This is a genomic window from Intrasporangium oryzae NRRL B-24470 (assembly GCF_000576595.1).
Lineage (GTDB): Bacteria > Actinomycetota > Actinomycetes > Actinomycetales > Dermatophilaceae > Intrasporangium_C > Intrasporangium_C oryzae.
The window spans coordinates 1-108,725 of the sequence record NZ_AWSA01000012.1; the positions used below are offsets into that span (position 1 = coordinate 1).

At 71.6% G+C, this 108,725-nt stretch carries 99 protein-coding genes and 1 pseudogene; 33 read left to right on the top strand and 67 right to left on the bottom strand.

Annotated features, from left to right (window positions below):
* Together N865_RS23000 and N865_RS07020 are read left to right on the top strand one after the other, a co-directional pair.
* Positions 1-579: SDR family oxidoreductase (locus N865_RS23000; RefSeq protein ID WP_034803420.1), on the top strand; the 579-nt coding region annotated here is incomplete at its 5' end.
* A gap of 51 nt (positions 580-630) precedes the next feature.
* Positions 631-1,728, top strand: a complete 1,098-nt coding sequence (locus N865_RS07020) for an SRPBCC family protein (RefSeq protein WP_034803421.1) — start codon at positions 631-633, stop codon at positions 1,726-1,728.
* Between the two features lie 67 nt (positions 1,729-1,795).
* Here the strand turns inward: N865_RS07020 and ilvC are convergent, their stop codons facing one another.
* The 3 genes from ilvC to N865_RS07035 all read right to left on the bottom strand — a co-directional run bounded on the left by ilvC (position 1,796) and on the right by N865_RS07035 (position 5,338).
* Positions 1,796-2,824, bottom strand: a complete 1,029-nt coding sequence (ilvC, locus tag N865_RS07025) for a ketol-acid reductoisomerase (RefSeq protein WP_034803423.1) — start codon at positions 2,822-2,824, stop codon at positions 1,796-1,798.
* A gap of 118 nt (positions 2,825-2,942) precedes the next feature.
* Positions 2,943-3,455 carry an acetolactate synthase small subunit gene (gene ilvN / locus N865_RS07030; protein ID WP_034803425.1) on the bottom strand — a complete coding sequence of 171 codons (513 nt, stop codon included), beginning with the start codon at positions 3,453-3,455 and terminating at the stop codon, positions 2,943-2,945.
* Positions 3,456-3,463: 8 nt separating this feature from the next.
* Positions 3,464-5,338 (bottom strand): acetolactate synthase large subunit, encoded by a 1,875-nt coding sequence (locus N865_RS07035; RefSeq protein ID WP_034803427.1) that lies wholly within the window; start codon positions 5,336-5,338, stop codon positions 3,464-3,466.
* A 309-nt stretch (positions 5,339-5,647) separates the two neighbouring features.
* Between N865_RS07035 and N865_RS07040 the strand changes: the two genes are divergently transcribed.
* From N865_RS07040 to N865_RS23255, 3 genes are all read left to right on the top strand, one after another.
* Positions 5,648-6,619, top strand: a complete 972-nt coding sequence (locus N865_RS07040; protein WP_084328029.1) for a GNAT family N-acetyltransferase — start codon at positions 5,648-5,650, stop codon at positions 6,617-6,619.
* Positions 6,620-6,631: 12 nt separating this feature from the next.
* Positions 6,632-7,060: an SRPBCC family protein gene (locus N865_RS07045; protein ID WP_034803429.1), complete on the top strand. Its 429-nt coding sequence runs from the start codon at positions 6,632-6,634 to the stop codon at positions 7,058-7,060.
* 124 nt (positions 7,061-7,184) lie between these two features.
* Positions 7,185-8,489: a hypothetical protein gene (locus N865_RS23255; RefSeq protein WP_051510305.1), complete on the top strand. Its 1,305-nt coding sequence runs from the start codon at positions 7,185-7,187 to the stop codon at positions 8,487-8,489.
* A gap of 3 nt (positions 8,490-8,492) precedes the next feature.
* Here the strand turns inward: N865_RS23255 and N865_RS07055 are convergent, their stop codons facing one another.
* Positions 8,493-9,320, bottom strand: a complete 828-nt coding sequence (locus N865_RS07055) for a phytanoyl-CoA dioxygenase family protein (protein WP_034803431.1) — start codon at positions 9,318-9,320, stop codon at positions 8,493-8,495.
* Between the two features lie 127 nt (positions 9,321-9,447).
* On the opposite strand from N865_RS07055, the gene N865_RS07060 reads away from it, so the two are divergent.
* On the top strand, positions 9,448-10,239 hold the full coding sequence (locus tag N865_RS07060; RefSeq protein ID WP_034803433.1) for a helix-turn-helix transcriptional regulator: 792 nt from the start codon (positions 9,448-9,450) through the stop codon (positions 10,237-10,239).
* A gap of 76 nt (positions 10,240-10,315) precedes the next feature.
* Here N865_RS07060 and ilvD read toward each other — a convergent pair whose 3' ends face one another.
* The 6 genes from ilvD to N865_RS07090 all read right to left on the bottom strand — a co-directional run bounded on the left by ilvD (position 10,316) and on the right by N865_RS07090 (position 17,457).
* Positions 10,316-12,016, bottom strand: coding sequence for a dihydroxy-acid dehydratase (gene ilvD / locus N865_RS07065; protein ID WP_034803435.1), 1,701 nt, complete (start codon positions 12,014-12,016; stop codon positions 10,316-10,318).
* Positions 12,017-12,095: 79 nt separating this feature from the next.
* Positions 12,096-12,620, bottom strand: coding sequence for a SixA phosphatase family protein (locus tag N865_RS07070; protein ID WP_034803552.1), 525 nt, complete (start codon positions 12,618-12,620; stop codon positions 12,096-12,098).
* Between the two features lie 95 nt (positions 12,621-12,715).
* Positions 12,716-13,105, bottom strand: a complete 390-nt coding sequence (locus N865_RS07075; protein ID WP_034803437.1) for a hypothetical protein — start codon at positions 13,103-13,105, stop codon at positions 12,716-12,718.
* Positions 13,102-14,643, bottom strand: a complete 1,542-nt coding sequence (locus tag N865_RS21665; RefSeq protein WP_051510307.1) for a pentapeptide repeat-containing protein — start codon at positions 14,641-14,643, stop codon at positions 13,102-13,104. Before N865_RS21665 ends, N865_RS07075 begins: the two co-directional genes overlap by 4 nt.
* 130 nt (positions 14,644-14,773) lie before the next feature.
* Entirely contained in the window at positions 14,774-16,837 is a 2,064-nt protein-coding gene (locus N865_RS07085; RefSeq protein WP_034803440.1) for a YhgE/Pip domain-containing protein, read from the bottom strand.
* On the bottom strand, positions 16,834-17,457 hold the full coding sequence (locus N865_RS07090) for a YjeF N-terminal domain-containing protein (protein WP_084328031.1): 624 nt from the start codon (positions 17,455-17,457) through the stop codon (positions 16,834-16,836). Before N865_RS07090 ends, N865_RS07085 begins: the two co-directional genes overlap by 4 nt.
* 96 nt (positions 17,458-17,553) lie before the next feature.
* On the opposite strand from N865_RS07090, the gene N865_RS07095 reads away from it, so the two are divergent.
* Entirely contained in the window at positions 17,554-18,165 is a 612-nt protein-coding gene (locus N865_RS07095) for a TetR/AcrR family transcriptional regulator (protein ID WP_034803442.1), read from the top strand.
* Positions 18,166-18,171: 6 nt separating this feature from the next.
* Here the strand turns inward: N865_RS07095 and N865_RS07100 are convergent, their stop codons facing one another.
* Genes N865_RS07100 through N865_RS07110 form a run of 3 tightly spaced genes read right to left on the bottom strand, consistent with a single transcriptional unit; the run spans position 18,172 to position 20,562 of the window.
* Complete coding sequence (locus tag N865_RS07100) at positions 18,172-18,465, bottom strand: MoaD/ThiS family protein (protein WP_034803444.1); 294 nt, start codon at positions 18,463-18,465, stop codon at positions 18,172-18,174.
* A 17-nt stretch (positions 18,466-18,482) separates the two neighbouring features.
* Positions 18,483-19,565 carry a WD40/YVTN/BNR-like repeat-containing protein gene (locus tag N865_RS07105; RefSeq protein ID WP_034803447.1) on the bottom strand — a complete coding sequence of 361 codons (1,083 nt, stop codon included), beginning with the start codon at positions 19,563-19,565 and terminating at the stop codon, positions 18,483-18,485.
* Positions 19,566-19,617: 52 nt separating this feature from the next.
* Positions 19,618-20,562, bottom strand: coding sequence for a 2-hydroxyacid dehydrogenase (locus tag N865_RS07110; protein ID WP_034803449.1), 945 nt, complete (start codon positions 20,560-20,562; stop codon positions 19,618-19,620).
* A 49-nt stretch (positions 20,563-20,611) separates the two neighbouring features.
* Here N865_RS07110 and N865_RS07115 point away from each other — a divergent pair, with 49 nt between their 5' ends.
* The 3 genes from N865_RS07115 to N865_RS07125 all read left to right on the top strand — a co-directional run bounded on the left by N865_RS07115 (position 20,612) and on the right by N865_RS07125 (position 23,280).
* Positions 20,612-21,277 carry an MOSC domain-containing protein gene (locus tag N865_RS07115; protein WP_034803451.1) on the top strand — a complete coding sequence of 222 codons (666 nt, stop codon included), beginning with the start codon at positions 20,612-20,614 and terminating at the stop codon, positions 21,275-21,277.
* 49 nt (positions 21,278-21,326) lie between these two features.
* On the top strand, positions 21,327-22,547 hold the full coding sequence (locus N865_RS07120) for a PQQ-dependent sugar dehydrogenase (protein ID WP_034803452.1): 1,221 nt from the start codon (positions 21,327-21,329) through the stop codon (positions 22,545-22,547).
* Between the two features lie 79 nt (positions 22,548-22,626).
* The gene (locus N865_RS07125) at positions 22,627-23,280 is read left to right on the top strand and encodes a DUF937 domain-containing protein (RefSeq protein ID WP_034803453.1); all 654 of its coding nucleotides are present in this window, start codon (positions 22,627-22,629) and stop codon (positions 23,278-23,280) included.
* 331 nt (positions 23,281-23,611) lie between these two features.
* On the opposite strand, the gene gatB is transcribed toward N865_RS07125, so the two are convergent.
* The 3 genes from gatB to gatC form a co-directional block, all read right to left on the bottom strand.
* A complete protein-coding gene (gene gatB, locus N865_RS07130; RefSeq protein ID WP_034803455.1) occupies positions 23,612-25,165 on the bottom strand; it encodes an Asp-tRNA(Asn)/Glu-tRNA(Gln) amidotransferase subunit GatB in 1,554 nt (517 codons plus the stop codon).
* A 1-nt stretch (position 25,166) separates the two neighbouring features.
* Positions 25,167-26,696, bottom strand: coding sequence for an Asp-tRNA(Asn)/Glu-tRNA(Gln) amidotransferase subunit GatA (gene gatA, locus N865_RS07135; protein WP_034803456.1), 1,530 nt, complete (start codon positions 26,694-26,696; stop codon positions 25,167-25,169).
* Positions 26,697-26,796: 100 nt separating this feature from the next.
* Positions 26,797-27,093 (bottom strand): Asp-tRNA(Asn)/Glu-tRNA(Gln) amidotransferase subunit GatC, encoded by a 297-nt coding sequence (gene gatC, locus N865_RS07140; protein WP_034803459.1) that lies wholly within the window; start codon positions 27,091-27,093, stop codon positions 26,797-26,799.
* 234 nt (positions 27,094-27,327) lie between these two features.
* Between gatC and N865_RS07145 the strand changes: the two genes are divergently transcribed.
* Both N865_RS07145 and N865_RS23895 read left to right on the top strand, forming a co-directional pair.
* Positions 27,328-28,344, top strand: coding sequence for a glycosyltransferase (locus N865_RS07145; protein ID WP_051510308.1), 1,017 nt, complete (start codon positions 27,328-27,330; stop codon positions 28,342-28,344).
* 28 nt (positions 28,345-28,372) lie between these two features.
* Positions 28,373-28,912: pseudogene (locus N865_RS23895) on the top strand (TetR/AcrR family transcriptional regulator); the annotation flags it as partial.
* Positions 28,913-29,047: 135 nt separating this feature from the next.
* Here N865_RS23895 and N865_RS23500 read toward each other — a convergent pair.
* The 6 genes from N865_RS23500 to ligA form a co-directional block, all read right to left on the bottom strand.
* Complete coding sequence (locus tag N865_RS23500) at positions 29,048-30,067, bottom strand: branched-chain amino acid ABC transporter permease (RefSeq protein WP_245603695.1); 1,020 nt, start codon at positions 30,065-30,067, stop codon at positions 29,048-29,050.
* Positions 30,064-30,933, bottom strand: a complete 870-nt coding sequence (locus N865_RS07160; RefSeq protein WP_034803464.1) for a branched-chain amino acid ABC transporter permease — start codon at positions 30,931-30,933, stop codon at positions 30,064-30,066. The genes N865_RS23500 and N865_RS07160 overlap by 4 nt, the downstream gene beginning before the upstream one ends.
* A gap of 79 nt (positions 30,934-31,012) precedes the next feature.
* Complete coding sequence (locus N865_RS07165; RefSeq protein ID WP_034803465.1) at positions 31,013-32,257, bottom strand: ABC transporter substrate-binding protein; 1,245 nt, start codon at positions 32,255-32,257, stop codon at positions 31,013-31,015.
* A 109-nt stretch (positions 32,258-32,366) separates the two neighbouring features.
* Positions 32,367-33,143 (bottom strand): ABC transporter ATP-binding protein, encoded by a 777-nt coding sequence (locus N865_RS07170; RefSeq protein ID WP_245603696.1) that lies wholly within the window; start codon positions 33,141-33,143, stop codon positions 32,367-32,369.
* Positions 33,136-33,894, bottom strand: a complete 759-nt coding sequence (locus N865_RS07175; protein ID WP_245603697.1) for an ABC transporter ATP-binding protein — start codon at positions 33,892-33,894, stop codon at positions 33,136-33,138. The genes N865_RS07170 and N865_RS07175 overlap by 8 nt, the downstream gene beginning before the upstream one ends.
* Before the next feature lie 190 nt (positions 33,895-34,084).
* Entirely contained in the window at positions 34,085-36,268 is a 2,184-nt protein-coding gene (gene ligA / locus N865_RS07180) for an NAD-dependent DNA ligase LigA (protein ID WP_051510309.1), read from the bottom strand.
* A 148-nt stretch (positions 36,269-36,416) separates the two neighbouring features.
* Here ligA and N865_RS07185 point away from each other — a divergent pair, with 148 nt between their 5' ends.
* Positions 36,417-37,910, top strand: a complete 1,494-nt coding sequence (locus N865_RS07185) for a long-chain-fatty-acid--CoA ligase (protein WP_034803467.1) — start codon at positions 36,417-36,419, stop codon at positions 37,908-37,910.
* A gap of 204 nt (positions 37,911-38,114) precedes the next feature.
* Positions 38,115-39,347 (top strand): L,D-transpeptidase, encoded by a 1,233-nt coding sequence (locus N865_RS07190; RefSeq protein WP_245603698.1) that lies wholly within the window; start codon positions 38,115-38,117, stop codon positions 39,345-39,347.
* Here N865_RS07190 and N865_RS07195 read toward each other — a convergent pair.
* Complete coding sequence (locus N865_RS07195; protein WP_034803469.1) at positions 39,310-40,296, bottom strand: DMT family transporter; 987 nt, start codon at positions 40,294-40,296, stop codon at positions 39,310-39,312. The two genes, N865_RS07190 and N865_RS07195, sit on opposite strands and share 38 nt — an antisense overlap.
* A complete protein-coding gene (locus N865_RS07200) occupies positions 40,293-41,273 on the bottom strand; it encodes a methionine synthase (RefSeq protein ID WP_034803470.1) in 981 nt (326 codons plus the stop codon). Before N865_RS07200 ends, N865_RS07195 begins: the two co-directional genes overlap by 4 nt.
* An 84-nt stretch (positions 41,274-41,357) precedes the next feature.
* Here N865_RS07200 and N865_RS07205 point away from each other — a divergent pair, with 84 nt between their 5' ends.
* Positions 41,358-42,245 carry a GNAT family N-acetyltransferase gene (locus tag N865_RS07205; RefSeq protein ID WP_245603699.1) on the top strand — a complete coding sequence of 296 codons (888 nt, stop codon included), beginning with the start codon at positions 41,358-41,360 and terminating at the stop codon, positions 42,243-42,245.
* A 25-nt stretch (positions 42,246-42,270) separates the two neighbouring features.
* On the opposite strand, the gene mnmA is transcribed toward N865_RS07205, so the two are convergent.
* Both mnmA and N865_RS07215 read right to left on the bottom strand, forming a co-directional pair.
* Positions 42,271-43,359: a tRNA 2-thiouridine(34) synthase MnmA gene (gene mnmA / locus N865_RS07210; protein ID WP_034803472.1), complete on the bottom strand. Its 1,089-nt coding sequence runs from the start codon at positions 43,357-43,359 to the stop codon at positions 42,271-42,273.
* A complete protein-coding gene (locus tag N865_RS07215) occupies positions 43,356-44,546 on the bottom strand; it encodes a cysteine desulfurase family protein (protein ID WP_034803474.1) in 1,191 nt (396 codons plus the stop codon). The genes mnmA and N865_RS07215 overlap by 4 nt, the downstream gene beginning before the upstream one ends.
* Positions 44,547-44,640: 94 nt before the next feature.
* Between N865_RS07215 and N865_RS07220 the strand changes: the two genes are divergently transcribed.
* Positions 44,641-45,138 carry a hypothetical protein gene (locus tag N865_RS07220; RefSeq protein ID WP_211244874.1) on the top strand — a complete coding sequence of 166 codons (498 nt, stop codon included), beginning with the start codon at positions 44,641-44,643 and terminating at the stop codon, positions 45,136-45,138.
* A gap of 128 nt (positions 45,139-45,266) precedes the next feature.
* Here N865_RS07220 and N865_RS07225 read toward each other — a convergent pair whose 3' ends face one another.
* The 5 genes from N865_RS07225 to N865_RS07245 all read right to left on the bottom strand — a co-directional run bounded on the left by N865_RS07225 (position 45,267) and on the right by N865_RS07245 (position 49,021).
* Positions 45,267-46,226, bottom strand: a complete 960-nt coding sequence (locus N865_RS07225; RefSeq protein WP_034803476.1) for an electron transfer flavoprotein subunit alpha/FixB family protein — start codon at positions 46,224-46,226, stop codon at positions 45,267-45,269.
* A 30-nt stretch (positions 46,227-46,256) separates the two neighbouring features.
* A complete protein-coding gene (locus tag N865_RS07230; RefSeq protein WP_034803479.1) occupies positions 46,257-47,039 on the bottom strand; it encodes an electron transfer flavoprotein subunit beta/FixA family protein in 783 nt (260 codons plus the stop codon).
* A 271-nt stretch (positions 47,040-47,310) separates the two neighbouring features.
* Positions 47,311-47,730 carry a hypothetical protein gene (locus N865_RS07235; RefSeq protein WP_245603700.1) on the bottom strand — a complete coding sequence of 140 codons (420 nt, stop codon included), beginning with the start codon at positions 47,728-47,730 and terminating at the stop codon, positions 47,311-47,313.
* On the bottom strand, positions 47,727-48,506 hold the full coding sequence (locus N865_RS07240) for an enoyl-CoA hydratase/isomerase family protein (RefSeq protein ID WP_034803480.1): 780 nt from the start codon (positions 48,504-48,506) through the stop codon (positions 47,727-47,729). The genes N865_RS07235 and N865_RS07240 overlap by 4 nt, the downstream gene beginning before the upstream one ends.
* Positions 48,506-49,021 carry a hypothetical protein gene (locus tag N865_RS07245; protein WP_034803569.1) on the bottom strand — a complete coding sequence of 172 codons (516 nt, stop codon included), beginning with the start codon at positions 49,019-49,021 and terminating at the stop codon, positions 48,506-48,508. Before N865_RS07245 ends, N865_RS07240 begins: the two co-directional genes overlap by 1 nt.
* 156 nt (positions 49,022-49,177) lie before the next feature.
* Here N865_RS07245 and glgX point away from each other — a divergent pair, with 156 nt between their 5' ends.
* On the top strand, positions 49,178-51,334 hold the full coding sequence (glgX, locus tag N865_RS07250; RefSeq protein WP_034803482.1) for a glycogen debranching protein GlgX: 2,157 nt from the start codon (positions 49,178-49,180) through the stop codon (positions 51,332-51,334).
* Positions 51,335-51,408: 74 nt separating this feature from the next.
* Here the strand turns inward: glgX and glgP are convergent, their stop codons facing one another.
* On the bottom strand, positions 51,409-53,997 hold the full coding sequence (gene glgP, locus N865_RS07255; RefSeq protein ID WP_034803484.1) for an alpha-glucan family phosphorylase: 2,589 nt from the start codon (positions 53,995-53,997) through the stop codon (positions 51,409-51,411).
* A gap of 366 nt (positions 53,998-54,363) precedes the next feature.
* On the opposite strand from glgP, the gene N865_RS07260 reads away from it, so the two are divergent.
* The 6 genes from N865_RS07260 to N865_RS07285 are packed head-to-tail and all read left to right on the top strand — an operon-like array spanning position 54,364 to position 64,019.
* On the top strand, positions 54,364-56,418 hold the full coding sequence (locus tag N865_RS07260; protein ID WP_157557601.1) for an alpha-1,4-glucan--maltose-1-phosphate maltosyltransferase: 2,055 nt from the start codon (positions 54,364-54,366) through the stop codon (positions 56,416-56,418).
* Between the two features lie 3 nt (positions 56,419-56,421).
* Positions 56,422-58,128, top strand: coding sequence for a maltose alpha-D-glucosyltransferase (treS, locus tag N865_RS07265; RefSeq protein WP_034803486.1), 1,707 nt, complete (start codon positions 56,422-56,424; stop codon positions 58,126-58,128).
* Positions 58,128-59,552 carry a maltokinase N-terminal cap-like domain-containing protein gene (locus N865_RS23820; RefSeq protein ID WP_034803489.1) on the top strand — a complete coding sequence of 475 codons (1,425 nt, stop codon included), beginning with the start codon at positions 58,128-58,130 and terminating at the stop codon, positions 59,550-59,552. The genes treS and N865_RS23820 overlap by 1 nt, the downstream gene beginning before the upstream one ends.
* A complete protein-coding gene (gene glgB, locus N865_RS23825) occupies positions 59,552-61,870 on the top strand; it encodes a 1,4-alpha-glucan branching protein GlgB (protein WP_051510318.1) in 2,319 nt (772 codons plus the stop codon). Before N865_RS23820 ends, glgB begins: the two co-directional genes overlap by 1 nt.
* Entirely contained in the window at positions 61,867-63,513 is a 1,647-nt protein-coding gene (gene pgm, locus N865_RS07280; RefSeq protein ID WP_034803491.1) for a phosphoglucomutase (alpha-D-glucose-1,6-bisphosphate-dependent), read from the top strand. The genes glgB and pgm overlap by 4 nt, the downstream gene beginning before the upstream one ends.
* Positions 63,510-64,019 carry a hypothetical protein gene (locus tag N865_RS07285; protein ID WP_034803493.1) on the top strand — a complete coding sequence of 170 codons (510 nt, stop codon included), beginning with the start codon at positions 63,510-63,512 and terminating at the stop codon, positions 64,017-64,019. The genes pgm and N865_RS07285 overlap by 4 nt, the downstream gene beginning before the upstream one ends.
* Positions 64,020-64,100: 81 nt before the next feature.
* Here the strand turns inward: N865_RS07285 and N865_RS07290 are convergent, their stop codons facing one another.
* From N865_RS07290 to N865_RS07325, 8 genes are all read right to left on the bottom strand, one after another.
* Positions 64,101-65,045, bottom strand: coding sequence for a tetratricopeptide repeat protein (locus N865_RS07290; RefSeq protein ID WP_034803495.1), 945 nt, complete (start codon positions 65,043-65,045; stop codon positions 64,101-64,103).
* A gap of 14 nt (positions 65,046-65,059) precedes the next feature.
* The gene (locus tag N865_RS07295) at positions 65,060-66,043 is read right to left on the bottom strand and encodes a hypothetical protein (RefSeq protein ID WP_034803497.1); all 984 of its coding nucleotides are present in this window, start codon (positions 66,041-66,043) and stop codon (positions 65,060-65,062) included.
* A 219-nt stretch (positions 66,044-66,262) separates the two neighbouring features.
* A complete protein-coding gene (locus N865_RS07300; RefSeq protein WP_051510310.1) occupies positions 66,263-66,775 on the bottom strand; it encodes a GNAT family N-acetyltransferase in 513 nt (170 codons plus the stop codon).
* A complete protein-coding gene (locus N865_RS07305; protein ID WP_034803499.1) occupies positions 66,768-67,082 on the bottom strand; it encodes a thiamine-binding protein in 315 nt (104 codons plus the stop codon). Before N865_RS07305 ends, N865_RS07300 begins: the two co-directional genes overlap by 8 nt.
* Positions 67,083-67,143: 61 nt before the next feature.
* Positions 67,144-68,151, bottom strand: a complete 1,008-nt coding sequence (locus N865_RS07310; RefSeq protein WP_034803500.1) for a GNAT family N-acetyltransferase — start codon at positions 68,149-68,151, stop codon at positions 67,144-67,146.
* Positions 68,152-68,228: 77 nt separating this feature from the next.
* Positions 68,229-69,236: a GNAT family N-acetyltransferase gene (locus N865_RS07315; RefSeq protein WP_034803501.1), complete on the bottom strand. Its 1,008-nt coding sequence runs from the start codon at positions 69,234-69,236 to the stop codon at positions 68,229-68,231.
* A gap of 62 nt (positions 69,237-69,298) precedes the next feature.
* Positions 69,299-70,264: a methylmalonyl Co-A mutase-associated GTPase MeaB gene (gene meaB / locus N865_RS07320; protein ID WP_034803502.1), complete on the bottom strand. Its 966-nt coding sequence runs from the start codon at positions 70,262-70,264 to the stop codon at positions 69,299-69,301.
* Positions 70,265-70,271: 7 nt separating this feature from the next.
* A complete protein-coding gene (locus N865_RS07325; RefSeq protein WP_034803503.1) occupies positions 70,272-71,489 on the bottom strand; it encodes an acetyl-CoA C-acetyltransferase in 1,218 nt (405 codons plus the stop codon).
* Positions 71,490-71,718: 229 nt separating this feature from the next.
* Here N865_RS07325 and mce point away from each other — a divergent pair, with 229 nt between their 5' ends.
* Complete coding sequence (gene mce, locus N865_RS07330; protein ID WP_034803504.1) at positions 71,719-72,150, top strand: methylmalonyl-CoA epimerase; 432 nt, start codon at positions 71,719-71,721, stop codon at positions 72,148-72,150.
* On the opposite strand, the gene N865_RS07335 is transcribed toward mce, so the two are convergent.
* Entirely contained in the window at positions 72,144-73,442 is a 1,299-nt protein-coding gene (locus tag N865_RS07335; RefSeq protein ID WP_051510311.1) for a glycoside hydrolase family 15 protein, read from the bottom strand. The two genes, mce and N865_RS07335, sit on opposite strands and share 7 nt — an antisense overlap.
* Before the next feature lie 87 nt (positions 73,443-73,529).
* Between N865_RS07335 and N865_RS07340 the strand changes: the two genes are divergently transcribed.
* The 4 genes from N865_RS07340 (at position 73,530) to N865_RS07355 (ending at position 78,316) form a co-directional block, all read left to right on the top strand.
* Positions 73,530-74,321, top strand: a complete 792-nt coding sequence (locus tag N865_RS07340) for a polysaccharide deacetylase family protein (RefSeq protein WP_034803505.1) — start codon at positions 73,530-73,532, stop codon at positions 74,319-74,321.
* A gap of 193 nt (positions 74,322-74,514) precedes the next feature.
* Positions 74,515-75,855, top strand: coding sequence for a crotonyl-CoA carboxylase/reductase (gene ccrA / locus N865_RS07345; protein ID WP_034803506.1), 1,341 nt, complete (start codon positions 74,515-74,517; stop codon positions 75,853-75,855).
* Positions 75,856-75,915: 60 nt separating this feature from the next.
* Complete coding sequence (locus tag N865_RS07350) at positions 75,916-77,184, top strand: AI-2E family transporter (protein ID WP_034803507.1); 1,269 nt, start codon at positions 75,916-75,918, stop codon at positions 77,182-77,184.
* Between the two features lie 34 nt (positions 77,185-77,218).
* Positions 77,219-78,316 carry a calcium:proton antiporter gene (locus N865_RS07355; RefSeq protein WP_034803508.1) on the top strand — a complete coding sequence of 366 codons (1,098 nt, stop codon included), beginning with the start codon at positions 77,219-77,221 and terminating at the stop codon, positions 78,314-78,316.
* 27 nt (positions 78,317-78,343) lie between these two features.
* Here the strand turns inward: N865_RS07355 and N865_RS07360 are convergent, their stop codons facing one another.
* From N865_RS07360 to N865_RS07370, 3 genes are all read right to left on the bottom strand, one after another.
* Positions 78,344-78,652, bottom strand: coding sequence for a hypothetical protein (locus tag N865_RS07360; RefSeq protein WP_084328034.1), 309 nt, complete (start codon positions 78,650-78,652; stop codon positions 78,344-78,346).
* A gap of 40 nt (positions 78,653-78,692) precedes the next feature.
* On the bottom strand, positions 78,693-79,472 hold the full coding sequence (locus N865_RS07365; protein WP_084328035.1) for a FadR/GntR family transcriptional regulator: 780 nt from the start codon (positions 79,470-79,472) through the stop codon (positions 78,693-78,695).
* A 109-nt stretch (positions 79,473-79,581) separates the two neighbouring features.
* On the bottom strand, positions 79,582-81,360 hold the full coding sequence (locus N865_RS07370) for a 3-hydroxyacyl-CoA dehydrogenase family protein (RefSeq protein ID WP_034803511.1): 1,779 nt from the start codon (positions 81,358-81,360) through the stop codon (positions 79,582-79,584).
* Positions 81,361-81,532: 172 nt separating this feature from the next.
* Here N865_RS07370 and nucS point away from each other — a divergent pair, with 172 nt between their 5' ends.
* Positions 81,533-82,228: an endonuclease NucS gene (nucS, locus tag N865_RS07375; protein ID WP_034803513.1), complete on the top strand. Its 696-nt coding sequence runs from the start codon at positions 81,533-81,535 to the stop codon at positions 82,226-82,228.
* Between the two features lies 1 nt (position 82,229).
* Here nucS and N865_RS07380 read toward each other — a convergent pair whose 3' ends face one another.
* From N865_RS07380 to murA, 4 genes are all read right to left on the bottom strand, one after another.
* The gene (locus tag N865_RS07380) at positions 82,230-82,568 is read right to left on the bottom strand and encodes a hypothetical protein (protein ID WP_034803515.1); all 339 of its coding nucleotides are present in this window, start codon (positions 82,566-82,568) and stop codon (positions 82,230-82,232) included.
* Positions 82,569-82,664: 96 nt separating this feature from the next.
* Positions 82,665-84,683 (bottom strand): protein meaA, encoded by a 2,019-nt coding sequence (locus N865_RS07385; RefSeq protein ID WP_034803517.1) that lies wholly within the window; start codon positions 84,681-84,683, stop codon positions 82,665-82,667.
* A gap of 103 nt (positions 84,684-84,786) precedes the next feature.
* Positions 84,787-85,170, bottom strand: coding sequence for an STAS domain-containing protein (locus N865_RS07390; protein ID WP_051510312.1), 384 nt, complete (start codon positions 85,168-85,170; stop codon positions 84,787-84,789).
* A 223-nt stretch (positions 85,171-85,393) separates the two neighbouring features.
* Positions 85,394-86,677 carry a UDP-N-acetylglucosamine 1-carboxyvinyltransferase gene (gene murA, locus N865_RS07395; RefSeq protein ID WP_034803518.1) on the bottom strand — a complete coding sequence of 428 codons (1,284 nt, stop codon included), beginning with the start codon at positions 86,675-86,677 and terminating at the stop codon, positions 85,394-85,396.
* 55 nt (positions 86,678-86,732) lie between these two features.
* On the opposite strand from murA, the gene N865_RS07400 reads away from it, so the two are divergent.
* A complete protein-coding gene (locus N865_RS07400) occupies positions 86,733-87,365 on the top strand; it encodes a cob(I)yrinic acid a,c-diamide adenosyltransferase (protein WP_034803520.1) in 633 nt (210 codons plus the stop codon).
* A 91-nt stretch (positions 87,366-87,456) separates the two neighbouring features.
* Here the strand turns inward: N865_RS07400 and N865_RS07405 are convergent, their stop codons facing one another.
* Together N865_RS07405 and N865_RS07410 are read right to left on the bottom strand one after the other, a co-directional pair.
* A complete protein-coding gene (locus N865_RS07405; protein ID WP_034803521.1) occupies positions 87,457-87,894 on the bottom strand; it encodes a DUF2550 domain-containing protein in 438 nt (145 codons plus the stop codon).
* Positions 87,895-87,904: 10 nt separating this feature from the next.
* Positions 87,905-88,186, bottom strand: a complete 282-nt coding sequence (locus N865_RS07410; protein ID WP_034803522.1) for a F0F1 ATP synthase subunit epsilon — start codon at positions 88,184-88,186, stop codon at positions 87,905-87,907.
* Between the two features lie 113 nt (positions 88,187-88,299).
* Between N865_RS07410 and N865_RS07415 the strand changes: the two genes are divergently transcribed.
* Positions 88,300-88,737: a DUF6918 family protein gene (locus N865_RS07415; RefSeq protein ID WP_034803524.1), complete on the top strand. Its 438-nt coding sequence runs from the start codon at positions 88,300-88,302 to the stop codon at positions 88,735-88,737.
* A gap of 76 nt (positions 88,738-88,813) precedes the next feature.
* Here the strand turns inward: N865_RS07415 and N865_RS07420 are convergent, their stop codons facing one another.
* The 16 genes from N865_RS07420 to rpmE form a co-directional block, all read right to left on the bottom strand.
* Positions 88,814-90,199, bottom strand: coding sequence for an NAD(P)/FAD-dependent oxidoreductase (locus tag N865_RS07420; protein WP_034803525.1), 1,386 nt, complete (start codon positions 90,197-90,199; stop codon positions 88,814-88,816).
* 222 nt (positions 90,200-90,421) lie between these two features.
* Positions 90,422-91,882, bottom strand: coding sequence for a F0F1 ATP synthase subunit beta (atpD, locus tag N865_RS07425; protein ID WP_034803527.1), 1,461 nt, complete (start codon positions 91,880-91,882; stop codon positions 90,422-90,424).
* A gap of 27 nt (positions 91,883-91,909) precedes the next feature.
* Complete coding sequence (locus N865_RS07430; protein ID WP_034803528.1) at positions 91,910-92,845, bottom strand: F0F1 ATP synthase subunit gamma; 936 nt, start codon at positions 92,843-92,845, stop codon at positions 91,910-91,912.
* 130 nt (positions 92,846-92,975) lie between these two features.
* Positions 92,976-94,607: a F0F1 ATP synthase subunit alpha gene (atpA, locus tag N865_RS07435; RefSeq protein ID WP_034803530.1), complete on the bottom strand. Its 1,632-nt coding sequence runs from the start codon at positions 94,605-94,607 to the stop codon at positions 92,976-92,978.
* A 72-nt stretch (positions 94,608-94,679) separates the two neighbouring features.
* Positions 94,680-95,492 carry a F0F1 ATP synthase subunit delta gene (locus N865_RS07440; RefSeq protein ID WP_034803531.1) on the bottom strand — a complete coding sequence of 271 codons (813 nt, stop codon included), beginning with the start codon at positions 95,490-95,492 and terminating at the stop codon, positions 94,680-94,682.
* On the bottom strand, positions 95,492-96,091 hold the full coding sequence (locus N865_RS07445) for a F0F1 ATP synthase subunit B (RefSeq protein WP_034803533.1): 600 nt from the start codon (positions 96,089-96,091) through the stop codon (positions 95,492-95,494). Before N865_RS07445 ends, N865_RS07440 begins: the two co-directional genes overlap by 1 nt.
* A 51-nt stretch (positions 96,092-96,142) precedes the next feature.
* Complete coding sequence (atpE, locus tag N865_RS07450; RefSeq protein ID WP_020142944.1) at positions 96,143-96,352, bottom strand: ATP synthase F0 subunit C; 210 nt, start codon at positions 96,350-96,352, stop codon at positions 96,143-96,145.
* A gap of 87 nt (positions 96,353-96,439) precedes the next feature.
* Positions 96,440-97,225, bottom strand: coding sequence for a F0F1 ATP synthase subunit A (atpB, locus tag N865_RS07455; RefSeq protein ID WP_034803534.1), 786 nt, complete (start codon positions 97,223-97,225; stop codon positions 96,440-96,442).
* Positions 97,226-97,343: 118 nt separating this feature from the next.
* Positions 97,344-97,652 carry an AtpZ/AtpI family protein gene (locus N865_RS07460; RefSeq protein ID WP_211244875.1) on the bottom strand — a complete coding sequence of 103 codons (309 nt, stop codon included), beginning with the start codon at positions 97,650-97,652 and terminating at the stop codon, positions 97,344-97,346.
* Positions 97,653-97,666: 14 nt separating this feature from the next.
* The gene (locus N865_RS21670) at positions 97,667-98,140 is read right to left on the bottom strand and encodes a hypothetical protein (RefSeq protein ID WP_157557603.1); all 474 of its coding nucleotides are present in this window, start codon (positions 98,138-98,140) and stop codon (positions 97,667-97,669) included.
* 125 nt (positions 98,141-98,265) lie between these two features.
* Entirely contained in the window at positions 98,266-99,363 is a 1,098-nt protein-coding gene (locus N865_RS07470; RefSeq protein ID WP_034803537.1) for a glycosyltransferase family 4 protein, read from the bottom strand.
* A 28-nt stretch (positions 99,364-99,391) separates the two neighbouring features.
* Positions 99,392-100,672, bottom strand: coding sequence for a serine hydroxymethyltransferase (locus N865_RS07475; protein WP_034803539.1), 1,281 nt, complete (start codon positions 100,670-100,672; stop codon positions 99,392-99,394).
* Positions 100,673-100,754: 82 nt separating this feature from the next.
* A complete protein-coding gene (locus tag N865_RS07480) occupies positions 100,755-101,513 on the bottom strand; it encodes an L-threonylcarbamoyladenylate synthase (protein ID WP_034803540.1) in 759 nt (252 codons plus the stop codon).
* A complete protein-coding gene (gene prmC / locus N865_RS07485; protein ID WP_051510314.1) occupies positions 101,510-102,421 on the bottom strand; it encodes a peptide chain release factor N(5)-glutamine methyltransferase in 912 nt (303 codons plus the stop codon). Before prmC ends, N865_RS07480 begins: the two co-directional genes overlap by 4 nt.
* A complete protein-coding gene (gene prfA / locus N865_RS07490) occupies positions 102,418-103,500 on the bottom strand; it encodes a peptide chain release factor 1 (RefSeq protein WP_034803541.1) in 1,083 nt (360 codons plus the stop codon). Before prfA ends, prmC begins: the two co-directional genes overlap by 4 nt.
* A 111-nt stretch (positions 103,501-103,611) precedes the next feature.
* The gene (gene rpmE, locus N865_RS07495) at positions 103,612-103,827 is read right to left on the bottom strand and encodes a 50S ribosomal protein L31 (protein WP_034803542.1); all 216 of its coding nucleotides are present in this window, start codon (positions 103,825-103,827) and stop codon (positions 103,612-103,614) included.
* Between the two features lie 230 nt (positions 103,828-104,057).
* Here rpmE and N865_RS07500 point away from each other — a divergent pair, with 230 nt between their 5' ends.
* The gene (locus N865_RS07500; protein WP_169735714.1) at positions 104,058-105,701 is read left to right on the top strand and encodes a LuxR C-terminal-related transcriptional regulator; all 1,644 of its coding nucleotides are present in this window, start codon (positions 104,058-104,060) and stop codon (positions 105,699-105,701) included.
* A 184-nt stretch (positions 105,702-105,885) separates the two neighbouring features.
* Complete coding sequence (locus tag N865_RS07505; RefSeq protein WP_034803545.1) at positions 105,886-107,004, top strand: flavin-containing monooxygenase; 1,119 nt, start codon at positions 105,886-105,888, stop codon at positions 107,002-107,004.
* Positions 107,005-107,077: 73 nt separating this feature from the next.
* On the opposite strand, the gene rho is transcribed toward N865_RS07505, so the two are convergent.
* Positions 107,078-108,725: transcription termination factor Rho (rho, locus tag N865_RS07510; RefSeq protein ID WP_034803547.1), on the bottom strand; the 1,648-nt coding region annotated here is incomplete at its 5' end.

Here is a 108,725-nt window from a genome sequence, read left to right on the forward strand (position 1 = left end):
CGGGTCGCCGGCCTCGTCGCCGCGGCCGCCGCGGCCGGTGCGGCCGGAGCGGCCGGAGCGGCCCTGCATCTCGTCCACATCTCCATCGTCGGGATCGACGCCATGCCCATGCGCTACTACCGGCGCAAGCTCGCGGCCGAACGCGCCATCGAGACGACCGGAGCACCCGCCACGGTCCTCAGGGCAACCCAGTTCCACTCTCTCGCAGCCTTCTTCGCCCGGGCGCTGACGAAGGGACCGCTCACCTTCCCCATCGGGCGAATGGCCCTGCAACCGGTCGACACCGACTTCGTCGCCACGCGCCTGGTCGACCTCGCGCTGGGACCGGGCCCGGCGGCATACCGGCGGGCAACGGACGTCGCGGGGCCCGACGTGCTGCCCGTCGAGGAGATCGCGGCGCTCGTCCGTGCGCGGCAGGGCCTCGCGCCACCGCGCGTCATGCGACTGCCCGCGGTCGGGGCCACGATGCGGGCGCTAGACGCTCGGCACACCATTGCCGACCCGGCCGCCTCGGAGACGGGTGGGCGGCGTTTCGTCGACTGGCTCGCCGACCAGCCGGTCCCGCTGACGGGTCGCTGAGCGGGACCTTCGGCCGTTGTCGCCGCCCCGGGCCCGACCGACGGTGAGTGGATGAGGACCAACGCATGGATGCGCCGCGGGGCCTGGCTGCTGCCGCTCGGCTACGCGCTCGTCTACCGGCCGTGGCAGCGCAGCTGGGGCGCCTCGGGGAGCGAGGTCACCGAGACGCTCCCGGGCGACGAGATCGTCACGCAGCCCCAGTGGGAGGCGACCCGCGCCGTCCAGGTCGACGCCAGACCGGAGGACGTGTGGCCGTGGCTCGTCCAGCTGGGGGCCCACCCTCGCGCGGGCTGGTACAGCTACGACTGGGTCGACAACCGTGGGATCCGGAGCGCCGAGGAGCTCCGGCCCGACCTGCAGCACCTCGCCGTGGGCGACCGGCTCCCGATGATGGCGGGGTCGTCGGCGGCCTTCGTCGTGGAGTCGATCGACCCGGAGCGGTCGCTCGTCATGAGCAACCACGCGGGCGGAGGCGCCGTCACGGCGGCCTTCGTCCTGCGACCGTACGGGCCGCGGGGCAGCCGCCTCGTCCACCGGGTCCGCTTCCGCGTCCCGGCGAACGGCCTGGCCTGGGCCGCGGCGATGGACGCCGGCGACTTCGTCATGAGCCGCCGGATGCTCCTCGGGATCCGGCAGCGGGCCGAGCGCCTCGCGCGGCGGCGTCACGGTGGGGCCGAACCTGCTGACGACGCCCCCGGCACCCCGCTGACCTACGACCTGTCGGTCGAGGTACGACGTCCGCCGTCGGCGGTCTACGCGCTCCTCGCGGACGTCCAGGACCTCGAACCGCTCCCCCGCGCAGCCGGCGTCCACATGACGAAGGAGCCGGACGGGCCGACCGGGGTCGGGACCCGGTGGCACGAGCAGGTGCGTCTCGCGCCGGGCGCGTGGATGCGCGTCGAGAGCACCGTCACGGCGGTGAGCCCTCCCGACTCGCTCGAGATGGACTTCCGGACGCGGTGGTTCGACGGGCACCTCACGTATGCCGTCGAGCCGACCCCGTCGGGCTGCCGGCTCCACCAGCGCGAGACGCTGTCGCTGCGCCCGCACGTGCCGGCCCGGGCCGCGTGGGTGGACTCCCGGCTGCGGCCTCGCCTGCTCGACCGGCTGGCCGAGATCCGCGACCTGGCGCAGACCCGCTCGGCCTGATGCGAGACGGCCGGCCACCCCACGAACGGGTGGCCGGCCGTCGGCACGTCAGCTGCGGCGCCGCGGGTCAGCGAGCGGCCGAGCCCTCGGTGTAGTCCGAGTCGGTCTGCTTGACCCAGGCCATGAGCTTGCGCAGCTCGCGGCCGGTCGCCTCGATCGGGTGCTGGGCACCCTTCTCGCGCAGGGCCTTGAACTCCGGCGCTCCGGCGTCCTGGTCGTCGATGAAGCGCTTGGCGAAGGTGCCGTTCTGGATGTCGCCGAGGACGGCCTTCATGTTCTCCTTGACGTGCGGGTCGATGACGCGCGGGCCGGAGACGTAGTCGCCGTACTCCGCCGTGTCGGAGACCGACCAGCGCTGCTTGGCGATGCCGCCCTCGATCATGAGGTCGACGATGAGCTTGAGCTCGTGGAGGCACTCGAAGTAGGCGACCTCGGGCTGGTACCCCGCCTCGACGAGCGTCTCGAAGCCGTACATGACGAGCTGGCTGGCGCCCCCGCAGAGGACGGCCTGCTCGCCGAAGAGGTCCGTCTCGGTCTCCTCGGTGAACGTCGTCTTGATGCCGCCGGCGCGCAGGCCGCCGATCGCCTTGGCGTAGGACTTGGCGAGGTCCCAGGCCGAGCCGCTCGCGTCCTGCTCGACCGCGACGAGGACCGGCACGCCACGGCCGTCGGCGAACTCGCGGCGCACGATGTGTCCGGGACCCTTGGGCGCGACCATGACGACGTCGGCGCCGGCCTCGGGCGTGATGTAGCCGAAGCGGATGTTGAAGCCGTGGCCGAAGAGCAGGGCCGCGCCGTCCTTGAGGTTGGGCTTGATGTGCTCGGCGTAGACCGTGCGCTGGACCTGGTCGGGCGTGAGGATGACGACGAGGTCGGCCTCCTTGACGGCGTCGGCGACCGAGCGGACCTGCAGGCCCTCCGCCTCGGCCTTCGCCCGGCTCTTGCTGCCCTCGGCGAGGCCGACGCGGACGTCGACGCCCGAGTCCCGCAGGTTGAGCGCGTGGGCGTGCCCCTGGCTGCCGTATCCGATGACGGCGACCTTGCGCCCCTGGATGATCGACAGGTCGGCGTCGTCGTCGTAGAACATCTCGGCCATCGTGGCCACTCCTTAGTCCGGGTTATCGGTGGTTTCGGTGTCGTGCTGGTGTGCGAGGAGACGTATGCCGCTCAGCGGGCTGGACGGCATACCCCGCGGTCGGTGGGTGGCGCGGTGGTCAGGCGCTGCGCAGGCTGCGGTCGGTGATCGAGCGGGGGCCGCGCCCGACGGCGACCATGCCCGACTGGACGAGCTCCTTGATGCCGAACGGCTCGAGCACGTCGAGCAGCGCGCGCAGCTTGTCGGAGTTGCCGGTGGCCTCGATCGTCATGGCGTCGGTCGAGACGTCGACGACCTTGGCCTTGAAGAGCTGGATCGTGTCGACGACCTGGCTGCGCGTGACCGCGTCGGCCCGGACCTTGACGAGGAGGATCTCGCGCTGGACCGAGGCCGTCGAGTCGAGCTCGACGACCTTGAGCACCTCGATGAGCTTGTTGAGCTGCTTGGTCACCTGCTCGAGTGCTGCCCCCTCGACCTCGACGACGACGGTCATCCGCGAGATCTCGGGCAGCTCGGTCGGCCCGACCGCGAGGGAGTCGATGTTGAAGCCACGCCTCGAGAAGAGGGCGGCGACCCGAGCGAGGACGCCCGGCTTGTTCTCGACGAGGACTGACAACGTGTGCTTGCTCATGGTCCTGCTCACTCCTCGCGTTCCCACACGGGCGCCTCGTGGCGCGCCGCCTGGATCATGTCGTTGCTGACGCCGGCGGGCACCATCGGCCAGACCATCGCGTCGCGGTGGACGATGAAGTCGATGACGACCGGGCGGTCGTTGGTCTCGAGCGCCTGCTTGATCACCGCGTCGACCTCCTCCGGCGTCTCGGCCCGGAGGCCGAGGCAGCCGTAGGCGTCGGCGAGCTTGACGAAGTCGGGCACGCGCTGCTGCATCGGCTGCAGGTCGGTGTTGGAGTAGCGCTCGTTGTAGAAGAGCGTCTGCCACTGGCGGACCATGCCGAGGGAGCTGTTGTTGATGATCGCGACCTTGATCGGGATGTTGTTGATGACGCAGGTCGCGAGCTCCTGGTTGGTCATCTGGAAGCACCCGTCGCCGTCGATCGCCCACACGGTGCGCTCCGGCTCGGCGACCTTGGCGCCCATCGCCGCCGGGACGGAGAAGCCCATCGTCCCGAGCCCCCCGGAGTTGATCCACGCGTTGGGGCGCTCGTACTGGACGAACTGGGCCGCCCACATCTGGTGCTGCCCCACGCCGGCGACGTAGGTGCCCTCGGGACCGGTGAGCGCGCCGATCCGCTCGATGACGTACTGCGGCGAGAGCGAGCCCTCCTGGTCGGTCCAGCCGAGGGGGAAGGTCTCCTTCCAGCCCGCGACGCGCTCGCGCCACGCGGCGTAGTCCCAGGAGCGGGTGCGGGCGTCGCCCTCCTCGGCGTGGGCGCGGTTGGCCTTGATCTGCTCGATGAGCTCGGCGATGACCTCGCCCACGTCGCCGACGATCGGCACGTCGGCCGTGCGGTTCTTGGAGATCTCCGCCGGGTCGATGTCGGCGTGGATCACCTTGGCGTCGGGCGCGAAGCTCGACAGCTGGCCGGTGACCCGGTCGTCGAAGCGGGCACCGAGGGCGATGATGAGGTCCGACTTCTGCAGGCCGGTGACCGCCGCGACGGTTCCGTGCATGCCGGGCATTCCGAGGTTGAGCGGGTTGCTGTCGGGGACCGTGCCCCGTGCCATGAGGGTGGTCACGACGGGAATCTGCGTCAGCTCGACGAGCTCGCGCAGGCGGTCGCTCGCCTTGGCGCGGACGACACCCCCGCCGACGTAGAGGATCGGGCGCCGCGCTGCAGCCATGAGGCGGGCCGCCTCGCGGATCTGCTTGCCGTGCGGGCGCGTCACCGGCCGGTAGCCGGGCAGGTCGATGCGCGGCGGCCAGCTGAACGTCGTCTTCCCCTGGAGCGCGTCCTTGCTGATGTCGACGAGGACCGGACCCGGGCGCCCGGTGCTCGCGATGTGGAAGGCCTCGGCGATCGCCTGCGGGATCTTGTCCGGATCGGTGACGAGGTAGTTGTGCTTGGTGATGGGCATCGTGATGCCCCGGATGTCCGCCTCCTGGAAGGCGTCGGTGCCGATGGCGGCGCTCGAGACCTGGCCCGTGATGGCGACGATCGGCACGGAGTCCATGTGGGCGTCGGCAATCGGGGTGACGAGGTTCGTCGCGCCGGGCCCCGACGTGGCCATGCAGACGCCGACCTTTCCGGTCGCAGCGGCATACCCCTCGGCGGCGTGGCCGGCACCCTGCTCGTGCCGCACGAGGATGTGGCGGACCTTCTCCGAGTCGAGCATCGGGTCGTAGGCCGGCAGGATGGCCCCGCCCGGGATGCCGAACACGGTGTCGGCCCCGATCGCCTCGAGGGAGAGGACGAGCGACTGGGCACCGGTGACCTCGACGACCGGCGTGACGGGCGCTACCGTCGCCCCGGCCGGGGTCTCGTGGGGTGCCCTGGGACGCGCCATGGAGGCCAGGTCCGCGGGCGATGGCGCCTGCTTCGTGGTGTCGCTCACGATCTCATCCTTTGCTCGTGCGGTGGCGTGGCCGTTCCGGCCCTTCCCTGCTCACAAAAAAACCCTTCAGTCCACCGGGGGACGGAAGGGGGCGCGCTGACCTGTGCTGCTGGTCGGCGCGCTAGGGAAGTACGAGGATCCGGGCCACGTGCCAACCGTCCTACGGCGCTCTGGGCCTGTCAATCGGCCTCGTGGGCGGTCTCAGCATGTGAACCTGTGATCTCACCAACTGTCGGCCCGTCGAGGACCCCTTCCTGAGCACCGAAAGTCGCTTGTCCCATGCCTCGGCGGCTCGGGAGACTGGCGGCCATGACCGCCGAACCCACCACCGCCGAACCCTCCACCGCCGAACCGGCCACGACCGACCTCAACGACCTCGCGCTGCCGGGCTTCACCTGGCGGCCGCTCGAGCCCTCCGACGCCCACGACGTCTTCACGATCATGGCCGCCTGCGAGCTCGAGACCCTCGGCTCCGTCGTCATCGAGGAGGCCGACATCGTCGGTGACTGGCAGCGCCCCAGCTTCGACATCGCCTCCCAGACCATCGGGGTCCTCGACGGGGGCCGGCTCGTCGGCTACGCCGAGGTCGCCAAGGGCCGCCGCGCGGAGGCGGCCGTCCACCCCGACCACCGCGGCCGCGGCATCGGCACCGCCCTCGCCCTCTGGACCCAGCGCGTCTCGCGACGCGACGGCAAGGGCCTCGTGGGGCAGCCCGCACCCGAGGGGTCCGCTGCGGAGGCCCTCTTCCGGGGCCTCGGCTACGAGCCCCTCTGGACCTCGTGGGTCCTGGAGATGCCCGAGGGCAAGCAGATCGAGCCGCAGCCGATCCCCGACGGCTACGCGATCCGCGCGGCCGACGGCGACGCGGACCACCGCGCCGCGCACGAGGTCATCGAGGACGCCTTCCTCGAGTGGTCGGACCGCGAGCGCGAGACGTTCGAGGACTTCGCCGCCAACACCGTCCTGCGGCCCGGCTTCGAGGCGTGGAACCTCCGTCTCATGACCGACCCCGCTGGTGACGCGGTCGGCGCCATGTTCGTCGTCAAGGCGGAGGAGGTCGGCTACGTCGACAAGCTCGCGGTCCGCCGTGACCAGCGCGGGCTCGGGTTGGCCCGGGCCCTGCTCGTCGACGGGTTCGCCGTCGCGCGTGAGCACGGCGCCACCCGCTCGGAGCTGTCGACCGACTCGCGGACCGGCGCCCTCGGCCTCTACGAGAAGGTCGGCATGGAGGTCACGTCGGTGTGGAAGCACTGGGCCATCGACACCTCCGACCAGGCCTGAGGAGGTCCCGGGATGAAGCAGTCGGTCAGCATCGACATCGACGCCCCCGCCGCGCGTGTCTACGAGGTCATGTCGGGCGTGGAGGCGTGGCCGACGTGGACGGCCTCGATCAGGAAGGTGACGTTGCTCGACGGCGGCCTCCGGGTCGGGGCCCGCGCCGCCGTCGAACAGCCTCGCCTCCCCCGGGCGGTGTGGACGGTCACGTCCCTCGAGGCGGGCCGCGAGTTCGTGTGGGAGGCGACCGGCCCGGGGATCCACAGCACCGCGTGGCACACCGTCGAGGAGACGGGCCCCGGCCGGTCGCGGGCCACCCTCTCGATCGAGCAGCAGGGTCCCCTCGGCGCGCTCTTCGGGCGCATCTACCGGGGGCTCACGGACCGTTACCTTGCCCTGGAGGCGGCCGGCCTCAAGTCCCGCTCCGAGGAGCCCTCGACGCGCTGAGCGCGACGCAGCCCGGCGGCATACGACGCCGTTCGTATGCCGCCGGGCCGGCCGCCGACGAGGGCTCTGCCGCCCACACACCAAGGCCGGGTATCAGGGCGCGTGAACCGACCGTCTTCCCGGCATGACACTCAACACCGTGGGCTCGACTGCCCACTACAGGATCAGCTACGACACGTCCCTGTCGCTCGCTGACGGACTCCAGCGGGCCCAGGCCCTGCTGGCGGTGTGCGAGTCGGACTACCAGATCATGTCCGACTGGTTCGGTGGCATCGCCCTGCCCTACGGCCTACCCGTCGACGTCAACATCGTGCCCGGTGGGTACGCCGGAGCGTCGTGGGGCCCGCCCATCTCCCTCCGCCCGGGTGACGGGTCCGGGATGGACGTGGTGCGCTACCTCCTTGTGGCCGAGGTCGTCGAGATGCTCATGCTCGCCCAGAACAAGGGCTGGTTCGCCAGTGACGGCAGCAACGAGGGAGCAGCCGGGGAGGGTCTCTCGCGGGTGCTGTCCGCCGAGTTCCTCCGCCGTACCGGTCTGGGGTTCAACGAGCCCGGGTTCGACACCGCACGCTTCTGGGTCAACAGCGACCGCGTCGACTACGTCAACAGCATCGACGAGCACGACCACGCCCCCGACGCCAAGAGCGGGTGCGCGACGCTGTTCATCAACTACCTGTCGTACCAGCTGGGCTACGACATCAAGCGGATCATCGCCGCGGCTGCGCCGACGCTGGGGGGCGTCTACCGCAACCTGACCGGCCGGGCCGACGACCCCTTCCCGGCCTTCAAGGCGCTCATCGACAGCCACTTCCCGCGCACGAACCCCGACGGCTCCGTGCACGACTGGACGCTGCCCGGACCCAACCCCGACAACCCGTTCCCGCTCGACTTCTACGAAGGAGCTGTGCCGATGTCCGTTCGCATCTACTGGAGGATGAACCCCGGACGCAACGTCGTCAACCTCAACTGGGATGCCCTGAGCGCCGACTCCGTCGTCGCCGTGTCCGCCAGCGAGTACGTCACCGGGGGCCAAAAGCTCGCCGACAACAGCGCCCAGCGCTTCGTCGGCGCCGCCTCGATCACCGTCGACAACGTGACGCCGCACGGCCCGCCCTTCGACCCGAACCACGGCGTCACCTTCGTCGTGACCGTGGGCTGGAGCGCTCCGCTCAACATCTGCACCGATGTCTCGCTCATCAACAACCAGCCCCTCGCGGTCGTCTACGTCGGGTCGCAGATCGAATCCGGGTCGGAGGCCGCACCGGGTGAGGTCCACGGGGCCCCCTCCCCCGTCGCGAGCGCCTATGCCCTGGCGGACTCGTCGGGCCCCGTGACCCTGCACACGGCCACGGTGTCCACCGACGGAGCTGTCGCGGACCAGTCGTCCCGGAGCGCGGGGACCGTGCAGACCGAGGTCGAGGCCGTCTGAGACCTAGCCGGCCGACCCGCCGAGCGGCGGGTTGGCCGGCGACGCGGCGAGGTCGCCGGGGGCGAGACCGGGCAGCCAGCTGGCGAGGTCGTTCGCCTGCGCCCGGTTGGCCGGCTCGAGCACGGACAAGCCGTCGGCGAACCAGATGACGGTCATCACCTCGCGCATCCGGGAAGCGGTGTTGCCGAGCGCCCGGTGCACCGTCCACCCGGAGTGGAAGGACGCGTCGCCGGCCCGCATCGCGACCGGCTCGTCGACGTGGAGACCACGGTCGGCGACGAGCCGGTCGAAGTGCTCCTCGGACGCGTCGGAGATGCCGATGTCGCTGAGCGGGCCGTCGACGTGGCTCCCCCGAGCGAAGGCGAGGCCCCCGTGGGCCGGCGTGATGTCGACGAGCGGCATCCACATGGTGAGGCACCGCGACCCGTCGAGCGGCCAGTACATCGCGTCCTGGTGCCACGGCGTGTAGCCGCCGCCCGGCTCCTTGAAGAGAGCCTGGTCGTGGTAGAGCCGGACCCGGGGAACGCCGAGCAGGCGCGCTGCGACACCGGCGAACCGCGTCGCCAGGACGAAGCGGGCCACCGACTCGTCGTGGCGCCAGAGGTTCATGACCTGGAGGAAGGCCATGCCGTAGCGGTCGCGGTCGGCGAGGGGCCGGCTCTCGGTGCTGAGCCGCTCCACGGCCGCACGGATCGGGATGCGGTATGCCGCCGCCTCGTCGGCGCTCGCAACGCCCGTGAACCGGACGAACCCGTCGGCGCGGTAGGCGGCAACGTCCTCGTCGCTGACGGGGTATGCCGTGGTGAGGGCGGGAAGCGTGTCAGTGGGCATCGGATGAGCGTCCTTCGCGGATCTTGGCCGACCTGAGTGGTCGTCGGATGTGGTCATCACATCCGAAGGACCGCACCGCCACCCGGAACACGATGGTCGCAGGGGGACGTTCTGGTTGACTGAGCCGATGAACGGCCACGGCCTCGGCCAGGTGCTCGCCGCCGCCCGCATCGCCCCGGGCACCGGTCTGCCGGTCGGCACGTCGCGGCGGCATCCGACCTGGGGCCTCACCTTCCTGACGGCCGGCACCGGTCGCTACCGCGACGCCCGGCACGACGAACCCATCAGCGCAGGCACGCTCGTCGTCGTCCACCCCGGCCACCCGCACTGGTACGGCGCAGACGCGGGAGGGTGGGACGAGCACTTCGTCGTCTTCGACGGCGCGCTCTTCGACCTCGCCGCCCGGCGAGGATCCCTGTCCCCTGCCCGGCCCCTGGTCCATGGCCTGCCCGTGCGGCGCTGGGCGGCGCGCTTCGCGGCGTTCGAGCGGACGCGACCGACCACGGTGGAGGGCCGAGATGCCGAGGCCCTCGACCTGCTCTCGGCCCTTCTCGGGGCCCTGCTACCCGACGCGCAGCACCGCCTCGACCACCACCGCGCAGGTGCGTGGCTCGCCCGCTCGACCGAGCTGCTCGAGAGCGACCTCGGGGAGCCGCTGGACCTGCGCACGGTGGCTGCCGCCGTCGGCATGCCCTACGAGACGTGGCGACGCAGGTTTCGCGCCGAGACCGGCACCAGCCCCTACTCCCACCGGGCGGCCCGACGGCTGGCAGCCGCCACCGAGCTGCTCGTGCACAGTGGACTCAGCGTGCGCGACATCGCCGCCGCAACCGGGTTCAGCGACGAGCGACACCTCATCCGCCGGTTCCGCGAGCGGACCGGCCGCACGCCCCGCGCCTTTCGCGACGGCGACGGCTGACGCGGCCCGGCGGCATACGACATCGTTCGTATGCCGCCGGGCCGGCGTGCGGCTGGACGCGACCCCGCCCGTGACGTCAGTCGCAGACGGCGCCCTTGCTGGCGCTGCCGACGAGCTTGCGGTACTTCGCGAGGACACCCCGGGTGTACTTCGGCTCCGGGTGGGTGACGCCCTCGGCGCGACGGCGCTCGAGCTCGTCGTCGTCGACGAGCAGGTCGAGCCGGCCGTTGGCGACGTCGAGGCGGATGCGGTCGCCGTCGTGGACGAAGGCGATCGGGCCGTTGTCGACGGCCTCGGGCGCGACGTGACCGACGCAGAGGCCCGTGGTGCCGCCGGAGAACCGCCCGTCGGTGAGCAGGAGGACGTCCTTGCCGAGGCCGGCGCCCTTGATCGCTCCCGTGACGGCGAGCATCTCGCGCATCCCTGGGCCGCCCTTCGGGCCCTCGTAGCGGATGACGACGACGTCGTTGGCCTGGAGCGAGCCCTGCTCGACCGCGTCCATCGCGGCGCGCTCGCCGTCGAAGACGCGCGCCGTGCCCTCGAAGACCGACTCGTCGAAGCCGGCCGACTTGACGACCGCGCCCTCGGGGGCGAGCGAGCCCTTGAGGATCGTCAGGCCACCCGTCTTGTGGATCGGCTCGGACAGCGCGCGGACGACCTTGCCGTCGACGTCCGGGGGGTTGATGTGGGCGAGGTTCTCGGCGAGGGTCTTTCCCGTCACCGTGAGGCAGTCGCCGTGGAGCAGACCGGCGTCGAGCAGGGCGCGCATGACGACGGGGACACCACCGACCCGGTCGATGTCAGTCATGACGAACTGGCCGAAGGGCTTGACGTCGGCCAGGTGCGGAACCCTCGCCCCGATGCGCGAGAAGTCGTCCATCGACAGCTCGACATCGGCCTCGTGGGCGATGGCGAGGAGGTGGAGCACCGCGTTGGTCGAGCCACCGAAGGCCATGACGACCGCGATGGCGTTCTCGAACGCCTCCTTCGTCATGATGTCGCGGGCGCGGATGCCTCGACGCAGGAGCTCGACGACGGCCTCGCCCGACTTGCGGGCGAAACCGTCACGGCGGCGGTCAGTGGCCGGCGGCGCGGCCGACCCGGGCAGCGACATGCCGATCGCCTCTGCGACCGAGGCCATCGTGTTGGCGGTGTACATCCCTCCGCAGGCGCCCTCGCCCGGGCAGATCGCCCGCTCGATCGCGTCGACGTCCTCACGCGACATCCGGCCGGCGGCGCACGCACCGACGGCCTCGAACGCGTCGATGATCGTCACGGTCTTCTCGGTGCCGTCGGAGAGCTTGGCGATCCCGGGGAGGATCGACCCGGCATACAGGAAGACCGAGGAGAGGTTGAGACGAGCGGCCGCCATGAGCATGCCCGGCAGCGACTTGTCGCAGCCGGCGAGGAGCACCGAGCCGTCGAGGCGTTCGGCGTTCATGACGGTCTCGACGGAGTCGGCGATGATCTCGCGGCTGACGAGCGAGAAGTGCATCCCCTCGTGGCCCATCGAGATGCCGTCGGACACGGAGATCGTCCCGAACTCGAGCGGGTAGCCCCCGCCCGCGTGGACGCCGTCCTTGACCGCCTTGGCGAGCCGGTCGAGCGAGAGGTTGCAGGGGGTGATCTCGTTCCACGAGCTCGCGACGCCGATCTGCGGCTTGGCGAAGTCGTCGTCGCCGAGGCCAACGGCCCGGAGCATCCCTCGCGCGGCGGTCTTCTCGAGGCCGTCCGTGACGTCGCGGCTGCGGGGCTTGATGTCAGGCGTCTGCGTCATGGGAGCAGCATAGGACCGTGTCCGCTGGGTGGACACGGCATCTCACGCCACGGTCGTCCCGCCCGAGGAGCCCGGGGCGTCAGCCGCGGCTCACGTGGAACCGCGTCAGCTCGCACGTGCCGAGGTCGAGGTCGGCCCAGTCGCCGTCGTAGCGCATGACCGCGAGGCCGCTCGTGGCGAACCCGTCACCGAGCGCATCGTGGGCCTCGCGAGATCCCGCGCCGTCGGTCAGCAGGCTCGTGAGCTGAGCCATGGTCGGGTTGTGGCCGACGACGAGCACCGTGGCCATCTGGCCCGCGTCCTCGCGGACCGTCTCGAGGACCTGCTCAGCGCCGCCGAGGTAGACGCTTCGGCGGTACTCCACGAACTCCGTGTTGGCGCCGCCGTGGCACGCGGCCTCCCAGGTCTGGCGGGTGCGGTGGGACGTGGAACAGATGACGAGGTCAGGCACGAGGCCGTTCTCCTTGAGCCACTCCCCGGCGGCGGTCGCGTCACGCCGGCCGCGCTTGTTGAGGTCGCGGTCGTGATCGGACTTGCCGAGTCCCTCCTCGGCCTTGGCGTGACGCATGAGGACGAGGGTCTTCTCTCTCGCGGCGCTGCTCATGGCACCGAGCATGCCCCTCGGCGCGCTTCCTTGTCAGCCCTTCTCCCGCGAAGTCGCGCATCACACGTCGTGACGCGGCACGCTGGCCGGCAGGCTCACGGGAGGACCGGGTCGAGCCATGCGGGACGCAGGACCGCGAGGACGATGAGCGCGACGCTGATGGCAACGCCGATCCACAACCTGATGTCCCAGAAGGCGACGAGCAGGCCGATGGACAGGCCTCCGGCGACGATGGTGATCGGGGACCAGCCGCCTGCGAGCCCGGGCACACCCCAGAGCGCCAGGGCAGAGGCGACGAACGCCAGGACGACGGCGCCCATGAGGACGCCGGCGACCGGCCTGCGTGCGGCTTCCGGCAGCAGCCAGGACCGCTCGAGCGCGAAGGGGTAGGCCGGGTCGGCGGCGGCGGGGACGACGAAGAGCAGGTGGACGAGGCCGTGGGCGATGAGCAACGTCCCGAGGACGACACGCACCAGTGTGGTCATGACCCGCCTCCGACCGCGGTCGCGGAGATCCGGCCGAACGCCTCGCGCGCCGCGTCGTCGAGCACGGCGCTCGTCCACGACTCGCCCGCGCGGATGACGAGGCCCTCGGCGAAGGTGCACGCCTCGAACGTGACGCCGGTGAGGTCGACGCCGGTGAGACCGAGCTCGCGCTCGAACGCGCAACCCCGGAACGTCGCACCGGTCAGGGTGGCCCCCGTGAGGTCGCACCGCGCCACGTGGCACCCATCGAGGACCGACCCGGCGAGAGTGGCGCTGGACAGCACGGTGCCGCTGAGGTCGCAGCGCGTGAGGGCCGCTCCGCTGAGGTCGCTCCGCGACAGGTCGGCCCCACCGAGGTTGCAGCGGGTGATGGTCGCGGAGACGAGGGTCGCGCGCGGCAGGCTCGCCCCGGCGAGGCTCGTGTCGACGAGCACCGCGCGGTCCGCCCGGAGGTCGGCCCCGGCCACGCGGACGAGCCTCGACCGCTCGAACCTGCTCCCGGAGAGTCGTGCGTGGGCGAGGTCGGCGTGGCTGAGGTCGGAGCCCGCGACCTGCATCCCGCCGGCGGCGAGATGGTGCGCGGTCACCCGGGAGAGCGTGGCCCGGTCGAGCGTCGCGTGGGTGAGGACGGCGCCGGGCAGGCTCGCTCCGGTCAGGTCCGTCTGGCGCAGCGTGGCGCCCGCGAGGCGCGCCGCGTCGAGGGCCGCCCCACCGAGGCGCGCCTGGTCGAGGATCGCGTCGCTGAGGTCGGCCCGGATCGCCTGGACGCGTCCGGCCGCCCCGGTGAGGTCGGCCCCGGGCAGGGCCGCTCGGGTGAGGACGGTGCCCTCGAGCCCCGCTCCCCGGAGCACCGCGCCCGTCAGCCGGGCGTGCGCGAGGTCGGCGCCGTCAAGACGGGTCTTGCGAAGTCGTATGCGGGAGAGGCGGGCTCGCGCGAGGTTCGCGCCTGAGAGGTCGACGCCCGCGAGGTCGACCGCGGCCCGCCCCTCCTCGTCGAGCTGGAGGAGGAGGTTGACGATGATGCCTCGCGTGCCCTCGAGCACGTGCGTCGCCTGGGCGACGTCGACGTGCTCCCGGGCGGGCCCCGGCTCGGAGGCGTCCGGTGGCGCGGCGGTCGCACAGACCTGGCGGGCGATGCGATGCGTGCGGACCGTCTCCGGCAGCGCGGCCGGTCCCATCGAGAGCACGGCGAGCGCGATCGAGGCGGAGTCCTCGGCACTCGCCTCCCCGAGGGACATCAGGAGCAGGGTCAGGGCCTCCTCCGGGTAGAGCGAGAGGGCGCTGATCGTCCAGCGCCGGGTCGACGGGTCGGTGGCCTCGCCCACCGCGCGGATCAGCGCGGCGGCACGGTCCTGGCGCGCGCGGACCTCCTCGTCGTGCTGCTGGCGTCGGCTCCGCTCGGCGTCCTCCCCGGCCTTCTCGCGCGCGTCGCGGCGATCCGCGAGGTACTTGCTGACCGCCCAGATCGCCGTCCCGGCCGCCGTCGCGATGCCGACGTAGGCCGTGATGAGGTCTGCCGTGCCGGATGCGTCGGCCACCTCGCCCCCTCTCCCCCTGTCCGTCCCCGACGCTAGGGAGCGGGGACGCGGGTTGTGTAGGGCCGTTGGTCCCGAGGTGGGCGTGTGCCGCTGGGCGCGGCCCCGCGGCATACGGCCCTCGGGCGATGGCTCAGAGGCTCAGCTCGGGCTTGATCCGGGCTGCGGTCCAGACTCGCGAGCGACGGGCCGCCACGGTCGAGACGGCGAGCGCGCCGGCGAGGAAGAGGGTGAGCACCCCGAGGTCTCCCCAGAGCGGCGTCAGGTCGGCGCCGTACATGAGGCGGCGCAGCCCGTCGATGGCGTAGCTCATCGGCACGAGGTGGTGCACGACCTGGAGCGGCGCGGGGAGCGTCTGCCAGGGGAACGTCCCGCCTGCGCTGACGAGCTGGACGACCATGAAGACGAGCCCGAGGAACTTGCCGACGGCCCCGAGGCGGGCCGCGAGCGCGTGGAGGATCGCGACGAAGGTCATCGAGACGAAGGCGAGGAAGAGCAGGGCGAGGACCGGGTGGGCGATGTGGATGTCGAGGGCGAGGCCGACGACCGCGATGAGGGCGAGCACCTGGACCCCGCCGACGGCGACGGGCGCGAGCCAGCCACCGACGGCCGTGCGGAGCGAGCGCTGGCTCGTCGCGAGGGCGCGGGTCGAGAGCGGCCGGACGAGCAGGAAGAGCGTGTAGGCGCCGATCCACAGGGAGAGGCTGAGGAACATCGGGGCGAGGCCCGCCCCGTAGTTGCCGGCGGACGCGAGCGACCCTGACTCGATCTTGAGGGGGTTGCCGATCGTCTGCGCCATCGCCTTGCGCTGCGCGTCCGACGGGTCCGGGACCGAGTCGCGGCCCTTGGCGAGCGCCTCCTGGAGGTCAGCGGAGCCGCTCTTCAGCGCGTCGAGGCCGCCGGCGAGGCGTCCGGCGCCGGCCGACAGGCTGTCGGCGCCGGAGGCCGCCTTGGTCGCGCCGGTGGCGAGCTGGGCCGAGCCGGCGTCGAGGGCCTGGAGCCCGGTCGCGAGGCTGCTCGCCCCGGTGCTGAGCTGGGCCGATCCGGTCGCGGCGCGGTGGATGCCGTCCTGGAGCGCGGGCGTCGCCGCGGCGAGCCGCGAGGCGCCCGCGGCGACCTGGTCGGCGCCCGTCGAGAGGCGGCTGAGGTCGCCGGAGGCCTGCTGGATCCGGGTGTCCGCATCGGCGACGTAGCCGTCGAGCCGTCCGAGCCGGCTCTCGACCGTGGCGATCTGGGCGTCGGTCAGCCCCTGCTGTCGCAGCGCCGCGACGAGCGAGGTCTGCTCGGTGGCGAGCCGGTCGCGGAGGGTCGCGGAGGCCGAGGCGACCTGACGGCCCGTGTCCGCGATCTGCCGGTTGCCTGCCGCCACCTGGGCCGCGCCGTCAGCAAGCGCCCTGGTCTGGGACGGCAGGGCCGCCGTCCTGGAGTCCAGCGTGCCGAGGCCCGACGAGAGCGACGCTGCCCCGGAGCTGAGCCGGTCGGCGCCCGCGGCGGCCTGGCCGATGCCGGCGTGCAGCTTCGTCGCTCCCGTGGCGAGGTCGTCCAGCCCGGTGGCGAGAGCCACGGAGCCGTCACGGAGCTGGTGGGCTCCGGAGTCTGCCTGGCCGATGCCGGCCTGCAGCCGACCCGCGCCGTCGACGGCCTTCCCGAGCTCGTCGTGGACCTCGCTGAAGCCGAGGAGGAGCTTGCTCGCCGCGGTCTCGCTGACCTCGCTCGCCACCGACGCGCTGACCTGCTTGATGACGGTGTTGCCGATGAGGCTCGTCATGTAGTTGTTCGCGTCGTTCGTCTCGAGGAGCACGGAGGCCTGGCGGGGGTGGTAGTCGGCGGTGGAGGCGAGGTCGGCCGAGAAGCCCTCGGGGATGATGACGGCGAACGCGTAGCGCCCGTCGTTGACGCCGGCGAGCGCCTCGGTCCGCGAGACGCGGTGCCAGTCGAAGCTCTTCGACTCGACGAGGTGGTTTGCGACGTCGCCGCCGACGGCGAGCCTCTCGCCCGTGCTCAGGGTCGTGCCGCGGTCGTCGCTGACGACGGCGGCGGGCACCTGCGGGAACGCGCCGTACGGGTCGTGGTTGGCGTAGAGGTAGAGGCCGCCGTAGAGCGTCGGGATGAGGACGAGAGCGGCGAGTCCGAGCCGTGCCAGCCGCGAGGAGGTGAGGCGGCGGAGCTCGGTGAGGGCGAGACGGACGGGGTTCATGCAGGATCTCCGGTCGGGGTGGCGGGCGCGAGGGTGCGGGCCGTGGCAGGTGAGCAGATGACGACGACGGTCAGGCCGCGCTCGGCGAGGCGCTGGGCGGCCACATACCACTCGTGGGGGTCTCCCCCGTGCCGGTCGGGGCCGGTGAGGACGACGACGCGGACCTCCGGGTGCCAGGACCCCAGCTCGAGGAGCGTTCGGGTCCGCACGCCGGGGGGAAGGCTGTCCCAGCGGTCCCGGGCCCGGTCGGCGAGGCCGCGCTCGGCGAGGAAGTCCGCGACGTCGCGGCGCGAGGACGGTCGCTCGGCCAGGGCGAGCTCCTCGGCGACGACGACCTTGACGGGAAGGGCGTCCTCGGGCGCGGTGACGTCGGCGACGTCGACGAGCCGGGTCAGCACCTGGAGCGTCCGGCGCTCGGTCGAGCCCGCGATCGCGACGCTGCCGGCGGCGAGGTCGACCCGCCCGCCGATCGCGAGGGCGAGGGCGACCTGCCCGACGCCGGGGTCGGTCGGCACGAGCGTCACCCGTCCCTCCGGGGCGTGGACGTCGACACCCGCCACGAACGGCTCGTGGGTGCCGGCCACGGTCACACCGATGGCGACGACATCTCGCTCGATCACGCTGTACTCCCTCTGGGCGGGACGGCCCCGCTCGCTTCGATACAAGTATGCATCCAATACGCCTATGTATTCAATACGAGCGTGTATCCTAGGCGTATGCCGCCGTCCCCCGCACCGCGCGTCACCCCCCGTCGCCAGGCCACCCGTGACAGGGTCCTCGAGGCTGCGAGCGAGGTCTTCGCCGAGCGGGGCTTCCACGGCGCGAGCGTCGAGGACATCTGCGAGCGCGCCGGGTTCACCCGCGGCGCCTTCTACTCCAACTTCTCCTCGAAGGACGACCTCGTCCTCGAGCTGTCGACCCGACACGCGCAGGCGCTCGTCGACCGCATCCGGAGCGCAGCGAGCCGGCCGGAGGCGAGCCCCGAGGACGTCCTCACCGACGTCTTCGCGAGCCTCGCCGACGAGCCCCTGCGCAAGGACCGGTGGCTCGTGCTCACGACGGAGTTCACCCTCCACGCGATCCGCGACGCAAAGGCGCGCACGGCCTGGGCCGAGCAGCAGCGGCGCATCCGCGACGCGCTCATCGCGGTCGTCGACGAGACCGTCGACCAGCGCGGGATCACCCTGCCGATGCCGACGGAGATCTTCGTGCGGGCGGCCATGGCGCTCGCCAACGGGTCCATGACGCAGCAGCTCGTCGAGCCCGGGTCGCTCGATGCGGGCGAGCTCGAGCGGACCGTCCTGCCGGTCCTGCTCGGGCTCGGTTGACGGGGGTCAGCCTCCCGACACGGCGTTGATGATGTGGACGCGGGCCCCCGCGGGGACCGCCGTCGCGACGCCTGCGGCGCGCGTCGCGTCCTCACCGTTGACGAAGACCTTGACGTGCCGGCGGATCTCGCCGCGCTCGTCGCGCACCTTGCCGTCGAGGATGCGGTGCTCGGAGAACGCCCGGTCGAGCAGCTCCGCCACCGTCTGGGACTGCTGCGGCGACTCGACCTCGATCTCAGACACACCCGCGAGGTCGCGGAGCAGCCCGGGGAGGATGACGCGGACGGGGGCGAGCGGCATACGGACTCCTCTGTCGCTCAGGAGAGCTCAGCCGCGCGCACGACGAGCACGTCGGGCAGCTGGGTCGCGATCCGGGTGAAGGACTCGCCCTCGTCGGCCGACGCGAAGACATCGCCGTTGCGGGTCCCGATGTAGACGCCGACCGGCTCACCCGTGTCGACAGCCGCGGCATCGCGCAGGACGCACGTGAAGCTGCCCGAGGGCAGGCCGTCGGCCTGCATCCGCCACGTCGCGCCCCCATCGTCGGAGCGCTGGACCTGCAGCTGGGCGCCCGGCGGGATCCGCTCGCCGTCGTCGGCGACCGGGACGTTCCACACGACCCCGGGCCGTCGCGGGTGGGCGAGGATCGCGAAGCCGAAGTCGGTCGGCAGCCCCTCGGCGATCGAGTCCCACGTCGCGCCGTTGTCGCCTGACCGGTAGACACCCTTGTGGTTCTGGGCGAAGAGCTCGCCCTCGCCCTGGCCGCGCGCCACCTTGTGGACGCACTGGCCGTACTCGGGGTACTCGTTGTCGGGCATGAAGTAGGCCCGGATGCCGGGGTTGCTCGGCTCCCACGTGGCGCCCGCGTCGGACGAGCGATAGACCCCACCGGCACTCATCGCGACGAGGAGCCGCTCCGGGTGGCCGGCCTCGGGGACGATCGTGTGCACTGCGCCGCCGCCGAAGCCGGGCTCCCACGTCGGCCGGTGCGGGTGGTCCCACAGGCCGCGGACGAGCTCGTAGGTCGCCCCCCGGTCAGCGCTCCGGAAGAGCGCGTGGGGCTCGACCCCGGCCCAGACGACGTCGGGGTCGTTGGGGTCGGGCGTCAGCTGCCAGACCCGCTCGAGCGCGGTGTCGGTGTCCTCCGGGAACGCGACAGCACGCTCTGCGCTCTCGGTCCACGTCCGCCCGCCGTCGGTGCTCAGCTGGACAGTGGGACCCCAGTGCCACGACTTGACCCCTGCGAGGACGTTCGACCGTCCCTCTCGGGTGTCGATCGCGACGGACGCGACCTCGCTCATGAGGAAGTGCGGCCCCTCGAGCGACCACTCCTGCCGGTCTGCGCTGCGGGCGAGCCACAGCCCCTTCCGCGTTCCGATGGCGACGATGGTCTCGGTCATGTTGACAGTGTCCACTATGAGTGGTTACCGAACAAGGGATCGGGCAGGACAATCAGGCGTTGACGACGTTCGCGAGGCGGCGCCCGTCGCGCAGCGCGACGACCTGGCGGCGGATGAGGGCGAGCGCCCGCGGGCGCATGGCGGTCGTGGCCCCGCCCACGTGCGGCGTGATGAGGACCCCCGGTGTCCTCCAGAGAGGGTGGTCGGGCGGCAGCGGCTCCGGGTCGGTCACGTCGAGCGCGGCCCGCAGGCGGCCCGTCGCGCACTCGGCGACGAGGGCATCGGTGTCGACGACGCCGCCGCGGGCCACGTTGACGACGACCGCACCGTCGGGCATCCGCGCCAGCAGGGCGGCGTCGACGAGGCGACGCGTCGCATGCGTGAGCGGGACGATGAGGATCGTGACGTCATGGCTCGCGACGAGATCGGGCAGCTCCTCGATGGCGTGGACGGCGTCGACGACCTCGTCCCCCGCGCGGGCCCGAGTGGCCACCGCCGTGACCGTCACCTCGAAGGGTGCGAGCCGCCGCGCGATCGCCCGCCCGATCTGGCCGTAGCCGACGACGAGCACCCGTCGGTCGGCGAGCGCCTGGCCGAGCTCGAGCGGCGGCCAGAACCCCGTCCGCTGGGCGGCGACCGCCTCGGGGATACGCCGGATCGACGCCAGGGTCAGCGCGACGGCCAGCTCGGCCGTGCTCGCGTCGTGCACGCCCGCGGCGTTGCACAGGGCCACACCGGCGGGCACGTGCGCCAGGTGGGACTCGTAGCCGGCGCTCTGGAGCTGGATCGCCTCGAGCGCGTCCAGACCGGGTACGACGTCGGTCAGACGCAGGTGCGACATGTACGGCACGACCACGTAGCGCAGCTCACCGCCGCGAGGGTGAGGCCGGACCATGTCCCACACGACGACGTCGACACCATCGAGATCGGCGAGCCCGGCGGCATACTCCTCGTCGGGGACGGACACGACGAGAGGGACGCGCGGCTCGGTGGGCATGACCCGACCGTAGCGAAACCGGTTGCACGGGGTCGTTAGGCTCGAGGACATGCCGAGCCCAGCACATGTCCTCTCCGTCAACGTCGGCCGCGGCGTCGAGCGCCCCTACGCGAGCGGGCCCGTGACGGCCATCGACAAGCGTCCGGTCGACGGCATCGACGTGCGTGACCCCGGGCCCAAGCACGGCGGCCTCGGCAGCGGCGTGGTCGGTGACACGGTCGGCGACACGCGCCACCACGGCGGGGTCACCCAGGCGGTCTACGCCTACCCGCGCGAGGACCAGCAGTGGTGGGAGGAGAGGATCGGACGGCCGATCGAGCCCGGCGGCTTCGGCGAGAACCTCACGACCGTCGGCGTCGAGGCGACCCACGCCCTCGTCGGCGAGCTGTGGACGATCGGCGACGTCGTCCTGCGGGTCGAGGCGCCACGGATCCCCTGCGCGACGTTCGCCGGCCACATGGGCGAGCGCAGGTGGGTCAAGCGGTTCACCGACGCCGGCCGCACGGGCGCCTACCTGTCCGTCGTCACCCCGGGACGCATCGAGGCCGGAGCGCCGATCGTCGTCGAACGACCCGACCACGACATCGACCTCCTCCTCGCCTTCCGCGCCTTCATGGGCGACCTCGGCGCGGCGCGCCGCGTCGTCGACGCCGGCGTCCTCCACCCGACCGAGCAGCAGCCGCTCGAACGGAGCCTCCTGCGGCGCGACGCCTGAGCCGGAGCGTCTCACGCTGCGTCGTCGGTGAGCGGGGACACAATGGGGTATGCCGCTGCACACCCGAACGCTCGGACGTGCCCTCCTCGTCGGGGTCCTGGTCCCCGTCGCCCTGAGCGGCTGCTCCCAGTCCGGGACGCCCACCGTGGGCGGGACGTCCACGGCCACCGGCCTGACATCCACGAGCCCCACGACCTCGACCAGCCCCTCGTCGGTACCGACCGTGACGCCCTCCCGGCCGACGGTGACCACCTCCAGCACGCCGTCGACCACAGCCCCGACGTCCGCACCGAGCCAGCCCGCCCCCACCGGCGCCACGACGCTCCTCGGTGGGCTCGACACACCGTGGTCGATCGCCATGCTCCCCGACGGGAGCGCCCTCGTCAGCGAGCGCGACACGGCTGACATCCACCTCGTCCCCGCCCCCGAGACGCGGGGCCGCGCGAAGGTCGTCGGGCGCCTGCCCGGTGTCCACGCCGAGGGAGAGGGCGGCCTGCTCGGCCTCGCCGTGCCCGTCGACTTCGACGTCAACCCCGTCTTCTACGCCTACTACTCGACCGACAGCGACAACCGGATCGCGGCCGTTCCCTGGCGCGGCGACCGCATCGGGACGCCGGTCGTCATCTTCTCGGGCATCCCGCGCGGGCGGAATCACAACGGCGGCCGCATCGCCTTCGGACCCGACGGCGACCTCTATGTCGGAACGGGCGACGCCGGCGACCGGTCCCTCGCCCAGAACCTCGACTCGCTCGGCGGCAAGATCCTGCGCATCACCCCGGAGGGCGCGCCGGCACCGGGGAACCCCTTCGGCGGCTCGCCGATCTGGTCGTACGGCCACCGCAACGTCCAGGGACTCGCGTGGGACAAGGCCGGCCACCTCTACGCGAGCGAGCTCGGGGCCGACACGTGGGACGAGCTCAACCGGATCGAGCCCGGCAAGGACTACGGGTGGCCCGACGTCGAGGGCAAGGGCGGGGGGGCCGACTACACCGACCCGATCGCCGTGTGGCGCCCGGCGCAGCTGTCCCCGAGCGGCATCGCCGTGGGGCCCGACGGAGCCGTCTACATCGCCGCGCTGCGGGGCCAGTCGGTCTGGCGGGTGCCGATCGGCGCAGACGGCCAGGTCGGCGCCCCGACCCGGCACCTGCAGGGCGCCTACGGCCGGATTCGCGACATCCGCTTCGTCGACGGTCGGGCCTGGATCCTCACGAGCAACGGCACGGGCGACCGGCTCCTCTCGCTCCCGCGGGCCCAGGTCGGAGCCGGCTGACCACGCGCACCCTGCGCCGGCGGACACCCCTCGTTAGCCTTGGACCATGCGGCACGAGGCCGCCCGACGAGGAGGTGCCATGTCTTCGTACGACGAGATTCTCGACCAGGTCCCCGTCAGCCAGCTCGCGCAGCAGCTCGGTGTCGACGAGAGCGAGGTCACGGCGGCCGCGGAGAGCGCCCTGCCGGCCCTGCTCGGAGGCCTCCAGGCCAACGCGGGTGACCCGGCCGGCGCCGACTCCCTCATGGCAGCCCTGGCTCAGCACCAGGGCGGCATCACCGGCGTGCAGGACATCGACGTCGCCGACGGCGAGAAGATCGTCGGCAACATCTTCGGCGACCAGACCGACCAGGTCGTCAACCAGCTCGGTGGGCTCGGTGGCGGCGCCTCGGGCGGCCTCGTCCAGAAGCTCCTGCCCATGCTCGCCCCCATCGTCATGTCGTGGCTCGCGGGCAAGATCGCGAGCGGCGGAGGCCTGGGGAGCCTCCTACCCGGTGGCGCGGGAGGCGACGGCGGCACCCAGGTCGACAGCGGCCCCCTCTTCCCCGGCGGCCAGGGCGCCCAGAGTGCCCCCACCCAGGACCCCTCGGCGAGCTCAGCCGGCAACGGGTCGAACCCGCTCCAGGAGATCCTCGGCTCCGTCCTCGGGGGCGGCAGCTCCACAGGAGGCGGCGGCGCTGGGGACATCCTCGGCGGCCTGCTCGGTGGCCTCCTCGGCGGCGGCAAGCGCTGACGCTCAGGAGCTCGCGGGGTGAGGCCCGGGCCGGCCCTCAACCCGATTTGCCCGGGCCGCCGCCCGACACGCGGGCTCGCTCAGGAGCGCCGGCGGCAGTTCGTCATGAGAGGCGCGGTTCCCGGTATAGGGCCGCCGCCGGCGAATCGCTCCCCCACGCGCCAGGCGCCGTCCCCCTCCAGCCGGCGGCCCGTGGCCCACGCGAGCGAGTCAGCGGCGGCGCCTTCTTCACGCGGCGGCGCGTGGGCACCCACGCGCCGCCGATGCTCCGAGTGAGCGCGGGCTACGGACCGACGGCCCCAAACCCGCGGCGACCGCGGCTGCGCCGCGGCTACTGGAGCTTGTCGAGGATCAGGGAGCGGGCCTTGCCCGCGTCGGCCTGACCCTTCATCTCCTTCATCACCTGGCCGATGAGCGCACCAGCGGCCGCGACCTTGCCGTCGCGGATCTTGGCGGCGACGTCGGGGTTGGCCTCGATGACCTTGTCGACGGCCGCTTCGAGCGCGCCGTCGTCCTGGACGAGCTCGAGCCCACGGGCGTCGGCAACCGCCGTCGGCGTGCCCTCGCCGGCGAGGACGCCGTCGAGGACCTGGCGGGCCATCGAGTCGTTGAGGCGGCCGGACGTGACGAGACCGTCGAGCTCGGCGACGTGGGCCGGGGTCAGACCGATCTCAGCGGCATACGTCACGAGGTCCTGGGCCTGGGCGTTGGCGCGGCGCGAGGGCTCACCGAGCCACCACTTCTTCGCGGCGGCGGGACTCGCGCCGGCGGCGACGGTCTGCTCGATGAGCTCGACCGCACCCGCGTTGAGGACGTCGCGCATCTCGAGGTCGCTGTACCCCCACTCGCCCTGGAGGCGACGACGGCGCAGGCCGGGCGGCTCGGGCAGGGTCCCGCGCAGCGACTCGACCAGCTCGCGGCTGGGCGCGACGGGGACGAGATCTGGCTCGGGGAAGTAGCGGTAGTCCTCGGCGTCGGACTTCTCGCGGCCCGACGTGGTGACGCCGGTGTCCTCGTGCCAGTGGCGGGTCTCCTGCAGGATGGAGCCGCCGGCGGCGAGGATCGCGGCGTGCCGGGAGATCTCGTAGCGGACCGCGCGTTCGACGGAGCGGAGCGAGTTGACGTTCTTGGTCTCGGTGCGGGTGCCGAGCGGCACAGCGAGCTGCTCGGCGCTGAGCGGGTCGCCGCCGACCTTGGGCCGGAGGGACACGTTGGCGTCGCAGCGCATCGAGCCCTGCTCCATCTTGACGTCGCTGACATCGAGGGCGCGCAGGAGGTCGCGCAGCGCCGAGACGTAGGCCTTGGCGACCTCAGGGGCACGCTCCCCCGCGCCGACCATCGGCTTCGTGACGATCTCGATGAGCGGGATGCCGGCGCGGTTGTAGTCGACGAGCGAGTAGTCGGCGCCGTGGATGCGGCCGGTCGAGCCGCCGATGTGGAGCGACTTGCCGGTGTCCTCCTCCATGTGGGCACGCTCGATCTCGACGCGGTAGGTGCTGCCGTCCTCGAGCTCGACGTCGAGGTAGCCGTTGAAGGCGATCGGCTCGTCGTACTGCGAGGTCTGGAAGTTCTTCGGCATGTCCGGGTAGAAGTAGTTCTTCCGGGCGAATCGGCACCACTCGGCGATCTCGCAGTGGAGCGCGAGGCCGATGCGGATCGCCGACTCGACGGCCTTCTCGTTGACGACGGGCAGGGCGCCGGGCAGGCCGAGGCAGACGGGGCAGACCTGGGTGTTGGGCTCAGCGCCGAAGGTCGTGGGGCACCCACAGAACATCTTGGTGTTGGTGTGCAGCTCGACGTGGACCTCGAGGCCCATGACCGGGTCGAACCGGGCCATGGCCTCGTCGTAGTCCATGACGGCCTCGGTCGTGATGCTCGTTGACATCTCAGGCTCCCTTCGGCTCGGAGGTTGCGGTCAGCTCGGGGACCCGGTCGAGCAGGTGCCCACCCCAACGGTCGATCAGGGCGCCCTCGAGGGCCGCCCCGACCGTGTAGAGGCGCTCGTCCTGCATCGCCGGCGCGAGGATCTGGATGCCGGCGGGAAGCCCGTCCTCGTCGGCGAGGCCCGAGGGCAGGGACATGCCCGGGACGCCGGCGAGGTTGGCCGGGATCGTCGCGATGTCGTTGAGGTACATCGCCATCGGGTCGTCGAGCTTGTCGCCGAGCTTGAACGCCGTCGTCGGGGCCGTCGGGCTGACGAGCACGTCGACCTGCTCGAACGCCCTGGCGAAGTCCTGCGCGATGAGGGCGCGGACCTTCTGTGCGGAGCCGTAGTAGGCGTCGTAGTAGCCCGAGCTGAGGGCGTAGGTGCCGAGGATGATGCGGCGCTTCACCTCGGGTCCGAAGCCCGCGTCACGCGTCGCGGCCATGACCTGCTCGGCGCTCGGCGCGTCGACGCCCTCCGGGGCGACGCGCAGGCCGTAGCGCATGGCGTCGAACTTGGCGAGGTTGGAGCTCGCCTCGCTCGGGAGGATGAGGTAGTACGCCGCGAGGGCGTAGTCGAAGTTGGGGCAGCTCACCTCGACGACCTCGGCACCGAGGTCGACGAGGAGCTGGACCGACTCCTCGAAGCGGGCGCGGACGCCGGGCTGGTAGCCCTCGCCGCCGAGCTCCTTGACGATGCCGATCTTCAGGCCCTTGACGTCAGCCCGACGGGCCGCCTCGACGACGGCCGGCACGGGCGCGTCGATCGACGTCGAGTCGAGCGGGTCGTGCCCGCCCATGACGGCGTGGAGCAGGGCGGTGTCGAGCACGGTGCGCCCGCAGGGGCCGGCCTGGTCGAGCGAGCTCGCGAGAGCGACGAGGCCGTAGCGCGAGACGCCGCCGTAGGTCGGCTTCGTCCCCACGGTGGCCGTCACGGCCGCAGGCTGGCGGATCGAGCCGCCGGTGTCGGTGCCCGTCGCGAGGGGAGCCTGGAAGGAGGCGAGCACCGAGCTCGAGCCGCCGCCGGAGCCGCCCGGGATCCGATCGAGGTCCCACGGGTTGCGCGACGGGCCGTAGGCGGAGTGCTCGGTCGAGCTGCCCATCGCGAACTCGTCCATGTTGGTCTTGCCGAGGATCGGCATGCCGGCCTCGCGGAGGTGGCGCACGACGGTCGCGTCGTAGGGCGGGATCCAGCCCTCGAGGATCCTGCTGCCACAGGTGGTCGGCAAGCCCTTCGTCGTCATGACGTCCTTGACGGCGATCGGCACACCGGCGAGGACACCGAGCGACTCCCCCGCGGCGCGGCGCTCGTCGACGGCCCGGGCCGCGGCGAGCGCGCCCTCCCCGTCGACATGGAGGTAGGAGTGGACCTGGCCGTCGACGGCCGCGATGCGGTCGAGGTGCGCCTGTGTCACCTCGACGGAGGACACCGTGCCCTGGGCCAGGGCGTCGGCCAGCTCTGCGGCGGTGGCGCGGGTGAGGTCTGGGTTCACGTCAGCTGCCTTCGTTTCTTTTGGGCTGCAAGGAAGTTCGTCGAGAAGGAGGCGTATGCCGCTGAGCGGGCCGAGCGGCATACGGGCGTCACGTCGTGGCTCAGTCCTCGGTGAGGATGCGCGGCACGGCGAAGCGCTGCTGCTCTGACTCCGGGGCGCCGGAGAGGGCCTCCTCGGCCGTGAGGCTCGGGCGCACGACGTCGGGACGCGTGACGTTGGTCAGCGGCATCGGGTGGGACATCGGTGCGACACCCTCGGTGGGGGCCTGCTGGACCTTGGCCACGGACTCGAGAATGACGCCGAGCTCGCCGACCATCCGGTCGAGCTCGGCGTCCGACAGCTCGATGCGGGCCAGCCCGGCGAGGTGGGCGACGTCGTCGCGGGACAGAGAGGACATGAGGGCCAGTCTATGGGGACGTCCAGCACGCCCGGACCACCGCCCGCCGCCTGCGCATCCCCTGACTCGAGTGGTCTGAGGCGCCGCAGCGGTGCGCTGGGCTTGCCTTTGCAAACACTGTTCGCAAAGGAGTGGCCATGAAGGTCCTCGTCCTCGCACCGGGCACCCGCGGCGACGTCGCCCCCGCTGCCGGGCTCGGCGGAGCGTTCACGTCGGACGGGCACGAGGTCCGTCGTGGCCGGCGCCGACTACGCACCCCTGGTCACCGAGGCGGGGTGCACGTTCGTCCCGATCGACGCACCGATGACGCCGCCGGACGACGCCACCGGGGTGCGCGCCTACCTCGACGCGCTCCGGCGCTACATGGACGCCGGGGCCTCCGCCGCGCTCTCCGCGCTTGACGCCCGCGCGGGGTTCGACGTCGTGCTCACCAATGCCATCTCCCGCTACGGCCACGACATCGCCGAGCACCTCGGTGTGCCGTCGGCCGCGGCGCTGCTCCAGCCCGCCGAGCCGAGCGCCGCCTACCCGCCCATGCGCCTGCCGCGCGAGAGCCGGGCGGCAGCGCAGCGACGGCGGCGCAGTACTGGGCTGCCCGTCCACCACGGCATCAGCCCGGCGGTTCTGCCGCGTCCCGAAGAATGGTCCGAGCGGCTCACCCTCGACGGCTTCTGGTGGTCTCCGACCCGGGCCGGCTGGGAGGCACCGGACGACCTCTCCGCCTTCCTCGACGCAGGCACTGCCCCGATCGTCGTGACGCTCGGCAGCCTGCCACCAGGCGGCGAGACGACAGCGCAGATCGAGCGTGCCCTGCGGCCCGGCGGGCACCGGGTCATCCTGCAGGGTGACGTCCTGAGCGACGCCGCGGCGCACCTCGCGGGCGACCTCGGCCCGGAACGCGTCCTCCATGTCGGGGATGTGCCGCACGAGTGGCTGCTCCCGCGGGCTGCCGCCGTCGTGCACCAGGCCGGGGCCGGCGTGACGTCGTCGGCGCTGCGGGCCGGCACACCATCGGTGCCCGTGCCGACGCACACGGACCAGCCGTTCTGGGCCCGTCGCCTCGGCGCCTTGTCTGCCGGGACCGCGCCCGTGCCGATGAAGCGTCTGACAGCGGACGCGCTCGCCACGCGGCTCGGGGAGGCGACCTCGTCAAAGGCGCTCCGCGACGGGGCGGCACAGGTCGCCCGCGCGCTCGCTGCCGAGGACGGGACCATGCCGCTCCGGTCCTGGCTTCGCCGGCTCGCAGTCTGAGCGGCGACGACCCGTGACAATCGGTCACGTGAACGACGATGTCATCTGGCTGCGCCCCGAGCAGTCCGCCATCGGCCGTCCGGCGCGGCACACGCGGGCCGGCATCACCGAGGCCGCGGTGCGTATCGGCGACGAGCGCGGCCTCGCGGCGGTCACCATGCGCACCGTCGCCGCGGCCCTGGGCACCGGCGCCGGATCTCTCTACCGTCACGTCACGGGGCGAGACGAGCTCGTCGACCTCATGGCCGACCATGTGGCGGCTGAGTACGATCTGCGCCCACCGACCGGCGCGTGGCTCGACGACCTGGCCGAGCTGTCAGACCAAGGCCTTGCGATCCACCGCCGCCACCCCTGGCTCGCCGACATCCTCACGACGCCCATCCCCGGTCCCCACGGTCTGGCCCTCACCGAACACTGGTTGTCGGTGCTCGCCGACCACCCTGCCCGCGACAGCGACAAGCTTGTCGCGTTCGCGGTGACCAACGCCCTCCTCGGCGCCTTCGCCCGCACCCGCCACGGCGCCGACGAGGCGCGCGCGAGGGCGCAGACGGCATACGTCGCTCACGTCGTCGCGCAGGGCGGCACCCACGGCTGGCGGCCCTGCGGGTCGACGGGCCGACCGACCCTGAGCTGGTCTTCCCCGCGGTCGTGCGACGTACGCTGCGCGGCCTGCTCGACGGCTGACCCGCGGCGGCAGACCGGGTCAGCCGCGCGGCCGGCTTCTCCGGTCGATGACCCAGCGGCGGACGAGGTCGCGCCCCGTGCCCCAGATGCCGTGGCGGAAGAGAAGGACGATGACGACGAAGATCGCGCCGGTGATCATCCCGATGCCCTCGAAGCCCGAGCTCGCGAGGGAGTCCTCGAGCGTCACGACGACGCCCGCGCCGACGAGGCCGCCCCAGAGGGTGCCGATGCCGCCGAGGACGGTGACGAGCACGACCTTGCCCGAGGTCGTCCAGACGAGCTCTTGAAGCGAGGCGAAGCCGTGACTGATCGCGAACACGCCGCCGGCGAGCCCGGCCAGCCCTGCCGAGATGACGAACGCGCCGATCTTGTAGCGCTCCACGTCGTAGCCGAGGGCCCGGGCCCGCGCCGGGTTGTCGCGGACGGCCGTGATGACCCGGCCGAAGGGTGAGTTGACGACGCGCCACGCGATGATGATGCCGACAAGGATGAGGGCCGCGCCGGCGTAGTAGAAGTAGAAGGAGTCCTGCTCGATGGCCTCGATGCCGAAGAAGCTGCGTGGGATGCCCTGCAGGCCGTTCTCGCCACCGGTGAGGTCGCGGGCCTGGTTGGCGATGAAGTAGAGCATCTGCGCGAAGGCGAGCGTCACCATGGCGAAGTAGATGCCGGTCCGGCGCACCGAAAGGAAGCCGATCGGCACGGCGATGAGCATTGCGAACGCGGCGCCCCCGAGGACCGCGACAGGGAACGGGACGCCCCAGGTCGTCGCGATGAGTCCGGTCGCGTAGGCCGACCCGCCCCAGAACGCGGCGTGGCCGAAGCTGAGCAGCCCGGTGAAGCCGAGGAGCAGGTCGACGCTGATCGCGAAGAGCCCCCAGCAGAGGATGTCCATCGCGACGGGCGGGTAGATCCAGTACGGCAGCATGACGAGGACGACCAGGCCGCCGAGCAGGAGCAGCGGTCGCCACGGGCTGCGGCGCGAGAGGATCGAGGGCTGGGACAGGTCGACATCGACCGAGGCGGTCATCTGCTCGCTCATGCGATCTCCTCCCGTCCGAAGAGCCCCGAGGGCCGGACGAGGACAACGAGCGCCATCATGACGAAGATGACGATCTGGGCGTAGGCGGGTGCGTAGGCGATGCCGTACGCCTCGACGAGCCCCACGAGGAAGCCCGCGACGACGGCACCGAGGATCGAGCCGAGGCCGCCGATGACGACGACGGCGAACAGGATGATGATGAAGTTGCTGCCCATCTCCGCGGTGATGGCCCGGGTCGGGGCGGCGAGGACGCCGGCGAGGCCGGCGAGCGCGATGCCGAAGCCGAAGACGGGCGTCACCCACCGGCCGACGTTGATGCCGAGGGCGCGGGTGCGCTCCGGCGCCTCGGTCGCCGCCCGGACGATCATGCCGATCCGGGTCCGAGTGATGAGCAGGCCGACGGCGACGCAGACGACGACCGAGAAGACGCACGCGAAGATCGCGTAGGTGGACAGGCTGACGCTCCCGAGCGTCACCTGGCCGCCGAGCCCGGCGGGCACCTCGTAGGGAAGCCCCGAGACGCCGTAGCGCATCTTGACCGCCTCGACGAGCACGAGCGTCAGGCCGAACGTGAGCAGGAAGTTGTAGAGCGGGTCGAGCGCGAGCAGCCATCGCACGAGCAGCCGCTCCATGAGCACCCCGAAACAGAACATGACGACCGGCACGATGAGCAGGGCCGGCCAGAAGCCGAGGTCGAGCTCGGCGAGGAGGACCGCGGAGATGACGGCCCCGAGCATGTAGCAGGCGCCGTGGGAGAAGTTGACGACGCCGAGGACGCCGAAGATCACGGCGAGCCCGAGGGCCGACAGGGCGTAGAAGCCGCCGGCCGCGAGGCCCTGCAGCGTGTACTGGATGAATTCGCTCATGGCACCGTTCGATCGTTGCGCTGGCGGCCGGGCGGCCGGGCGCCCCCGGGAGGGCGGGGCCGCCCGGCCGAGGTCCGGGTCAGCCCAGCTTGCAGGCGGGGTTCGCCGGGCCGTACGCCTCGGCCGCGGGGATCGTCTTGAGGATCTCCTCGTAGTCCCAGTCCTCGGAGGCCGAGGACTTGACCTTGGCGAGGTAGACGTCGTGGACGACGGCGTGGTCGGCCTTGCGGACCTCGCCGTTGCGCAGGAAGACGTCGTTGATCTTCTTCCCCTCGAGCTGGGCCACGATCTTGTCCGCGTTGTCGGTGCCGGCCGCCTGGACGGCCTCGAGGTAGTTCATCGCGGCGGAGTAGTTGGCGGCGTTCGCGAAGGAGGGCCGGACGTTCGTCTTCGCCTTGAACCGGTCTGCCCACGCGCGGTTCTGCGCGTCGAAGTTCCAGTACCACGCGTCGGTGAACTGGGTCCCGGCGAACTGGTCGAGTCCGAGGGAGTGGATGTCGGTGATGAACATCAGCCCGACCGCCAGCGTCACCTTGCCCTTGAGGGGGCTCTGGTTGAACTGCTTGACGAAGTTGATGAGGTCGCCGCCGGCGTGCATCGACCCGACGACCTTCGGGTTGCCCTCACCGGCCTTGGTGAGGAAGGTGGCGAAGTTGTCGCTCGGGAACGGCGAGGCGATCGACTGCCCGACCGTTCCACCGGCCGCCTGCACCTGGGCCGTGAAGGACTTGTTCATGTCCTGGCCGAAGGCGTAGTCGGGGTAGACGATGTTCCACGTCGTGCCACCGCCCTTCGTGATCGCGCCGGCGGTGCCGCGGGCGAGGACGCCGGTGTTGTAGGCCCAGTGGAAGGTGTACTTGTTGCACTTGGCGCCGGTCAGGGCCGTCGTGCCGGCGCTGATGTTGATGTAGAGCTTCTTCTTGTTCGCGGCCTGCGTCGCGACGGCGAGGGCCGCGGCGGAGTTCGGCACGTCGAGGATGACGTCGGCCTTCTGCCGGTCGTACATCTCCTGGGCCTTGGAGTTGGCGATGTCGGCCTTGTTCTGGTGGTCGGCCTGGACGAGCTCGATCGTCTTGGCCACGGCCTTGTCGCCGTACTTGGCCTTGTAGTCGTCGATCGCCATCTGGATGGCGACGCCCGAGTTGGGGCCGGAGACGTCCTTGTAGACGCCCGACTGGTCGTTGAGCAGGCCGATGACGACCTTGCCGTCGCTGAGGCCGCTCGAGCCGCCCGACTGGGGCCCGCCCGCGCCGCCGCAGGCCGCGAGGGCGAGCGATGCGCTCGCCGCGATGGCGAGTGACCCGTGGATCTTCCTGCTACGCATGTCCCCTCCTGGGGTTGGTTGCTCGACAGAGCCGAGGTGTGGTGCTGGATGAGTGGTGCCGGGTGGTGCGTGCGTGATGAAGGGACGGCGGACGTGTGGCGCTGCCGCCCTACATGCCGAGGTGGGTGAGCAGCTCGCTCTCCCGGGCGCGGAACTCCTCGCCGGCGACGTGCAGCTCGACGCGGCCCTGCGCGAGCAGGTAGTGCCGGTCGGCGACCGTCGAGGCGAACCGCACGTTCTGCTCGACGAGGAGGACCCCGACCCCCGCAGCCGTGATGGCGCGGATGATCTCGCCGATGCGCTCGACGACGACCGGGGCGAGGCCCTCGCTCGGCTCGTCGAGGAGCAGCAGGCGCGAGCCCATCCGCAGGACCCGGGCCATCGCGAGCATCTGCTGCTCGCCGCCCGAGAGCTTGGTGCCGGGGAAGTCCCGGCGTTCGTGGAGCACGGGGAAGAAGTCGTAGACCCGCTCGAGCGACCACGCGTCGTCATGGACGACCGGCGGGAGCAGGAGGTTCTCGGCGACGGTGAGGCTCGCGTAGATCCCGCGGTCGTCGGGCACCCAGCCGAGCCCGGCGCGGGCCCGCCGGTCGGCGGAGGCACGCGTCAGCTCGACCCCGTCGAGCACGACGGAGCCCTGGAGCTGGCGGTGCAGTCCCATGACGGCCCGGAGCAGCGTCGTCTTGCCGGCGCCGTTGCGCCCGACGAGCGTGACGACCTCGCCGGGGGCGACCTCGATGCTGACGTCGGTGAGGACACGGGCCTCGCCGTACCACGCCGACATGCCGGTGACCTCGAGCATCGGGGTATGCCGCCTGGCCGGCGCCGCGACCGGGGCGCGGTCGGGCTCGGGCTTGGGGGCAGGCTTGGGGGCAGGCTCAGACATGGGCGCTCCCCAGGTAGGCGGTGATGACGCGCTCGTCGGTCCGGACCTCGTCGTAGGGGCCTTCGGCGAGGATCTGCCCGGCCTGCAGGACGGTCACGCGGTCGGCGAGGGAGCCGACGACGTGCATGTTGTGGTCGACGAGGACGACCGTGCGGCCGCTGGCGATGCGCTTGACGAGCGTGATCGTCCGGTCGATGTCCTCGATGCCCATCCCGGCGGTGGGCTCGTCGAGGAGGAGCAGCCTGGGGTCGAGCGCGAGGGCGATGGCGAGCTCGAGCGCACGCTTCTGGCCGTAGGCGAGCGACCCGGCGGGGACGCCGGCCCGGTCGGCGAGCCCGACCTGGTCGAGCAGCTCCATCGAGCGGTCGGCGAAGACCGACATCCGGCTGACCGGTCGCCACCACTGCCGGCCCATCCCGGTCGGGCTCGCCAGGGCGAGCTCGAGGTGCTCACGCAGGGTCATCTGCTCGAAGAGGCTCGTGATCTGGAACGAGCGGGCGATCCCGAGCGGGGCGATCTGCTCCGGCGCGAGCCCCGTGATGTCGCGCCCGTCGAAGAGGACCGAGCCGGACGACGGGGTGAGGAAGCCGGTGAGCAGGTTGAACAGCGTCGTCTTGCCGGCGCCGTTGGGGCCGACCAGAGCGTGGACCGAGCCCTCGGAGACCGTCAGGTCGACCTCGGAGACGGCCCGGAAGCCGCGGAACTCCTTGGTCAGCGAGCGGGTCTCGAGCAGCGGAGTGGCCGAGGACACCTGCACCTCCTCGTGCGGGATCGGTCGAACGGGGTCGTTCGTCGTACTCGTCGTCCGCGTCACCCCCACGTCGGGGGCCGCGGCGACGGGGCAAGCCTAGGCAGGCGAAACCCGCAGAATACGGTTGAGATCGACACAGATCGACCGGCACCTATGGGCTCTCACCACATGCGCCGGAGTGCCCGTCGTCCTACTCGGGCGATCCCGTCTCGAGAAGGCGCCGGAACCCGGCCTCGTCGAGGATCGGCAGGCCGAGCTCCTCGGCCTTGGCGGCCTTGGAGCCGGCGTTGGCCCCGACGACGACCCAGTCGGTGCTCTTGGAGACGGACCCCGCCGCCTTCCCGCCGCGGCTGATGATCGCCTCCTTCGTCTCGTCGCGGGAGAAGCCCTCGAGCGAGCCCGTGACGACGACGGTCCTGCCCTCGAGGGTGCGCGGGGTCGACGCGTCGACCTCGTCGGCCATGCGCACGCCGGCCGCCGCCCACCGCTCGACGATGTCGACGTGCCAGTCGACCTTGAACCACTCGGTCACCGACTCGGCGATGACGCCCCCGACCCCCTCGACCTGCGCGAGCTCCTCGGTCGAGGCGGCCCGGATCGCGTCCATCGTCCGGAAGTGGGCCGCGAGGGCCCGGGCGGCGGTCGGCCCGACGTGGCGGATCGACAGGGCGACGAGGACCCGCCAGAGGGGCTGGGCCTTCGCCTTCTCGAGCTCGGCGAAGAGGACCTCGGTGTTGGCCCGGGGCTTGCTCGGGGTCTTGGCCGTCGGCTTGGTCCAGAAGTAGAGCTCCTGCTGCCAGGGCCCGGGAACGCCCTTGACCTTGCGCCGCCGCCACACCATGACGTCGCGGAGGTCTTCGGGGGTCAGCTCGAACAGGCCGGCCTCCCCCGGCAGGACCGGCTCGGCCACGGGCCCGGAAGCCTCCGCGGGTCGGTCGAGCTCGGGGTCGGTCAGGGCGATGGCCGCCTCCCAGCCGAGCGCCTCGATGTCGAGGGCGCCGCGTGAGGCGAGCGCGAACACGCGCTCTCGCAGCTGGCTCGGGCAGGCCCGGGAGTTGGGGCAGCGGATGTCCTTGTCGCCCTCCTTCTCGGGAGCCAGGGCGGTGCCGCACGCGGGGCACGTGGTGGGCATGACGAAGGCGCGCTCGGTGCCGTCGCGCAGGTCGACGACGGGGCCCACGATCTCGGGGATGACGTCGCCGGCCTTGCGCAGCACGACGGTGTCGCCGATGAGGACGCCCTTGCGCTCGACCTCGTACGCGTTGTGGAGGGTGGCCTGCTCGACGGTCGATCCCGCCACGACGACGGGCTCCATGACGCCGTACGGGGTGACCCGGCCGGTCCGACCGACGTTGACGCGGATGTCGAGGAGCTTGGTGTTGACCTCCTCGGGCGGGTACTTGAAGGCGATCGCCCACCGCGGCGCCCGCGACGTCGCACCGAGCTGGCGCTGGAGGGCGATCTCGTCGACCTTGACGACGACCCCGTCGATCTCGTGCGGCCGGTCGTGCCGGTGGAGCCCGTGGTACTCCACGAACGCCTCCACAGCGCCGATGTCGGGCAGGACGCGGAACTCGTCGGAGGTCGGTAGGCCCCAGGCGCGCAGGGCGGCATACGCCTCGCTCTGGCGCTCGATGTCGAAGCCGGTGCGGGCGCCGATGCCGTGGACGAGCATGTGGAGGGGCCGGGAGGCCGTGACCCGTGGGTCCTTCTGGCGCAGGGACCCGGCGGCGGCGTTGCGCGGGTTGGCGAAGGGGGCCCGGCCCGCTTCGACGAGCCCGGCGTTGAGATCGGCGAAGGCCGCCGTCGGGAAGAAGACCTCGCCCCGGATCTCGACGAGCTCAGGCACGTCGTCGCCCTCGAGGACCGACGGGATGCCGCTGATGGTGCGGACGTTGAGGGTGACGTCCTCGCCGGTGCGGCCGTCTCCGCGCGTGAGGGCCCGCACGAGGCGCCCCTGCTTGTAGAGGAGGTTGACAGCGAGGCCGTCGATCTTGAGCTCGCTGAGGAAGTGCGCACCCGAGCCGACCTCGCGCTCGACCCGCTCGGCCCACGTGCGCAGCTCGTCGAAGGAGAACGCGTTGTCGAGGCTCAGCATCCGCTCGAGGTGGTCGACGGTGTCGAAGCCGGTCGCGAAGGCGGCGCCGCCGACGTTCTGGGTCGGGCTCTGCGGCGTGCGCAGCGAGGGGAACTCCTCCTCGAGCTCGTTGAGCCGACGGATGAGCGCGTCGTACTCGCCGTCGCTGATCGTCGGGGCGTCCTTGACGTGGTAGGCGAACTGCGCGGCGCTCGCCTGCTCGGCGAGCTCGGCCCACTCGTGGTGGGCCTGCGCCGGGACGTCGTCGGTGATGGGCTCGGGCGCGCTCTCGGTCACCCGCTCATCCTGCCAGCCGGCACCGACGCCGCGGCCGATGAGACGAGCGGCACACCCGCTGGCCGCGATGCAAGGTCGCACGGGTCTGGTCACGGGGTGACCTCCGGGTAACAATGGGCCCGCCACGTGCCGGAGCAAAGGAGCCTCGATGACCAACCTCGCCAGCAACCTCGTCGCCACCGCTGGACGCGTCCCCGACAAGGTCGGCATCAAGCTCGACCAGATCGAGGTGACGTGGTCGGGCCTGCACCGGGCGGCTGCGAAGGTCGCGGGCCAGCTGCGGGCCGCGGGCATCGAGCAGGGCGACCGGGTCACGCTCATCCTGCCCAACGTCCCCGCGTACCCCGTCGCCTTCTACGGCGTGCTCCTCGCCGGCGGCATCGTCGTGCCGATGAACCCCCTGCTCAAGGCCGGGGAGATCGAGTACTACTACGAGGACTCCGGGGCGAAGCTGAGCTTCGTCTGGCCCGACTTCGCCGAGGAGGCCCACAAGGCCGCCGCCCAGACCGGGACGCGGGTCGTCGTGTGCGGCCCGATGGGCCCGGCCGACGGCGAGCTCCCCGACGCCGACCCGATCCTCGAGGCGGCCGACCGCGCGGACGACGACACGGCGGTCATCCTCTACACGTCAGGAACCACGGGCAAGCCCAAGGGCGCCGAGCTGACGCACTTCAACCTCCACCGCAACGCCCAGGTCTCGGCCTCGGAGATCATGCAGATGAGCGAGGACGACGTGATCATGGGCTGCCTGCCCCTCTTCCACGTCTTCGGCCTGACGTGCGGCCTCAACACGGCGGTCCAGCGCGGCTGCACCCTGACGCTCATCCCGCGGTTCGACCCTGCCAAGGCGATCGAGGTCATCGGTCGCGACCACGTGACGATCTTCCAGGGCGTGCCGACGATGTACGCCGCGATCCTCAACCACCCCGACGGCGACGGCGCCGACACGAGCAGCCTGCGCACGTGCGTCTCCGGCGGCTCGGCCATGCCCGCCCAGGTCATGCGCGCCTTCGAGGAGAAGTTCCACTGCCAGATCCTCGAGGGCTACGGCCTGTCGGAGACCTCGCCGGTCGCCTCGTTCAACATGCCCGACGCCCCGACCAAGCCGGGCACGATCGGGCGGGCGATCCCCGGGTGCGAGATGAAGCTCGTCGACCTCGACGGCAACGACACGCCGCCCGGCGACATCGGCGAGATCGCGATTCGCGGCGAGAACATCATGAAGGGCTACTGGAACCGTCCGGAGGCGACCGCGACGGCGATCCCCGACGGCTGGTTCCGCTCGGGTGACCTCGCCACCGTCGACGAGGACGGGTACTTCACCATCGTCGACCGCAAGAAGGACATGATCATCCGCGGCGGGCTCAACGTGTACCCCCGCGAGGTCGAGGAGGTCCTCTACACCCACCCCGACGTCCTCGAGGCGGCCGTCGTCGGCGTGCCCGACGAGCTCATGGGTGAGGAGGTCGCCGCGGCGGTCGCGCTCCGGCCCGGGTCGACGACCACGGTCGAGGAGATCCAGCAGTACGTCAAGGACCGGATCGCCGCCTACAAGTACCCCCGCCACATCTGGCGCGTCGACGAGCTGCCGAAGGGCCCGACGGGCAAGATCCTGCGGCGCGAGGTGCGGCCCTCGGCATAGTCGGAGACCGTTCACAGGCCCCCGACAGGTTGGTGCCGTATTCCGTCGGGTGGGCCCGGTGCCCACCCGACGAAGGCCGTGTGCGAAGGTGTCCGCCGTCCGATTTGGACGCGCGGGTCGTTTTGGCGTAAGGGGCCCGATCGGAGACACTTGGTCGGTGGGTCGAACCAGGCCCGCCGCACTGATCCTGAGGGGACCACACGCGTGAAGCTGGGTAGTCGTTCGACCGTCATCGCGGGCATGGCCATCGTGGCCCTGCTCGGCCTGTCCGCCTGCAACTCCTCGGCCACCGCCGACGACGGCGCGCGCACCGGCAGCTCGAGCACCGCGGGCACCGCCGGGGGCTCCGCGACCCCGACACCAGCCACCGAGCAGATCGCCTGGGTCACCAACCCCGCCGACCAGGCCCGCAACGTGGCCGTCGACACCCGCGTCACGGCGAGCACCGAGAAGGGCACGCTGACGGACGCCTCGCTGTCCTACGTGAGCAAGAAGGGCAACACCGTCAAGGTCGAGGGCTGGCTCGAGTCGGGCACATGGACGGCGAGCGACCTGCTCGAGCCCGGCGTCAAGTACACCCTGACCCTCACGGGCAAGGACGCCACGGGGGCCGAGACGACCACGAAGCGGACCTTCAGGACCGCGGCCCTGACGCTCAACGACCAGATCTACGTCAAGGTCTCCCCCGGCGACGGGGCGACGGTCGGCGTCGGCATGCCGGTCATCGTCACCTTTGACCTGCCCGTCGTCGACAAGGCGAGCTTCGAGAAGCACATGAAGGTCACGTCCGAGCCCGCCCAGGAGGGCTCGTGGTACTGGCTCTCCTCGCGCGAGGCGCACTGGCGGCCCAAGACCTACTGGCAGCCGGGCACCAAGGTCCACGTCGCGGCCAACCTCAACGGCATCCCCGCCGGCGGCGGCCGGTACGGCCAGATGTCGCGCACGTCCGACTTCACGATCGGCCGGTCCGTCATCGCCAAGGTCAACCTCAAGACGGACATGATGGACGTCTTCATCAACGGCTCGAAGGTCAAGACGTTCCCCATCACCGGCGGGCGCCCCGGCTTCGAGACGCGGTCGGGGGTCAAGGTCATCATGGAGCGCTACACCAACTTCACGATGAAGGCCGAGACGATCGGGCTGAAGCCCAACGACCCGAACTACTACGCGGACACCACGGTCAAGTACGCCCTTCGCCTGACCAACTCGGGCGAGTTCCTCCACACGGCCCCCTGGTCGGTCGCCCAGCAGGGCCACTCCAACGTCAGCCACGGGTGCACCGGCATGAGCGAGCCGACGGGCGACTGGGTGTGGGCCAACATGCGCATCGGTGACGTCGTCGAGACGACGGGCACCAACCGGCCGATGACCATGGGCAACGGCTACGCCGACTGGAACCTCAGCTGGCAGGCGTTCCAGCAGGGCTCGGCGCTCTGACGTCCTCAGCGGCCGGCTCGGGCAACCGGGCCGGCCGGCTCACGACGACGGCCGCGGTGAGCACGACGGCCGAACCGACCCACTGCCACGGGCCGAGCCGCTCGTGGAGCACGACGTAGCCGAGCACGACCGACACGATGGGGATCAGGTAGGTCACGAGCGAGCCGACCTGCTGGCCGACGGCCCGGAACACGTCGAACTGGAAGAGGTAGGCCAGGCCCGTCCCGAGCATGCCGAGGGCGAGCAGCGAGAGCACCGGCCCGGTCGCCGCACCGACGGCGTCAGGCTGGGCCGACCACGGCGTGGCGTGGTCGGCGCGGTGCAGGAGCCACCAGACGGTCACGACGACCGTCATCTGTGCGGCGGCGACCGTGAGCAGGGCCGCCGGGAGCGCGAGGCCCCCGATGTCGGCGTGCGAGAGGTACTTGCGCACCCACGTCCAGCCGATGCCGTAGGAGGCGCCCGCGACGAGGGTGATCCCGAAGCCGACGAGGTCGGGCTGGCCCACGGCGTCCCACGGCTGGGCGATGACGATGACGCCCATGAAGCCGACGACGATCGCGGCGATCTTGCGCGCGGGCAGCCGCTGCGCGGGTAGCAGCGCCATCGTCGCGAGGACCGTCGCGATGGGCGTGATCGCGTTGCCGATCCCGGCGAGAGCCGAGCTCACCCGCTCCTCCCCCAGCGGGAAGAGGGTGAAGGGCAGCGAGCACAGGAAGACGGCGACGACGACGAGGTGCAGCCACACCCGCCGTCCGCGTGGGAGCCGGCCGCCGGTGAAGCGCAGGAGCAGCAGCACGGTGACGGCCCCGAGCACGATCCGCGCGGTGGCGATCTGGAGCGGCGCGAACCAGCGGAGCCCGAACTTCATGAAGAGGAAGCTCGCCCCCCAGATCAGGGCGAGCGACGCGAACTTCGCCTGCCACGGGACGCGCGTGCGGGGGGTCATGCCTGGCTCCTCTCGGTGAGCTCCTGTGCGGCCTCGACCGCGGTGCGCTGGACGGTCCGGGCCATCGGCGGGGTGAGCCCCGCCAGCCCGCAGGCCGGGGTGACGACGATGGCGTCGAGGGAGGTGAGCGGCATACCGATGCGGCGCCAGGCGTCCCCGACGCGGTCGGCGACCTCCTGGGCCCGGGTCAGCGTCCCGTCGGTCGGCACGGCACCCGCATGGAGGCGTATGCCGTCCTCGACCGCGACGGCAAGCCCCTCCCACCCTCGGGGGCGCAGAAGGGAAGTGTCGACGGACAGCGCGGAGGGGCCGGCGTCGCGCAGGAGCGGGATGGGTGGGTCGGCCGCACAGCAGTGGATCACGGTCTCGCCGTCGTGCGACTCCAGGACCGTCCGCAGGCCGGCGAGGGCCACCTGCGGGTCGAGCGGCGGGATCCGGCCGAAGCCGGAGGCGGTCGGCAGCGAGCCCGCGAGCACGGCCGGAAGGGACGGCTCGTCGACCTGGACGATGACCTCGGCGCCGGGGACGAGCCGCCGCACGGCCGCGACGTGGGCGCGCAGGCCCTCCGCGAGGGAGTCGACGAGGTCTCGGGAGGCGCCCTCGTCGGCGAGGGCACGCTCACCACGCGGGAGCCAGACCTCGGCAGCCAGGGTCCACGGCCCGACGGCCTGCAGCTTGAGCGGTCCGGTGTGACCGTCGAAGGCCTCGGCGAGCTCGTCGAGGTCCTCACGAAGGAACGCCGCGGTCCGCGCGGCATCCTGTCCGGGCCGGTCGACGAGGCGCCACCCGGAGGGCTGGAGGTCGACGGGAAGCTCGACGAGCAGGCCGGCAGTCCGGCCGATCATGTCGGCCCCTGGACCCCGCGCGGGCAGCTCGGGCAGGTAGGGCAGGTCGGCCTCGAGCAGCTCCCGCACCTGGGCGAGGGTGTCGCGGACAGAGGTCCCTGGCCAGGACCCGATGCCGGTTGCGTGTGTCACTCCCACACTCTATTGACGCCCCCGGACAGCGAGGTGTGAGGTGTGGACGCACGCCGGCCTCGACGGTCCGGCTACCGTGACGGCGTGCGACGCGACGACTTCACCGGTCCGGCCGACCTGCGGGCGATGCAGCTCATGGCATCGCGCCTCTGGACGCCGACGAGCCGCTTCCACCCGGGTCAGCTCGCGTGGAGCCGCTACGTCCAGCCGGTCGATCCCGCCGTGACCGCCCCCGACGAGGCCATCTCCCTCTGGAGGGACGGGACCGCCGTCGTCGGCTTCGGCTGGGCCGAGGCGCCCGACTGGCTCGAGGTGCAGGTCGACCCCGCGCACCCCGAGGTTGCCGACGAGGTCGCCCTGTGGTTCGAGGAGTGGAGCGACGCCGAGCGGCAGTCCGTCATCACGATGGAGGGCGACGTCATGGAGGCGGCGCTCGACCGGGCCGGGTTCGAGCCTCGTCGCGAGGAGCCGTGGATCACGCACCACGTCCTCGATCTCGCGGAGCTGCCTGACGTGCCAGCCGTGGACGGCTACCGGTTCCGCCACGTCGAGCCCGGCGAGGCACGCGTGCGGGCTGCGTGCCACGCCGCGGCCTGGTCGGACGACGCCCCCTCCCCGGTCGACGAGGCGGTCTACTCCGCCCTCATGGCGGCGTGGCCCTACCGCCACGACCTCGACTGGGTCGCTGTCGACGCGTCCGGGCAGATGGTCGCCTCGGCACTCGTGTGGCTCGATCCCGCCACCGGAGTCGGGCTCCTCGAACCGGTCGGCTGCATCCCGGAGCACCGCGGGCGGGGCCTCGCCGGGGCTGTCACCCTCGCGGCGCTGCACCGGCTGCGCGACCTCGGCGCCCGGACCGCGCAGGTGACGCCCCGCGGCGACGACGGCTACCCCGGCCCGCAACGGCTCTACCGGTCGCTCGGCTTCCGGCCGACCGCACGGACCGTCACGTGGACTCGCGCGCTGGACTGACCCGGCCCGGCGGCATACGGGACGGTCAGGCGGACCGCTCGAGGCGCGCTGCCGAGATCGTCGCCGACCCGACGACGCGCGTGCCGTCGTAGAGGACGACGGACTGGCCCGGCGCGACGCCGCGGATCCGGCGCTCGAGGCGGACCTCGACGGTGTCGCCGTCCGCCCACGCGGTCGCGGGGTACTCCTCGCCGTGCGCGCGCACCTGCGCACCGACCCGGACCACGCCTTCTGGGGCGGGGCCGCACCACCGGGCATGGTCGCCCGTGATCGCGTCGACCCCGAGGAGGTCCGCCGTGCCGACGACGACCTGGTTGGCCTCGGGGCGCACCTCGACGACGTAGCGCGGCTCACCGTCGGCGGCCGGTCGCGAGAGCCCGAGGCCACGGCGCTGGCCCACGGTGTACGCGAACGCGCCCTCGTGCGACCCCACGACCGTCCCGTCCGTGTCGACGATCTCCCCCGGCGCCGCCCCGAGCGCGCGCGTCAGCCAGCCACGCGTGTCGCCGTCCTGGATGAAGCAGATGTCGTGGCTGTCGGGCTTCTTCGCGACGTAGAACCCGCGCTCGGCGGCCTCTTCGCGCACCCGTGGCTTGACCGTGTCGCCGAGCGGGAAGAAGGACCGGCTCAGCTGCTCGGCCGTGAGGACCCCGAGGACGTAGGACTGGTCCTTGGCGGCGTCGACCGCTCGGTGCAGCTCGCGGCGGCCGTCCGCGGTCTCGACGACCTGGGCGTAGTGGCCGGTGGCGACGGCGTCGAAGCCGAGGGCGACCGCCTTGTCGAGCAGCGCCGCGAACTTGATCTTCTCGTTGCAGCGCAGGCACGGGTTGGGCGTGCGTCCCGCGGCGTACTCGCGGGTGAAGTCGTCGACGACGTCCCGCTTGAACCGCTCGGCCATGTCCCAGACGTAGAAGGGGATGCCGAGGACGTCGGCGACCCGCCGAGCGTCACCCGCGTCCTCGATCGTGCAGCACCCGCGGGCCGACTCGCGCAACGTCGCGGCGCTCTGGCTGAGGGCGAGGTGCACGCCGACGACGTCGTGACCCGCGTCGAGCATCCGCGCGGCGGCGACGGCCGAGTCGACGCCCCCGCTCATCGCGGCGACGACCCTCATGACGCGGTCGCCTCCCGAGCCCGCCGAGCCCGGTCGATCGCGGCGGGAAGAGCCTCGATCACGGCGTCGACGTCGTCCTGCGTCGACGTGTGACCGAGGGTGAGCCGCAGGGCGCCGCGCGCGTCGGTCTCGGAGATGCCCATGGCGAGCAGGACGTGGCTCGGCTGCGGTACGCCGGCCTGGCAGGCGGACCCGGTCGAGCACGAGACGCCGGCGGCATCGAGCAGGTAGAGCAGGGAGTCGCCGTCGCAGCCCGGCACGAGCAGGTGGGCGTTGCCGGGCAGGCGGCGCGTGGTTTCTCCACGCTCCCACGGGCCGGTCGGGCGGATGTCGGGGGCGATCTCGAGAGCGCGCTCGATGAGGTCGTCACGCAGGGCGGCGACGCGCGCCGACTCCTCCTCGAGGCTCGCGACCGAGGCGACGAGGGCCGTGGCGAAGCCGACGATGGCCGGCGTGTCGAGCGTCCCGGACCGGACCTGCCGCTCCTGGCCGCCGCCGTGGCTGAGCGGGACGAGGCGGGCGTCGCGGCGGGCGACGAGCGCACCGACACCGATCGGGCCTCCCAGCTTGTGGGCCGTCACGGACATGAGGTCGGCCCCGCTCGCCGCGAAGTCGACGGGCAGGTGTCCGGCCGCCTGCACCGCATCGGTGTGGAACGGCACGCCGTACTCGTGGGCCACCTCCGCGATGGCGGCGACGTCCTGGATCGTGCCGACCTCGTTGTTGGCCCACATGACCGAGACGAGGGCGACCGAGTCGGGGTCCTGCTCGATCGCCGCGCGGACCGTCGCGGGCTCGACGACCCCCTCGGGCGTGCACTCGAGCCACGTGACCGTGGCGCCCTCGTGCTTGACGAGGAACTCGACGCAGTCGAGGACGGCGTGGTGCTCGGTCGCCCCGACGAGGAGTCGCACCCGAGCCGGGTCGGCGTCGCGCCGGGCCCAGAAGGTTCCCTTGCAGGCGAGGTTGTCGGCCTCGGTGCCGCCGGAGGTGAAGATCACCTCGGACGGGCGGGCCCCGAGCGCCTTCGCGATCTTCTCGCGGGACTCCTCGACCGCCCGGCGGGCCGCACGGCCGGTGCGGTGCAGCGACGAGGGGTTGCCGACGACGGCGAGCTGCTCGGTCATCGCGGCGAGGGCCTCGGGCAGCATGGGCGTCGTCGCCGCGTGGTCGAGGTAGGCAGTCACCCAGCGATTCTAGGCTGCGGGCGCCGGTGCCCCGGACCGGACGGGCGTCGCCCGGTCCTGCTCAGGGCTGGACGCCCGACCTATCATCGGACTCATGAGCCGTCGGGACCAGACCGTACGTGCCCCCAGCGCCCACCGCGCGATCGCGGCGATCGCCAACCCGGTGCTCGGCTACTTCGTCGCGCGGCTGCTCCTGCGGCTCACCACCCTGCCCGCGACGATCACGTATGCCGTGTGCCTCGGTGTCGCGCTCGTGCTCGCCTTCCGCGCCTGGTCGGCTCGGGTCGAGCTCGTCGCCGACCGGCTGCGGGTCCGCAACACCATCGCCTCGACCCGGGTGCCGGTGACTTCCGTCCGGCGGGTCGCCGACTCCGGGCGGGTCGAGTGGCTGACGCCGCAACGCCGGAAGATGCGCCTGCCGGCCGAGAGCCTGCACGCGCCCTGGTGGACCTTCGGCATCGGTTCCGGCCACTACGCCTTCAACCGGGAGACGGTGCGCTCCTGGCTCCGAGCCGCAGCGCCCGGGCGCACGACGGCCGAGGCTCCCTCCGAGACGGGGACCGTTCCCGACGCGGACTCCGTCCCGGACTGAGGGGCGACCGACCTCGCGTGACGTGACGTCGAAGCCGGCCGGACGGCATACGGCACGGTGCCCGCGTGCGGGTGCGGACACGCGAAGGGCCACGGACCGCTCGGTCCGTGGCCCTCGACGGGTGCGGGTCAGCCCTTGGCGGCGTTGATCGCCTCGGTCGCCTGCGGGAGGACGGCGAAGAGGTCACCGACGACGCCGAAGTCGACGAGCTCGAAGATCGGCGCCTCGTTGTCCTTGTTGACGGCGACGATCGTCTTGGACGTCTGCATGCCGGCCCGGTGCTGGATCGCGCCGGAGATGCCGCACGCGACGTAGAGCTGCGGCGAGACCTGCTTGCCGGTCTGGCCGACCTGGGAGGCGTGGGGGTACCAGCCGGCGTCGACGGCGGCTCGCGAGGCGCCGACAGCGGCCCCGAGCGAGTCGGCGAACTCCTCGACCTTGGAGAAGTCACCGCCGGTGCCACGGCCGCCGGAGACGACGATCGCCGCCTCGGTCAGCTCAGGACGGCCGGTGGCCTCCTTCGGCTTGGACTCCGTGATCGTCGCGCCCTTCGCCGCGTCGGACGGGGTGTAGGCGACGACCTCGTCGGCGGCCGCGCCGGCGACCTCCTCGGGCGTCGCCGAGTTGGGCTTGACGGCGACGATCGGCGTGCCCTTGGTGACGGTGGCCGTGACGGTGTACGAGCCGGCGAAGACGGACTGGGTCGTCGCGACGCCGCCAGCCGCTCCAGCCTGCACGTCGACGGCGTCGGTGATGAGGCCCGACTCGGTCTTGATCGCGAGGCGGGCGGCGATCTCCTTGCCCTCCGGGGAGGCGGACACGAGGAGGGCCGCGGGAGCCTTCTCGGCGACGAGCAGGGCGAGCACCTCGGCCTGCGGGACGACGAGGTGGGCGAGGACGTCGGGCGACTCGACGCGGTAGACCTTCTCGGCGCCGAACTTCGCGAGCGACTCCTTGGCCGCGTCGAAGCCGTCGCCGATGAAGACCGCGGACGGCTCGCCGATGCGGCGGGCGATCGTCAGCAGCTCGGCGGTGGTCTTGCGGACCTTGCCGTCGACGTGGTCGACGAGGACGAGAACTTCAGCCATGGTGTGGATCTCCTTTGCTGGCTGCTGAGGTCAGACGAACTTGCGCTCGGACAGGAAGGCGGCGAGCTTCTGGCCGCCGTCGCCCTCGTCGGTGACGATCTGCCCCTGCGAGCGCGGCGGGCGGGCGGCGAAGGACTCGACCCGGGTCCAGGCGGCGTCGAGGCCGACCTGCGACGCGTCGACCCCAAGGTCGGCGAGGGACCACGTGTCGACCGGCTTCTTCTTCGCGGCCATGATGCCCTTGAAGGACGGGTAGCGCGGCTCGTTGATCTGGTCGGTGACCGAGACCAGCGCCGGCAGCGTCGCCGTGATCGTCTGGGTCGACGCGTCACCGTCGCGGCGGATCGTCGCGACGCCGCCGTCGACGGTGAGCTCGGAGGCATAGGTCACGGCGGGCAGGCCGAGGCGCTCGGCGAGCATCGCCGGGACGACACCCATCGTGCCGTCCGTCGAGGCCATGCCCGTGATGACGAGGTCGACCGAGCCGATCTTCTTGATGGCCTCGGCGAGGACGAGCGAGGTCGCGACGGCATCGGAGCCGTGGATGGCGGCGTCGTTGACGTGGACACCCTTGTCGGCACCCATCTGCAGCGCCTTCTTGATCGCGTCCGCGGCGGAGTCGGGGCCGACGGTGAGGACGGTGACCTCACCCTCGCCTGCCTCGGCCAGCTTGAGGGCCTCCTCGACGGCATACTCGTCGAGCTCCGACAGCAGGCCGTCGACGTTCTCGCGGTCGGTCGTGTTGTCAGATGCGTTGAACGTGCGCTCCGCCTGGGCGTCCGGCACGTACTTGACACAGACGACGATGTTCATGGGTGAACGTCCTCTTCCGTAAGGGGTGGAGCTGACTACGCAGCTGCCGGAGGTCGCCCCGGCACTGCCGACCATCTTCGCACTGGGCGGCGGCTGACCCACCACCCGTGCGGCGTGACGCTCACCACCCGGCTCGGGCGCCGCAGCACCACAACAACTCCGCCCCGGCGAAGAAGATCCGGCCGGCACCGCACCCGAGACCACAACAAGTCCGCCCGGGCGAAGAAGAGGAGGAAGCGGTAGCGGGGCGGGGGCCGGTCAGGCGGGGTCGTCAGGCGGGGTCGATGTCGGCGGTCTCGAGGACGTGGAAGGCCGGCTCCTCGTAGGGGTGCGCCGCACGCAGGGCGGCCACGACCTCACGGCGACGGTGCCGCGGCAGGACGACCTCCACCCGATGCTCGGGCAGCTCCTCGAGCTCGCCGACCTGACCGATCGCCGGCCGGGCACCGGACCCGGGCCTGAACCGGCCCGACCCCTCGACCAGCCAGGCGCACTCGGTGTAGTCGCCGATCGCGCCGGCGCCGGCTGCGAAGACCGCCGCGAGGACCGTCTCGGTCGCCTCGACCGGGCTGTAGAAGACGAGGACGTCGAGGGGGCCGGACGACCGGGTGGGCCGACCCGGAGGGCTCGCGTCGGGAGCGAGAGGACGCGAGCCCTCCGAACCGGGGGCGTCAGGACGCGCCGAGGTCACCTGCCCTCGAACCTGGCCTTGCCGGGACCCTGCTCGACGAAGGAGGTCATCCCGATCTCGCGGTCCTTCGTCGCGAAGAGCGAGGCGAAGAGCATCCGCTCGATCTCGAGGCCGGTCTCGAGATCGACCTCGAGACCACGGTCGATGGCCTCCTTGGCGGCGCGGACGGCATACGACGCGGCCCCGACGTAGGTGCCCGCCCACTCGCGAGCGGTCGCGTAGACGTCGGCGGCAGGCACGACGCGGTCGGCGAGACCGATGGCGAGCGCCTCCTGGGCGTCGACGAAGCGGCCGCTGAAGATGATCTCCTTGGCGCGCGACGAGCCGACGAGGCGCGAGAGGCGCTGGGTGCCACCGGCGCCCGGGATGATGCCGAGGAGGATCTCGGGCTGACCCAGCTTGGCGTCGTCGGCCACGACCCGGAAGTCGCACGCGAGGGCGAGCTCGCACCCACCGCCGAGCGCATAGCCGGTGATGGCGGCGATGACCGGCTTGGGGATGCGGGCCACGGCACTGATCGAGGAGCTGAGCGGGCCGGAGCGGTCGACCATGTCCGTGTAGGACATCGCCTGCATCTCCTTGATGTCGGCGCCGGCTGCGAAGACCCGCTCGCCGCCGTAGACGATGACCGCCTTGACGTCCTCACGGGAGCCCGCCTCGAGCGCGGCGTCCCGGATCTCCTCCTGCACCTGGACGTTGAGGGCGTTCATCTTCGGCCGGTCGAGGCGGATCGTGCCGATGCCGTCCTCGACCTCGAGCCGGACGAACTCGCCCATCACTGGCCGCCCGACGGGGTGCCATCGCCGCTGTCGTCGATCGGCAGCCACGACTGGAAGAAGAACCCGACGCCCTGGAGGATGTGGTTGACCGAGAGCGGCACGAGGATGTCGAGGTCGGCGTGCGGCGTGATGACGTGCTCGGCCGACACGACGAGACTCTCCTGGACGAGGGTCAGCTTGACGAGGTTGAGCTGCATCGTCATGTCGTTGCAGCGGGCCAGGCGGTCGTTGCGGTCGGGCGAGACCGGCTCCGAGAGCTGCCACTGGCCGAAGAACCGGACGAGGGCGAGGTCGCCCTCCGCGACCCGGGCGAAGAGGGTCGTGCTCGTGCCCTCGTTGTCGACAATCGCGAACTCCACGTCGCCGTCGGCGTCGACCGAGGCGGAGATCCCGAGCTTGGCGAGCTCGTCGACGATGCGGTCGCGAACGGGGGTGTCGCTCAGGGGGGCGCCGTTGGGGGTGGCCGCCGGCGCGTGCGGCTGGAAGTTGGGAAGCGAGGTCGGATCCGTCATGCGCCCCACCGTAACGACCGCGGTCGGCTCGCGTCACCTCGTGTCGGCCAACAGGTCGGACTCCCCGACGCGAGGTCGCTCGTGACCCCGCCGCCACGAGCCGGGGGCCCCGAGACCGCCCGGCGTGTCGTCCCCGGTCCCCCTACGCTGAGGGGCATGTGCCCGCCCCTGACCACCCCGGATCCGACGACGCCGGACCTGCCCCCCGAGCTCGGGGTGCGGCTGACGCCGGAGGGCGCACAGTTCTGCGTCTATGCCGGGCACGCGACATCGGTCGAGGTCTGCCTCTTCGAGACCGGGCCTGACGGCCGCGAGACCGAGCGGCGCCTCCCGCTGCGCCACCGGGCACACGGGACGTGGTTCGACACCGTGCCGGGGGTCGGCCTCGGCCAGCGCTACGGCTACCGCGTCGACGGGCCGTGGACGCCCTACCGCGCCGAGCGGCACAACCCCGCCAAGCTGCTCCTCGACCCGTATGCCCGGGCCGTCGAGGGCGGCGTCACGCTCCACCCGGCCCTCTACGGCCACCACGTCGGCGCCGACCTCACGGGCGACGTGACGATCCGCGACGACCGCGACTCCGCGGCCTACGTCCCGCGCGGCGTCATCGTCGACGACGCCTTCGACTGGGGAGACGACCGTCCGCCCCGCCGCTCGCTGACGCAGTCGCTCATCTACGAGGTCCACGTCAAGAACGCCACGGCGCTGCACCCCGGGGTCCCCGAGGAGCTGCGCGGGACGTATGCCGGCCTCGCCCATCCCGCGTTCGTCGAGCACCTGCTCGGGCTGGGTGTGACGGCGGTCAAGCTGCTGCCGGTCCACACGTTCAGCCACGAGCCCGACCTCGTCGTGCGCGGCCTCGTCAACCACTGGGGCTACAACACGCTCGGCTTCTTCGCGCCGCACGCGCCCTACGCCTCGGCGAGCGACCCGCAGGCCGCGCTCGACGAGTTCAAGGGCATGGTCAAGCTCCTCCACGCCGCCGGCATCGAGGTCATCCTCGACGTCGTCTACAACCACACCGCCGAGCAGTCCCAGGAGGGGCAGACGCTCTCGTGGCGCGGGCTCGACAACCGGGCCTACTACCGGATCGACGACCGCGGCCACGACATCGACGTCACCGGGTGCGGCAACACGATGGACCTGACGCACCCGGTCGTCGCCCGGATGGTGCTCGACTCGCTGCGCTACTGGGTCCAGGAGTGCCACGTCGACGGGTTCCGCTTCGACCTCGCCGTCGCGCTCGCCCGGGGACGCGACGACAACTTCGACACGACCCACCCCTTCCTCGTCAGCCTGCGCACCGACCCGGTTCTCTCGCGGGTCAAGCTCATCGCCGAGCCGTGGGACGTCGGCATCCACGGCTGGCGCACCGGGCAGTTCCCCCCGCCGTTCTCGGAGTGGAACGACCGCTACCGCGACACCCTGCGGACCTTCTGGCTGCGCGACGTAGCCGCGTCAACCTCCGGGATCCCGGGCCACGGCGTGCGCGACCTCGCGACGCGGCTCGCGGGTTCCCAGGACCTCTTCGGACGGCGCGACCGGGGCACGATCGCCTCGATCAACTTCGTCACTGCCCACGACGGGTTCACCCTCGCCGACCTCACGGCGTACAACGTCAAGCACAACGGGCCGAACGGCCACGGCGGCGCCGACGGCACCAACGACAACCGGTCGTGGAACCACGGCGTCGAGGGCCGCACCACCGACCCGGCCATCCTCGCGGCCCGGCGCCGGACGATGCGCAACCTCCTCGGGACGCTCCTGATGTCGACCGGCGTGCCGATGCTCAACGCCGGCGACGAGCTCGGGCGGAGCCAGCGCGGCAACAACAACGCCTACTGCCAGGACAACGAGACCTCGTGGTTCTCGTGGGACCTCGAACCCTGGCAGGTCGACCTCCTCGAGACGACCCAGCACCTCGCCCGGCTGCGTCGCGACCACCCGGTGCTGCGGCAGCGGCCGTTCTTCACCGGCCGCCCGGGCAACCCCGACGGCACGACCGACCTCGCCTGGTTCGCCGCCGACGGGGGCCCGATGGACCACCGGTGGGACGCTCCCGGGACACATGTCCTGCAGGCCTTCTACAACGGCACGTCGATCGACCAACAGTCCGTCCTCATCAGCGTCAACGGCGCGGCGCACCCCGCCGAGGTCAGGCTGCCCGTGGAAGCCGGCCCGGCGGCATACGAGCTGCTCTGGGACAGCACCGACGAGAAGCCCGCCCCCCGGGGCGAGTCCGCGAACGCCGGCACGGCCGTCACGATGGGCCCGGCCTCCATGCGCGTGTGGCGGGCCGTCGCCGGCATGTGACGGCGGCCCGTCACGGGCCCGAGACGCCGGAGCGGCGCCACCCCTGAGGGTGACGCCGCTCCGATGTGCTGCGGTCAGGCGTTGCGAGCGAGTCCGAGCTCGGCCTCGGTCGCGAGGGCCGGGTGGCGCGGCACGACGCGGACGCTGTAGCCGAACGAGCCCGTGCGGGTCAGCTCCTGCTCTCCCGCGAACTGGAAGCGGCCGCCGTCGTAGCCCTCGACGAGCTCGAGCGGCGCCGTCTCCATCTCGCGCAGGTCGTCTCCGTCGGAGACCCGGCCGTGGATGAGCTGGACGGTGACCTCGTCGGGGCTGAGGCCGCCGAGGTCGACGTAGGCGCGGACGTGGAGCCGGTCGCCGACCTGCGGCGAGTCGGAGACCCCGGACGGCTCGACGTGGTCGACCCGGACCCGGGGCCACGCCGCGCGGACCCGCGCCTTGTAGGCCGCGAGGTCCTTGGCGCCCTTGAACTCGGGGCCGTTGAGAGCGCGACCCGCGCATGCGGCCGGGCCGTAGAGCCGGGTCGTGTAGTCCTCGACCATCCGGCTCGCGAGGACCTTCGGGCCCAGCGTCTTCAGCGTGTGCGTCATCATCGAGATCCACCCGCGCGGTAGGCCGTCGGCGTCACGGTCGTAGAACTGGCGCGCCACGGTGTTCTCGATGAGGTCGTAGAGGGCCGCCGCCTCGATGTCGTCGCGCCGGTCGGGGTCCTCGACGCCGTCGGCCGTCGGGATGGCCCAGCCGTTGTGGCCGTCGAACCACTCGTCCCACCAGCCGTCGAGGATCGAGAGGTTGAGGCCACCGTTGAGGGCGGCCTTCATGCCCGACGTGCCGCACGCCTCGAAGGGACGGAGCGGGTTGTTGAGCCAGACGTCGCAGCCCGGGTAGAGGTGCTGCGCCATGGCGATGTCGTAGTTGGGCAGGAAGACGATGCGGTGGCGGACCTCCGGGTCGTCGGCGAACTGGACCATCTCCTGGATGAGGCGCTTGCCCGTCTCGTCGGCGGGGTGCGACTTGCCGGCGATGACGAGCTGGACCGGGCGCTCCGGGTCGAGCAGGAGGCGCTTGAGGCGGGCCTTGTCGCTCAGCATGAGCGTGAGGCGCTTGTAGGTCGGGACGCGGCGGGCGAAGCCGATGGTGAGCACGTCGGGGTCGAGCACCGAGTCGACCCAGCCGAGCTCCGCGGCGGCCGCCCCGCGCTTGAGCCACGACGAACGGACCCGCCGGCGCGCGTCCTGGACGAGCTTGGTGCGCATGGCGCGCTTGGTCTGCCAGATCGCCTCGGCCGGCACCTCGTCGATGCGGTCCCACAGGTCGTGGCCGGCGATGTCGGCGGTGCCGAGGTGGCGACGGGCGACCTCGTAGACCTCGCGGTCGACCCAGGTCGGCGCGTGGACGCCGTTGGTGATGCTCGTGATCGGCACCTCGACGTCGTCGAAGCCCGGCCACAGGCCGTCGAACATGCCGCGGCTCACGACGCCGTGCAGCTCGGACACGCCGTTGGCCCGCTGCGCGAGACGCAGGCCCATGACGGCCATGTTGAAGATGCCCGGCTGGCCACCCTCGTAGTCCTCGGCGCCGAGGGCGAGGAGCCGCTCGACCGGGACCCCGGGGACCGAGCTCGAGCCGCCGAAGAACTGGTTGATCTTGGCCGCGTCGAACCGGTCGATGCCGGCGGGCACCGGCGTGTGGGTCGTGAAGACCGTCGCGGAGCGGACGGCCTCGAGGGCCTCGTCGAAGGCCAGGCCATGGTCACGGACGAGCTCGGCGATGCGCTCGACGCCGAGGAACCCGGCGTGGCCCTCGTTGGTGTGGTAGACCTCCGGCGCCGGGGCACCCGTGAGCCGCGACCAGAGTCGGAGCGCGCGCACGCCCCCGACGCCGAGGAGGAGCTCCTGCTCGAGGCGGGTGTCGCCCCCGCCGCCGTAGAGCGACTCCGTGACCGCGCGGGTCTCCTCGTCGTTGCCCGGCACGTCGGAGTCGAGCAGCAGGAGCGGCACCCGGCCGACCTGAGCCTTCCAGACGTGGGCGTGCAGGACCCGTCCGGCCGGCAGGCCGACCGAGACGACAGCGGGGCTGCCGTCCTCCTCGCGCAGGAGCGAGAGCGGGAGCCCGTCGGGGTCGAGCACGGGGTAGGTCTCGAGCTGCCAGCCGTCACGGCTCAGGGCCTGCTTGAAGTAGCCGGTCTTGTAGAAGAGGCCGACGCCGACGATCGGCACGCCGAGGTCGGACGCGGTCTTGAGGTGGTCGCCCGCGAGGATGCCGAGGCCGCCGGAGTACTGCGGCAGGACGGCCGTGATGCCGAACTCGGGGCTGAAGTAGGCGATGGCGGCCGGAGCGACGCGCCCTGCGGCCGCCTCCTCGCGGCTCCAGCGCTGGTACCAGCGCTCGTGCGTGAGGTAGTGGTCCAGGTCGTCCTTGGCGGCAGAGACCCGGGAGACGAACCCGTCGTCGGCCGCGAGCGCTGCGAGCTCGTCGGTCGAGAGCCGGGAGAGGAGCTTGACCGGGTCCTCGTTGGCGTCGGCCCACTTGCGCGGGTCGATGCTCTCGAACAGGTCGCGGGTAGGCGGGTGCCACGACCAGCGCAGGTTGCTGGCGAGGACCCCGAGACCCTCGATGCGGGCCGGGAGGACGGTGCGGACACTGAACCGACGGATTGCCTTCACGAGAGGACAGCATAAGGGTCTCCATGACGGTTTCTTGCAGGCCTTGCAGGCACTTTTCACGAAGTGGACGAGTCGCCGTGGTCTCTCGTGCAGGGGATCCCTTTTCGATACGGTCGGTGCGTGACTGGCTCACCTGCGGCCCCCCGCACCCCCAAGCCCGTGTCCACCCCGACCCCCGAGGTCACCAGCCCCCGCCCGGCGGGAGGCAAGCGCGCGCCACAACCCGCTCCGAAGCCGTCGCCGAGTCCAGCCGGGGGTCCAGCAGCGAGTCCAGCAGCGAGTCCAGCAGCGAGTCCGGACGGGCGTGCCGACGACGCCACACCGCACGCCGAGCCCGCCTTCGTCGACGACACGGAGGCCGGCGCCATGCACCTCGCTCCAGCCCAGGTCATCAGCATCGCTCCCACCGTCGCCGGTATGCCGGGTGGCGCGGCCCCCATCGGACGCATCCCGGTGAGCGACGTCCGGCCCCTCGTCGACGGGGGCACGCGACCGGCGAAGTCGGTCGTCGGCGAGGTGTTCGTCGTCCGGGCCAAGGTCTTCCGGGAGGGGCACGACGCCGTCAACGCGACGGCCGTGCTCACCGACCCCGACGGGCGCGACCACTACTTCGCGATGCACAGCGACAACCCCGGCCTCAGCGAGTGGAGCACCACCGTCGTCGCCGACCGTCCCGGCTGGTGGACCTACCGGGTCGAGGGCTGGTCCGACCCCTACGCGACGTGGCTCCACGACGCCGAGATCAAGATCGGCGCCGGCGTCGACGAGGAGCTGATGTGCGCCGAGGGCGTCACGCTCCTGCGCCGGTTCGCGGAGGCGGTGCGCGGCCAGGGGACCGACGCGTCCGAGATCGACAAGGGCGTCGCCGCGCTCGAGGACACGAGCAGGCCGGCGGCCCACCGGTTCGGGTCGGCCAGCTCCCCCGAGATCCGGGGCCTCGCCGCGCTCGTCCCGCTCCGCGAGTTCGTCTCCCCCAGCCCGGCCTACAGCCTCCTCGTCGAGCGCGAGCGCGCGCTCTACGGCGCGTGGTACGAGATCTTCCCGCGGTCCGAGGGCGCCCACCTCGACGAGAAGACCGGGACGTGGGTGTCCGGGACGTTCCGCACCGCGATGGAGCGCCTGCCCGCCATCGCCGCCATGGGCTTCGACGTCGTCTACCTCACGCCGATCCACCCGATCGGCACGACCGCCCGCAAGGGGCGCAACAACACCCTCACGGCGCAGCCGGGCGACCCCGGATCCCCTTACGCCATCGGCTCGCCCGACGGCGGCCACGATGCGATCCACCCCGACCTCGGCACGTTCGAGGACTTCGACGCCTTCGTCGCCGAGACGAAGCGGCTCGGGATGGAGGTCGCCCTCGACATCGCCCTGCAGGCCTCCCCCGACCATCCGTGGGTGCAGACCCATCCCTCGCTCTTCACGACGCGAGCCGACGGCTCGATCGCCTACGCCGAGAACCCGCCGAAGAAGTACCAGGACATCTACCCGCTCAACTTCGACAACGACCCGGCCCTGGCCTATGCCGAGGTCCGGCGGGTCATCCAGGTCTGGCTCGACCACGGCGTCCGGGCCTTCCGCGTCGACAACCCGCACACGAAGCCGGTCGCCTTCTGGCAGTGGCTGATCGCCGATGTCGCGATCCGGTACCCCGAGACGATCTGGCTCTCGGAGGCCTTCACGAAACCCGCGATGATGCACGCCCTCGCCAAGGCCGGCTTCCAGCAGAGCTACACCTACTACGCCTGGCGCAACAGCCGGTACGAGCTCGAGGAGTACGGCCGCGAGCTCGCCGGCGAGGGAGCGGCATACATGCGCCCGTCGTTCTGGCCGACGACGCACGACATCCTCACGCCCTACATGCAGTACGGCGGCCCGACGGCGTGGAAGCTGCGTGCCGCGATCGCGGCGACGATGTCCCCGACCTACGGCATCTACACCGGCTACGAGCTCATGGAGCACGTGGCGCGCCCGGGCGCCGAAGAGCAGGCCGACAACGAGAAGTACGAGTACAAGGACCGCAAGTGGTTCCTCTACGAGCCGGGCGGTCCCCTCGAGAGCCGGTCGCTCGCGTGGTACCTCAAGCGGCTCAACGACATCCGCGGTTGGCACCCGGCCCTGCACTGGCTGCGCAACCTCACGTTCCACCGCGCCGACGACGACAACTTCCTCGTGTTCTCCAAGACCCGGGTCGTCGACGGTGTCCGTGACACGGTCCTCGTCATCGCCAACCTCGACCCGCACGCGACCCGCGAGACGTGGGTCCGACTCGACCTCGAGGCCTTGGGTATGGCGACCTGGTCGACCTTCGACGCCCACGACCACATCACCAACCAGACGTGGCAGTGGCGCGCCGACAACTTCGTCCGGCTCGGTCCCGACTCCGAGCCCGTGCACGTCATCCACGTGAGGAGCCACTGAGCGATGCAGGGACTCAACCTCGCTCAACCGGGCCTCCGACACGACCCCCTGTGGTTCAAGAAGGCCGTCTTCTACGAGGTCCTCGTCCGGGCCTTCGCCGACTCGAAGGGCTCGGGAGCCGGTGACTTCACCGGGCTGATCAACCGGCTCGACTACCTCCAGTGGCTCGGCGTCGACTGCCTGTGGCTGCCGCCGTTCTACGCCTCGCCCCTGCGCGACGGCGGCTATGACATCGCCGACTACAAGGCGGTCCTGCCGGAGTTCGGCACGCTGCCGGAGTTCACCGAGCTCGTCTCGCAGGCCCACGCCCGCGGCATCCGCATCGTCACCGACCTCGTCATGAACCACACGAGCGACCAGCACCCGTGGTTCCAGGCGTCGCGGGCCGACCCGGAGGGCCCCTACGGCGACTTCTACGTGTGGTCCGACACCGACGACGGCTACTCCGACGCGCGGATCATCTTCGTCGACACCGAGGTGTCCAACTGGACCTTCGACCCGGTGCGGCGGCAGTTCTTCTGGCACCGGTTCTTCTCGCACCAGCCGGACCTCAACTTCGAGAACCCCGCCGTCCAGGACGCGATGTTCGACATCGTCCGGTTCTGGATGGACCTCGGGATCGACGGCTTCCGCCTCGACGCCGTCCCCTACCTCTTCGAGGAGGAGGGCACCAACTGCGAGAACCTCCCGAAGACCCACGAGTTCCTCGCCCGCCTGCGCGCGATGGTCGACGAGGAGTACCCCGGCCGGATCCTGCTCGCCGAGGCCAACCAGCCGCCGCGCGAGGTCGTCGACTACTTCGGCACCGACGGGGCGCCGGAGTGCCAGATGTGCTTCCACTTCCCCGTCATGCCGCGCCTCTACTACTCGCTCCGCGAGGAGAAGGCGCAGCCGATCATCGACGTCCTCGCCGACACCCCCGACCTGCCGACCGGCACGCAGTGGGGCACCTTCCTGCGCAACCACGACGAGCTGACGCTCGAGATGGTGACGCCGGAGGAGCGGGCGGCGATGTACGGCTGGTACGCCCCGGACCCGCGCATGCGGGCCAACGTGGGCATCCGGAGGCGCCTCGCACCGCTCCTCGACAACTCACGGCCGGAGATCGAGCTGATCCACGCCCTGATCCTGTCGCTGCCCGGCTCGCCCTGTCTCTACTACGGCGACGAGATCGGCATGGGCGACAACATCTGGCTCACCGACCGCGACGCAGTCCGGACGCCGATGCAGTGGACCCCCGACCGCAACGCCGGGTTCTCGAGCGTCGACCCGGGCAAGCTCTACCTCCCGGTCATCAGCAGCCTCGTGTACCACTACAACAACGTCAACGTCGAGGCGCAGATGGCCTCGTCGGCCTCGCTCCTGCACTGGGTGCGGGGCATGCTCCAGGTGCGCAGCCGCCACCCCGTCTTCGGTCTCGGCGACTTCACCGTCGTCGAGTCGACCAACGACGCGATCCTCGCCTTCACCCGGGTCCTCGAGGGAGACGCCACCACGCCCTACGAGGCGGTCCTCTGCGTCAACAACCTCTCGAGCCGGCCGCAGGCCGCGACGATCCAGTTGCCCGAGCACCTCGCGGGCCGCGAGCTCAAGGACCTCTTCGGCGGCAGCGGCTTTCCTTGGGTCGCCGCCGACGGCCGCGTCACCCTGACGCTCGGCTCCCGGGACTTCTTCTGGCTCCAGCTGCGCGGCGGAGAGGACAACGGCTGATGGCGATCGTGCACAAGGGAGCCTCCATCGTCCCGACCAAGACCGAGCTCGTCGCGGCGTGGATGCCCGAGCAGCGCTGGTACCACGGGAAGGGCCATGAGCCGCGGCTGCGCCGGGTCGGCGGTTTCCGGTTCGAGGACCCCGAGGGCGAGGTCGGGATCGAGACGCTCCTGCTCGTCGACGAGGCGCCGAGCCCGCCGGTCGTCTACCAGGTCCCCCTGACCTACCGCGGTGCGCCGCTCGACGGCGCCGAGCGCGCGCTCCTCGGCACGATGGAGCACAGCGTCCTCGGCACCCGGTGGGTGTACGACGGGCCGCACGACCCGGCATACGTCTCGGGGCTCGTCACCACGATCCTCGGCGACGGCGTCTCCGACGAGGCGCAGGCCTCGGTCGGCAGCAACGAGCTCGCCGTGGGCACCTCGACCGGCCACGTGGCCGGAACCGTGTCGTCGTCGACGGTCCTGACGGGCGAGCAGTCCAACACGTCCATCATCTGCCGGATGACCTCGCCCGGCGGCGGCCCTGCGGAGCCGCTCATCGTCAAGGTGTTCCGGACGCTCCAGGACGGCGACAACCCCGACGTCGTCGTCCAGTCCGCGCTGACCGAGGCCGGGTCGGCCCGCGTGCCCGTCGCGTTCGGGCACCTGGCCGGCCGCTGGGACGCCCCGACCGGGGGAACCACCCAGCACGGGCACCTCGCCTTCGCCCAGGAGTTCATCCCGGGGGTCGAGGACGCGTGGCGGGTCGCCCTCGTCGCCGCGGCGTCGGGCCACGACTTCGCGGCACGAGCCCGCGAGCTCGGCGTCGTGACCGCGCAGATCCACACGACGCTCGCGGAGGCCTTGGGCACCGAGCCCGCCAGCCCCGAGGCGCGCGAGCGGCTCGTCGCGTCGATGCGTGAGCGGTATGCCGCTGCCGTCGCCCTCGTGCCCGAGCTCGCCTCCCGCTCGGCCGGGGTCACCCGGGTCCTCGACGGGCTCGCCGCGCTGCGCTGGCCGCCGCTCCAGCGCATCCACGGCGACTACCACCTCGGCCAGGTCCTCGACGTCCCGGAGCGCGGCTGGGTCGCGCTCGACTTCGAGGGCGAGCCGCTGCGGCCGCTCGCCGAGCGGGTCCGCCCCGACCTGCCCGCCCGCGACGTCGCCGGGATGCTCCGCTCGTTCGACTACGTGGCCGGCTCGGTGCACCTCGCCGACCCGGCGCTCGACGCCGGCCCGTGGGCCGCGGCGTGCCGCGCGGCCTTCCTCGACGGATACGCCTCCGTCGCAGGCGATCCCGACGACAACTCGAGGGCCCTGACGCGGGCCCTCGAGCTCGACAAGGCGCTCTACGAGGTCGTCTACGAGGCGCGCAACCGGCCGAGCTGGCTCCCCATCCCGCTCGGCGCCATCGATCGTCTCCTCACCGAGGAAGGTGCATGATGCCCCCGCCCCCCTCCACCCCGACCCCAGTTCTCGACGACTCCGCGATCACGGCGTTCCTCCATGGGCGCAACGGCCAGCCGCACGACCTGCTGGGCCATCACGTCGGGCCGGGGGGTCTGACCATCACCGCCTTCCGCCCGCTCGCCCGGTCCGTGGCCGCCCGGCTCGACTCCGGCGACCGCGTCGAGCTGCAGCACGTCCGTGACGGCATCTGGTCGATGACCTCCCCCGACTTCGGCAGCACCCACGACTACCGTCTCCTCGTCAGCTACGACGACGGGATCGAGCACGAGCAGGACGACCCCTACCGGTTCGCGCCCACGCTCGGGGAGATCGACCGCCACCTGATCAACGAGGGGCGTCACGAGCAGCTCTGGACCGTCCTCGGCTCCCACATCCGCCGCTACACCGGGCCGCTCGGCGAGGTGACGGGCGCCTCCTTCGCCCTCTGGGCGCCGCGGGCCAAGGCCGTCCACGTCATCGGCGACTTCAACGGCTGGGACCGGATCTCCCACCCGATGCGGGCGCTCGGCCAGACGGGCATCTGGGAGCTCTTCCTCCCGGGGGCCGGCGAGGGCGCCAACTACCAGTTCGCCGTGCGGGGCAGCGACGACATCGTCCGCACGAAGTCCGACCCGATGGCCCGGCGCACCGAGATCCCCCCGAAGGTCGCGTCGGTCGTCACCGAGTCGCACTACGAGTGGGGCGACACCGGGTGGATGGACCACCGCGCCGGCGCGAACACCCACTCCGGGCCGATGAGCATCTACGAGGTCCACCTCGGCTCGTGGCGCCAGGGCCTCGGCTACGTCGAGCTGGCCGAGCACCTCGTCAACTACGTCGTCGACCTCGGCTTCACGCACGTCGAGCTGCTGCCCGTCGCCGAGCACCCGTTCGGTCCCAGCTGGGGCTACCAGGTCACCGGCTACTTCGCCCCGACGGCGCGGTTCGGCACCCCCGACGAGTTCCGCTACCTCGTCGACCGGCTCCACCAGGCCGGGGTCGGCGTCCTGCTCGACTGGGTTCCCGGGCACTTCCCCAAGGACGACTTCGCCCTGGCCCGGTTCGACGGGCAGGCTCTCTACGAGCACCCGGATCCCAGACGCGGCGACCAGCCCGACTGGGGGACGCACGTCTTCGACTTCGGTCGTCCCGAGGTGCGCAACTTCCTCGTCGCCAACGCGATCTACTGGCTCGAGGAGTTCCACATCGACGGCCTGCGCGTCGACGCCGTCGCCTCGATGCTCTATCTCGACTTCTCGCGCCGCGAGGGCGAGTGGGTGCCCAACAAGTTCGGCGGCCGCGAGAACCTCGAGGCCGTGCAGTTCCTCCAGGAGACCAACGCCACCGTCTACAAGCGGGTCCCCGGCATCATCACCGTCGCCGAGGAGTCCACCTCATGGCCGGGCGTCACCTCGACGACCGACGCCAACGGCCTCGGCTTCGGCTTCAAGTGGAACATGGGCTGGATGAACGACTCGCTGCGCTATCTCGCCGAGGACCCCATCCACCGCAGCCACCACCACGACAAGATCACGTTCTCGCTGATGTACGCCTTCTCCGAGAACTTCATCCTGCCGATCAGCCACGACGAGGTCGTCCACGGCAAGGGCTCCCTCCTGCGCAAGTCCCACGGCAGCCGCGAGGAGCAGATGGCAACGCTCCGCGCCTTCCTCGCCTACATCTGGAGCCACCCGGGCAAGCAGCTGATCTTCATGGGCTCCGAGTTCGGCCAGGAGGCGGAGTGGGCCGACGGCCGGAGCCTCGACTGGTGGCTCCTCGAACAGCCGCTCCACTACCGGGTCCACGCGCTCGTCAAGGATCTCAACGCGATCTACCGGGGCAACCGCGCCCTCTGGGAGCTCGATGCCGACCCGGCGGGCTTCACGTGGCTCAACGCCGACGACGCAGCCCACAACACCTTCTCGTGGCTGCGCTTCGGCAGTGGCGACCGCGGGCGCGACGCCCCGGTTGTCGCCTGCGTCGTGAACTTCAGCGGCATGACGCAGGAGTCGTACCGCATCGGTTTGCCCCGGGGTGGCCGCTGGACCGTCGTGCTCGACACCGCCGGCTACCACCCCGACGCGCCGAGCAGCACGGGTGTGGTCATCGAGGCTCAGGAGGGCGGATGGGACGGCCAGCCGTATGCCGCCGACCTCACCGTGCCGCGGCTCTCCGCCGTCTGGCTCGTCCCCGTCGACGAGCCCGTCGCCGAGCCCGTCGCCGAGCCCATCGCCGAGCCCGCGCCGGAGTCCTCCCCCGGGCTCCCTGCCACGAAGCCCAGCATCGACGAGACGAAGGACGAGACGCGATGACCCACCCCCGCGCAGGCCAGCCGGCCCAGGCCGAGGACCTCGTCGACATCGACGCCCTCGTCGGCGCCTACTACGACCGCCACCCCGACCCCGACAACCCCGACGAGCAGGTCGCCTTCGGCACGTCGGGCCACCGCGGCTCGAGCCTGCGGACGGCCTTCAACGAGGACCACATCCTCGCGACGACCCAGGCCATCTGCGAGTACCGCGCGGGACAGGGCTTCGACGGCCCGCTCTTCATCGGCCGCGACACGCACGGCCTGTCCGAGCCGGCCTGGCGCTCCGCCCTCGAGGTCCTGGTGGCCAACGGGGTCCAGGTCCTCGTCGACGACGGCGACGGCTACACCCCGACCCCCGCGGTCTCTCATGCGATCCTCCGCGCCAACCGCGGCAAGCCGGACGGTGGAAGCGGGCTCGCCGACGGCATCGTCGTCACCCCCTCGCACAACCCGCCCGCCGACGGCGGCTTCAAGTACAACCCGCCCCACGGCGGACCGGCCGACACCGATGCCACCTCCGTCATCGCCGAGCGCGCCAACGAGCTCATGCGCGGGGGTCTCAAGGACGTCAAGCGAGTCCCCTTCGCGCAGGCGCGAGGCGAGGTCGCGGCATACGACTTCATGGGCTCCTACGTCGACGACCTGCCCCACGTCGTCGACCTCGCCCGCATCCGGGAGGCCGGCGTGCGCATCGGGGCCGACCCCCTCGGGGGCGCGTCGGTCGCGTACTGGGGCGAGATCGCGAGCCGACACGGCCTCGACCTCACCGTGGTCAACCCGCGCGTCGACCCCCAGTGGGCCTTCATGACACTCGACTGGGACGGCAAGATCCGGATGGACTGCTCGTCGCCGTCGGCGATGGCCTCGCTCATCGGCAACAAGGACGCCTACGACATCTCGACGGGCAACGACGCCGATGCCGACCGCCACGGCATCGTCACCCCGGATGCCGGCCTGATGAACCCCAACCACTACCTCGCCGTCGCGATCCAGTACCTCTACGGGGGCGCCCGTCCGGGCTGGGCCGACTCCACGGCCATCGGCAAGACGCTCGTGTCCTCGTCGATGATCGACCGCGTCGCCTCCGACCTCGGCCGGACCCTCCTCGAGGTGCCCGTCGGGTTCAAGTGGTTCGTGCCCGGGCTGCTCGACGGCTCGGTCGGGTTCGGCGGCGAGGAATCGGCCGGCGCGAGCTTCCTGCGCTTCGACGGCACGGTGTGGTCGACCGACAAGGACGGCATCCTGCTCGCCCTGCTCGCCTCGGAGATCCTCGCGGCGACGGGCAAGACGCCGAGCCAGCACTACGCCGAGCTCACCTCCCGGCACGGCGACCCCGCGTACGCCCGCATCGACGCCGCCGCCAACCGCGAGGAGAAGGCCAAGCTCGGCGCCCTCTCCCCCGAGGACGTCACGGCGCAGACGCTCGCCGGTGAGCCGATCACCGCCAAGCTGACGGCGGCGCCGGGAAACGGCGCTCGCATCGGGGGCCTCAAGGTGACGACGGAAAGCGCGTGGTTCGCGGCGCGCCCCTCCGGCACCGAGGACGTCTACAAGATCTACGCGGAGTCATTCAAGGGACCCGAGCACCTCGCCCGGGTCCAGGCCGAGGCGAAGGACGTCGTGAGCGCCGCGCTCGGAGCATGAGCACCGCCGCCCCGGCCGGTCGCGGGCGCCTCTTCCTCGTGATCGGCGTCGCCCACCCGGAGGTCGCGGCCGCGCTCGCCCGACGGTTCGACCAGGCAGCCGTGGTCGACGTCGCGGTCTTCGACCGGATGGTCGTCGCGGGACGCGCCTCCCCCGAGGACGAGAAGGACGGCCGCCCGACCGTCGAGCAGGTCCGTCAGCTGCTCCTGCGCTGGTCGGCGGCGATCGCGACGGCCGAGACCTACCAGCTGGAGTGCTTCGACGTCGTGCTCACCGACGCGCTCCCCGGCTCCCGGCTCGAGGATGTCCTCGACCTCGTCTCCCCCGAGCCCGTGCACCTCGTCGTCGTCGGGGGTCCCGACGACCCCGAGGTCCGGGAGATCCCTCCGTGGGGCCTCTGGCTCGACCCGGCGGGCCTCACGACGGACGAGGTCGTCGACGCGGTCCTCGACCGACTCGACGACGCCGTGGTGCCGACGGCGACAGACCCCGGCGCCGACGACTGACCTGAGGATGCACCGAGCCCTCGGACGCGGAGTCCGAGGGCTCGGTGCTGCCTCCGCGCGGCGCGGACGCGGTCGTTGAGGTCAGAAGAGGGCGCTCATGAGCGACTTGCGGGCGCGGACGACGCGCTCGTCGGTCGTCCCGACCACCTCGAAGAGCTCGACGAGGTGCTCGCGGGCCTTATTGCGGTCGGCGTCGCTCGTGACGCGCACCGTGTCGATGAGCCGGAGGAACGCGTCCTCCACGTGCCCCCCGAGCAAGTCGAGGTCGGCGACGAGGATCTGCGCGTCGACGTCCGTCGGCGCGGCCGCCGCCGCCGCTCGGGCGGCCTGCAGGTCGGCGCCGGCGGTGCGTTGGAGCAGCCCGACCTGCGCAAGCCCGAGCTTGGCCTCGCTGTCGGCGGGGTTCTCGGCGAGGGCCTGGCGGTAGGTGTCGGCCGCCGTCTCGAGATCGCCGGCCTCGATCGCGTCGAAGGCCTTCTGGTGCAGCGGCGGCAGCGGCGGCTCCTCGTCGGCCGCCTCCGCCGGTGCGGACCCGTCGACGGACACGGTGCCCGTCACGCCGTGCTGCGCAGCGAGGGCGAGCACCTGGTCGATGACCGCCGTGATCTGGTCCTCGGGCTGGACGCCCTCGAAGAGGGGCACCGGCTGCCCCTGGACGAAGGCGAAGCTGACCGGGACAGCCTGGACCTGGAACGCCTGCAGGATCGCGGGGTTGGCGTCGACGTCGACCGTCACGAGCTGGAAACGACCGCCGTAGCGCTCCGTGACGGCAGCGAAGGTCGTGACGAAGTCGGCCGACTGCTGCAGGCGCGCAGACCACAGCACCATGACGACGGGGTGGCGCGCGCTCGCCGCGATGACGTCGCGGATTCCGGCGTCAGTCCCCTCGATGACGAGGCCCGCAGCAGCGCCCCCAGAGGTGGCGCCCGCGGCGGAACCGGGGCCAGCCTGCGGGGCCGGACGCTTGAGCGAGGACAGGTCGACGGCACCGCGCAGTGCTGCTGCGCTGAATGGCTGGTGACTCATAGATCAATCCTGCCTCACCGCCCGGTTCCGGCGACCAGCTGGTCGGTTGCGGCGACGATACGGGCCTTGCCCGTCGTGGGGATGACGAACGCGATGATCTCGTTGGTCGTGAGGTCGGCCTCGGTGGTGATCTGCTTGATCCCCGTGAGCAGCGTCAGGTCCTTCGACGGCGTCAGCTTGGCCGGGGTGCGCAGCGCGATCGCGTCGCTGCGCACGAGGTCGGCGAAGACGATGGCGCCGTCGCCGCCCTTGAGCCGCAGGCCGCCCAGGATCGCCTTGGGGTCGTGCGTCTGGGTGAAGGTTCCCTGCACCTTGAGGGCCTCGCCCTGGGCCCGGGCCGACTGGACCAGCTGCTGCGTCCACTTGTCGGTGTCGAGGAGCGGTGAGGAGACCGGGTCGGGGTACTTCACCGAGTCGGCATAGGCCTTCACCACGGCGTCAGGCGTGGCGACCAGCCCCTTGCCGGACCCGATCGCCCCGGACCCCTCGCTCAGCGGGTCGAGGGCGTCGACCCGCGCGCCGGGCAGGACCGGCACGAGCGCCGCGACCTTGAACGGCGTGCCCGCCTTGGAGGTCGTGAGCAGGACGAGGACGGGGGCGCCGCTCTTCACCAGGGTCGTCTGGACGAGGATCTGCTGCGGGAGGTCGGTCGAGCGCGAGATGCCGAGGACCTTGGCCCCGGTCGTGGACAGCTCGTTGGCGGCCTTGTCGGCAGCCGTGCGACCGGGGAGCGTCTTGGCCCACGCGTTGGCCGACTCGAGCGCGGCCCCCGCGAAGGCCTTCTGCCGGGCGGCCTCACCCGCCGGCGTGATGTCGTTGCGGGCCGTGACCGCTGCCGCGACGACGGAGTCGGCCTGCGCCTGGGCCGCCGACGGCGCGACCGCCGGCGTGCTCTCCGCGACGTCGCCCTCGTCGGCGTTGCCGGTGCAGGCGGACAGGAGCGTCACACCGAGGAGCAGAGCGGCGAGACCGCGGCGGCGCGTCGCGGGGCTGGGCATGGGGGAGCCTTTCGGTCATCGGCACAGGAACGGCCGAGCAGACCCGGCCGGCGTCCACCATAGACACGATCGGGGCCGCGATCGCAAGTCGGCGCCTGCGGGTTTCAAGGACATTCGGGACACTCCCAGACACCTCGCCCGTCGGCTTCTCGTCGAGGGTGACGAGGGCCACCCGCAGGGCCCGGGCCTGCCCGGGCGCCTCGGCCGCGCCGGGTCCGCTCAGGACCGCCGCACCATCCGCACCTCGGCCGCGCCGGTCGCGTCGTGCTGCGACCGCGCGCCCTCGAGGACGAACCCGTGGCGCGCGTAGAAGGCCCGAGCGCGGGCGTTCTCCTCGACGACCCACAACGTCGCGTCGCGGTCGCCGAGCACGCGGCCGAGGAGCTCGTCGGCGAGCCCCGTGCCGTGGACGTCGGCGAGGAGGTTGACGACGTAGAGCTCCCACTGGGTCGGAGCGTCGTCGTCGCAGCTCGGCCCGGCGCTCGCGAAGCCCACGACACGACCCGCGGCGTCGCGCGCCACGAGCGTGGTCGAGGCGGCGGTGCTGCCGTCGGCCGCCCCGGCCGCGACCGTCCGCCAGTGGTCGGCCGACCGGTTCGCGCTCAGCCCGGCGAGGTGGTCGGCCGGCATGATCCCGGCATACGCCTCGCGCCGCACCCTGACGTGGACCCGGCCGAGCTCGTCGCAGTCGGCGAGCGTGAGCGGCGCGATGGTCCAGGTCGACTCAGTCACCCGTCTGCCGCTGGATCGCGTCCTGGAGCCGGTCGAGCTTGCCGTCGAGCTCGCCGGTGAACCCCGGCCGGATGTCGGCCTTGAGCACGAGACCGACGCGGGGGGACGACTCGGCGAGGACGTCGCAGCAGCGCTTGACGACGGCCATGCACTCGTCCCACTCGCCCTCGATCGTCGTGAACATCGCGTCGGTGCGGTGGGGCAGCCCGGACTCGCGCACGACCCGGATCGCTCGTGCGACCGCGTCGCTCACGGATCCGGTGTCGTCGGCGGCCACGGTCGGGGCAACGGAGAAGGCGATGAGCATGACGACACCGTATGCCGTGGTGCCGGCCTGCGGGCCGCCAGGTCCTCGCCGCTCGGGCGGCTCAGAGCTCCTTCTTCATGGCGAGCGCCTCCTCGATGACCTCGAAGCCGAGGTCTCTGTTGATCTGGACCATCCACGGGTTGGACTCGGCGTTCATGGTCCGGACGGCGGTGCGCTCGGGCGCGATGCGTTCCAGCTCGCGCAGGTTGGCCACCTTGACCGCCATCCCGAGGCGGTGTCCGCGGTGCTCCGGGAGCACGAGCGTGCCCCACTGGAAGGCGAGGCCCGGGTCGCCGGCCGGCAGCGCGATGTCGGAGTAGGCGGCAACCACGCCGGTCGCCCGCTCGACGGCCACCGCCGTGAGGCGCGTCCGCCCGAGCGTCGCCTCGTGGTCGAGGAAGTCCTGGTAGTCGGAGGGCGTCATCGACTCGGCCTCGAAGTCGATCTCGCCCGTGGGCGCGTCGAGGGCGAGCCGGTTGGAGGCGTCGCACAGCGAGGCCCGGAGCTCCTCCGGGACGCCGTTGCGGTGGACCGACACGTCATAGGCTCCGTCGAGGGCTGCGAGGGCCTGCCGCTCGAGCGCGTCGACCCGCTCCCACATGACCGGCAGCCGCAGGCGCCGGACGATCTCGATGTTGGCGAGCGCGTAGCCGTGCTTCTCGGCGAACCGGCGGGCTGCGTGACCGTCACGCGTCCCGATGGGGACGAACACCTCGCCGAGGACGACGTCGCGCTTCTCGGCTGCGGCCGTCTCCTCCGTCCAGGCGGTGAGCGCCGAGCCGATGCCCTGACCGCGGTGGTCCGGGTCGACGTGGAGGTCGGTCCAGCAGAGGTTGGTGTTGTCGCGCTCGGGGAACCAGACTCGGGCCACGCCGACCACCCGACCGTCGACGACGGCCACCGCGGCCTCGTCGTGTTCGCCCGGAAAGGTGTAGCGCAGGTCGCGGGCGAACTCGTCGAGGCTGAGCCGGTGGGGCGAGACGCGCGAGGCGACCTCACTGCGCTGCTGGGCGATCCAGGTCTGCTCGACGACGGCGTCGTCGGAGCGGTCGATCGGGAGGATGTCCATGGCACGACCGTGGCACCGGGGTGGCCGGGTCACAAGGGGTTTTCCCAGACTTCCCGACACCGGTTCAGGGCCGGTGTTCAGAGGTCCTTCTTGAGCGCGAGCGCCTCCTCGACGACCTGGAACCCGAGGTCCTTGTTGATCTGGACCATCCACGGGTTCTGCTCGTCGTTCATCGTCCGGACGTGGGCCCGACGGGGGTCGTGGGCGGCGAGCGCGCGCAGGTTGGCGACCTTGACGGCCATGCCGAGCCGGTGGCCGCGGTGTTCGGGCAGCACGAGCGTCCCCCACTGGTCGACGACGTCGGGGTCGCCGGGGGGCAGGCAGAGGTCGGTGTAGGCCGCGACCGTCCCCGTCGCGCGGTGGACCGCCACCGCGGTCAGCTTGGTCACTCCGATGTCCCGGAGGAACCCCAGGCGCGTCTCGTAGTCCTGCGGCGTCATGCTCTCGGGTTCGAACTCGACGTCGCCCGTGGGGGCATCGAGGATGAGCCGGTTCGACGCGTCGCAGACCCCTTGGCGCAGCTCCTCCGGCACGCCGTCGACGTGCACCGAGATCTCGTAGGCGTCGCCCATCGCGGCCCGCGACCGCGTCTCGTGACCGGCGAGGACGTCCTCGTCGACCGGCAGTGTGAGGCGACGGACGATGTCGATGCTCGAGACCGTGTATCCCCGGTCGAGGGCGAACCGTCCGGCCGGGTGGTCCTCGCGCTGCCCCACCGGCACGAAGACCTCGGCGAGGAGCACCTTGCGGTCCTGGGCGCGGGCCGAGTCCTCCATCCAGCGGACGAGGGCCGAGCCGACGCCGCGCGCGCGATGGTCGGGGTCGACCTTGAGCATGCACCAGCTCTTGTCGAGGTTGTCCCGGTCGGGGAACCAGATCCGCACCATGCCCGCGGGCCGGCCGTCGACGAGGGCCACCGCCGCCTCGTCGTGCTCACCGGGAAACGAGAAGCGCATGTCCCGGACGAACTCCCGGACCGTGCGGCGGTCGGGCTCGATCCGTGATGCGGCATCGCTCCGCTCAACCACCGCGTGCAGCGACGCGAGGAGCGCGTCGTCCGTGCGGTCAACCGTGAGGATCTCCATCCATCGACGGTGGCACCGGTGTGGCCTGCGTCACAAACGGTTTTCCGGACCGACCTCACCGGTCAGCGGTCGAGCCGCTCCACGAGCGCGTCGGCGGCGGCATACGGGTCGAGCGTCCCGTCGACGACTCGGGCTGCGAGTGCTCCCACCCCGGCGCGCCCGTCGAGGTTGCCGAGGCGTCGGCGCAGCACCCCGAGCGCGATCTGCTCGATCTCGTCGGCGGCGCGGCGTTCGCGCCGACGCCGGAGCTCGCCGTTGTCGCCGATGAACGCGCGGTGCTTGTCGAGGGCGGCCATCACCTCGTCGATCCCGATGCCCCGGTCGGCGACCGTCTTGAGGACCGGCGGGCGCCAGAGGCCAGGCTCGGTGCGGTCGCCGAGCGAGATCATGTGCCGCAGGTCGCGGACCGTCGCGTCGGCCCCGTCGCGGTCGGCCTTGTTGACGACGAAGACGTCGCCGATCTCGAGGATCCCCGCCTTCGCCGCCTGGATCCCGTCGCCCATGCCCGGGGCGAGCAGGACGATGCAGGTGTCGGCGAGGCTCGCGATCTCGACCTCGCTCTGGCCGACGCCGACCGTCTCGACGAGGACGACGTCGCAGCCGGCCGCGTCGAGGACCCGGATCGCCTGGGGCGTCGTCCACGACAGGCCGCCGAGGTGGCCGCGCGAGGCCATCGAGCGAATGTAGACCTCGGGGTCGAGGGCGTGGTCCTGCATCCGGATCCGGTCGCCGAGCAGGGCCCCTCCCGAGAAGGGTGAGGACGGGTCGACGGCGAGGACGCCGACCCGTAGCCCACGCTCACGGAACGCCCCGACGAGCGCCGTGGTCGACGTCGACTTGCCGACGCCGGGCGAGCCGGTGATGCCGATGACCCACGCCGTGCCGGTGTGGGGTGCGAGCGCCGCCATCACCTCACGCAGAGCCGGGTGGCCGTCCTCGACGAGGGAGATGAGGCGGGCGACGGCACGCGGCGAACCCGCCCTGGCCGAGGCGACCAGGGCGGGGACGTCGACGGTGCGTCGGGTCAACGGTGCGTCAGGCGGCGGCGCCGGTCTTGGGCACGCGCACGATGAGCGCGTCGCCCTGGCCGCCACCGCCGCACAGGGCGGCCGCGCCGACCCCCCCACCTCGGCGCTTCAGCTCGAGCGCGAGGTGGAGGGCGATCCGGGCGCCCGACATGCCGATCGGGTGGCCGAGCGCGATGGCGCCGCCGTTGACGTTGACCTTCTCGATGTCGATGCCGAGCTCCTTGGCGGAGGCGAGACCGACCGCCGCAAAAGCCTCGTTGATCTCGACGAGGTCGAGGTCGGCCGGCGTGATGCCCTCCTTCTCGCAGGCGCGCGCGATGGCGCGGGCGGGTTGCTGCTGGAGGGTGGAGTCGGGGCCGGCGACCACGCCGTGGGCACCGATCTCGGCGACCCACGAGAGGCCGAGCTCCTCAGCCTTGGCCTTGCTCATGACGACGACGGCGGCGGCGCCGTCGGAGATCTGCGACGCCGAGCCGGCCGTGATCGTGCCGTCCTTGGCGAAGGCCGGGCGCAGGGTGCCGAGCGAGGCGGTCGTCGTGTCGGCACGGATGCCCTCGTCGGTCTTGAACTCGAGCGGGTCGCCCTTGCGCTGGGGGATCGAGACGGAGACGACCTCGTCGTCGAAGAGCCCGTCCTTCCACGCCTTCGCGGCGAGCTGGTGGCTCCGGGCCGAGAACTCGTCCTGCTGCTCGCGGGTGAAGGCCTGCTCACCGGTGTTGGCCGCCTCGGTGAGGGCGCCCATCGCCTGGTCGGTGAAGGCGTCCCACAGGCCGTCGTAGGCCATGTGGTCGCGCATCGTCACGTCGCCGTACTTGTAGCCCTCGCGCGACTTGGTCATGAGGTGCGGCGCGTTGGTCATCGACTCCTGACCGCCGGCGACGACGATCTCGAACTCGCCGGCCCGGATCAGCTGGTCGGCCATGGCGATCGCGTTGATGCCCGAGAGGCAGACCTTGTTGATGGTGATGGCCGGGACGGTCATCGGAATGCCCGCGGCGTGGGCGGCCTGCCGGGCCGGGATCTGGCCGGCGCCGGCCTGGAGGACCTGGCCCATGATGACGTACTCCACCTGCTCGGGCGCGACGCCTGCCTTCTCGAGCGCGCCCTTGATGGCGACGCCCCCGAGGTCGGAGCCGGAGAAGTCCTTGAGGGAGCCGAGCAGGCGCCCCATCGGGGTGCGCGCTCCGGCGACGATCACGGACACGGGGCGGTCAGCACTGGTCATGGCAAAGCCTCTCCAACGTCATTGGGGATGTCCGACTCACTCTAGCCACGCGTCCTGAGACCCCGGCAGGGAGCATGACCAAGCGCACACGGCGCCCCCGTGGGCGGCATACGACCCCGGCCGTATGCCGCTGGGCCGGCCGAGCCGCGCGAGCCGCCCCGTCCCCGGCGTGGCCGGGGACACAGGCGGGATGCGTGTGCAGGCGGCCTCGCCGCCCTACGTTGGGCACATGACCGATCCGCTCTTCACCCACATCGACCACGTCGGCATCGCCGTCGCCGACCTCGACGCGGCCATCGCGTTCTACGAGGAGAAGTACGGCATGCGGATGCTCCACGAGGAGACGAACGAGGAGCAGGGTGTCCGCGAGGCGATGATGGGCGTCGGTGGCTCCGGCTCCTGCATCCAGCTGCTCGCACCCCTGTCTCCGGAGTCGACGATCGCGAAGTTCCTCGACCGGAGCGGTCCGGGCATCCAGCAGCTCGCCTACCGTGTCACCGACATCGACGCCGTCTGCGCGACGCTGCGCGACCGCGGCTTGCGGCTGCTCTACGACACCCCGAGACGCGGGACCTCAGACAGCCGGGTCAACTTCATCCACCCGAAGGATGCCGGCGGCGTCCTCGTCGAGCTCGTCGAGCCCGCCGCCTCAGGTCACTGACGCACGTCGCGCCGACTCACCGGGCGGACCACCAGCTCCCCGACGGTCGCGCGGCGCGCAGAGAGCTCGTGCTCCGTCAGCACGACGAGGGCCGACGTCCATGCGAGGGGGGCGGGCCCTGCGGGGCTCCCGTCCGGGAGGACCTTCTCCGGCAGGCTCCCCCAGGTGGTGCAGTGCGTGTCGAGCCAGCCGAGCCACCGCTCCGCAACGTCGACGTGCCCGCTCGCAGCGGCGGTGTAGGCGACCATGGCCGTCTCCGGGGTCCAGGACACGCCGTCGTGCTTCCAGTCCGCGCCGGGGGCGATCCCGCCGGCCTGCTGGAGGGCGAGCACCGGGTAGCGCTCCCACGCGGTGCGGGCGGCGCGGTCGCCGAGGTGGGCGAAGGGCGGCATGAGCATGGTGACGCCCGCGTCGAGGCCACCGCTGCTGCCGTGCCGCTCGTAGGTGGGACCGAACTCGTCGCGGATCAGGGTCCGGAGGCGAACCGAGGCGGCCACGGATCGCTGCGCTGCGCGTGAGTTCCCCTCTGCCGCATAGGTCCTGGAGGCGGCCTCGAGGCCGGCGGCGAGAGGAGCGGCGGTGCCGAGCGTGACCCGCCGCTCGTCGACCTCCCAGTAGTCAGGGGAGGCCGGCGGCAGGGCTCGGCCGTCCTGCGTCTCGGCGAGCACGAAGCGCACGGCCCGGTCGCGCAACGGCCGCAGGTCCGGCGGGATCGTCGCGGAGTCCGTGTCGTCGGACGTGCCCGCGGCAGAGCGGACCTCGTCGAGGCTCCACAGCACCCAGCCGGCCCCGTCGGTCTGGCGTGGCCGGCCGTCGGGCGGCCCTGAGCCGTCGAGCCGGTAGCGCGCCTCGAACCCGCCGTCGGGAAGCTGGACCCGGGAGAGGAAGCGGAGCGCACGCCAGGCGTCGTCGGGGTGCCCGCTCACGGCATACGCGCTGGCGACGAACGCCGTGTCGCGCGGCCAGGTGTAGGCCCAGGGTCCGTCGGGCCCTGCGGCGACGGCCCCCGAGGGCCGCGTCAGCCCGCGCAGGTCGAGCAGCGCCCGGGAGACGAGGCGCTGCCGGGCACCCGAACCGGGCACCGAGCCCGCCGTGAGCCACATGGCGTCGGACACGGGCCCGATGAGCTCGCCGCCGAGGGAGGCCCGCGCGAACGGGGGCGCGTGCTGCCACTGCTCGCTGTTGCGCAGGACAGGGAGGGGGTCGGGTTCGCCGATCGACAGCCCGGACACCGCCGTGCCGATCCCGGCAGCGGCGACGAGGGCCACCACCCCGGCCGCGAGTCGACGCACGCTCCACCCCCTTCGGTCGGCGTGAAGTGTCCCATGCCGAGACCGGTGCACGCTGGGAGTCACGACATCCGCCCGTAGCATCCGTGCATGGACATCTCGCGACGCCAGGCCATCACCGGTGCAGCCGGCGTCGCCGTCGGCGCTGCGGGCGCCGTCGTCGCCGGCCGGGTCAAGGACCGCCTCGACGAGAACACCCCGCTCCCGTTCTACGGGAGCCCGTCGAGCGCCGTCCGCCCCGACCGGTCGCGGCCCTCGACCGAACGCACCGAGATCGTGTGGAGCGGGCCGGGCGGCCCCGGTGCGGCCCGGCGGGTCGCGCTGACGTTCGACGACGGACCCCACCCCGACTGGACGCCTCGCGTGCTCAAGGCGCTCGAGCAGGCCGACGCGGTCGCGACGTTCTTCTGCCTGGGGCGCAACGTCCGCGACCACGGCGACCTCCACCGCGAGAGCGTCGGTCGCCACGAGCTCGCGAACCACACCTTCGAGCACCCCGACCTCGCCCGGTTCGCCTACGACCGCTGCCGCGAGGAGATCGACCGGACGAGCGAGCTCATGGACCGCACGTACGGCAGCGCCCCGACGCTCTTCCGGCCGCCCTACGGCCACGTCGGCGGCGCCGGCATCCTCGCCGCCGCGGAGGCCGGGTTGACGACCGTGCTCTGGTCGGCACAGGCACGCGAGGACCTCGTCGCGGGCCACCCCGACGGGATCGTCGACGACATCGCCGGCCAGGTGACCGCGGGGAGCATCGTGCTGGCGCACGACACCGGGTCCGCCGACCGGCTCGTCACGATCGACCGGCTCCCCGGCGTCATCGAGCGGCTGCGCGCCGCCGGGTACGAGCTCGTGACGGTCTCGGCCCTCCTCACCGGCTGAAGGGTCGTATGCCGCTCAGCCGGCGGAGCGGCATACGCCTCCTCGCGTGTGGCCGGCCCCGAACCTACCCGCGGGTCACATCGTGACTCACGTCACCGTGTGGTGGGAGTCTCAGAACCGGCGCGGCCAGTGGACCGATCGATACGTTCGGGACAGAACGCCCCAACGACGCTGCGACCGAAGGACCTACACCATGCAGGCCATCCGCGACGCCATCCTCTCCGGCGACCGCTCCGAAGAGACCTACGCTGCCCTCCCGATCCCCGAGACCTACCGTGGCGCGACCGTCCACAAGGACGAGGTGGCGATGTTCGAGGGACTCGTCACGAAGGACAAGGACCCCCGCAGGTCGCTCCACGTCGACGACGTCCCGGTGCCCCAGCTCGCGCCCGGCGAGGCCCTCGTGGCGGTGATGGCGAGCGCCATCAACTACAACACGGTGTGGACCTCGATCTTCGAGCCGATGCCGACGTTCGGCTTCCTCGAGCGTTACGGGCGCACCTCGGAGTTCGCGAAGCGGCACGACCTGCCCTACCACGTCGTCGGGTCCGACCTGGCCGGAGTCGTCCTGCGGACCGGTCCCGGCGTCATGAAGTGGAAGCCCGGCCAGGCGGTCGTCGCCCACTGCCTGTCCGTCGAGCTCGAGGACGCCGACGGCCACAACGACACGATGCTCGACCCGCAGCAGCGCATCTGGGGCTTCGAGACGAACTTCGGCGGGCTCGCCGAGCTCGCCATCGTCAAGGCCAACCAGCTCATGCCCAAGCCCGCCCACCTGACGTGGGAGGAGGCCGCTGCCCCGGGCCTCGTCAACTGCACGGCCTACCGGCAGCTCATCTCCAAGAACGGCGCCGCGATGAAGCTCGGCGACCGCGTCCTCATCTGGGGAGCCTCCGGTGGACTCGGCTCCTACGCGACGCAGATGGCGCTCGCCGGCGGCGCGACCCCGATCTGCGTCGTGTCCTCGCCGGAGAAGGCCGAGATCTGCCGGTCCATGGGCGCCGAGCTCATCATCGACCGCAGCGCCGAGGGCTACCGCTTCTGGAACGAGGACGGCACCGAGCAGAACCCCAAGGAGTGGCAGCGCCTCGGGAAGCGGATCCGCGAGCTGACCGGCGGCTACGACGTCGACATCGTCTTCGAGCACCCGGGCCGCGAGACGTTCGGTGCGAGCGTCTACGTCGCGCGCAAGGGCGGCACCATCGTCACCTGCGCATCCACGTCGGGCTACATGCACGAGTACGACAACCGCTACCTCTGGATGAACCTCAAGCGGATCGTCTCCTCCCACTTCGCCAACTACCGCGAGGCGTGGGAGGCCAACGAGCTGATCGACCGCGGGCTCATCCACCCGACGCTCTCGAAGTCCTACCCCCTCGACGAGGTCGGGCAGGCGGCGCTCGATGTCCACCGCAACGCCCACTCGGGCAAGGTCGGCGTGCTCACCCTCGCCCCCGAGGAAGGGCTCGGGGTGTCCGACCCCGAGAAGCGGGCCCGGTTCGAGACGGAGATCAACCGCTTCCGCAACCAGTGACCCGTCCGCGTCGCGCGGCGACACCGACCGCGTCCGGGGGCCTCGCGTAGGCTCCCGGACGTGGGCATCGTGGGGCGGTGGATCCGATACCGGCGGGAGCAGCGCGACCGCATCGCCGAGCTGCGCAATCCCTACATCGGCGAGGCCGAGGAGACGACGTCGTACGACGCTCCCGAGCCCCGCGATCGGCCTGAGCGCGACCTCATCGCGAGCACTCTCCCCCTCGGCGAGGAGCTCGCGCCTCCCCCGCCGGGGCCGACACGCCGCGACTACGGGACCGCGGGTCTGCCCCTCAACCGCCAGTCGCCGTTCTACGTGGGCTTCGTCGGCGCCCTCGGTGTCCTGGCGGCGTATGCCGTCGTCCAGGCGATCGGCCGCCTCGACACGACCATCACGCTGCTCATCGTCGCCTTCTTCCTCACCCTGGCCCTCAACCCGATCGTCGAGGCGCTGACCCGGCGACGGGTGCGGCGCGGCTGGGCCGTCGCCCTCGTCTTCCTCGCGGTCGTCGCCGTCTTCACCCTCATCGGCTGGGTCGTCATCCCGCCCGTGGCCGCCCAGGGCACCGAGCTCGCCAAGAACGCGACGACGATCCTCGACGACCTCCTCAAGAACCCGTGGGTCCAGGACGTCGACCACCGCTACCAGCTCGTCCAGAGGATCCAGACGGAGATCAACAAGCGGATCGCCGACGGCAACCTCTGGGCCGGCATCTTCGGCGGCGTCCTCGACGCCGGCAAGATCATCGCTGCCGGGATCTTCAGCGCCCTGACCGTCCTCGTCCTCACCCTCTACTTCCTCACCTCCCTGCCCGCGGTGAAGCAGGCGGCCTACGCCGTCGTCCCCGCCAGCCGCCGGGTTCGCGTCATCTCCCTCGCGGAGGAGATCATGCGCCGCGTCGGGTCCTACGCGATCGGCCAGGTCGCCGTCGCGGCGATCAACGCCTTCTTCGCGTGGATCATGATGAGCCTGCTCGACCTCAAGTTCGCGGCGGTGCTCGCCGTCGCGGTCGGACTGCTCGGGCTCATCCCCATGATCGGGGCGACCCTCGGCGCGACCGTCGTCGCGATCGTCGCCTTCTTCGACGAACCGAAGAAGGCCCTCATCGTCATCATCTACTTCATCGTCTACCAGCAGATCGAGAACTACGCCGTCATGCCGCGGGTCATGCAGCGCACGGTCGCGGTCCCCGGCGCGGTGACCGTCGTCGCCGCCCTCGCCGGCGGGACCCTCCTCGGGATCCTCGGCGCCCTGCTCGCGATCCCGTTCGCGGCCGGGGCTCTGCTCATCTACGAGGAGGTCCTCGTGCCGCGCCAGCGCCACCACTGACGGGCCGGAGATGTCGGGTAGGTCAGAATGAGCCATGGCCGACACCCCCAGCAGGCGCTTCTCGTGGACGACCATCGCCCCCATCGTCGCCATCGTGGCCCTGGCCGCGACGTGGGGGCGCGTGCCCGGCACCGCCGTCGTCATCCTCGTGGCAGTCCTGCTCGGCGCGTCCGTCACGGCGGCCGTGCACCACGCCGAGGTCGTGGCACACCGCGTCGGCGAGCCGTTCGGGTCGATCCTGCTCGCCGTGGCCGTGACCATCATCGAGGTGGGCCTCATCGTCACCCTCATGGCCTCCGGCGGCGAGTCGGCCTCGACGCTGGGACGCGACACGGTCTTCGCCGCTGTCATGATCACCTGCAACGGCATCCTCGGGCTGTCGATCTACCTGTCCTCCAGGCGATTCGGCTTCAGCCACTTCAACGCCGAGGGCACGGGCGGCGCGCTCGCCACGGTCGTGACCCTCGCCGGCACCTGCCTCGTCCTTCCGAGCTTCACGCTCGGCGAGCCCGGCCCTCGTTTCACCGGGGCGCAGCTCGCCTTCGCAGCCGTCGCGTCGCTCGCGCTCTACGCGATGTTCATCGTCAACCAGACCAAGCGCCACCGTGACTTCTTCCTGCCCGTGACCGCCGAGGGAACGCTCGTCGACGAGGACGACCACGCCGACCCGCCGACCACGCAGACGGCCCTGCTCAGCCTCGGGCTGCTCCTCGTCTCGCTCGTGTCCGTCGTCGGCCTGGCCAAGGTCGAGTCGCACGCGATCGAGGACGCCGTCGCGGCGGTCGGCTTTCCCGAGTCCTTCGTCGGGGTCGTGATCGCCCTGCTCGTCCTCGCCCCCGAGACGCTGGCGGCGGTGCGGGCCGCCCGCCGGGACCGCGTCCAGACGAGCCTCAACCTCGCGCTCGGCTCGGCCATGGCGAGCATCGGCCTGACCATCCCCGCCCTGGCGCTCGCCTCGATCTGGCTCGAGGGCCCGCTCGAGCTCGGGCTGGGCGCGACGCAGATGGTCCTGCTCGCGATGACCGTGATCGCAGCGGTGCTCACCGTCGTCCCGGGACGCGCGACGCGCCTGCAGGGCGGCGTCCACCTCGTCCTGCTCGCGGCCTTCGTCTTCCTCGCGATCAACCCGTAGGCCGTATGCCGCTCACCGCGCTCCGCCTCAACGGTAGGAGTTGCCGGGTGGGCGGGCGTCGCGGCGCTGCCAGCACCCGGTGTGCCAGTGGCGCCGGTCGCCGAGGCCGCCCACCCCGTCGGCCGGCCAGGCGACGACGTGCGGCACCCCGGGCGGGATGTCCTGCTGGCAGCCGGGGCAGAGGTAGGCCCGCGTCGCGGACGCCCCGCTCACGGAGCGGACGGTCCAGCGCCCACCGGCATACGACTCCTCGCGCGTCGTGCCGCCCTGAAGCCGGGTGACGTCGAGCGGCACGTGCTCGCGCGCATGCTTGCTTCGTCTGCTCGACCGGGGCATGGACCGATTGTGTCACCGCGCGCAGCTGGGCCTCGCCAGGCTAGGACCCCTCGGGCGCCGAGAACTGGTCGGCCATGGCCCCCTGGGCCTCGTCGACGATCTGACGCATCGCGTGCTCCGCGGCGGCAGCGTCGCGGTCGGCGATCGCCTCTGCGACCTCGCGGTGCCAGCGGATGGCGTCGGGGTTGGGCTCGTCGGGCATGAGGTGGTGGTGCGTCCGGCCGGCGAGGACCTCCTCGACGAGCCCGCCAAAACGCGCCAGCATCGGGTTGCCGGAGGCGGTGAGCAGGGTGCGGTGGAACAACGCATCGTGGCGCAGGTAGGTCTCGAGGTCGCCCCGACGACCGGTCGTCGACATCGCGGCGGCAGCAGCGGCGAGCGCGTCCTGGGCCTCCGAGTCGGCGCGGGTCGCCGCGAGCCCGGCCGCGACCGGCTCGATGCCGCGGCGGAGCTCGCTCAGGGCCTGGAGCTCCTGCGCCCGGCCGGGCCCCGCGAGGCGCCAGCGGACGATGAGCGGGTTGAGGGCGTCCCAGTCGGCCTCGGGGCGCACGGTCACGCCGACGCGCCGCCGGCTCTCGGTGACGCCCATCGACTCGAGGACCTTGAGCGCCTCACGGACGATCGAGCGGGACACGCCGTAGCGCCGTTCGAGCTGCTCGATGGACAGGACGGCGCCGGAGGGCAGGGAGCCTCCGACGAGGTCGGCGCCGAGGCGGTCGAGCAGCGTCGCGTGCTTGCCGAGCGGCGGGCCCGGCCGCGAAGACGAGGTAGCGGAGGGTTCCTCCGGTCGGGCGTCCGGGGACTGGGCGTCACTGCTCATGGCCGACATCCTGCCCTATCTTCCGACGCCACCGCGACGATTTCGGCATGCCTTAGCGCAGAGCGCCTCCCATTCGTATGACGAGTTGCCGCTCGACCGAGGCTGCAGCTCAGGCGTACGTCCGGAAGCCGCGGCCCGTCTTGCGCCCGAGGTAGCCGGCCCGGACGAGGTTCTCGAGGAGCGGGGCCGGCGCATAGCCGCGCTCGCGGAACTCGAGGTAGAGCTCGCGCTCGATGGCGAGCGACACGTCGAGTCCGACGACGTCGAGCAGCTCGAACGGGCCCATCGGCAGGCCGCAGCCGGTCTTCATCGCCGTGTCGATGTCGTCGGCGGTCGAGTAGTTGGCCTCGAGCATCTTCACGGCATCGTTGAGGTAGGGAAAGAGCAGCGCGTTGACGATGAAGCCGGCGCGGTCGCCACAGGTCACGGCGTGCTTGCCGACGGTGGCGCAGAGCTCCTGGATCGTGGCCACGACGTCGTCGGCGGTGGACACCGTGCGGACCACCTCGACGAGCTTCATGATCTGAGCGGGGTTGAAGAAGTGCATCCCCACGACGTCCTGGGGGCGCTTCGTCGCCGCGGCGCACTCGACGACGGGCAGCGAGCTCGTCGTCGTCGCGAGGATCGCCCCCGGCTTGCAGATCTCGTCGAGGTTCTCGAAGAGGGCGCGCTTGACCGCGAGGTCCTCGACGACCGCCTCGACGACGAGGTCGACGTCGGAGAGGTCGTCGAGTCGCGTCGTGCCGGTCAGGCGGGCCAGGGCCGCGTCCCGCTCCTCTCCCGTGGCCTTGCCGCGCTGGACCGCCTTCTCGAGACTGCGCGCGACGGCGTCGCGGACACCCTCGACCTTGCTCTCGGTCCGGGCGACGTAGACGACGTCGAGCCCGGCCTTGGCGAAGACCTCGACGATCCCGGTCGCCATCGTGCCCGAACCGACGACACCGACCCGGCTGATCGGTCGGATGCGCCCGTCACCGTCCTCGACGGGCGGCGGGGTCAGGGCGTCGTCGACGACCTCGGACTTGCCGGGAGCGGCATACGTGTAGAAGCCACGGCCCGACTTGCGGCCCTTGAGGCCCGCCGTGACCATCTGCTTGATGATCGGGCTCGGCGCGTGGAGGCGGTCGCGGCCCTGCTTGTACATCGTGTCGAGGATCTCGTACGCGGTGTCGAGGCCGATGAGGTCCATGAGGGCGAGCGGGCCCATCGGGTAGCCGCAGCCGAGGCGCATCGCCGCATCGATGTCCTCACGCGTGGCGTACTTGCTCTCGAACATCGCGACCGCGTGGTTGAGGTAGCCGAAGAGCAGGGCGTTGGCGATGAAGCCGGCCTTGTCGCCGACGATGACCGGCTTCTTGCCGATCCGCTCGGCGAGCGCCTTGACGTCCTCGAAGATCTCGTCGCTCGTGATGACCGTCTTGATGACCTCGACGAACTGCAGGACCGGTGCCGGGTTGAAGAAGTGCATCCCGACGACCCGCTTCGGGTTGACGGTCGCGACCGCGATCTCGGTGACCGGCAGCGACGAGGTGTTGGTCGCGAGGATCGCGTCGTCGGCCACGATCGCGTCGAGCTTGGCGAAGATCTCCTTCTTGAGGTCGAGGTGCTCGGGGACCGCCTCGACGACGAGCTGGCAGTCGCGCAGGCCGCCCATGTCGGAGGTGAAGTGGACCCGCGCGTGCAGCGCCGCCTGCTCGTCCTCGGTCAGCTTGCCGCGGGCGACGGCCCGCCCGGTGGAGTTCGAGAGCACCCCGCGGCCCTTCTCCACCGCCTCGTCGGAGACCTCGACCGCGACGACGTCGATGCCGTTGCGGGCGAAGACCTCGACGATGCCGGCACCCATGGTGCCGAGTCCGATCACGCCAACCTTGGTGAAGTCACGAGCCATGCGCCGAGTCTGACAGAGCCCGTATGCCGCTCACACCCGTCCGGTGCGTGACGCTCCCCACCCCACTCGCCAACCCCTGCCACGTGAACGCGGCGTTCACCGGGCTGGAGCGGGAGCTGGAGCGGGAGCTGGCGCAGGGACCGGCGCGATCGGCGTGATCTAGGGTGGTCCGGTGCGTCTCGTCATTGCCCGCTGCAGCGTCGACTACGACGGCCGTCTCACCGCCCACCTGCCCCTCGCGACGCGCCTGCTCGTCGTCAAGGCGGACGGGTCGGTCCTCGTCCACAGCGACGGCGGCTCGTACAAGCCGCTCAACTGGATGTCACCGCCGTGCTCGATGGCCGAGTCCGACCCCGACGAGAGCCAGGCCGCCGACGGGGTCGTCGCGGTGTGGCACGTCCGCCACGCGAAGAGCGACGACCGCCTGACGGTCCGCATCCACGAGATCCACCACGACAGCGCGCACGAGCTCGGCGTCGACCCCGGGCTCGTCAAGGACGGCGTGGAGGCGCACCTGCAGAAGCTGCTCGCCGAGCACATCCACACCCTCGGTGACGGCTACTCCCTCGTCCGGCGCGAGTACATGACGGCGATCGGTCCGGTGGACATCCTCGCCCGGGACCCCAGCGGCTCGAGCGTCGCCGTCGAGATCAAGCGGCGCGGCGAGATCGACGGCGTCGAGCAGCTCACCCGGTATCTCGAGCTGATGAACCGTGACCCGCTCCTCGCCCCCGTGACCGGGGTCTTCGCCGCACAGGAGATCAAGCCCCAGGCGCGCACGCTCGCCGAGGACCGCGGCATCCGCTGTCTCGTGCTCGACTACGACGCGCTCAAGGGCATCGACGACGCCGAGGCCCGCCTCTTCTGAGCTACTCGAGCGGCCCCTTCACGGTGCCGTCGGCGTCGACGAGCATGAGGACGGGCTCTGGCTCGTCGCCGCCACGGACGACGACGACCGTCTCACCCCGGTGGCGGTCCGCGATCCCCTCGAGGTCGGGCGTGCCGTCCCCCAGGTCACCGTGGGCGAGGTGCGACGGGACCCCGAGATCGTCCGCCAGCGACTCGACCGGGCCCGTGTCGGGCACGTCGTCGGCGGCATACACCGCCTGGACCCTCTCGCGGTAGAGCTCGGACGCGAGCCAGGGGATGTCGCCGAGCCCGGCGGGGGTGAGCAGGATGATCCGGGCGGCGCACTGGAGGTCGCTCATGGTGAGACGCTACGCCGTCCACGTGGGCCGCGGTCGGCTTCGGTGAGGGGTGTGAGAAGCGCCGCCTCCTCCCGCCGCGCCCTCCCCTCGAGCACCTCAGGCTGGTGCCGGCTCGAGTGGGGCGAGGCCCCGTGAGCGGCGGATCACGCCGACGATCTCGCCCATGATGTCGTTGAGGCCGAAGTCCTTCGGCGTGAAGACCATCGCGACACCCGCCTCGCGGAGGGCCACCGCGTCGGCCTCCGGGATGATGCCCCCGACGATGACCGGCACGTCGCCGGCCCCGGCCTCGCGCAGGCCCCGAAGAACCTCGGGGACAAGCTCCATGTGCGAGCCCGACAGGATCGAGATGCCCACGAGGTGCACGTCCTCGGCCACCGCGGCCGCGACGATCTGCTCGGGCGTGAGCCGGATACCCTGGTAGATCACCTCGAAGCCCGCGTCGCGGGCCCGCACGGCCACCTGCTCTGCGCCGTTGCTGTGGCCGTCGAGCCCGGGCTTGCCGACGAGGATGCGCAGCTTCTCGCCGAGCTCCTCGCTCGTTCGGGTCACAAGCGCGCGGACGTGGGCGAGCGCCTCGCCGGGCTCCGCCGTGCCGACCCCGATCGAGCCCGAGACCCCCGTGGGGGCGCGGTACTCGCCGAACTCGGCGCGCAGGGCCGCGGCCCACTCCCCTGTCGTCACGCCCGCCCGGGCACAGTCGAGGGTCGCGGCCATGAGGTTCGTCCCGCCTGCGGCGTCGGCGGCGAGCCGCTCGAGCGCCGCCGCGGCGCGCGCACGCGACCCGGGGTCGGCGTCGCGGGCCTCCCTCCACCGCCGGACCGCGTCGGCCGCGGCGTGCTCCACCGCCGGCTCGACCGTCTGGATCGCCGTCTCGAGGTCGGCGGTCAGCGGGTTGGGCTCCGTCGTGTCGAAGCGGTTGAGGCCGACGACGACGTCGTCGCCCGCCTCGATCCGCCGGCGACGCTCCGCGTGCGAGGCGACGAGCGCGGACTTCATGTAGCCGGACTCGACGGCGGCCACCGCTCCGCCCATCTGCTCGATCCTGGCCATCTCGACGCGAGCCCCCGCGACGAGGTCGGCGACCTTGGCCTCGACGACCACCGACCCGGTGAACAGGTCGTCGTACTCGAGCAGGTCGGACTCGAAGGCGAGGACCTGCTGCATCCGGAGCGACCACTGCTGGTCCCAGGGCCGGGGCAGGCCGAGCGCCTCGTTCCATGCCGGCAGCTGGATGGCCCGGGCTCGGGCGTCCTTGGACAGGGTCACCCCGAGCATCTCGAGAACGATCCGCTGGACGTTGTTCTCGGGCTGGGCCTCCGTCAGGCCGAGGCTGTTGACCTGGACCCCGTAGCGGAAGCGGCGCGCCTTCGCGTCCGTCACGCCGTAGCGCTCGCGCGTCAGCCCGTCCCAGATCTCGACGAAGGCGCGCATCTTGCACATCTCCTCGACGAAGCGCACGCCCGCGTTGACGAAGAACGAGATCCGCGCGACGACGTCGGCGAACTCCGCCTCGGGGACCTGGCCGGAGGCCCTGACCGCGTCGAGCACGGCGATGGCGGTGCTCATGGAGAAGGCGATCTCCTGGACCGGCGTGGCGCCGGCCTCCTGCAGGTGGTAGCTGCAGATGTTGATCGGGTTCCACTTCGGGATCTCGCGGACCGTGTACGCGACCATGTCGGTGATGAGCCGAAGCGACGGCGCGGGCGGGAACACATACGTCCCCCGCGAGAGGTACTCCTTGATGATGTCGTTCTGGGTCGTCCCGGAGAGCGCCCGCACCCACTCGGCGGGGTCCTCGCCTGCCGCCTCGGCCTGGCGTTCGGCCGTCGCCTGGTAGAGCGCGAGGAGCCACATCGCCGTCGAGTTGATCGTCATGGACGTGTTCATGCCACGCAGGGGGATGCCGCTGAAGAGAGCTTCCAGGTCGCCGATGTGGCTGATCGGGACGCCCACCTTGCCGACCTCTCCGCGTGCGAGCGGGTGGTCGGGGTCGTAACCGGTCTGGGTCGGCAGGTCGAAGGCGACCGACAGCCCGGTCTGGCCCTTGGCGAGGTTGCGGCGGTAGAGCTCGTTGCTCGCGGCGGCGCTCGAGTGGCCGGCATACGTCCGCATGACCCACGGTCGGTCACGGGCGGGACGGGCCGCACCCGCGGCGGGGCTCTCCTGCGAAGACATGCCCCGACCGTACTCGCGGGTCACCGCGCCGGGGAGACGCTCAGGCGGTGAGAGGCGCCACAGTCGCGGCGTGGGCCGGAGCTGCGTGGCGCGAGGCGAGGATGCGGTCGAGCCGGCACCCGCGCAGGAGGCGTGCCGTCCGGTCGCTCGGGTCGACGAGGAAGAGCTGGCGCTGCTCGCGGGACGCCCGGCGATGGATGTGGACGAGCACGCCGAGACCCGTGGCGTCGCCGATCTCGGCATCGCGCAGGTGGAGGCGGAGCTCGCCCGGACCACGCGCGATGACGTCGTGGATCGCGTCGCGGATGTCGGGAACGGTATGGACGTCGAGCCGCCCTTCGATGATCACGTCGTGACCGTCGGGCGCGTCGAGGACAAGGACGGGGCCGGGCTTCGGAGCCCGGCCACGGGTGTTCAGCGTCATCGTGACCCCTCTCAATGCTGCTGCATCACCATCATGACGCCTCAGCCCTCGGAAACGTTGTCCCTCGGAGTCAAGAAAGGGTCAAGAAAATACATCGTTCGCCATGAACGCTTTGTTACAGGGGACCGAGACCGGATCTCCTGCCACCGCAGAGACGCGGCCGTCACCGGACCGTTCCCCGTCACCGACGGGCCGTCAGTCAGTCAGCCAGTCAGCCAGTCAGTCAGTCGTACCAGGTCTCGTCGGCCTCGCGCGTCACGTCGGCGCCGAGCTCGCGCAGGGCCACCTCGAAGCGGGGGTACCCCCGGTCGATGTGGTGGACGCCGCTGACGAGCGTGTCGCCCTCCGCGACGAGCCCCGCGATGACGAGGGCCGCCCCCGAGCGGATGTCGCTGCTCTCGACGGGCGCGCCGGACAGGAGCGGCACCCCGTGGGTCATGACGTGGTGCCCGTCGATCTGGGCGTCGGCGCCGAGGCGTGCGAGCTCCTGGACCGTGCGGAAGCGGGCCTCGAAGAGGTTCTCGGTGACCATCGCGCTCCCCCGGGCCACGGCGTTGTAGGTCAGGGCGAACGGCTGCAGGTCGGTGGGGAAGCCCGGGTAGGGCAACGTGGCGACGTCGAAGGCAAGGGGACGGTCGGGGCCCGCCGCCACGCGGAAGCCCCGTCCGGTCGTCTCGACGAGGCACCCGGCGGCCCGGAGTGCGGCCAGCGGCGCCCGGAGGTGGTCGGCAACGCCACCGACGACCTCGATGTCGCCGCGCGTCGTGGCGGCCGCGAACGCCCAGGTCCCCGCCGCGATCCGGTCGGGGACCACCCGGTGCTCCGTCGGCGACAGCTCGGCGACGCCGTCGACGACGATCCGCGACGTTCCGGCACCCTTGATGCGCGCCCCCATGGAGCCGAGCATCTCGGCGATGTCGACGATCTCCGGCTCCTTGGCCACGTTGTCGATCGTCGTGCGGCCCCGGGCGAGGACCGAGGCCGTGAGGACGTTCTCGGTCGCCCCCACGCTCGGGAAGTCGAGTCGGATGTCCGCCCCGCGCAGGCCGCCGCGCGCCTCGGCGACGAGGTAGCCGTGGGCGACGTGAACGCTCGCGCCGAGCGCCTCCAGCCCGGCCGCGTGCAGGTCGAGGCCACGTGAGCCGATCGCGTCTCCTCCGGGCACCGCGACGTCGGCCTCGCCCACGCGGGCCACGAGGGGCCCGAGGACCGAGATCGAGGCCCGCAGGGCCCGGACGAGCTCGTAGTCGGCGCGGTGCCCGAGGACGTGCGGCACGTCGAGGACGACGGTGCCCGACTCGGGGTCGTAGTCGACGGTGACACCGAGCCGGCGCAGCAGCTCGGCCATGATCGAGACGTCGGCGATGGCGGGCACGTTGCGAAGCGTCGTGCGCCCGGGAGCGAGGAGCGCCACCGCCATCAGCTTGAGGGCGCTGTTCTTGGCGCCCACGACCGGCACCTCGCCGACCAGGCGGGCACCTCCGACCACTCGGAACCGCTCTCTCACCCTGCAGACCCTATCCGTCGCCGGGGCGTCCACCGGCAGGTGAGAGAGTGGCCCCATGGTCAACCTGACGAGGATCTACACCCGCACCGGCGACGACGGCACGACGGCCCTCGGGGACTTCTCGCGAACGAGCAAGAACGACCCCCGGCTGAACGCCTACGCCGACACCAACGAGGCCAACGCGGCCATCGGGATCGCCATCGCATGCGGCGAGCTGGGCGACGACCTCCGATCGACGCTGCTCCGCGTGCAGAACGAGCTCTTCGACGTCGGGGCCGACCTGTCGACGCCGCTCCGCGAGTCCTACGAGTACCCCCCGCTGCGCGTCCAGCAGCCCTGGATCGACGACCTCGAGCACGACTGCGACCACTACCTCGAGCAGGTCGAGAAGCTCCGCTCCTTCATCCTGCCGGGCGGCACACCCGGGTCGGCCTACCTCCACCTCGCGACGACGATCGTCCGGCGCGCCGAGCGAGCCACGTGGGCCGCGGTCGAGCACCACGGCACCGAGCCGGGCGACCACCGCGGTGCGGGTGGCGTCAACATCCTGACCGCGCGCTACCTCAACCGGCTGTCGGACCTGCTCTTCATCCTCGCCCGCGTCGCCAACAAGCCGATCGGCGGCGACATCCTCTGGCAGCCGGGCGGTGGCCGCGTCGAGAAGCCCGAGCGCGCGCACAAGCACTGAGGGACACCGCCGACGTATGCCGCTGGGCGGGCACCCGGCCCGCCGTGGCCACCGTGCTCGCCCAGCGGCATACGGGGGCGTTCGGCCGCCCTCAGGCGACGTTGACGTTGTAGCCGGGCGGGGCGGCTTCCTGCCACGAGCGCAGCGCGGTGTAGGCGGGGCCCTGGAGGGCGAGCTCGAAGGTCTTGGCCCGGTCGGTGCACACGACGCGGTAGGCGTCGGGGAGCACCGCGATCGCCTCGGCGCGCGGGAGCCGGCGGGGGGCCGTGAGCAGCAGCGACTGGCGCTGCCAGCGATGCTTCGGGCGCAGCGACACGCCCCCGAGCGTGTACCACTCGAGGGCGTGCTCGCCGAAGCGGATGAGACCGAGGTGCCACCGGTCGGTCTCGGTCGGGCGCAGTCCACAGAGCGTGAGTGGCAGCCCGTGCGCGATGTAGCGGCGGCGCAGGAACGTCGCCGCGAGGACGACGACGGCGATGACGAGCAGCGTGCCGATCACGATCTCGAAGCTGGCGAGAGCGGACGGCACGAGCCGGGCCTCAGTTGGCCGTGGCCTGCAGGGACGAGGCGTCGACGTGCTCGGCGACGATCGTCACGACGTTGGAGTCGACCGAGAGGAACCCGCCGTCGACGGTGACCGTCTGGCGCCCGCCGTCGAGGTCCTCGATCATCACGTCGCCCTCGACGAGGATGCCGAGAAGGGGCGTGTGGCCGGGCAGGATGCCGAGCTCACCGGCGACCGATCGGGCGCGCACGAACTTGGCCTCGCCCTCCCAGACCTTGCGGTCGGCTGCGACCATCTCAACCTTGAGTGAACTCACGTGTTCCTCCGGATCGTGGGGGTGTGCTCCGAAGTTTAGTGCCTCTGGAAGGATGCTCCGTACCCGAGTCGGCCGACGCCGCCTCCCCACCCCCAGACTCCCCAGGAGCATTGATGAGCACTGCTGTGTCCGACGCCCTTCTCGCAGAGAGCCGCCGTCCTGCCGCGGTGGCCGCGCTGACCGACGTCATCGACGCGGAGGTCGCCGACAAGTCCGGTTTCGGCGGCACCGCCGTCAAGGTCGGCTACGCCGCGGCCAAGAAGCTCGGCGGTGACTTCGTCGCCAGCGCGACCGACCGCCTCCTCCCCCAGTTCGCCGTCGCGCTCGACCCGTTCTGGGAGACCAAGGGCGACCAGCCGTTCGGCGCGCACCTGGCCAGCCGCGCCGACGAGGCCGCCGACGCGCTCCTCGCCGTGACGGACGCGAAGGCCGCCAACACCGCGCACCGGGCCGCCACGAAGGTCTACGACTCGCTGCGCGGCGCGGCCAAGGACAACGTCATCGCCGCACTGCCGCGCCTCGGCGCTGCGGTGGAGGGCCTCGTCGCCTGACGAGCACCCCGACGTATGCCGCTGGGCGGGCACCCGATCGTGGGGGCCCGCCCAGCGGCATACGGGAGTGGAGGCGTCAGTCCGAGGCGACGCGTGGTTCGCGGTCCTTGGCCAGCCGCGGCAGCTCGGGCTTGAAGTCGGCGCCGAGGTCCTGGATCGCCGTCCGCGCGAAGACCTGCTGCTGCGTCACGACGCGCTCGGCCCGGCCCCGGCCGAGGAAGCTGATCGCCCAGTGGAGCAGCGTCGTCACGCGGTGCTTGAACCCGATGATGTAGACGAGGTGGACCGCGAGCCACATGACCCAGGCGATGAACCCGCTGAACTGGGCCTTGCCCACCGAGGCGACGGCCGAGAAGCGGGAGATCGTCGCCATCGATCCCTTGTCGAAGTACTCGAACGGACCCTTGGGCGGCTTGCCCTCGAGGCGCCTGCGGATCTGGTCCGCGGCGTAGCGGCCACCCTGGATCGCGACCTGCGCGACCCCCGGCAGGCCCTTGAGCGCCATCATGTCGCCGACGACGAACACCTCGGGGTGGCCGGGCAGGGTCAGGTCGTCCTGGACCTCGACCCGGCCGGCGCGGTCGATGCCGGCGCCCGACTGTTCGGCGAGCTGGCGGCCGAGCGGTGACGCGCTGACGCCGGCCGCCCACACCTTGCAGACCGACTCGATCCGCTCGCGGGTGCCGTCGCCGAGCTCGACGTCGATGCCGGTCGAGTCGACGCCGACCACCTTCGCCCCGAGCCGGACCTCGACGCCCATCGTGTCGAGGCGCCGCTCCGCGCGGTCGCCGAGCTTCTCGCCGAACGAGCCGAGCACCTGGGGTGCGGCGTCGAGCAGGACGACGCGGGCCTTCGCCGGGTCGATCCGGCGGAAGTCGCGGCGCAGCGTGCGGTGCGCGAGCTCCGCGATCTGACCGGCCATCTCCACGCCGGTGGGACCCGCACCGACGACGACGAACGTCATGAGGCGCTCGATCTCGGCCGGGGTCGAGGCGAGCTCGGCGAGCTCGAACGATCCGAAGATCCGGCCACGCAGCTCGAGCGCGTCGTCGATCGACTTCATGCCCGGCGCATGGCGGGCGAACTCGTCGTTGCCGAAGTACGACTGGCCCGCGCCCGCGGCGACGATGAGCGAGTCGTACGGCGTGACGGTCTCGCGGCCGACGGCGGAGTGGGTCACCGTCCGCGCCTCGAGGTCGATGCGCTGCACGTCGCCGAGGAGCACCTTGGCGTTGTCCTGCCGGTGGAGGACCTCGCGCGTCGCCGGCGCGATCTCGCCCTCGGACAGGATGCCCGTCGCGACCTGGTAGAGGAGCGGCTGGAAGAGGTGGTGGGTCGTGCGGGCGATGAGCGTCACGTCGACGTCGGCCTTCTTCAGGCGCTGCGTGCTGAAGAGGCCGCCGAAGCCGGATCCGATGACGACGACCCGGTGGCGTGCGCTGGACTGGCTGGACGATGTCACGATGCTCCTTGTCGAACTCTGGGACCTTCGGTGGCGTCGGTCCGCATCCCAGTCAACACCGGGCTGGCACCTGCCATGCCCGGCGAGTTGGTCCGCGAGACGGCCCGGGGAAACGCACAGCGCCGATGTCCCGTGCGGGACACCGGCGCTGGCATGGTGCTGGTCGTGCTGGTCGTGCTGGTCGAGCTGGTCGAGCTGGTCGTGCAGGCGTGCTGGTGGGACTCAGAGGTTCTTCTGGATCTCCGCCCACTGGCGCTCGACGTCGTCGAGGCCACCGCACATGAAGAAGGCCTGCTCGGCGACGTGGTCGTACTCGCCGTCGGCGATCTTCGTGAAGGCCTCGACCGTGTCCTTGAGCGGGACGGTCGAGCCCTCGATGCCGGTGAACTGCTTCGCGACGTAGGTGTTCTGCGACAGGAAGCGCTGGATGCGGCGAGCGCGGTTGACGAGGATCTTGTCCTCTTCGGAGAGCTCGTCGATACCGAGGATCGCGATGATGTCCTGCAGCTCCTTGTTGCGCTGGAGGATCGACCGGATCCGCACCGCGGTGCTGTAGTGGTCCTGCGCCACGTAGCGCGGGTCGAGGATGCGCGAGGTCGAGGTCAGCGGGTCGACGGCGGGGTAGATACCCATCGACGCGATGTCACGCGAAAGCTCGGTCGTCGCGTCGAGGTGCGCGAACGTCGTCGCGGGGGCGGGGTCGGTGTAGTCGTCGGCCGGCACGTAGATCGCCTGCATCGAGGTGATCGAGTGACCACGCGTCGAGGTGATGCGCTCCTGGAGCGTTCCCATCTCGTCGGCGAGGGTGGGCTGGTAGCCCACGGCGGACGGCATACGGCCGAGGAGGGTCGAGACCTCGGAGCCGGCCTGCGTGAAGCGGAAGATGTTGTCGATGAAGAGGAGCACGTCCTGCTTCTGGACGTCGCGGAAGTACTCCGCCATCGTCAGCGCGGACAGGGCGACGCGCAGACGCGTGCCCGGCGGCTCGTCCATCTGGCCGAAGACGAGGGCGGTCTGGCCGAGGACGCCGGCCTCCTCCATCTCGACCATGAGGTCGTTGCCCTCACGGGTGCGCTCGCCGACACCGGCGAACACGGAGACACCACCGTGGTCGCGGGCCACACGGGCGATCATCTCCTGGATGAGGACGGTCTTGCCGACACCGGCACCACCGAAGAGGCCGATCTTGCCACCCTGGACGTACGGGGTGAGCAGGTCGATGACCTTGATGCCCGTCTCGAACATCGTGGTCTTGGACTCGAGCTGGTCGAAGGCCGGAGCCTTGCGGTGGATGCCCCACCGCTCCTTGACCTCGAGGGTCTCGCCCTCGGCGAGGTTCATGCACTCGCCCGTCGTGTTGAAGACGTGACCGAGCGTGACGTCCCCGACCGGGACGGTGATGGGGCCACCGGTGTCCTGGACCGCCGAGCCGCGGACGAGGCCGTCGGTGGGCTGGAGGGAGATGGCGCGAACCATGTTGTCGCCGATGTGCTGGGCGACCTCGAGGTTGATGTTCTTCGTCTCACCGCCGAGCGCGACCTGCGTCGTGAGCAGGTTGTACTGCTCCGGCATCGCGTCGGCGGGGAACTCCACGTCGACGACCGGGCCGATGATGCGAGAGATGCGTCCGACGCCGCCCGCGGCCGGAGCCGTCCAGGCGGTGTCGCTGACAGTTGCAGTCATGGTGGTCTGCTTCCTTACCTGTGGGCGTTACTTCGTTGCGTCGGCGAGGGCGTCTGCGCCGCCCACGATTTCGCTGATCTCTTGGGTGATGCCGGCCTGGCGGGCCTGGTTGGCGAGGCGCTCGTACTTCTTGATGAGCTCGCCGGCGTTGTCGGTCGCCGACTTCATCGCGCGCTGGCGGGCGGCCAGCTCGGACGCGGCCGAGCTGAGCAGCGCGGTGAAGATGCGGTTGCGCACGTACTTCGGCAGCAGCAGGTCGAGGACCTCGGCCGCGTTGGGCTCGAAGGAGTACTCCGGGGGGATCTCGCCCTCGCCGTACGTGTTGACGGACAGGTCGAGGTCGTCCTCGCCCGCGTCCTCGGCCTCGACGACCTCGAGGGGCAGCAGGCGCAGCACGTGGGGGTCCTGGCGGACCATCGAACGGAAGCGGGTGTAGACGATGTGGATCTCGTCGTTGCCGCCCTCCTCGGTGTCCTTGAGGAAGTCCGCGGTGATCCGGTCGGAGATCTCCTTGGCGTTGGCGAACGTCGGCGCGTCGGAGAAGCCGGTCCACTCGGCGGCGTAGGGCCGCTTGCGGAACTTGTAGTAGCTGACGGCCTTGCGTCCGACGAGGTAGGGAACGACTTCCTTGCCCTCGGCGGTGAGCCGCGAGATCAGCTCGGCGCTCTCCTTGATCGCCGACACCGAGTAGGCGCCGGCCAGACCACGGTCCGCGGTGATGATGACGACGCCGGCCCGCGTGGCGGTCTCCTTCGCCGTCGTCAGGGGGTGGTCCTCGTTGGTGTTCGTGGCCACTGCGGAGACGGCGCGGGTCAGCGCGATCGTGTACGGCATCGCCTCGGTCGCCTTCTGGCGAGCCTTGACGACGCGTGCGGCCGCGATCAGCTCCATCGCGTTCGTGATCTTCTTGATGGAGTTGACGGACTTGATGCGCTGGCGGTAGATCCGCATCTGCGCTCCCATGTGCTCCGCCTCTCTTGGTCTCGGTGTGCTGCTGGGTCGTTACGTTCGGGGTGGGCGCGAGGCCCTGTCCCGTATGCCGCCGGGCGGGCTCACGCTCTCGCGTCCGCGCCCAGCGGCATACGGGGGTGGATCACTTCTGCTTGACGATCTTCGCCTGGGTGATCTGGTCCTCGGCGATCTCGTCGAACTCCTCGTGGCCGGCCTCGAGGCCCTCGCGGCCGGTGCCGCGGAAGGTGAACTTGACCTCGTCGACGACCTTGGCGAGAGCGGCCTCGGTGTCCTCGTCGAGCTTGAGCGTCTCGCGGATCGTCTGGAGGATCGAGCCGTCGCGACGAAGGGTCTCGAGGAGCTCCTTCTCGAAGCCACGGACGTCCTCGACGGCGACGTCGTCGAGCCTGCCGGTCGTGCCGGTCCAGATCGAGACGACCTGCTCCTCGACGGGGTACGGCGAGCTCTGCGGCTGCTTGAGCAGCTCGACGAGACGGGCACCGCGGGCGAGCTGGGCGCGCGAGGCCGGGTCGAGGTCGGAGGCGAACATGGCGAACGCCTCCATGGCGCGGAACTGCGCGAGGTCGAGCTTGAGTCGACCGGCGACCGACTTCATCGCCTTGATCTGCGCGGCGCCACCGACTCGGGAGACCGAGACACCCACGTCGATTGCCGGACGCACGTTGGCGTTGAAGAGGTCGGCCTGGAGGTAGATCTGGCCGTCGGTGATCGAGATGACGTTGGTCGGGATGTACGCCGAGACGTCGCCGGCCTTCGTCTCGATGATCGGCAGACCCGTCATCGAGCCGTGGCCGAGGTCGTCGGACAGCTTGGCGCAACGCTCGAGGAGCCGCGAGTGCAGGTAGAAGACGTCACCGGGGTAGGCCTCGCGGCCCGGCGGACGACGCAGGAGGAGCGACACGGCGCGGTAGGCCTCGGCCTGCTTGGACAGGTCGTCGAAGACGATGAGGACGTGCTTGCCCTGGTACATCCAGTGCTGGCCGATGGCCGAGCCGGTGTAGGGGGCGAGGTACTTGAAGCCGGCCGAGTCGGACGCGGGGGACGCGACGATCGTGGTGTACTCGAGCGCGCCGGCCTCCTCGAGGGTGCCGCGGACCGACGCGATCGTCGAGCCCTTCTGGCCGATGGCGACGTAGATGCAGCGGACCTGGGCGTCGGGGTCGCCGGACTCCCAGTTGCGCTTCTGGTTGATGATCGTGTCGATCGCGACCGTGGTCTTGCCGGTCTGGCGGTCGCCGATGATCAGCTGGCGCTGGCCGCGGCCGATCGGCGTCATCGCGTCGATCGACTTGATGCCGGTCTGGAGCGGCTCGTGCACCGACTTGCGCTGGACGACCGTCGGGGCCTGGAGCTCGAGGGCACGGCGGGTCTCCGCCTTGATCTCGCCGAGGCCGTCGATCGGGTTGCCGAGCGGGTCGATGACGCGGCCGAGGAAGTCGTCGCCGACCGGGACGGAGAGGACCTCGCCCGTGCGCTTGACGGCCTGGCCCTCCTCGATGCCCGCGAAGTCACCGAGGACGACGACGCCGATCTCGTGGACGTCGAGGTTGAGCGCGAGGCCGAGCGTGCCGTCCTCGAACTGCAGCAGCTCGTTGGTCATGGCCGAGGGCAGACCCTCGACGTGAGCGATTCCGTCACCGGCGTCGGTGACGCGGCCGACCTCTTCGCGGGAGGCCGCGCCGGGCTCGTAGGACTGGACGAACGAGTCCAGTGCGTCCCGGATCTCCTCCGGACGGATCGAAAGCTCCGTCATGTCAGATCTTCTCCTCGGTTTCGACCCGCCTGCGCGAGTCGGTGGTGTTCAAAGCTGGTGGTGTTCGAGGGCTCAGGCGCCCATGGCCCGGCGTGCGCCGTCGAGCTTGCGGATGACGGTCCCGTCGATGAGCTCGTCACCGATCTCGACCTTGACTCCGCCGAGGACCCGAGGGTCGACGACGGTGTTGACGTGGACCTTGCCGCCGTAGATCGACGACAGCCCGGCCGCGAGGCGGTCGCGCTCCTCGTCGCTCAGCGGGACGGCCGACGTGACCGTGGCGGTCTGCTGGTCGCGCCGCGTGGAGGCAATGTCGAGGAAGTGCCCGATCGTGTGGTCGAAGCGACGGCCTCGGGGGGCCGTGACGGCCTGACGAACGAGCAGGAGCGTCTCGTCGGCGACCTTGCCGGTCAGGAGCGAGTCGACGAGGGCACTGCGCTTGTCGGCCGGCACGCTCTCGTCGGTCAACGCCGCGCGCAGGCCGGCGTCGGCTGCGACGATCCGCTCGAACCGGAAGAGCTGGTCCTCGACGGTGTCGGCCCGGTCGCCCTCCTCGGCGGAGGCGATGACGGACTCGACGGCATACGACTCGATGGTGTCGGAGAGGTCACGCTCCGAGCTCCACCGCTGGCCGAAGACACCCTTGAGCACGGCCAGCGCCTCGGCGCTCACCTTGCCCCCGAAGAGGCGCTCTGCGAGGGCCGCCTTGTCTGCGCCCTCGCGGGACGCATCGGCGACGGCCCGTCGCAGGGTGGCGTTGCCGTCGAGGACGGCGACGACAGCGAGGAGCTCCCCGGCCAACCGCGAGCGGTCGGCACCGGCTGCGAGGGCGCCGGTGAACGCGTCGCGGCTCGCCGCCGCTGCTGCGCGCGAGGATCCCTGCATCAGGCGTCACCCTCGCTGGACGTCGGCGTGCCGACCTTCTCGCGGACGACGTCTCCGGACTCGAGCTCGGCGAGGAAGCGCTCGACGATGCCCTTCTGGCGGGTCTCCTCGTGGAGCGACTCACCGACGATGCGGCTCGCGAGGTCGGTCGAGATCCGACCCACGTCGTTGCGCAGCGAGACGACGGCCTGCTGGCGCTCCGCCTCGATCTGCTTGTGGGCCGTCTCGGTGATCCGAGCCGCCTCGGCCGCCGCCTGCTCACGCATCTCGGCGATGATCTGCGCGCCCTGGGCCTTGGCGTCCTCACGGATGCGCGAGGCCTCGGCGCGGGCGTCGACGAGCTGCGCCTGGTACTGCTCGAGCGCGGCCTGCGCCTGGGCCTGGGCCTCCACGGCCTTGTTCATGCCGCCCTCGATGGCCGCGGTGCGCTCGGCGTAGATCTGCTCCAGACGCGGCACGACCATCTTGGCCACGATGTAGTAGAGGATCGCGAAGCACGCGAGCCCGAAGAAGAACTCCAACGGGTGCGGGATGATCGGCGCCGCGGTGGCCCAGAAGCCCCCCTCGCCGCCTTCGGCGGTCACGGTCACTGCTTGCATGCGGTTCTCCTGAACGAGATGCGAAAAGTGCGTCGGCTGCCCGGAAGGGCGTCAGCCCTTGAAGACGAACGCGAGCGCGATACCGAAGATGGCGAGCGCCTCGGTGATGGCCATGCCGAGGAAGGCGATCGGCTGGAGCATGCCGCGAGCCTCGGGCTGACGGGCGACGCCGTTGATGTAGGCGGCGAAGATCAGACCGACACCGATACCGGGGCCGATGGCGGAGAGGCCGTAACCGAGGATGGCGATGTTGCCAGTCATGTTGATTCCATTTCCTTCTTGTCGGTCCCGCTGGCGGTTACCAACGGGGCTGGGGTGAAGCGTGCGTGGAGCAGTGGAGCGGCCGGCTCAGTGCTCGTCGGCGACGGCGCCGGCGATGTAGAGGGCGGCGAGGAGGGTGAAGACGTAGGCCTGGAGGAACTCGACCAGCAGCTCGAAGAGCGTCATGACGAACGCGAAGATCCAGGTGACGCCGCCGGCGATCACGAGGACGCCGCCCGAGGTCAGCATGTACCAGCCGCCCGTGATGAACAGGACGATGAGGATGTGGCCGGCGAACATGTTGCCGAAGAGTCGCAGGGCGAGCGTGACGGGCCGGGTGAAGAGGTCGGTGATGAGCTCGAGGAAGAAGATGAAGGGGACCATGGCCTTGGGCAGGCCCGAGGGGACGAGCGACTTCCAGTACCCGATGAACCCGTGCTTCTTCATGCCGACGACGTGGAAGACGACCCAGACGATGAGCGACAGGGCGATCGGGAAGCCGATCCGGCTCATCGTCGGGAAGCTCATCGGCGGGATGACGCCGAAGAAGTTGTTGGTCAGGATGACGACGAAGAGGGTGAAGAGCAGCGGCACGAAGCGCATGAACTCACGGCTGCCGATGAGGTCCTTGGCGATGCCGTTGCGGACGATGCCGTAGATCGCCTCGGTGCCCATCTGCCCGCGACCGGGCAGGACCGCCTTCTTGCGCGTCGTGGCGAGCAGCCACCAGGCGACCAGGATGACCGACAGCGCCATGAGCAGCATCGGCCGGGTGATCGCAAGGGGTCCGTCCGTGCCGAAGAGCGGCTGCCAGAACTCCTCGATGCCTGGCGGCGTGTAGTCCGCCGGGGCGACGGTGGCCACGATGCTCACAGAAAACTCCTTCGAATGCGCGGGGCACTACGGCTGATGATGGGCCGCGACGCGCGTGGAGCGCTCTCGGCGGACCCGAAGATCGATGTGCTAGGGGTGCGGTCCGGTGCCACCCAGTTCAGTGAGAACCGTACCGGAACCAGATCAGGTAGAGCGACAGCCCCATCCCGGCCACGATGCCCACCCCGACCAGCCAGGACGTGCCCAGCCAGTGGTCCGCGAGAGCACCGAGACCCCCGTAGATGAGGGGTCCGGAGAGCATGTACGCGACAGCCCGCCACGCGGCGTCCTGCTCGCGGCTGTTGAAGCGGCGCAGCTCCTCCGCCTCGTCGGGCTTCACGTCCGGCTTCACGTCCGGCGTCTCGTCCGGCGTCTCGCCCGGCTCGTCCGGTCGCGGGGTGGGGTCGGGGGGTGGGGTGCCGGTCATGGCGACCTCCGTTCTCACGAGTCATCGCGCGGGTCCTCCGGCTCCCCCGGCTCCAGGGAGGCCTCTCCCTCGGGGTCGTAGGCGAAGATCCGGAGGCGCTTGTAGGCGCGCATCTCGAAGAAGAGCCAGACGAGGGCGCAGACCGTGATGCTCAGCCCGACGGCATACCCGGAGACCCACGAGACGTCGCGCAGGAGGAACATGGCCACGCCGAGGACGATCACCTTGAAGGTGTAGGTCGCCATGACGACCATCATCACGGTCGTCGGTGCGAGGTCGGCCGTCCGCTTCATGACGAGGAGCGTGAGGCTGAAGAAGAAGATCACCAGGGCTGCACCGAAGGCGGCCGACCAGGCGGCCTTGGGGCTGGAGAACAGCCCGACGACGACGCACACCGCTCCTGCTGCCAGCGTCGGGAACAGGGACCCGCGCAGCAGCTGCGCGAACGCATCGGACTGTGATGCGTTCTGGGCCGGGGTGGCGCTCAAGGAGAACCTGCCTGCGTCGGTCGGCGTCGGACAGTGGGATGGGGGTGGGTTCAGCTGGTGCGGAAGGGGATCCGCGGCACCTGACGAGCCGCTCTCAGACTCCCCTCAGGCGCTTGTGAATGCTATCACAAGCGTTCGGAGGGCCTCCACCTCGGCAGTCCCAGCGTGAGCACCGCCCCCACCACGGCGGCCGCGACGACGGCGACGAGCGGCGCCCAACCGTCCCAGATGACGAAGGAGACCGAGCCGAGGGCGACGATCGCCGCCCACATGTAGAGGATGAGAACGGCCCGACGGTGACCGTGGCCGATCCGGAGCATCCGGTGGTGGAGGTGCTTGGCGTCGGGGTGCCAGGGTCGCTGGCCGGCGAGCGTGCGGCGCAGGACCGCGAGCACCATGTCGAGGAGGGGCAGGAGCAGGACCGCGAGGGGCACGAGGATCGGCAGGAAGGCGCCCGTGACCTGGTTGGCCGTGACGGCTCCGGGGTCGACGTTGCCCGTCAGGGTGATCATCGCCGCGGACAGGAGCAGCCCGAGCGTCAGCGCCCCCGCGTCACCCATGAACAGGCGAGCGGGGTGGAAGTTGTGCGGGAGGAAGCCGGCGCAGCAGCCGACGAGCGCGGCCGAGATGAACGTCGCCGTGGAGAAGACGTTGGCCGGGACGAACGAGCGCGACACGATGTAGCTGTAGATGAAGAACGCGAGCGCGGCGATGCCGACGATCCCCGCCGCGAGCCCGTCGAGCCCGTCGATGAAGTTGACGGCGTTGGTCGTCGCGATGACGACGAACACCGTGAAGAGGACGAGCACCGGGACCGGCAGCACCGTCACGCCGAAGATCGGCAGGGACAGCAGCTGGACGCCCGTGTAGGCCATCAGCCCGGCGGCGAGGATCTGGCCGGCCAGCTTGGTCAGCCAGTCGAGCTCACGGATGTCGTCGAACGCCCCGAGCAGGCAGACGATGCCACCCGCCGCGATGACCCCGAGGATCTCCCGGGTCGAGAAGAGGGTGCCGAGGTAGGGCAGCGACCGTGCGACGAGCGCGGCAGCGACGAACCCGATGTAGATCCCCACTCCCCCGAGCCGTGGGATCGGCATCGTGTGGACGTCGCGGTCGCGCACGGCCGTGAACGCCCCCGTCGCCACGGCGAGGCTGCGCACGAACGGCGTGACGAGGTAGGTCACGCCTGCCGCGACGATGAGGATGAGGACGTACTCGTGCACGTCGCTGCCCCGGCTCCGGCGTCTCTCGTCAGCGGGGGTATGCCGGGAAGCGCGTCACGAGGTCGGTGACCTCGGCACGCACCGCCTTGCTCACCGCGTGGTCGGGATCGGCGTCGCCCTCGGTGATCGCCCGGTGGATGAGCGAGGCGATCTGCTTCATCTCCTCGGTGCCCATGCCCTGGGTCGTGACCGACGGCGTGCCGACGCGGATGCCCGAGGCGATGTTCGGCTTCTGCGGGTCGAAGGGGATCGCGTTCTTGTTGAGGACGATGCCGGCGGCGTCGGCACGGGCCTCGGCGTCCTTGCCCGTCACGCCGATGCCCTGCAGGTCGAGCAGGGACAGGTGCGTGTCGGTCCCGCCCGTCGTCGGGCGCACGCCGAGCTCGAGCAGGCTCGCGGCGAGCTGCTGGCTGTTGGCGATGACGTCCTTGGCGTACTGGGCGTACTCGGGGCTCGCGGCCTCCTTGAAGTTGACCGCCTTGGCCGCGATGGTGTGCATCTGCGGGCCGCCCTGCATCATCGGGAAGATCGCCTTGTCGAGCGCGGCGGCGTGCTCGGCCTTGCAGACGAGCGCACCCGAGCGGGGGCCGCGGAGGACCTTGTGCGTCGTGAAGGTGACGACGTCGGCGTACGGGACGGGCGAGGGGATGGCCTTGCCGGCCACGAGACCGATGAAGTGCGCCGCGTCGACCCAGAGGATCGCGCCGACCTCGTCGGCGATGGCCCGGAACCGCTCGAAGTCGATGAGGCGCGGGATCGCGGAGCCACCGGCGCAGATGACCTTGGGGCGGTGCTCCTTGGCGAGCGCCTCGACCTCGTCGTAGTCGATGTTCTCGGTGTCCTTGTCGACGCCGTAGCCGACGGCGTCGAACCACTTGCCGGAGAAGGAGACCTTGCTGCCGTGGGTCAGGTGGCCGCCCATGGGCAGCGACATCGCGAGGAGGGTGTCGCCCGGCTGCATGAAGGCGCCGTACACGGCCTGGTTGGCGCTCGCGCCGGAGTGGGCCTGGACGTTGGCGTGCTCGGCGTCGAAGAGCGCCTTGGCCCGCTCGATGGCGATCGTCTCGGCCTTGTCGACCTCGGAGCAGCCGCCGTAGTAGCGACGGCCCGGGTAGCCCTCCGCGTACTTGTTGGACAGGGTCGAGCCGAGGGCCGTGAGGACGGCCGGAGAGCTGAGGTTCTCGCTGGCGATGAGCTGCAGGCCGCCGCGGAGGCGGTCGAGCTCGGACAGGAGCACCCCGGCGATGTCCGGGTCGAAGGCCTGGAGGGCGCCGAAGTCGGAGCCGTAGAACGTCTGGTCGTCAGCCATGGGAGATCTCCGGGAGTGCGGGTCGGGTCGGGTGGGCTGCGCAGCGGAGCGCTGGGCGAAGGGGCGCTGGCGCGCCTCAACTCTATGGGGTCGGCACGGGGCCCTCCGCGGCCCCGTCCGAGGTGGCGTCGACCGTCGTGTCGCTGCCTGCGTCGGAGGTCGCCTCGTCGGCGGGGGCTTCCGCGACCGGGGCGGGTTCCTCGTCGGCGGCCGGCGAGGCCACGGCGTCGATGTCGGCCTGCGGGATGGCCCCGAGGCGCAGGGTCACGGGCGCGGCGCCGGTGCAGTCGACGATCGTCGAGGGGTCTCCCTGCGCGACGGGTCCGGCCTCGAGGTAGACGGCGACCGACTCCCCGAGCATGGCGCGGGCCTCGGCGGCGGTGCGGGCCGCCGGGTCGCCGGTCGTGTTGGCGCTCGTCACGGCCATCGGGCCGATCTCGCCGAGGAGCTCGAGGGCGATCTCGTGGTCGGGCACGCGCAGCGCGACCGTGCCGTTGGTCTCGCCGAGGTCCCAGTGGAGCGAGGTGTGGGCCTTGAGCACGACCGTGAGCGGGCCCGGCCAGAAGCGCTCCATGAGGCGCTGGGCATAGTCGGGCACCTCGGTGGCCAGCCCCTGCGCGGTCCGGGCGGTCGGGATGAGGACCGGCGGAGGCATGTCGCGCCCACGGCCCTTGGCCGCAAGGACGGAGGCGACGGCGCCGGCGTCGAAGGCGTCGCACCCGACGCCGTAGACGGTGTCGGTCGGCAGGACGACGACCTCTCCCCGGCGCACGGCCGCCGCAGCGGCCGCGATGCCGTAGGAGCGGCCTTCGGGGTTGGTGCAGTCGTAGTGCTCGCTCACGGGGCAGAGCCTACTTCCGTCAACCGTGAACCCGTCTCGGGCGTCCGCCGTCGAGCCGTCGTGACGCGCGGACGACCGGCGAGGTCCTCGTGGTCGGCGACCTCGTCCCAGGTTGCGGCCTGCTCGAGACGGCGCGGGAGGCTCTCCCCCTGCGAGTCGGCGTGCTCGATGAGCACGAGGCCACCGGGGCGAAGGAGGCGCGCTGCGACCGCCGCTGTCGCGAGCGGGATGGCGAGGCCGTCCTCGCTCCCCCCGTAGAGCGCCATCGCGGGGTCGTGGTCGCGCACCTCGGGGTCGAGGGGTACGGCACCGACCGGGATGTAGGGCGGGTTGATCGTGACGACGTCGACGCTGCCGGCCCAGTCCTCGAAGCAGGGAGCAGTCGCGTCGCCACGGACGAGCTCCACGTCGAGGCCGAGCCGGTCGCGGTTCGCGCTCGCCCAGGCCCAGGCGTCCTCGGACAGCTCGATGCCCCGGACCGTGACGTCGGGCCGCTCGTCCTTGACCGCAAGCGGGATCGCTCCCGACCCGCTGCAGAGGTCGACGAGGCGTATGCCGCCCGCCCCCGTCCCCGAGAGGCGGTCGACCTCCGCGAGGGCGAGGTCGACGAGGACCTCGGTCTCGGGGCGCGGCACGAAGACGCCGGGCCCGACCGCGAGCGTCAGCCGCCGGAAGTGCGCCCGGCCGGTGAGGTGCTGGAGCGGGACGCGGCTCGCGCGCTCGTCGACGAGGACGGCATACGTCTCAGGAAGCTCGCGACCACCGAGGACCATGAGGCGGCGCACCTCGGACGCGTCGACCCCGAGGGCGTGGGCCGCGAGCTCGACGGCGTCGAGGTCGGCCGAGGCGACCCCCGCCTCTCGCAGCCGCGCGGCCGCGGCGCGCACCGCGTCGCGCAGGTCGGTCACTCCGCACCCTCGGCGAGCGAGGCGAGCTTGGCGGCCTCGTCGGCGTCGATCGCGGACTGCACGATCGGGTCGAGCTCGCCGCCGAGGACGGCGTCGAGGTTGTAGGCCTTGAAACCGGTGCGGTGGTCGGAGATCCGGTTCTCCGGGAAGTTGTAGGTGCGGATGCGCTCCGAGCGGTCGACGGTGCGCACCTGCGAGCGGCGGGCCGCGGACGCCTCGGCGTCGGCCTCGTCCTGGGCCATCTGGTGCAGCCGCGCGCGGAGGACGCGCATCGCGGCCTCCTTGTTCTGCAGCTGCGACTTCTCGTTCTGGCAGGAGACGACGAGACCGGTCGGCAGGTGTGTGATGCGCACGGCGGAGTCCGTCGTGTTGACGCTCTGGCCGCCCGGCCCCGACGAGCGGTAGACGTCGATGCGCAGGTCGTGCGGGTCGATCGTCACGTCGACCTCCTCGGCCTCCGGCATGACGAGGACGCCGGCCGCGGACGTGTGGATGCGGCCCTGGCTCTCGGTGACGGGGACGCGCTGGACGCGGTGGACCCCACCCTCGTACTTCAGGCGGGCCCACGGGCCCTCGCCCGGTCCCGGGGTCCCCTTGGTCCTGATCGAGACCCGGACGTCCTTGTACCCGCCGAGGTCGGACTCCGTCGCATCCTCGACCTGCGCCCGCCAGCCCCGGGTCTCGGCGTAGCGGAGGTACATCCGGAGCAGGTCACCGGCGAAGAGCGCCGACTCGTCACCGCCCTCCCCCGCCTTGACCTCGAGGATGACGTCACGGTCGTCGTCGGGGTCGCGGGGGATGAGCAGCCGGCGCAGGTGGTCCTCCGCGGCGGCGAGCGCCTCCTCGAGGGCAGGCACCTCGGCGGCGAACCCGGCGTCCTCGGCCCCGAGCTCACGCGCGGCTTCGAGGTCGTCGCGGGCTGCCTCCCACTGCCGAGCGGCGGCCACGGTCGGCGCCAGCGCGGCATACCGCTTGTTGAGCGTCCGCACGAGGTCCTGGTCGCTGTGGACGGCGGGGTCGGCGAGACGCGACTCGAGGTCGGTGTACTCCTCGACGATCGACCGGACTGACTCACGCACGCTCGTTCACGCACCCTTCGGGGAGCCGCTGTGGATGCGGCCGCTGTGGGGCCGCAAAGACGAACGCCGGCCCCCGACGACCGAAGTCGTGGGAGCCGGCGTGCGGGAGACCTACTTGGCGGCCTTCTTGCCGTAACGGGCCTCGAAGCGGGCCACGCGACCACCGGTGTCGAGGATCTTCTGCTTGCCGGTGTAGAACGGGTGGCACTGCGAGCAGACGTCGGCCGAGATGTGGCCGGAGGTCGCGGTGCTGCGCGTGGTGAACGTGTTGCCGCAGGTGCAGGTCACGGTCGTCACCACGTACTCGGGGTGAAGGTCCTTCTTCATGTGTCTCCTTGAGGTGTACGGCCGGGTCGGTGTCATCGCGGGGGCTCCGCTCATCCGTGAACCGGTCCAAAGGAAGAGTGTGCCAGACGTGGCGCACCTCCCCAAAACGCGCACGCCCCCTCGGGCATTCCCTCGGGCATTCCCTCGGGGCCGTATGCCGCCGGGCCCGCTTCCGCCGGACCCGCCGGGGCGCGCGGGCGTGGGCGTATGGTCGACCCGAGGTGATGCACGTGCCCGACGGCACCATCGAGCAGGCGCGGGCCCTCTTCGACGACGGGGCGTGGTCCGAGTCCTTCACCGTGCTCGCGGGCCTCGACCGCGAGTCGGCGCTCGGCGGTCGGGACCTCGCCCGGCTCGGGGAAACGGCCTACCTGATCGGACGCGATGCCGAGGCGGTCGACTACCTCGGGCGCGCCTACGGGACCCTCCTCGGCCAGAGCCTGTGGGAGCAGGCCGCGACCTGTGCCTTCTGGGCGGCGTTCATCCTCGGCTCGCGTGGAGAGTTCGCGAGAGGAGCGGGCTGGGCCGGCCGGGCACGCCAGCTCGTGACGGACCAGGGCCTCGAAGGGGAGGCAGCCGCGCTCCTGCTCGGTCTCGACTCCCGGATCCTGCTCGAACAGGCCGATGCCGAAGGGGCGGGTTCCGCCGCGAGACGGGCGATCGAGCTCGGCACGCGGACCGGCGCCACCGACGCGGTCGTGCTCGCCCGGATGAACCTCGGCCACGCCCTGCTCCTCCAGGGCGACCCGGGAGCAGCCGCCTCCGAGCTCGACGAGGCCATGGTCGCCGTGACGGCGGGCGAGGCCAGCCCCTCGGTGGCCGGGCTCGCCTACTGCACGGCCGTCGGTGCCTGCTGGGTCCGCTGCGACCTGCCGCGCGCCCGCGAGTGGACCGCCGCCCTCGACCGGTGGTGCGAGGCACGCCCCGACCTCGTGCCCTACCGCGGACTGTGCCGGGTCCACCGGGCCCAGGTTCTCTCCCTCGCCGGGGACTGGCCCGACGCGACGCGGGAGGCCGAGCGGGCCGCGGGCCTGCTCGACCCGCCGGCGTCGGGAGACGCCCTCTACGAGCTCGGCGAGCTCTCCCGCCTGACCGGCGCGACCAGCCAGGCGGAGGACTTCTACCGCAGGGCCAACTCCGCCGGACGGCAGCCCGAGCCCGGGTTGGCCCTGCTGCGGCTGGCCCAGGGACGGGTCGCCGCGGCGGCGACGACGCTGCGCCGCCTCCTCGGAGAGGGACGCGGCTACCCCCAGCGGGCCGACATCCTCTGCGCCCACGTCGAGGTCATGCTGGCCGTGGGCGACCTCGAGGCCGCCCGGGAGTCGGCGGGCGAGCTCACCGCAGCTGCTGGGCACCTCGAGTCGGCGCTGCTCCGGGCTCGCGCCGACCAGTGCGCCGGAGCGGTCCTCCTCGCGGGCGGCGAGGCAGCCGAGGCCCTGAAGCGACTCGAGGCAGCGCGGCTGGCCTGGCAGGCGCTCGGGGTGCCACACGGTGTCGCGCAGTGCCGTGCCCTCATGGCCTCGTGCTACCGCGCGCTCGGCGACCTCGATGCGAGCACGCTCGAGCTCGACGCGGCGCAGGGGACCTTCGAACGGCTCGGCGCCGAGCCGGACCTCGCCCGGCTGCGCGACCGGGCTGAGGACGGGTCGGCGGCCCTGCGCCCGAAACACGGGCCCCTCACGGACCGGGAGGTCGAGGTGATCCGCCTCGTGGCTGCCGGCAACACCAACCGGATGATCGCCACGGCCCTCTTCCTCAGCGAGAAGACCGTCGCCCGGCACCTCAGCAACATCTACGCCAAGCTCGGCATCGGCTCCCGGGCCGCGGCGACGGCCTGGGTCTACGACCACGACCTCCACCGGCCCGCGGGCTGACGCTGCCCGCTGCCCGTGGCCTGGCGCCTGCTGCCTGCCGCCGGGCGCCTGCTGCCTGCCGCCTGGCGACCTGCACTGTTCTACCCACGCCCCGACGCGCGAATGGGCAGGTCGCCCGACGCGGCCGCCTCGTCGGTGCTCCTACGGTCGAGTCATCGCCATCGGCTCGACCCAGGAGGACGCCGTGAGCACCAGAGAGCACATCGACACCGTCATCGTCGGGGCAGGGCAGGCGGGCCTTGCGACGGCCTACTACCTCGGGCGGGCCGGCGTGCCGTGCCTCGTCCTCGACGAGCACGACCGGGTCGGCGACCAGTGGCGCCGGCGCTATGACTCGCTCCTGCTCAACACGCCGGCGCAGTACGACTCGCTCCCGGGGTGGGCCTTCCCCGCTCCACGGTGGACGTTCCCGAGCAGCACCGACATGGGCGACTATCTCGAGGCCTACGCCGGCCGGTTCGCGATCGACGTGAGGCACGGCACGCCCGTGACGAGCATCGAACAGCAGGCCGACGGCACCTGGGTCGTCTGCTGCGACGGAGCCGAGCTCGCGGCCCGCAACGTCGTCGTCGCCATCGGCGGTGAGCGCCACCCCAAGGTCCCCGCCCTGGCCGCCGAGGTCGATCCCGGCATCCGCCAGCTGCACTCGAGCACCTACCGCAACCCGGGCCAGCTGCTCCCCGGCCCCGTGCTCGTCGTGGGCGCAGGCCAGTCGGGAGCCGACCTCGCCCAGGAGGCGCAGCGTGCCGGGCACCAGACCTGGCTCTCGGGTCGGGTCCGCGGGCAGTCGCCGACGCCCGTCGACAGCAGGCGCGCCCACGTCCTGCTGCCCGTCCTGTGGTTCCTCGCCAACCACGTCCTCACGACGTCGACCCCGGCCGGTCGGCGGATGAAGCCCGTGGTCAGGATGGGCGGGACGCCCCTGGTCCGCACGCGCACGACGGACCTCGACGCGGCCGGCGTGACCCGGGTGGAGGCCCGGACCGAGGGGACCGAGGGCGGGCTCCCCCGCCTCGCCGACGGGCAGGTGCTCGATGTCGCGAACATCATCTGGTGCACCGGCTTCCGCCAGGACTTCAGCCTGATCCGCCCGTCCGTCACCGGCGAGGACGGCTGGCCGGTCGACGAGGCGGGCGTCGTCCCCGGCGCGAGCGGCCTCTACTTCGTCGGCCTGCTCTTCCAGCGCGGCTTCTACTCCATGCTCATCGGCGGTGCCTGGCGCGACGCACGGCGCATCGCCGAGCACATCGCGGGGCGCCCGCCGGTCGACCTGGGCGAGCGCACGTCGGCCCGCGTCGGGTGAGGGACCACGCTCGAGACGCACGTATGCCGCCGGGCTCAGCCCGGCGGCATACGTGCGGTCACTCCCCCGACCGTCAGTCCTCGTCGAGCTTGATCGAGCTCGTCTGCTGGACCTGGAGGAGGAACTCGTAGTTCGTCTTCGTCTTCTTGAGCCGGTCGATGAGCAGCTCGATGCCCTGCTGGTTGTCCAGGGCGGCGAGGACGCGGCGGAGCTTCCACATGATCTTCAGCTCCTCGGACGCGAGGAGAATCTCCTCCCGACGCGTTCCGGAGGCGTTGATGTCGACCGCGGGGAAGATGCGCCGGTTGGCGAGCTCACGCGAGAGGCGCAGCTCCATGTTTCCGGTGCCCTTGAACTCCTCGAAGATGACCTCGTCCATCTTGGAGCCGGTCTCCACGAGCGCCGTCGCGAGGATGGTGAGCGAGCCGCCGTTCTCGATGTTGCGCGCCGCACCGAAGAACTTCTTCGGCGGGTAGAGGGCGGCCGAGTCGACACCACCGGAGAGGATGCGCCCGCTCGCCGGCGCGGCGAGGTTGTAGGCACGACCGAGCTTGGTGATCGAGTCGAGGAGGACGACGACGTCGTGACCGAGCTCGACGAGACGCTTCGCCCGCTCGATGGCGAGCTCGGCGACGGTCGTGTGGTCCTCGGCCGGGCGGTCGAAGGTCGAGGAGATGACCTCACCCTTGACCGCGCGCTGCATGTCGGTGACCTCTTCGGGGCGCTCGTCGACGAGGACGACCATGAGGTGGCACTCGGGGTTGTTCGTCGTGATCGCGTTGGCGAGGGTCTGCATGATCATCGTCTTGCCGGCCTTCGCCGGGGCGACGATGAGGCCGCGCTGGCCCTTGCCGATCGGGGCGACGAGGTCGATGATCCGCGTCGTGAGGACCTGGGGCTCGGTCTCGAGCCGCAGGCGCTGCTGCGGGTAGAGCGGCGTCAGCTTCTGGAACTCGACCCGCTTGGCGGCCTCCTCCGGGGAGGAGCCGTTGACGGTGTCGAGACGGACGAGCGCGTTGAACTTCTGGCGCCCGACGCTGCCCGTCGGCTGCTCGCCCTCACGGAGCGCCTTGACGGCACCCGTGACCGCGTCACCCTTGCGCAGGCCGTTCTTCTTGACCATGCCGAGCGGGACGTAGACATCGTTGGGGCCGGGCAGGTAGCCGGAGGTGCGCACGAAGGCGTAGTTGTCGAGGACGTCGAGGATGCCGGCGACGGGCACGAGCACGTCGTCGTCCTGGACGAGCAGGTCGGCGTCGACCCAGTCCTGCGCGCCACCCTCGCGGGTGCGGCCCCGCTTGCGGTCACGGCTGCGCTGGCGGTTGCGGCTGCGGCGGCTGCCGCCCTCCTCGTCGTAGCGAGCCTGCTGGCCGGCACGGTTCTGCTGCCCGACCGGCTGGCCAGCCTGGTGCTGGCGCTCGCCCTGCTGGCGGTCGTCGTGCCCGCGCTCGCTCTGCTGGCGGTCGTTCGCCTGGCGGTCGTTCTGCTGGCGGTCGTACTGACCCCGCTCGCCCTGCTGCCGCTCGCCCTGCTGACGCTCGCCCTGCTGGCGGTCGTACTGCTGGCGCTCGCCCTGCTGGCGGTCGTACTGGGGACGCTCGCCCTGCTGGCGGTCGTTCTGCCCGCGGCCGGCCTGCCGCTCGTCCTGGGCCTGGCGGCTGCGCTGCCGGCGGCCCTCGCGGACCGGGGCGCCCTCGCCCTCGGCCTGGGCGGCCTGCTCG

What these genes read in the sequence shown, in the direction of transcription:
- N865_RS07085 (WP_034803440.1), bottom strand. Translation starts at nt 16,837, where the DNA reads ATGAACCCCGTCCGTCTCGCCCTCACCGAGCTCCGCCGCCTCACCTCC.
- pgm (WP_034803491.1), top strand. Translation starts at nt 61,867, where the DNA reads ATGACCCACCCCCGCGCAGGCCAGCCGGCCCAGGCCGAGGACCTCGTC.
- N865_RS07125 (WP_034803453.1), top strand. Translation starts at nt 22,627, where the DNA reads ATGTCTTCGTACGACGAGATTCTCGACCAGGTCCCCGTCAGCCAGCTC.
- gatC (WP_034803459.1), bottom strand. Translation starts at nt 27,093, where the DNA reads ATGTCCTCTCTGTCCCGCGACGACGTCGCCCACCTCGCCGGGCTGGCC.
- N865_RS07220 (WP_211244874.1), top strand. Translation starts at nt 44,641, where the DNA reads ATGAGCCGTCGGGACCAGACCGTACGTGCCCCCAGCGCCCACCGCGCG.
- N865_RS23500 (WP_245603695.1), bottom strand. Translation starts at nt 30,067, where the DNA reads ATGAGCGAGCAGATGACCGCCTCGGTCGATGTCGACCTGTCCCAGCCC.
- N865_RS07340 (WP_034803505.1), top strand. Translation starts at nt 73,530, where the DNA reads ATGGACATCTCGCGACGCCAGGCCATCACCGGTGCAGCCGGCGTCGCC.
- N865_RS07315 (WP_034803501.1), bottom strand. Translation starts at nt 69,236, where the DNA reads ATGGAGATCCTCACGGTTGACCGCACGGACGACGCGCTCCTCGCGTCG.
- N865_RS07105 (WP_034803447.1), bottom strand. Translation starts at nt 19,565, where the DNA reads ATGACCGAGACCATCGTCGCCATCGGAACGCGGAAGGGGCTGTGGCTC.
- N865_RS23255 (WP_051510305.1), top strand. Translation starts at nt 7,185, where the DNA reads ATGACACTCAACACCGTGGGCTCGACTGCCCACTACAGGATCAGCTAC.
- N865_RS07305 (WP_034803499.1), bottom strand. Translation starts at nt 67,082, where the DNA reads ATGCTCATCGCCTTCTCCGTTGCCCCGACCGTGGCCGCCGACGACACC.
- N865_RS07325 (WP_034803503.1), bottom strand. Translation starts at nt 71,489, where the DNA reads ATGACCAGTGCTGACCGCCCCGTGTCCGTGATCGTCGCCGGAGCGCGC.
- N865_RS07045 (WP_034803429.1), top strand. Translation starts at nt 6,632, where the DNA reads ATGAAGCAGTCGGTCAGCATCGACATCGACGCCCCCGCCGCGCGTGTC.
- N865_RS07355 (WP_034803508.1), top strand. Translation starts at nt 77,219, where the DNA reads ATGGCCGACACCCCCAGCAGGCGCTTCTCGTGGACGACCATCGCCCCC.
- treS (WP_034803486.1), top strand. Translation starts at nt 56,422, where the DNA reads ATGCAGGGACTCAACCTCGCTCAACCGGGCCTCCGACACGACCCCCTG.
- N865_RS07360 (WP_084328034.1), bottom strand. Translation starts at nt 78,652, where the DNA reads ATGCCCCGGTCGAGCAGACGAAGCAAGCATGCGCGCGAGCACGTGCCG.
- mnmA (WP_034803472.1), bottom strand. Translation starts at nt 43,359, where the DNA reads ATGAGGGTCGTCGCCGCGATGAGCGGGGGCGTCGACTCGGCCGTCGCC.
- N865_RS07460 (WP_211244875.1), bottom strand. Translation starts at nt 97,652, where the DNA reads ATGACCGGCACCCCACCCCCCGACCCCACCCCGCGACCGGACGAGCCG.
- ilvD (WP_034803435.1), bottom strand. Translation starts at nt 12,016, where the DNA reads ATGACGCAGACGCCTGACATCAAGCCCCGCAGCCGCGACGTCACGGAC.
- N865_RS07020 (WP_034803421.1), top strand. Translation starts at nt 631, where the DNA reads ATGAGGACCAACGCATGGATGCGCCGCGGGGCCTGGCTGCTGCCGCTC.
- atpD (WP_034803527.1), bottom strand. Translation starts at nt 91,882, where the DNA reads ATGACTGCAACTGTCAGCGACACCGCCTGGACGGCTCCGGCCGCGGGC.
- N865_RS07115 (WP_034803451.1), top strand. Translation starts at nt 20,612, where the DNA reads ATGCCGAGCCCAGCACATGTCCTCTCCGTCAACGTCGGCCGCGGCGTC.
- N865_RS07055 (WP_034803431.1), bottom strand. Translation starts at nt 9,320, where the DNA reads ATGCCCACTGACACGCTTCCCGCCCTCACCACGGCATACCCCGTCAGC.
- glgX (WP_034803482.1), top strand. Translation starts at nt 49,178, where the DNA reads ATGTGCCCGCCCCTGACCACCCCGGATCCGACGACGCCGGACCTGCCC.
- gatB (WP_034803455.1), bottom strand. Translation starts at nt 25,165, where the DNA reads ATGTCAACGAGCATCACGACCGAGGCCGTCATGGACTACGACGAGGCC.
- ccrA (WP_034803506.1), top strand. Translation starts at nt 74,515, where the DNA reads ATGCAGGCCATCCGCGACGCCATCCTCTCCGGCGACCGCTCCGAAGAG.
- N865_RS07295 (WP_034803497.1), bottom strand. Translation starts at nt 66,043, where the DNA reads ATGCCCAGCCCCGCGACGCGCCGCCGCGGTCTCGCCGCTCTGCTCCTC.
- rpmE (WP_034803542.1), bottom strand. Translation starts at nt 103,827, where the DNA reads ATGAAGAAGGACCTTCACCCCGAGTACGTGGTGACGACCGTGACCTGC.
- N865_RS07195 (WP_034803469.1), bottom strand. Translation starts at nt 40,296, where the DNA reads ATGACCCCCCGCACGCGCGTCCCGTGGCAGGCGAAGTTCGCGTCGCTC.
- N865_RS07230 (WP_034803479.1), bottom strand. Translation starts at nt 47,039, where the DNA reads ATGAACATCGTCGTCTGTGTCAAGTACGTGCCGGACGCCCAGGCGGAG.
- atpA (WP_034803530.1), bottom strand. Translation starts at nt 94,607, where the DNA reads ATGACGGAGCTTTCGATCCGTCCGGAGGAGATCCGGGACGCACTGGAC.
- N865_RS07185 (WP_034803467.1), top strand. Translation starts at nt 36,417, where the DNA reads ATGACCAACCTCGCCAGCAACCTCGTCGCCACCGCTGGACGCGTCCCC.
- N865_RS07040 (WP_084328029.1), top strand. Translation starts at nt 5,648, where the DNA reads ATGACCGCCGAACCCACCACCGCCGAACCCTCCACCGCCGAACCGGCC.
- N865_RS07100 (WP_034803444.1), bottom strand. Translation starts at nt 18,465, where the DNA reads ATGCCGCTCGCCCCCGTCCGCGTCATCCTCCCCGGGCTGCTCCGCGAC.
- N865_RS07310 (WP_034803500.1), bottom strand. Translation starts at nt 68,151, where the DNA reads ATGGACATCCTCCCGATCGACCGCTCCGACGACGCCGTCGTCGAGCAG.
- N865_RS07095 (WP_034803442.1), top strand. Translation starts at nt 17,554, where the DNA reads ATGCCGCCGTCCCCCGCACCGCGCGTCACCCCCCGTCGCCAGGCCACC.
- N865_RS07060 (WP_034803433.1), top strand. Translation starts at nt 9,448, where the DNA reads ATGAACGGCCACGGCCTCGGCCAGGTGCTCGCCGCCGCCCGCATCGCC.
- ilvC (WP_034803423.1), bottom strand. Translation starts at nt 2,824, where the DNA reads ATGGCCGAGATGTTCTACGACGACGACGCCGACCTGTCGATCATCCAG.
- N865_RS07240 (WP_034803480.1), bottom strand. Translation starts at nt 48,506, where the DNA reads ATGGGCGAGTTCGTCCGGCTCGAGGTCGAGGACGGCATCGGCACGATC.
- N865_RS07380 (WP_034803515.1), bottom strand. Translation starts at nt 82,568, where the DNA reads ATGAGCGACCTCCAGTGCGCCGCCCGGATCATCCTGCTCACCCCCGCC.
- N865_RS07390 (WP_051510312.1), bottom strand. Translation starts at nt 85,170, where the DNA reads ATGACGCTGAACACCCGTGGCCGGGCTCCGAAGCCCGGCCCCGTCCTT.
- mce (WP_034803504.1), top strand. Translation starts at nt 71,719, where the DNA reads ATGACCGATCCGCTCTTCACCCACATCGACCACGTCGGCATCGCCGTC.
- N865_RS07070 (WP_034803552.1), bottom strand. Translation starts at nt 12,620, where the DNA reads ATGAGCAGCGCCGCGAGAGAGAAGACCCTCGTCCTCATGCGTCACGCC.
- N865_RS07120 (WP_034803452.1), top strand. Translation starts at nt 21,327, where the DNA reads ATGCCGCTGCACACCCGAACGCTCGGACGTGCCCTCCTCGTCGGGGTC.
- N865_RS23820 (WP_034803489.1), top strand. Translation starts at nt 58,128, where the DNA reads ATGGCGATCGTGCACAAGGGAGCCTCCATCGTCCCGACCAAGACCGAG.
- N865_RS07475 (WP_034803539.1), bottom strand. Translation starts at nt 100,672, where the DNA reads ATGGCTGACGACCAGACGTTCTACGGCTCCGACTTCGGCGCCCTCCAG.
- N865_RS07290 (WP_034803495.1), bottom strand. Translation starts at nt 65,045, where the DNA reads ATGAGTCACCAGCCATTCAGCGCAGCAGCACTGCGCGGTGCCGTCGAC.
- glgB (WP_051510318.1), top strand. Translation starts at nt 59,552, where the DNA reads ATGCCCCCGCCCCCCTCCACCCCGACCCCAGTTCTCGACGACTCCGCG.
- N865_RS07245 (WP_034803569.1), bottom strand. Translation starts at nt 49,021, where the DNA reads ATGACGGATCCGACCTCGCTTCCCAACTTCCAGCCGCACGCGCCGGCG.
- N865_RS07415 (WP_034803524.1), top strand. Translation starts at nt 88,300, where the DNA reads ATGAGCACTGCTGTGTCCGACGCCCTTCTCGCAGAGAGCCGCCGTCCT.
- N865_RS07260 (WP_157557601.1), top strand. Translation starts at nt 54,364, where the DNA reads ATGCACCTCGCTCCAGCCCAGGTCATCAGCATCGCTCCCACCGTCGCC.
- N865_RS07385 (WP_034803517.1), bottom strand. Translation starts at nt 84,683, where the DNA reads ATGCGGACGTATGCCGGCCACTCGAGCGCCGCCGCGAGCAACGAGCTC.
- N865_RS07400 (WP_034803520.1), top strand. Translation starts at nt 86,733, where the DNA reads ATGGTCAACCTGACGAGGATCTACACCCGCACCGGCGACGACGGCACG.
- N865_RS07165 (WP_034803465.1), bottom strand. Translation starts at nt 32,257, where the DNA reads ATGCGTAGCAGGAAGATCCACGGGTCACTCGCCATCGCGGCGAGCGCA.
- N865_RS07110 (WP_034803449.1), bottom strand. Translation starts at nt 20,562, where the DNA reads ATGCCCACCGAGCCGCGCGTCCCTCTCGTCGTGTCCGTCCCCGACGAG.
- N865_RS07225 (WP_034803476.1), bottom strand. Translation starts at nt 46,226, where the DNA reads ATGGCTGAAGTTCTCGTCCTCGTCGACCACGTCGACGGCAAGGTCCGC.
- N865_RS07075 (WP_034803437.1), bottom strand. Translation starts at nt 13,105, where the DNA reads ATGACCACACTGGTGCGTGTCGTCCTCGGGACGTTGCTCATCGCCCAC.
- ilvN (WP_034803425.1), bottom strand. Translation starts at nt 3,455, where the DNA reads ATGAGCAAGCACACGTTGTCAGTCCTCGTCGAGAACAAGCCGGGCGTC.
- N865_RS07285 (WP_034803493.1), top strand. Translation starts at nt 63,510, where the DNA reads ATGAGCACCGCCGCCCCGGCCGGTCGCGGGCGCCTCTTCCTCGTGATC.
- N865_RS07160 (WP_034803464.1), bottom strand. Translation starts at nt 30,933, where the DNA reads ATGAGCGAATTCATCCAGTACACGCTGCAGGGCCTCGCGGCCGGCGGC.
- N865_RS07170 (WP_245603696.1), bottom strand. Translation starts at nt 33,143, where the DNA reads ATGTCTGAGCCTGCCCCCAAGCCTGCCCCCAAGCCCGAGCCCGACCGC.
- N865_RS07370 (WP_034803511.1), bottom strand. Translation starts at nt 81,360, where the DNA reads ATGGCTCGTGACTTCACCAAGGTTGGCGTGATCGGACTCGGCACCATG.
- N865_RS07445 (WP_034803533.1), bottom strand. Translation starts at nt 96,091, where the DNA reads ATGCAAGCAGTGACCGTGACCGCCGAAGGCGGCGAGGGGGGCTTCTGG.
- N865_RS07365 (WP_084328035.1), bottom strand. Translation starts at nt 79,472, where the DNA reads ATGAGCAGTGACGCCCAGTCCCCGGACGCCCGACCGGAGGAACCCTCC.
- N865_RS07440 (WP_034803531.1), bottom strand. Translation starts at nt 95,492, where the DNA reads ATGCAGGGATCCTCGCGCGCAGCAGCGGCGGCGAGCCGCGACGCGTTC.
- N865_RS07430 (WP_034803528.1), bottom strand. Translation starts at nt 92,845, where the DNA reads ATGGGAGCGCAGATGCGGATCTACCGCCAGCGCATCAAGTCCGTCAAC.
- atpE (WP_020142944.1), bottom strand. Translation starts at nt 96,352, where the DNA reads ATGACTGGCAACATCGCCATCCTCGGTTACGGCCTCTCCGCCATCGGC.